Source organism: Cyclobacterium xiamenense, assembly GCF_009467825.1.
GTDB classification, from domain to species: domain Bacteria; phylum Bacteroidota; class Bacteroidia; order Cytophagales; family Cyclobacteriaceae; genus Cyclobacterium; species Cyclobacterium xiamenense.
This window is the reverse complement of record NZ_WIOK01000010.1, coordinates 1-115,343: the sequence shown is the minus strand read 5'-3', so window position 1 is coordinate 115,343 and position 115,343 is coordinate 1. Positions and strand designations below refer to the sequence as shown.

Below are 115,343 nucleotides of genomic sequence, written 5' to 3'. Positions count from 1 at the left end.
TTGATGTCCCAGTTCCAACCATTTCTGCTGACAGGTGTACCTCCGAGCGTGAATTCCCAGCCCCTACTTTGGATCAAACCGGCGTTGATCAAACGACTGCTAAACCCGGAAGAACGGGGTAGATTCACCGCAAATATCTGATTTCGGTTATCAATGGTGTAATAGGTACCTGTAAACCGCAATCTATTCTGAAACATGTTCAAATCAATCCCTGCCTCAATAGAGGTCGCCTCTTCAGGCTTTAGGTCCGGGTTCAACAAACCGGAAGGCATGGCTGCCGTATTGATACTGTTGTACAGGCCGGTGCTTAGATTCTGCACCAAGCGGTAAGGATCGGTATCGTTTCCTACCTGCGCCCATCCGATTCTACCTTTAAGCATGTCGATATTTTCTGGCAAATTAAAGGTATAATTGGCCAGCCAGCTCAAGGAGGCAGAGGGATAAAAATAGGAACGGTTCGCCGCAGGCAAGGTGGAAGACCAATCGTTTCGAGCAGTCAGATCCAGGTACAACTGGTCGGCATAGCCGAAGGATGCCAGGCCATAAACACTATAAATGGCACGTTTTGAAAAATTGCTGGATACCGAACGGTTATCTGCGGGGATATTTTGGACGTTGTAAATACCTGGTACTACCAGCCCATTATTTCGGTTTCCACCTACGCCAACGTTATTGCTGGATCCAAATCGGGTCATGATGTTACCACCAGCAGAGGCATTGAAATCCAGTTCGCCAAAATCCTTTTTGTAGCTAGCCAGGATGTCCGCGTTGGATTCCTGGGTCAACAGATCGGCTGTATAGTAGCCACCTCGGGCCATTCGGCTAAAGCTAAACGGGATTTTGGTCTCCCGGTTTTCGGCGGATCGGTCCAGGGAATACCTGGCCGTGATATTAAAATTATCATTGAACTTGTAATCAAGCGAGGTGTTACCGAAAATCCGGTCTCTACGGAATGCATTCTGGATCCCATAAGCGATGAAATAGGGGTTATCCCCTGCCGTCGTTCGCAGCTGCTGAATCTCTTCCTGACCTTCAACCCAAATATTCCGCATCTCGTCATAATTGACGTACGATGAGGCATACACGGCTTCCAAGGGGTTCGCCCGTCGGTCTCCTGTACTCGGCCGGTCATTGGAAAGGCTATTACTGTAGTTAAAGTTGGTACTAAAAGTCAACTTGTCCAACAGCTTATAGGATACCGACGTGGATAGGTTATTCCGGAATAAATCGGAATTTGGGATCATCCCTCTATGCAGCATGTTTGAGTAGGACACCCGATAGGTTGCGTTGTCGCTTCCACCACTCACCGCCAGGTTATTGGTAGAAGTTACCCCAGTCTGAAGGAAATCCCTCATGGCATTGGGATAGGATCGAAGTTCCGTAGGGATTCTGTTTCCATTTTCATCCACGGGGCTATTCCATTGGATGGCGGTATTGCCCACATCCAATTGGGGTCCTCCCCAATAGGCAGATCCTTCGTTAAATACTCCCTCCCGGTTGCCATTCGCATAGCGGTAGTGGAAATCCAGCAATCGGGTAGGTCGTTCGAATACGTTACTTGTAGAAAAGGATACACCCATGTTCTTGCTCTTGCTTCCGGATTTGGTGGTGATCAGTACCACACCGTTTCCTGCACGTGTACCGTAGAGCGCCGCGGCACTTGGTCCTTTCAGCACACTGATATTGGCGATGTCATCCGGGTTGATATCCGAAATGGCATTTCCGTAATCCACCTGGTTACCGTCCCCATTTTGGGAGATATTATTCAGGGAGTTGGACATCGGCACACCATCCACCACAAAAAGCGGCTGGTTATCGGTGGTCAGGGAAGTCGCTCCCCGAATCACCATACTCATGGACGAGCCTGGCCCACTTGTCTGATTGATGGTTACACCCGGCATACGGCCTGCCAGGGAACTCAATACGTTTTCTTGCGTAACCTGCGTCAAATCCTCCGCTTGCACACTGGAAACATCGTAGCCCAGCGAGCGCTGGTCCCGCTCAATTCCAAGAGCCGTTACCACCACTTCCGACATGGCGGACATGCTTTCTTCCAGACTCACATTCAAGGTGGTGCGGTTACCTACCGTGACTTCCTGGCTTTCAAAACCTACGTAAGAAAATACCAACACGGAATTTGGACCCGCCACATCAATGGTATAGACACCGTCAATGTCGGTGACCGTTCCGTTATTCGTTCCTTTTTCCAATACCGTCACTCCGGGAAGTCCGGAGTCATCCCCCGCAGAAGTAACGGTTCCCCTAATCGTGACAGCGATGCTTTCTTCCGTCATCGCTGAGGCATAGATTGGGTTGGCTACCAAGCGATTGCCCGTCTCAGCCAGCAAGGAGCTGGTTGAAACCAAACCAACCGATAGAAGTGGTACCATCCACCTCCACATTTTTTTAGTACGGCGTTTTTTCATAATTCAGTAATTTGATTTGTAGTTTTAATTTAGTTTTCTTAAACCTCATTGGAATCATTCTTCCAAACCTTGTCTCTTGTAGGGACCTCCATTTTTGACTTTATTTTTGTTGATTCGATTGCGTTATTTCTTTCCTTTTTTCAATACTCTTTTCCGCGTCTTCGTTTTGATTTTCCTCCTCGTATGCGTTCATTATTTTATCAAAATGGGCTCTCATACTCTCTTCCAAAAAACCAGCCATCTCCGTATCTTCCAGTCCACGCAGCAACTCCTCAAACTCTTCCCGTGAAATCTTATTTTCTATAAGTCGTTGAAGCAGCGCCTCTGATTTTTTCTTTTTCATATGTTTGCCCTCCATCGTATATACCACCCCCTTCAAAAAAGAGACTATCTCCTTCATTCCTTTTTTGTTATGAATAAATTGTGAACCCATTTAACATTAGGGTAAATAGCCCGATTTAAGCGAAAGGTGTATACTTACCTACTGACCATGCACGTTCGAATCAAAAACATCTGTAAAAAATTCTATGCGCTTATGAAAAAATTGCACCTACTTGTCGGCTGTATCTGGGTACTGGCTTTCGCTTGCGGCCCCCAACAAGACGCTGACAACGAACTGCTTTCCGTATCCGAAACCATGGACCGCATCGTTACCCGAATGTATGCGGAATGGGACAGTGAGACGCTCGATACCCTATCCCATGATTTTATTGAACAATCCCTTCGTCCGCTAGAAAAAGAATCGCTGGCCACGCAATACTGGAAATTCCAGGTAAACGTGCCCGTCACTGTATCGCTTATGCGAGACAAAGCGCAGAAAAAAATTCCCTTCTGGCTAGAATCTTCCGGATTTCGGCGCACACCGATGGAGGTCAAAAATGAGATTTACACCTACGAGGTATGGCAAAAAGATTTCAATTCCGGGGAAGTTCAGCTCGGGATCAACGGTTTTGGGAAGCACCGACCGGTATATTTTCTGGCACTTGCCCCGCAAAATCCATCGGATGAATTGACCGTATCTCCCGTATTTCCGCAAGAACAACACATCGAGCAATTCCGGGAAGGGGCTTTTACCTACCACGACTGGGACGGACTGGTACTTACGGAGGTTCCGGAGTCACTTCAGGGACAACAGTTACTGACCACCATCCGGGGAAGAGCCAGGGAGGCCCATTTGGTCGATGCCTTTCGCAGCACGGATTTTCCAAGTGGAGATAGGCCCGATCAGCTATTACTTACCTGGAGCGAGGATCCGGTCCGTTCCATCGATATCCAATGGAGAACCTCGGAAAACATTGCAAAAGGAATGGTCCACTACTGGAAAAAGGGCAGCACGGATACCATGCAGCTTGAAGTTGATCCCTACTTAATGGAGGATCGGCTCCTTCAAAACGACCGGTACATGCACCGGTTTACTGCCAAACTCCGTGGATTGGACCCAGGTAGCGCATACGGCTACCGCGTAGGCAGTACCTCTGGAGCATGGTCGGAAGTGCAGTCTTTTTCTACTGCCGCTTCACAAGCAGTCCCTTTTTCGTTTATTTGGTTCGGAGACGTCCATAATTCAGCGGTCTGGGGCAAGTTGATTCAAAAATCTGAACGCCAACACCCAGCCACCGAGTTTTATTTCATTGCGGGAGACCTGGTCGACACGGGGCTATATCGGGATGATTGGGACAAGCTCTTCACCTATGCAGGCGAAACCATTTCCCGGAAGCCCTTGTTGGCTGTTCCCGGCAATCACGACAGCCAGGACGGACTGGGTGCCTGGATGTACGAAAAGATGTTGAGTCTGCCGGCAGATAGTCCGGTCGGGATGGAGGGGAGAAGCTATGCGTTTACCTACCAAAACACCCTTTTTCTAATGATGGATGTGACCCTGCCTCTTTCCGAGCAAACTGCATGGCTGGAAAAAAAACTGAGCGAATCCGAGGCTACCTGGAAAATCGCTGTTTTTCATTTTCCACCCTATAACGGGGTAGAACCCTATACCGACATCCAAGACCTTTGGGGGCCGATTTTTGATCGCTATCAGGTGGACCTGGTATTGGGAGGACACTTCCATTATTACATGCGTTCGGAGCCCATTCGAAATGGGCAGGTGCAGGCAGATCCCAAGGATGGCACCATTTATTGGATTTCGATTGGCACTACCGGAAAAAACAAGGATATTGAACGGGAGCCCTACGCCGCGGTTCAATTTCCAGCCGAGCACCTCTACCAATCCATTACCATCGATGGCAAGGAGCTACGCGCTGAGACCATTAATCTGGATGGCGAGCAGGTGGATCATTTTGTGTTAACAAAATAGCGGTTACCGGTACTTCTCCTGCATCGCACACCATCCGCGGACACCGGCAGGGACCAGTTTTTGGAAAGCCGCTGTACATAAACTGCTTAGCGCAGCCTACAGCGGCTTTCTCATTTATTTTTTCATAAATCTTGGCAGATCCCCCAGATTCCCTGTATTTTTAAATGAGAATAAGGAGCGGAAAAGCCACGGCTTGTATCGGAAGAAGCAGAAAAAATCGAACCCTTTTCGGACTGGGATTTAAACCGTTATTGGCTTCCAAAACGGAGAAGCGTGTTTCCATACGACGGCTGTTCCATCAATTGCTAAACAAAGCCGAAAACCGTAGGTTTCAGATTATAAACCCTGCCACTAACGAAGAGGCCGTTGGATGATATTTGTTTCTTGTTTTTTTGAAAAACTAACACCTTGTCGATGTACCTAGTATTTGATACCGAAACCACCGGATTACCCCGAAATTACAATGCCCCTATGTCCGACCTGGACAACTGGCCCCGTTTGGTACAATTGGCCTGGCAACTTCATGATGAGCGAGGCAAGCTACTTTCCCAGCACAATTTCATTGTCAAACCAGAGGGCTTTACCATCCCTTACAACGCCGAGAAGATTCACGGAATTTCTACGGAAAGGGCGGAAAAGGAAGGGCATGACCTCAAGCAGGTTTTACATGAATTTGAAGAGGACCTGAACAATTGCCGCTACCTGGTGGGGCACAACATAGGCTTTGATATCAATGTGGTTGGGGCTGAATTGCTACGTACCCAGCGCCAGGCTACCGCTTTGGAGAAAGAAAACCTGGACACCAAAGATCTTGGTACGGATTTTTGTGCCTTACCTGGAGGCAAGGGCGGCAAGTACAAATGGCCCACATTGCTGGAATTACATACCAAACTATTCGGAAATGGTTTTGGAGATGCCCATGATGCTGCCTATGACGTAGATGCTACGGCAAAATGTTTTTTTGGCTTGATAAAAGAAGGCGTACTGCCTCCGGCTGAAGGGGTAGCACTACCCGAGGTACGGTACGAAGCACCCGATCTGGAAGAAGCAAATTTTGCGGCAGCCAAAGATGCCAGTAAAGCTGCCGCCAAGGACGTACTAAAGGCCGCCGATGGGGCAGATATCTCGAATCTGGAAGCGGTTCCATTCAGTCATTTGCATGTGCATACCCAATTTTCCATTTTACAGGCTACCTCTGAGATTCCGGTTGCGGTAAAACGGGCACGGGAACTCGGCATGCCCGCGCTGGCCATGACCGATCACGGAAACATGATGGGTGCGTTCCATTTTGTCCGGGAAGCGTTTAACCAGGGAATCAAGCCCATCATCGGCTGCGAATTTAACCTTTGCCGAGACCGAAAAAACAAGTCCAATAAGGACGATGGCTTTCAGACCGTCTTGCTGGCAAAGAACAAGAAAGGCTACCACAACCTGGCTAAGTTAGCTTCCTATGCAAATATTGAGGGGTTTTATTACGTCCCCCGTATTGATCGGGAGCTGCTCGTGCAATACAAAGGAGACATCATCGCCAGCACCGGTGGCCTCTGGGGAGAAATACCGTACCTGATTCTGAACGTGGGGGAAACGCAGGCCGAAGAAGCGTTTGTCTGGTGGTTGGAACAGTTTGGAGAAGATTTTTACATCGAACTAAACCGACACGGCATTCCTGAAGAAGAAAAAGTAAACGAAGTCTTGCTGCAGTGGGCGGCAAAATACCAGGTTACGTATTTCGCGGCAAATAATTCCTACTACAACACGAAGACAGACGCAAAGGCGCACGACATCCTGCTATGCGTAAAGGACGGGGAACTGGTCGCAAAACCAAAAAAATACATTGGGAAAAGGGGCCGGGAATTCCGATACGGGTTTCCCAATGAAGAATTTTACCTCAAGAGCCCGGAAGAAATGAAGAAACTCTTCGCAGACCTTCCCGAAGCCATTGCCTGTACCAATGAGATCGTCGAGAAAATCGAACCTTTCAAACTGGCACGTGAAGTCTTGCTTCCAAAATTCGATATTCCGGAAGAATTCATCGATCCCCAGGACGAAGTCGATGGTGGAAACCGGGGCGAAAATGCTTTTCTGCGGCACCTTACCTACGAAGGAGCCAAAAAACGCTATCCTACCCTTACCGAAGAAATTAAGGAACGCCTGGATTTTGAGTTGGAAACCATCGAACGAACCGGATACCCGGGATATTTTCTGATTGTACAGGATTTTACGCGAGCGGCCAGAGAGATGGGCGTATCGGTAGGCCCGGGCAGGGGATCGGCCGCAGGATCGGCCGTGGCTTATTGCGTGGGAATTACCAATGTAGACCCGATTGCGTACGATCTCCTGTTTGAGAGATTCCTGAATCCTGACCGGGTTTCGCTTCCTGATATCGATATTGACTTTGACGACGAAGGGCGGCAGCGGGTCATCGACTACGTGATACAAAAATACGGTGCCAATCAGGTAGCTCAAATCATCACCTACGGAACCATGGCCGCTAAATCTGCGATTCGGGATACTGCCCGCGTCCTGGACCTTCCGCTCTCGGAAGCCGACCGACTGGCCAAATTGGTACCCGATATCAAGCTGAAAAATCTTTTTGAGTTGGCCAATGACCGCCCAAGGCTTTCGGCAAAGTTGAAAAACAACAACGAAAACCTGGACAAAGCCCTGGAATTGATTCGGATCTCAAAAGGAAACGACGATAACGCCAAAACCGTAAATCAGGCGATGGTGCTGGAAGGTTCCGTGCGAAACACCGGAATTCATGCTTGCGGCGTGATTATCACCCCGGATGACATCACCAATTTTGTCCCTGTGGCCCTGGCAAAGGACTCCGACATGGTTTGTACCCAATTTGACAACTCCGTGGTAGAGAGTGCAGGTCTATTGAAAATGGACTTTTTGGGATTAAAAACCCTCACCCTGATCAAAGATGCGGTACGAATCATCCAGGAACGACACGGAATCCAGCTGGACCCCGAAAACTTTCCGATCGATGACGAAAAAACCTACGAACTATTTCAGCGTGGCGAGACCGTGGGCATCTTCCAGTACGAATCTGCTGGCATGCAAAAATACATGCGCGAGCTTAAACCCACCGTTTTTGCAGACCTGATCGCCATGAATGCCTTGTACCGACCCGGACCCCTGGAATACATCCCGAGTTTTATCAAGCGAAAACATGGAGCAGAACCCATCACCTATGATCTGGAAGACATGAAGGAATACCTGGAAGAAACCTACGGTATTACCGTCTATCAGGAGCAGGTTATGCTTCTTTCCCAAAAGCTCGCCGGATTTACGAAAGGTGAAGCCGACGTACTCCGGAAAGCAATGGGCAAAAAACAAAAGGATGTCCTGGATAAGATGAAGCCCAAATTCATCGATCAGGCAGCTGCCAAGGGACATGATTCTAAAAAGCTGGAAAAAATATGGAAAGACTGGGAAGCCTTTGCCTCCTACGCATTTAACAAATCCCACTCTACCTGCTACGCCTGGATCGCCTACCAAACCGCCTACCTCAAAGCGCATTATCCCGCTGAATACATGGCTTCGGTGCTCAGTAATAACATGAATGACATCACGCAGGTAACGTTTTTTATGGAAGAGTGCAAGCGAATGGGCATACAGGTTTTGGGACCCGACGTCAACGAATCCAAAAGCGACTTCACGGTAAACATGGAAGGGCAAGTGCGCTTTGGCATGGCAGCCATCAAGGGCGCAGGAAATGCCGCTGTAAATGCCATTATCGAAGAGCGGGAAGCGGCCGGCACCTACAGCAACATCTTCGATTTTACGAAACGGGTAAACCTCCGGGCCGTCAATAAAAAAACCATGGAAGTGCTGGCCATGGCGGGAGGCTTCGACTGCTTCTCCGAATTTCACCGCAGGCAATACCTGGAGGCACCCGAGGGCGAAGCCAGTCTCCTGGAGAAAGCGGTGAAATATGCACAAAAGGTCATTCAGGAAGAAGAAAGCTCACAGGTGTCCCTATTTGGTGGGAGTAACGGTACCGACATACCGCTTCCTTCCGTCCCAAATCTGGAGCCATTCAGTCAGCTGCAGCAGCTGAACATTGAAAAAGAGGTGGTAGGTCTGTACATCTCAGGCCATCCATTGGACCAGTTTAAGGTAGAAATCGAAGCCTTTACGAACACGGGCCTGCCTGAATTAGCCGATCTCTCCCAGCTAAAGACCAAAGGAGAAATCAAGCTCGCCGGGGCCGTTACTTCTTTTGCCCACCGCACTACGAAAAATGGCAAGCCTTTTGGTACGCTTAGCCTGGAAGATTACCAGGGCGGACATACCTTCTTTCTCTTTGGCGAAGATTATGTCAAGTTTAAGCAGTATTTTATGACGGGATGGTTCTTGTATATTTCCGGCTCTGTCCACCCCAATAAATACAAACCCGGGGAATTTGAATTTAAAGTCAACCAAATCGTACTACTCAATGAAATCCGGGGCAGAATGATCAAGGGAGTTCGTGTACACATTGACCTGGATGACCTCAGTTTGGACCTGATGGAAAAACTGGAAGCAATCACCCAAAAATACCAGGGTGAGGCCAAACTCTACATCAACATCATCGACAATAAAGAAAACATCACCTTAGACCTGATGTCCTCCAAATACCGAATCGACCCCTCCAACGAATTAATCCAGGCGTTGGAGCAGTTGCCCGAGGTAGCTTATAAGATCATTTAGCCTCCCTTGCCCTAAAATTTGAACACAAGCGGGAACTAATCACCGGGGAATCGGATTAAGATATATATTTCAAAAAATAACTATAGGAAAATGGCAAAAGCAATTGAAATTACAGATACCAACTTTGAGGAAATCGTTAATTCGGATCAGCCGGTTTTGGTAGATTTTTGGGCCGAATGGTGTGGACCTTGTAAAATGATTGGGCCAATTGTGGAAGAACTCGCCGGTGACTACGACGGCAAAGCTACGATCGGAAAAGTAGACGTGGACACAAACCCAGACATTTCCCGGAAATTTGGAATACGAAGCATCCCTACCTTGCTGATATTCAAAGGCGGACAGGTAGTCGATAAAGTAATTGGAGCTGTACCAAAATCCGTGCTCTCAGAAAAATTAGAAGCGCAGATTTAAGCAATATACAAACAATCAAAAAAGAGGGGCTTGCATAAAAGCTCCTCTTTTTTGTTGAAACCTATCCTTTTTTTCGCGGTTCTATGCTGAAAGTAAATTTTCCTCAAGCTGAGCAATGTCCAAATCTGCATAAAACGGCAGACGCAGCAATCGGTCCTGATACTTTTCTGCGTGTACCAGCGCTGCACCCGTATGGCGGTTACTGACGTAGCGGCTGCGATGAAGGCAACGGTAGTGAGAAACCGATTGAATTCCCTTGGAATGCAAATACCGAATCAAGGCTTCGCGTTTTGCCAAACTCCCCTCAACCAGGTAAAAGGAGTGGTAATTTTGCTGTGAAAATGGAGGCACCGAGGGGAGTTCCCCATCAAAAGCAGGTAAGATTCGGCGCAAATTTGCCTGGTACCAATACCAGATTTCCTGCCGTTTTTTTTGAATTTGCTCCAACTTTTGTAGCTGAGCCCAAAGCCAGGCTGCATTGATTTCCGAAGGCCCAAAGGCAGAACCCAGGCTTACCCATTCGTAATGGGTAGAGCGTCCACGTTCAAAGTCCGAGCGGTTGGTTCCACGGTTCCACACCGTATCCGCTTTCGCTAGCAAATCCGGATCATTGACCACCAGCATGCCTCCTTCTCCACAAGCGATATTCTTTGTTTCGTGAAAGGAAAATGTAGCAAGGGTACCGAAGCTGCCCAAGGGCAGCCTTTTTCCATCACCATTCAGGTAAAACCCATTCAATGCCGCAGCTGCATCCTCTATCAGGTAAATTCCGTGGCGCTTACAAAGCGCGACAATGGGATCCATGTGACAGGCAATTCCAGCATAATGTACAATTACAAGTGCCTTGGTTCGACTGGTAATCAACTTTTCAATACCTACCTCGTCGATTCCCGGATAATCGAGCCGGCTATCCGCAAAAACCAACCTGCAGCCACGAAGCGCGAACGCATTGGCCGTACTTACATAGGCAAAGCTTGGAACAATTACCTCGTCGGCAGGACCAAGATCCAAAAGTAAGGCGGCCATTTCAAGCGCCTGGGTACAGGAATGGGTCAGGTAAACCTTGTTGAACCCAAACGTTGATTCAAAAAATTGCTGACATTTTTTCGTATAGCTACCGTTCGCAGAAAGTTTTCCCTGGGCAATCGCTTCTTGTATATGGACCCATTCGCTTCCGGTAACATGGGGTTGATTGAATGGGATGGCCTGCATATCAATGAACTTCTGCGGAAGAATCCAGCTCATTGCCGGCGGCTTTTTCCCGGTTTGGGTATTTGTAATAGTTCAATTGAGATACCCCACCGGAAACGATAAACTTCATGATTTCCGTACTGTTTACATTCTTTAATCGGGTAACGTTCATTTTAGGAACCAGAAAAAGGTTGCCACTGAAATTGTAGGAATGAGGAAAGTAAACCGCTACCAACTCTTCCTGACCGAGAACAGAAAGATCATCCTGTGTCATAAAACCCAAACGGGACATGTTATCCGACAATTTGACGATGATTGGCGTATTGAACTTTTTTTTATCGCCAACAAAAGCAGACATCAAATCTTTGATACTGGTGTACAGTATATTTACCAGTGGAATTTTAAACACAATCTTCTCTAATTCCTCAAAAATGGATTTCGTGATGAAAATACTCGTCAGGTAGCCCACCAGAGTAACGAATACCAACATCACCAAAATACCAAGCCCGGGAATATTTACCGGAATGATGTTATCCAGAAACTGAACAGTAAGAACGATGATGTACCCTGTTAAAAAAAAGGGAACGACAAAGAGCAATCCCCGAAGGAAATAGCCAAAAATACGTTTTGAAGTGAAGTCTGCCATGGCTGCTGTTACTGGTTGAAGCTGTAAAAGGACGTATAAAAAAACCCTGCTCGCTATAAAAGTGAACAGGGTCCTGCAATGTAAATCAAATTAAACAAATAATAAACCGAGAAATTACAAATCAATTCCCATAAAGGACATAAATGCAATTCCCATGAGCCCTGTAAGCAGCATGGTAATGCCCAGCCCTTTCAAACCATTTGGAACATTGGAATACTTAAGTTTTTCCCGAATTGCTGCCAGGGCAACAATTGCCAGAAAGAAACCCGTTCCCGATCCAAACCCGTAAACTGTCGCCTCAGCCAATGTGTAGTCGCGCTGCGCCATAAAAAGCGAACCTCCCAGAATGGCACAGTTTACCGCAATCAGCGGAAGGAATATCCCCAATGCTCCGTACAACGCGGGCGCAAATTTTTCAACGACCATTTCCACCAATTGTACCATCGCCGCGATGATCGCAATGAACATGATAAACCGAAGAAAGGTAAGGTCGATGGACGCAAAAGATGCTCCCAGGAAGGCCAATGCTCCCTCTTTTAGAATAAATTCGTTCAAAAGCCAGTTGAGGGGTACGGTAATAGTCAAAACGAAAATAACCGCTGCGCCAAGTCCGAGGGCAGTACTTACTCTTTTAGAAACTGCCAAAAACGAACACATTCCCAGGAAGTAGGCGAAAACCATGTTGTCGATAAAAATCGACCGTATTGCTAAGTTAAATAATTCCATTCGTTCAAACGTTTAATGTTCCACATACCCGGTCTTGGAACGCTGCACCCAAATGAGCAGACCAAGAATAATAAAAGCCCCTACCGGACTCACCATTAGCCCGTTCGTGGCCAATTGAAAATCAGGACCAAATAAACTGGAAATCCCGTCAAAGATTGGAATTCCAAATAGGGAGCCTGATCCCCAAAGTTCCCGGAAAAAGGCAACGGTAAGGATGATCCAGGAATATCCAAGCGCACTTCCGAATCCATCAAGGATGGAGTCGTAAGGCTTATTCCCCAGCGCATAGGCCTCCAATCTGCCCATCACGATACAATTGGTAATGATCAGCCCGACAAATACAGACAGTTCTTTATACATATCGTAGGCAAATGCTTTCAACACTTCGTTTACGAGTGTCACCAAGGAAGCCACAACCGCCAACTGCACAATGATCCGCACCCGGGTAGGGATTTTATTTCGTAGCAAGGAGATCGATAGGTTTGACATGACCATTACAAAGATAACCGACAAGGCCATGACCAACGTGGGTTGCATCTGTGTGGTAACGGCAAGTGCGGAACAAATGCCCAATACCTGAATAGTAATCGGGTTGTCGTCCACCAATGGGTCCGTGATCAGCTTTTTCCGTCTTTTCGAAAGAAGCGCTTCTGATTCTTTTACCGCTGCTTCTTTTTCAGCTACTTCTGTACTCATAGTATTTTCCGATTGAAATGTTTCAAATTAATTCAATGCCATGCTGGGAGCACCATCTTTTTTCTTTTCCATGTACGCCCTGTAGTGTTCCAGGTAGCTTTTCAACATTTTATTCACTCCCTCGGCGGTGATAGTAGCTCCGGAGAGCCCATCTACTTTGTGGGGATCACCGGAATAATCTTTTCCTTCCCCTTTTTGCATGACTACCGAAACCAACTCTCCGTCTTCGCTGTAAATCGATTTTTCCTTGTAGCGCTGCTGTACATCGCTTGATGTTATCCTCGCGCCAAGCCCTGGCGTTTCTCCCGCGTGGGAAAAGGTGATTCCCTCAATGGTCGCCATATCTGTCTGTAGGGCCAGGTAGCCCCATATATTGTCCCAAAGCCCGTTGCCATACACCGGAAAAATATACGAAATGGCAGCATCCGCGTCGCCTTCCTCGTGAAATACAAATACGGGATACAGGCGATCTTCCGGAGCTTTTTTGTAATTTTTACCCACATCTACGGTCTCTGCGGTGACCTGTACTCCGTCTTGTTCTTCCACTTCTTCTCCTTCGATATTGACCACCCTGGAAGAAATCCGACTTTCGTAGAACGCGTTGATTTCCTCGGGTTTCATCCCGGAAATCTCGTCGGCGGACATCACGGCTCCCAAGATTTGCTTTTTGGTATCCAACTCTTCCGCTTTTTTCTGAATCGGCTTTAGCACCTCAGAGGTACCTGAGAGCAAAAGACCCAAGACCACCGTAAGGATGATCGAGAATGTGATAATGTACGCATTAGACTGTTGCACGTTGTAACCTCCTTTTCTTATTAGCTTTTACTACATAATGATCTATCAATGGGGCAAATACATTCATAAACAGTACTGCCAACATGATTCCTTCGGGGTAAGCCGGGTTGGTCACGCGGATGATGATGGTCAATACACCAATCAATAAACCGTAGATCCACTTCCCGGATTCCGTTTGGGCCGCCGATACGGGATCGGTCGCCATAAAAACAATCCCAAAAGCAATACCTCCCATTACCAGATGGTAGTGGGCAGGCATGGCCATAAATTCGTTCACGGCCATTAGTTGCATCACCGCTGCCATGATGTACGCACCTCCAAATGCACTCAACATGATTTTCCAACTCGCAACGCCGGTAAACAGCAAAATGGCAGCTCCCAAAAGGACCATCAAGGTGGACGTCTCGCCGATGGATCCCGGAATAAACCCAAGGAACATGTTTGCAAAACCAAACATATCATCCATCACAGCCGCGTTATGGCTGGCCAGGTTAGAAACGGCATTCACTCCTTCTTGTCCGGACTGGTACGCCACAGCCAGTGCTGTGGCACCGGAGAAACCATCTACAGGCGTCTTATCTCCCAGATAGGTCCAAACCTGATCGCCGGATATTTGCGCCGGATAGGCGAAGTACAGAAAAGCCCTAGCCGTCATGGCCACGTTAAGAATGTTCATCCCCGTACCCCCGAAAACCTCCTTGGCAATCACTACGGCAAACACGGTAGCGAGGGCTACCTGCCACAGGGGCGTGGTTGCTGGTACCACCAATGGGATCAACATCCCCGTCACCAAAAAACCTTCGTTAATGGGGTGTTTTCGTACAACGGCAAAACCCGCCTCTACCAAACCGCCTGCTGCGTAAGCAACAATTACTATGGGCAATACCAGGGTTAATCCCAGGATAAATTTATCCCCAAAACTAGCCGCCTCACCGACTGCCAGGTAATGCATGTGGCCGGTATTGTAAATTCCAAACAACAAGCAAGGGATCATTGCAATCACCACGGTAATCATCATGCGCTTCAAATCGATGGCATCCTTTACCTGCGCGCCTCTTGCTGGCGTTGTATGCTTGGGCGAAAACAAGAATGTTTCACCGGCTTCATACAAGTAATAGAGGTTTTCTAATTTCCCTCCCTTTTGAAACAGGGGCTTCTGTTGGTCCAACAGATCACGTAAAAACTTCATATTGGTTAACTGTATTGAATGAGTTCTATACCTTTTCTAACGATTTCCTGAACCGGGTGTTTGGAGACATCCACAAATTCACACAAAGCCAGGTCTTCTTCAATTACTTCATAGATGCCGAGTTCTTCCATTTCGTCAAAATCCTCGGCCATAATGGCCTTGAGTAAGTAAACCGGATATATATCCATGGGCGTCACACTCTCAAATACGCCGGTTTGTACAAATGCCCGCTCCTCACCCCTGGCATTGGAATCCAGCGCATATTCTTTCTTTGGAAATAGAAAGGACAATAGCCCAAGCGCCTTGTGGTAGCTTAGCTTTTCGGCCGTTGGCTTCATCCAGCCGAGAAACTCGTAATAGTCGCCCTCAGGAATGACCGTAAGCTGATGTTGGTAAAAACCGAGGTAACCGTCGCGGTTGATTTTTTCTCCGGTAAGCACATTCCCGGAAATCACCCGAACGTGATCCGATTTGGTATTGCCCTCCACATAGGCATCCACGCAACTTCCAATATATGTCTGTGCATAAGCAGGAGATTTGATTTCGGAGCCGGTTATAGCGATCAACTTGGATGCGTCGTAGATTCCGTTGGTAAACAGCTTACCGATTTGCACCACCCCGTATGGGTTGATGGTCCACACAATTTCTCCTTTGTTGATTGGCGCAATGTGGTGGATTTGAACGCCTACATTCCCGGCAGGGTGTGGGCCGGAAAACTGATGCATTTCCACACCTTGTATGGTCGCCAATTCGGAAGACTTGTTTTCACCGGACAGTCCAAGGTAAATTTTTCCGCTGGTCAACTTTTTCAAAACAGAAACACCTGTCTGGAAGTAGCTGGATTGCCCTTTGAGCAGGTAATCGTAATCTGGGGCCAATGGATGTGTGTCAAAACCCGAAATAAACACCGCCTTGGGTTCGTCTTCCGGATTGGCCACTACGCCATAGGGACGTTGAATAAGTTGTGGCCATACGCCAGTAGCTGTCAGGTGATCGATTACCTTTTCTCTGCTGGCAGCGGAAATATCCGCTTCGGTGTAGGTGTCGAATTTCTCAAAATTGATCTCACTATCCGCTAGGATTTTTATCTCCAACAACTTCCTTTTCTCTCCTCGCTTGATTTCGACAATCTCTCCGGATACAGGTGCCACATACTGCACTTTTTCCATTTTCTTATCAAATAAAATGGGAGAACCTGCCTTTACCGTATCACCTTCTTTAACAATGACCTTGGGTCGTTGCATTCCGATGAAATCTGTAGGCTTGATGGCAAAGGTTTTGACAGGTTGAAATTCACCGATCTTTTTTTCGGCTTTACCAACCAGGCGTATATCAAACCCTTTTTTAAGCTTGATTTGTTTTGACATATTTGATTTTTGAAACTATATGGTCCTGTGAAAAACGTCTCAAATTTACTAAATTACATTAGTTATACGAAGCTAATTCGGCGATTATTTATCAAATTTTGAAGGATTAGCCCCTTTGATCGCATTCTTTTAAATTCCTGCTTCTACCGAACGAGTGTCCAGAGAAAGTAGATGATCGCGTACCTGCTCCATCAACCACATGGGGGTAGAGGTAGCTCCACAAATCCCTATCTTGTCATCCGCACGTATCCAATCCGATACGATCTCCTCTTCATTTTCTACAAAATAACTCCGTGGGTTTACGCCTTTGCACACTTGATACAGGGCTTTCCCATTCGAACTCTTTTTCCCGGAAACAAAGATTATCACGTCGTTTTCTTCAGAAAATTTCTGCAATTGAGGCTCCCGGTTGGAGACCTGTCTGCATATGGAGTCGTTTGCATTAAAATCTACCTCGTCCATATTTCCCTTTGCTTCCTCAATGCGCTTCTGAATTTTTTCCTTCAGGGCATAAAAACCACGGGTGCTCTTCGTCGTCTGACTAAACAAGGTAACCGGCTTGGAGAAATCAATTTGATTCAGGTCTTCGTCATCCATAACCACGATGGCTTTTTCCAGGGTTTGTCCCGTTAGTCCAATTACCTCGGCATGCCCCTTTTTGCCATAAATGACAATTTGCCCCTGCTGTTTCTCCATCTTATCAAAAGCTGTCTTTACCCGATGCTGTAGTTTGAGCACTACCGGGCAAGAAGCATCGATGAGTTCGATGTTATTTTCTATGGCCATCCGGTAGGTTTCCGGTGGTTCTCCGTGCGCCCGAATCAGTACCTTGCAATCGTGCAGGCAACGTAAATCCTCGCGATCGATCACCACAAGCCCCTTATTGCTCAAGCGCTTCACCTCCATGTCATTGTGAACAATATCACCCAAACAATACAATTTTTGGTCTTCAACCATCTCGTCCTCGGCCATTTTAATGGCATATTCCACGCCAAAACAATACCCTGAGTTTTTATCTATTGTTACGTCCATAACCTTAATTCATTCGCTCCTTTGCCAATTGTAGAATTCTGGACACCTGCTCGTCAAACTGCAGGTAACTGGTATCCAACTCCACAGCGTCTGCTGCCTTTTTTAGCGGACTGAGCTTCCTACCGCTATCCAACGCATCCCTGGATTCCAGGTTATCTTTCACTTTTTCCAAACTAATTTGTTGGCCTTTGTCCGCCAACTCCCGCTGCCGACGCAGTGCCCGGATTTCTGTGTTGGCTTTCATAAATACCTTCAACTCCGCATGTGGAAATACCACCGTACCAATATCCCTGCCATCCATGACGATCCCTTTTTCTTTTCCCAGTTCCCGCTGCTTTTTCACAAGTGCTGACCGAACTTCAGGTAGTTTGCTGATTTCACTTACCCGCGCCGATACCTCCATTCCCCGAATCTCTTCCTCTACATTAACTCCATTTAAGTAAACTTGTTGGGAACCGTCGGATGGATCCATGCGAAAGGAAATCTTCATGGTATTCAGACCAACGACCACCTCCTCGGCAATTGCGGTATTGATGCCATTTTTTAAAAAATACAGCGTTACGGCGCGATACATGGAACCCGAATCCAAGTAGGTGTAGCCCAATTTTTTGGCTACTGCCTTTGCTGTGGTACTCTTTCCGCAACCGGAATAACCATCAATGGCAATGATAATTTTTTTCATTAACGAAAAATGAATGGTACCTGCTTTCCTTTTCAAGCGCAAATATAGTATATTTATGACTATTCTGGGTAACGGGCCTTATTTGTATTGGTTTTTTATTACAATAAGGTAACCCAACCAACATTACTTGACTTAAGTATTCGTAACTTTTATACGGGGAATGGAAGCAGCTTTTAGTGTCAGGGGACAGTTTGTTGATATTGAAAAAAGAAAAATTTTTCCAGCAAAAATTGAGGTCAAACAGGGAAATATCCAATCCGTAGAGCCGATTCCTACTGCGCCTATGCGGTACTTGCTCCCGGGTTTTGTAGACGCACACGTGCATATCGAGTCTTCCCTGTTGATTCCTTCCAGTTTTGCCCGGCTTGCAGTCGTGCATGGAACCGTAGCTACCGTATCCGACCCGCATGAAATTGCGAATGTATGTGGGTTAACAGGAATCGATTTTATGATAGCCAATGGGAAAGCGTCGGGTTTTAAATTTTTCTTCGGAGCCCCCTCCTGCGTACCTGCCACGTCCTTTGAAACGGCCGGTGCCAGGATTACAGAGGACGAGATCGCCCGGCTGTTTTCCGATGGCAGCGTCCACTACCTGGCAGAAATGATGAATTGGCCCGGCGTACTGGCAAACGACCCGGAGGTCATCAGGAAAATCGAACTTGCAAAAAAGTACGGCATGCCCGTGGACGGGCATGCACCGGGGCTTCGTGGAACGGATGCAGCTCGGTACGCTGCAGCAGGGATAACTACCGACCACGAATGCGTCAATATGGAAGAAGGGCGAGAACGCATCCGTAACGGAATGAAGGTAGCCATACGCGAAGGCAGCGCTGCAAGAAATTTTGATGCACTCATAGACCTTTTAGACGAGGCACCCGATCAGATCCTTTTTTGCTCCGATGACAAACACCCCGACAGCTTGCTGGATGGGCATATCAATCAACTGGCTGCCCGGGCAATTTCCCGCGGGAAAAACCTTTTTGATGTGCTCCGCGCAGCTTGCCTCAATCCGGTAACCCACTATGGTTTGCCGGTGGGTCTGCTCCGCACAGGTGACCCTGCAGACTTTATCCTGGTAGAAGATCTCCGTGAATTCCGGGTTCTCGAAACCTATATCGATGGAAAATTGGTGGCAAAAGCAGGGCAATCGATGCTGGCACACCGGGGTTGCATACCTGTCAATAACTTTGCTGCGGAGAGATTGACCCAGGATGCTTTTGCTTTGACTCATGAAGGAGGACCCGGACGAGTCATTCAGGCGTTGGACCGACAATTGATCACCCGTGAACGGCTGCTGTCCCTGCCATCCAGAGAGGGAAAAGTAATCTCCAGTACGGAAGTTGACTGCTTAAAACTCGCCGTTATCAACCGGTATGAACGAAACGCGCCCCCCCAGGTCGCACTGATCAACGGGTTTGGATTCCTTCGAGGGGCCATTGCTTCCTCCGTCGCACACGACTCCCACAACATCCTGGTGGTCGGCGTGACGGATGAGGACATGGCCAGAGCAGTCAATCTCGTGATTGCCAACCAGGGTGGCCTATCGGCGGTGGATGGCAAACAGGAGCGGGTACTACCGCTGCAGGTAGCCGGACTCATGAGTTCCGACGATGCATTTGACGTGGCCCAACGCTACACCGAACTGGATAAAATGGCGAAAGGCATGGGTTCACCGCTCCAATCACCCTTCATGACGTTGAGCTTTATGGCATTGCTGGTAATTCCCTCTCTCAAATTGAGTGACAAAGGCCTTTTTAATGGAGATACCTTTCAATTTACCCGGGTGTTTGGTACGAATCTGACCGATAAACCTAAAAAAAACGAAGTATCGTGAGTTTTTGGAACAAAATAAAGATCCGGGCTATCCATTTTTTTATCTGGGAAAATAGCCAAGTCATGGAAAAAAAGATCTTCAACTCCACGCTGGTCATCGCCTTCAGTTTCATGGTTGCGATGCTGATCTACAACGCCATTTTCGGTACCCTGGTATTGATTGGATTAGTCCTTTTTGTGATCGTAGGTCTCGGTATTTGCTACTATTTACTTCGGAAGCGAAATCAGTTCAAACAAGCCTATTACCTATTCGGAGCCTTTACCTACCCCGTTTTAGCCATCAATTTTTTCAATAACGATGGTATCGATGGGCCTACCTTCTACATATTTTTGCTTTTTCACCTTATCATTTTAAGTATTTCCCCGATACGCGGATACCTTAGCTGGAGTTTGATCAATGGCGCCTCCTTTTTGCTCTTGTACTACATCGGCGTCTTTCACGAAGACCTAATCCCCCAAATTTATCCAAACAAAGGGGTAGTATTTCTGGACCATGCCATTACCTACCTGGCCTGCCTGACCGGTATTGGATTCATGGTAGCCACGTTAAAGGAGTTTTACAGGTCCGAGAAAAACAAGGTAAAGGAAAAAACCAACGAGCTAACGCGAATGAACCGAAGCCTGGCAAAGACCAGTTCCCAGAAAGATAAAATCATTACCATCATTTCCCACGATCTAAAAAATCCACTCCAATCCATCATGCAAACCCTGGAGCTCATTAATAAGGGGGACTTACCCCCGGAAGAAATGAAATTTATACACGAGGAGTTGCTAAAAATCACAACGAGAACCTACAATATGATGGAAAACATCCTGGATTGGTCCTCCTTCGAGCTGAAAAACAAATCCACCCGGGTGAAAGAAATTCGTTTGCAGGAACTTTTTGAAGACACCCTTGAAATCCTAAAGGTGATTGCCAAGCAAAAATCCATTTCCCTGCTTATCCAATTCAAGAAAAACCCCCTGGTGCGGATCGAAACGGATCGCTTGCTATTGATTCTTCGAAACCTGGTTCAGAATGCCATAAAATTTACCCCCACGGGAGGACAAGTTTCACTGGAAATTGACAGCCGTAACGAATGGGTGAGCATTTCCATTCGGGACAATGGCATCGGTATATCTCAGGACCGGCTTACCAAGATTTTTGAGCAGGACATCAAATCCACCTATGGAACCGAGAATGAAAAAGGAACGGGTATGGGATTACATTTGTGCTTCCAAAATGCCGAAAAACTGGGAGGAAACATCGATGTAGTAAGTGAAGAAGGTTCTGGTTCAAGTTTTACCTTAACCTTTCCCGATGGCCTAAGCATATAAATCATTACCGCTACTTCCCAGGATTTTTGGCTAAGGGGGATCTTGTTTCCCGCTATTGATTCGCCAAGCCCTGGCCAACATTGGCAGTTGGGCATAGCTTTTGACACCCGCTTTTATTCCCTGTGACTTTAGGTACAAGTCGTTGGATCTTCGACTTAGCTCCCGAAAATAGGGGAGGATTTCCAGGTTATGCTGTTGAATTTCCCGGATATCCATTCGAATGTCGGTTGCCATTGCGGCAATAAACTGCTCGTAGGCGTCCCGATCCATCCGGAACAAATCATTCAACTGATAGCGAAATAGTTTCAGCTCGCCGGCATACCGTGAGAATACATCCGAACTTTGGGAACAAACCAGCCAGGCAACAAAATTGGCCTCACCCTCGTCGGTGACCCCAAAACCATGGGCCAGTTCGTGGGCGAGCGTAAATACTTTTTCGATGGGGTGAAGCGAGGGATCCAGGTACCCCTCCCCTGTAAAGGGGAAGTAGATGCCAAAAATTCCCATCCTACGCATAAAACCGGCGGGATACAAGGGCTTGACAGTGGGATGACCCGGCATGGGGTAGTTCAACGCCGTAAGAACCGACTTCATTTCCATTTTCAGCCGATTTTCCCAGGTTCGGAAATTTTCGGAATACGCCAGCGGCATACTGTCCGCTGCAATTTCCGACCGAAGACTACGCAAACCGGATTCGGTCAATTTCATTTCTTCCAGCGTCAAGACAAGGCTCAACGGCTCTGGAGTCAACGACAGCTGGCTATAGAGAGGAATGCGGTAATAGTTAAATCCCCAAAGAAAAAAAAACGAGAATACAATCCATCCAAAGACATTGACGATACCCCGGAAAACCAGCAAAATGCTGCCTGGGATGCACTTTTTTTTGATCAATGCCTGCCGAACAACAAAAAAAAGTAGTCCGACAAGCCCTAACAAAAATACATACACCGTCGGAAACGGAAGCTGTAGCAGCGTACGATCCAGGAAGCCGCGAATAATAGGAAAAAGGCCGCTGGCATACCAAGTTTCGGCAAGCGCGGGTGAACTGCCCAATAGCCACCGAATCAGGATTGCCAACAGCCCCGCCATTCCCCCAATCCATTTTTTTAGGACCATGTACCGAAATAAGGCGATTTAAATTCCCTCTGCCTCCACTGATTTGACTTCGGGAAGCATGCCTTTCAATAGGTTTTCTATGCCTGCTTTCAAGGTAACCGTACTGGACGGACAGCCAGAACAAGCTCCCTGTAGCAGGACTTTCACGACCCCTTCCTGAAAACTGTGAAACACAATCGCTCCTCCATCCTGCTCCACTGCGGGACGGATGTATTCGTCCAATATGCCTTTGATTTTTTTAACGGTTTCGCTATCGTTTTCATCAAAGAGGGGATCGGCTTCAAACTGCGTGTTAACAGCCGGCTTACCGGTTTCCAGGTAGCTCTTGATTTGATCTCGGATATGGTCTTGAATGCTCTCCCAGGTAACGTCAGTTTTTTTGGTTACGGTCACGAAGTTTGCCGCAATAAATACCCGCTCCACCGCAGCGAAATTGAACAATGCCTTGGCCAGCGGGGAGTTTTCTGCGTGCTGCTCATCCGGGAAATCAAAACTTACGCCATCGTCCGCGAGCATGAAGTTAACCACAAATTTTAAAGAATTGGGGTTTGGGTTTGCCTCCAGGTACAGGTGAACGGGCTTTTTTTGTGCTTCTAGCATTGCAAATAATGGTTTATCTTTTAAAATCCTCAATTCGTTTCTGTAAAACGCCGGGAAGGTTCCGATGGTTCGAAATAAGGAAAATTCCTTTTTCCCAGTCGTTCTAGGAAACGGTAAGCGGGTTTGATTTTCGAATCAACCCATCCGGCAGTTCACCCTCTGTGGATGCCACCACGGTACAAACCATGGCATCACCCGTCACGTTTACAATCGTTCGAAACATATCAAGTATTCGGTCAGGTGCTAAAATCAGGGCAATCCCAGCCGCCGGAACGCCAATTGACTCCAATACGATGATCAGCATGATAATCCCTGCGCCCGGTACACCTGCTGTTCCGATGGATGCGAGGGTTGCGGTCATTACGATCAGCAATTGCTGGGTGAAACTCAGGTCCATCCCGAGTGCCTGCGCAATAAAAACGGCAGCAACACCCTGATACAGACTCGTACCATCCATATTGATGGTGGCTCCGAGGGGCAGGACAAAACTGCTTACTTCCTCGGAAACACCGATTTCTTCTTCCACTTGTTTCATGGTAACCGGAAGAGTGGCCGAACTGGAACTCGTCGTAAATGCCAACAGCTGAGCGGGCCGGATAGCCTTAAAAAAATCCAGGTAGGTCACCTTGGTAAACGATTTTAGGATCAACGGGTACACGACCAAAATCATGAAAAACAGGCCTCCCAATACTACCAGGCTATACTTCAGCAAGGCCAACAGCAACTCCAGCGCGGAGTCGGGATTATCCCCGGTAATTTCCACGATCAGGGAAGCCATCAGCGCAAACACACCATAGGGAGCAAGGATCATGATAAATCCCACGATTTGGATGATTACGTCATTCAATCCATCAAAAAAAGCGATTACCGGTTCTGCCTTGCTCTTAGGAATCTTGATGAGCGCAATTCCGACAATTATGGCAAAAAACACCACCTGCAACATGCTGGCATTGTCGGTAGCTGCTTGAAAGACATTTTCCGGGACCATATCTACCAGGGGCTGAAGGGGGCTTTGTTGCTTTAGCTCTTCTGCCTGTAAGGATCTACTTCCAACAGCATCGGTATACAGACTCATCAGGTTGTCCCTTGTTTCGATGGGAAGGCTTTTCCCCGGATTAAAGATGTTTACGATTAACAAGCCAATGGATACCGAAAGTGCCGTGGTAAAAATATAGGTCAGAATGGTCTTCCCGCCAATCCTGCTGAGTTTGGTAATATCCCCTAGATTGGAAACCCCCACGATTAAGGAAGCAAGCACCAGAGGAACTGCGATCATCTTTAGCCCATTGATAAAGATCGTACCGACGGGCTTGATGTAATTCATGGTGAAATCAGGAGCGATTCCTAATTTTACAATTCCCAAACCGACGATAAGTCCCAAGACCAAGCCTGCAATGATCTGGGTGTGAAGCGGTATTTTTTTTTTCATGTATGGTTAGTGGTTGGATGGTTAAATTTTACTTGAGCGATTTAATAGCAGGTAGTCGGCTAGAACCAGTGCACACATCGCTTCCACAATCGGTACGGCTCGCGGCACCACACACGGGTCGTGGCGACCTTTTCCGGATACGATTGCCGAATCTCCCTGGGTATCGACGCTTTCCTGATCCTGCATGATGGTGGCTACGGGCTTGAAAGCCACGCGAAAATAAATGTCTTCGCCGTTGGATATTCCTCCCTGTATTCCTCCGGAATGATTGGTCCGTGTTTTTATCGTATCTCCGTCCCGGTAAAAAGCGTCGTTGTGCTCGGAGCCCTTCATCCGAACCCCTTCAAACCCACTCCCGTATTCAAAACCTTTGACCGCATTGATACTGAGCATGGCGTGGCCCAGGGCAGCATGCAACCGGTCAAAAACCGGCTCTCCAAGACCCGTCGGCACTCCCTGGGCCACACAACTGACCACACCACCGATGGTATCCCGGTTTTTCCGGGTGTCATCTATCAAGGCAATCATCTGCTCGGCAGCATCGGCATCCGGACAACGAACGATATTCGTTTCCGTTTGGCTGAAATCCAGGTCTTGGTACGGCTTTTCGAGCTGAACATGTCCTGCCTGACTCACGTAGGCATGGATGCTGACCCCGTATTGGCCCAGCAATAATTTTGCAATGGCCCCCGCGGCTACCCTTGCCGCCGTTTCACGGGCACTACTTCTACCACCGCCCCGGTAATCCCGTACACCGAATTTCTCATGGTACGTGAAATCCGCATGCGACGGCCTGAATTTGTCCGCAATATGGGAGTAGTCTTTGCTCTTCTGATCGGTATTGTAGATGACGATGGCAATCGGAGTACCGGTACTTTTCCCTTCAAAAACTCCCGAGAGAATTTCGAAAGCATCTTCTTCCTTTCGCTGCGTGGTGATTTTGGATTGACCGGGCTTTCTTCGCTGAAGCTCATTGCCAATAAACCCTTCGTCGATGGCCACTCCGGCTGGACAGCCGTCGATGACCACTCCCAGCCCTTTTCCGTGAGACTCACCAAACGTGGTGATTGTAAAAACATTACCAAACGAGTTACGCATGAATTATTTCTTCTTAAGCATTAAAAACCCAAGGAAACCAACTGCCAAAATCAGCAGTCCGTTTATGAGTGCGGAAAAATAATATTTATATCCCTGGTTTAAAAGTTTATTGTCTTCTACTTCAATCAAGTCGTACAAACCACCCAACCGGGAGGAGGAGATGGCCTGGTTGATTTTGCTTTCGCCAGTTACGCGTACCAGCGCCTGAGGCCTAAGCGTATCGTAGGCAGCCCGTTCGGGATCAAAATAAATCCACTCAAAATGATCGCTCAGCTCCAGGTCTTGCTGCTCGTTGATTGTCATAAAATAGCTAAACTCCTTCATTCCCGTAACCTTGCCCCTACCCCTGTTAATCTGTACCTGTTCGTTGGGATCAAAGGTATTGAGCTTTTGACTTCGTTTGATCCTCGGTGGACGAATGGAACTGATATTACCCTCACCCGTGATCGTAAAGTCGTAGGTAAAGCCTTCCCCGGTACGGGCCTCTTTTTCCTCAAAGCTCTCCCTCAGGCGATAGATGCCTACACTTACCTCGTTTTTCAATGGGTGCGCGGGCAACGGCATTACCCGAATGGACCTGGGTTGCGAATAAAAGGTCTTGAAATCCTGAAGTCGGTTACTCCCAAAAAAACTTGGGTTTTTAGCAATTCGGTATTTGATCATCTCCCAGCCTACCGACGGAAAATCGACAGAACCTTCGTTAAACGGGAAAAAACTTGCTTCGTATACCTTGTATTTCGTCCATCTCTTTCCGCCAAATTCTACCCTTTCCGGCTGAATGCTGGTGATGTTGAAGTTTTCTTCCCAGGCGTTTCCCGGTTTGATTTCGTTGATGATACGCTCCAGTTGTTTGCCCGGCTCGTGGAAATTAAACGGCGCCTGGTTACTCTCGGACATGTAAAAGGCCAAACTTACATTGAATCCTTCCCCAACATACACCTCTTCCTTGTCTACGGACAGGGAAAAAAATGCGTCGTCCTCAACCTCAACGTATTCGGGTTCGTTCGAATTTCCCCTTCCAAATAGGTCATCAAAAGGATCGAGCGCACGGTTATTTCTACTGCTGGCCCGGGCATCCACCACTGTGATCGACTTACCGGGAGAGGAAATGCTCTCCCCGTTGACCGACAATGTGAACGCCGGCAAGGTAAACTGTCCCTTCCTCAATGGCTTGTAGTACTGAATGACGCTATTGGTACTACTCATTTGGCCATTGACGATATTCATTGATGAGCTTTGCGACACGCCCTGCTTTTGAAAGCCAGTAATTTCTGGCAATTGATCGTAGGAGCGTATCTTTTCGCCAGAAACGGTCACCTTGATGGTAAACGTTTCATTTAAGGCCACTTCGCTTTCACCCAATTCGATTTTGATATCCTGAGCCCAGGCCTGTAAAGAAAAAAGGATTAAAAGAAATACGAAAAGAAACCGGAAATTCGTTGAAGACATAGAAGACGCTTGTGGTACCTTACTTTATAACTACAAATAAACAAGGATATTTTATACGTAACAAATCAAATTTTAATCCGTATAAACTATTTAAATCAATCTTTTTAACAAACCTAACTTAAACTAACATGAGCCATGATGGAATATGTTAAAACCATTTTATTAAAGGTAAGTTTTGACAAAAAACTCTTCGAGAAAGAGTTACGAAAGGGACTGAATCTTCTGGTTCCCGCAGAGCTGGAAGAATTCAGGAAATGGTGTTACCGAACATTTTCCAAGATATACGAGCCGATTTTGAACAAATATTTTATCAAATTGGCCGGTTAGTCCTAGCTTAAATCGCCCCACCTGCACTGGGGCTTTTTTTATAGACAATGCGGGCATTTTATTTTTTTCTCAATCCATTTTTCTTCCAGTTTGTACCAAATTTTGCCTACTTTTAAATTCGTAACCAGGAATCGCCATGGAAAAGAAACGTTCAGGATTTGACGAAATTGAAAAAATGCTTCAGGAAATCGGAAGCAAAATCGATTTGCTCATAGAAAAGGGAACCAAGGCTACCGGTGAGGTCAGCGAGGAAATCGAGAAAAAAATCACCGAATTGCACCGCAAAAAAGAAAAACTCGAAAAGGAGCTACACGAAAAAAAATCCACGTTTGAAGAAAAATACCGTGGGAAGAAAGGAAATGCCCAGCCTTTTCTGGACGAATCTCTCAACCATTTCAAACAAAGCGTCCGGTCACTGATCAATGCCATCAACGAGTTTTTAAAGTAACTACCATTCAGCCAGAGTAATCGCAGCAGGGATTGGCAGAAATACCGCCTCTCCACCCCCGGGCTCTTGACTTCGCGTATCTGCGGCTGCTGTTTTTCCGCTCCCGTTTTTCCGAGATTCCCCAATCAGCGTTCGGGTCGCGTACATCCGCTTTCGGCGGTGAGTGGCAGTCCTACCACCGACTACTGTTTCCCACCGCCCAAATTTCCGAACGCCATTTACCCTTGCTCCTGGCCAAAGATTGAATTATCGAAAATACGGTTGTAATATTACGTCATGAATTACCTTTCCGTAGAAAATTTAAGTAAATCTTTTGGAGAACGGGTGTTGTTTTCCAAGATTTCTTTTGGCCTTGAGCGGGGCCAAAAAACCGCCCTTGTAGGAATAAACGGAGCGGGAAAGTCCACGCTGATGAAAATCATTATGGGGGAGGAGATCCCTGACGAAGGTCAGGTGGTCATAAATCAGGAGGCAAAAATTGCCTATGTTCACCAAAACCCGGTTTTTACGGGCGATAAGACCATCTATCAGACCGTATTTGACGACCCCGATAACGAGATCATTCAGGTAATTCAGGAATACCAGCAGGTGCTATTGCGAGCGGAACACGATACGGAGGGCCGGCTGCAATCGGTACTTGAAAAAATGGACCGGCTGCAAGCCTGGGACTTTGAATACCAAATCAACGAAGTGCTCGGCAAACTCGGTCTTCACGATACGGATATTCCCGTTTCTGCCCTGAGCGGCGGACAACGAAAACGGGTTGCCCAGGCCAAAGCTATCTTAAATTTCCCAGACCTGCTGCTGTTGGATGAGCCAACCAACCACCTGGACCTGGAAACCATCGAATGGCTGGAAGAATACCTGTCCAAGTCCAGTCTTTCCTTGCTTATGGTTACACACGACCGGTATTTTCTAGACCGGGTCACCAACCAGCTACTGGAACTGGAACACGGGAACCTGTACCGATATGGCGGAAACTATGCCTATTTTCTTGAAAAAAAGGCCGAACGAAAAGCCAATCAGGCTACCGAACAGGAAAAGGCCAAAAGCCTCTACAAAAAAGAATTGGACTGGATCCGGCGGCAACCCAAGGCCAGAGGTACCAAAGCCAAATACCGCATCGACGCCTTTGAAGAAACCAAGGAAAAAGCATTTCGTACGGACGAAGAGCGGGACATCAGTCTGGAAGTAACCGCTACCCGACTGGGCAAAAAAATCGTCGAGTTGGAAAAGGTACATAAAGCCTACGGAAACGTAACCCTGGTTGATGATTTCAGCTACGTGTTCAAAAAGGGCGATAAAATTGGTATCGTTGGGCCAAATGGCGTAGGAAAAACCACCTTTCTAAACATGCTAACCGGTGGTGCTACACCGGATAACGGTACGGTGACCATCGGCCAAACGACGGTTTTTGGGTACTACAAACAAGAAGAAAACAGCTTTGACGAAGAAAAACGACTCATCGATTGCGTCAAAGAGGTGGCCGAAGTCGTGACCGTCGCCGGAGGAAGTACCATTACGATCAGCCAGTTTCTGAACCAATTTGGTTTTCCTCCCAAGCAGCAGCATACGCCCATTGCCAAACTAAGCGGTGGGGAGCGGAGGAGACTTCAGCTGTTAATGGTGTTGGTGAAAAGCCCAAATTTCCTGATTCTCGATGAACCCACCAACGACCTGGACATCGTCACCCTTAATACACTGGAGGAGTTTTTGGAGAACTTTCCAGGCTGTCTGGTGATCGTTTCACACGACCGGTATTTTATGGACCGACTGGTCGATCACTTATTTGTCTTCGAAGGGCAAGGCCAAATCAGCGATTTCCCGGGCAACTACTCCGATTACCGCGAGACCCAAAAGCAATCCAAAACATCCGCCCCAAAAAAAGGAACGGAAAAATCCACCAAATCCCAGGAACAGCCAGCCAACTCTTCCCAGAAAGCCAGTTACAAAGAAAAAAAAGAATTCGAATCGATCGAAACTGAATTAAAGCAGCTTGCGGACCAAAAGAAAGCTTTGATGGAAAAGATCAGCGGGGGCACCGAAGACCATGAGCTATTGATCCAATGGTCTCAGGAAATCGAAGCAATCAACTCCAAAAACGAAGCTTTGGAAATGCGCTGGCTGGAACTCAGTGAACGGGAAGGAATCAACTAATCCGTATCCTGCGAGAAACGGCTCGTTCTTAAAAGTCGCTGTCCTCTCCATCAAATTCACGCCCCCCCTCTCTGCCGTTATTCCGGTCTTTAAATCCCCCAAACCGGTAGGTAAAGGAAAAGGTGCCGATCTGGGTTTCCCAGTTGAACAAACGGTCCTGCACGAAACGTGCGTCACTGTTATTAATTTTGAAAACCCTTGTGTTGAAAATATCACTCACATTTAGGCTAATTGTGCCCTTGTCGTTTAAGACGGCTTTGCGTATGCCCGCATTGATTGCCCAAAGGGGCTCAATTTCGCCCTGAGGAAAAACGATGGGGCCCCGATAATTCCCCTGTATTTGAATGGAAAACCAGTCGGGTATGACCATATTAGACAGCAGACTGATAGTCCAACTAAAGTTACTGTTGGAAAACCCCTCTTCGATGTTTTCGCCAAAAACTTCGGAATAGAAAAAATTAGCCGAAAGGGTAACGTCCCACCAGTCCAGCGGCTGTACCTGATTGATCACCTCCAAGCCGGTACTTTTCCTGAAATTGGCGTTTTCCCGCGTTTGTATTGCCAGGTTATCGTCTGTCAACCGGATTACCCGTGTCAACACGTTTGTGGAATACCGGTGGTAAACGGTAGCATTGAGCAGGAGCTTTTCCCAGCCATTCGCATAGCCCAACTCGTAGCTGTCGGTCAGTTCAGGCTGCAGGTAGGGATTGCCACTACTAAAATTCTGCATGTCCCTGACCCGATAAAAGGGTGACAAGGACCAAAGACTGGGCCGCGAAATCCTTCTGCTGTAATTAGCTGTGATTGATTTTTCCTCTCCCAGCTCGTAGCTCAAAAACAAGCTGGGAAACAAGTTGCCGTAGTTGTTCACCACGGTATTGGCCAGTCTTTCCTGATAGCTGATGGTTTCGGTGTATTCCCCACGGAGCCCAAATTGGTAGCCAAACTTATTTACCGAATTTCGGTAACTGGCATACAGGGCATATACGTCTTCCTTAAAATCGAAGCCGTCGCTGATCGAATCCACCCGAATGGGATCAAACCCGGAGGCTGCATCGCCCTGGCTAAATTCCTGCGCCCTGCTCCACTGGCTAAACGTACCCTTTACGCCAGCCTCAAATCGACCTCCGTCGTCAAAGGGCTTTTCGTAATCTACCTGCGCGATCCACAAATTGCTGGTTTGGGGTCTATCGTTAATCTGCGATAAAAAATTGCCCGGTACTTCCTGACTTGATTCGTCAAAATAGTCCTGCTGAAAAAACTCGGTCTGCGTTCGCTCGTCTCTGGAAAACGATAGCGAAGCGAACAGCCGCTGCCCGGCCGTGTCTATCCGGTAATCGTAACTAAGGCCTGTTTCCAAATTGGTGCTGATTCGCTGGTCTTCCTCGGTTCGGATCACCTGATTGCTCAGACTTTCATCCCCGTTTAGGTTTCGCTGATCCAACTCGTTGCCGGCCGTTCGGTCTCTGAAATTCCCCTGCATGTAAAAACTCAGCGTCTTCCTGTCCGATAAGGTATAATCTAGCCCCCCGCGAACCAGGTGGGTAGCGTCAAAGCTTTCTCCATAAGAATACTGATCAAGAATGGGACTCACCCCCGGGAGAAAATTCACTCGGTAGGCTTCCGACTCCCGAAACGTTCTCCGATCCTGGTAGCTGTAGGAGACAAAATAGTTGATTTTTTCGGCCCCGTAATTGAGGTTCAATCCGGCGTTGTATTTGTCACGTGTTCCTACAGCCACGTTCGCCTGCCCGTTAAAACCGGTCCGTTGGTTCTTTTTAAGGATAATATTAATAATTCCTCCTACGCCCGCGGCATCGTACCTGGAAGAAGGGTTGGTGATCAATTCCACACTTTTGATACTATTGGCCGGAAATTGGGCCAGGATGGATTCGGCATCGTCACCGGACAAGTTGGATGGACGCCCGTTGATGTAGATCAGGACTTCCCCGCTTCCCCGCATGCTTATTCCCCCTTCCTCATCCACTTGTATGGAGGGTAAGGTTTCCAATAATTCGGTAGCGGTGGCTCCCTCCGCCACAATACTGTTTTCTACGTCATACCTACGTTTGTCAATATCCGTTTCAAACATGGAAGTAACTCCCTCCACGGTAACTTCGTCCAGGTTGGTCGCACCCGGTGCCAGGGAGATGGTACCCAGATTGACTGTCTTTCGGTCTTCCAGGTTTACCTCCTGGTAGTAATCCTCGTAACCGATAAAACCCACCCGAAGCAGGTAAGTCGATGCATCCCCTGTAAACTCGAAGGTTCCATCCAAATCAGACATTCCACCAAAAACGAGGGAAGAGTCTGCCGGTTCCAGCAAGGCTACGTTGGCAAATTCAAGGGGAGTCCGCTGTTCGCTATCCTGTATTTTCCCTTTTACCAAAACTTCCTGTGCAAAAGTTCCTGTCAGGCTTAAAAAAATCAGGCTTACAAGTAGTACGATCTGTTTCATGTTGGTTTCGTTTTTCTTCGTCCAAACGCAGGCTAAAACCTGCCAAAGCATTGACTTGGGTAGCATCAAAAACAGCATTTTGAGGGAGTTTGCTGTCAAAATCGGACCACAGCCAATACCTTATTTCAGATAACTAACTTATTTAGAATAATTTATGTTTGAAAATAAATGTCTATACAGGTATTTTAAACGGGCTTGGACCTCGATTTTTTCTATGAGCAGGATTATCTGTACGCTAGTGGGCGGGTGCATACAGGGATGGCCGTCCCTCGTCTCTAAATTTTTTCCAACGCCAGGGAAATCAACGATTCGATCAGTGCTTTCGGGTTTTTGGAAAAGCGCTTGGTTATGCGGTTGCCCACGATGGCGTTGAGGCTTAGCATGTCGTGCCCCAACAAACGCCCCATGGCATAGTAGCCGGCGGTTTCCATTTCGAAATTGGAAAATACGCCCGCCTCCACACGGATACTGCTGAGTTTCGACAAAATATCGGGTATCCCGGGAGCAAGCCGGATATGTCTTCCCTGCGGCCCATAAAAACCGGGACAGGTAACCGTAATGCCCTGTGGCAGGTCCCCAAACCGCGCGAGCAATTCCTCCGAACCTTTCACACAATACGGCAAAAACGGAAGGTCCAGGCGTTCCTTTGTATGCTGGGCAACGATGCGCTCCTCGGGATGCTGAGGCAAGGTATAAAAGGTCATTAGTGTATCCAGTCCCAGACCGTAGGAGGAAGCCAAAATGCTGTCTTCCGGAAGGGTGGGCAGCATGCTTCCCGAGGTGCCCAAACGCACGATGGTCAGGCGGGTGGCTGTTTCTTTTGGTAGCCGGGTCCGAAAATCCACATTGAACAAGGCATCCAATTCGGTCATGAAAATTTCCACATTGTCTGTACCCATGCCCGTGCTGATCACACTGAGCCGTTTTCCCTTATAGGTTCCGGTATGGGTGACAAATTCCCGTTTTTGAACCTGCACTTCCAGTGAATCAAAATGCCTCGAAATCTTCCCTACACGCTCGGGATCTCCGACTGCGATTACCGTCTCTGCTACTTGTCCGGGTAGAAGGTTGAGGTGATAAAGGCTACCATCCGCATTGAGGATAAATTCCGACTCAGGAAGGGGTTTTGCCATACAGGGCCGATTTGATTTTTTCTGCGTTGGGTTTTTGAAAAAGCCCTTTGTAGGGATTGTATCCGTTTGTATTTTTCTGGTAATAGCCGGTGCCGGTATACGCCCGCTTTTTGGGATGGGTTTTGCAGGTTTCCGAACAGGCACCCTCCAATTCCCGCCCACAGGAAGGGCAAATGGGTACATGCACGTTGCATTCCGGATTTGCGCAGTTGACCATTCGATCTGAAGCGGTACCACACACAAAACACGTGGAGATCACTTTTGGGTTTACCGTATTTACGTCAACTGCGAGACGGTTATCAAACACGTAACATTTCCCTTCAAAGTCTTCCCCTCCGGCCTCCATCCCGTATTTGATGATACCGCCATGCAGCTGGTACACGTCCGTGAAGCCCTGCTCCAACAAAAACGCAGAGGCCTTTTCACATTTGATGCCACCGGTACAGTAGGTGAGCACCCTTTTGTTTTTGAGGTGAGCAAGTTCTTTTACCTTTTCCGGAAAATCCCGAAAATTATCAATATCCAACCGGATCGCATTTTTGAAATGGCCCAATTCGTGTTCGTAATTGGAGCGCACATCAAGAATGACCACATCTTCTTCGTCCTTCAAGGCTTTGAATTCCTTTGGTTCCAGGTGTTTCCCGGTTTTTGTTCTCGGGTTGAGGTGTCGCAAGCCGGAATGGACGATTTCTTCCTTCGCGCGTACATGTATCTTTGCAAAGGCGTGCTCGTGGTGTATGTCCACCTTAAATTCCGTATCGGCAAACCTCGGATCGGAAGTGACATAGGCCATGTAGTTGTCACAATCCTCTTTCAGACCGGATACCGTGCCATTCAAACCTTCCGAAGAGACAATGATCCGCCCCCGGATGTTGTTTTCGACACAGAATAGGTGGTGTTCGTCCCGGTATGCCTCCAAGTCGCTGATCGGGGCATAACAATAATAGAGTAAAATTCGATAGTCCATAACCAAAGCCCTGTTTCAAGCAGGGTGTTATTTGTTATACTAGAGTTGTTTTTTCACTTTTCGATAACTTGAGCCGGATTTCCAAACACCGTTTGATTGGCTTCCACATCAGCGATGACCACCGAACCGGCGCCAATCCGGGCATTTTTGCCGACCGAAACGCCGGACACGATAATTACTCCCGAACCGAGAAACGTCCCGTCTCCGATCGTAGCTCCGGCATTTACTACTGCTCCAGCACCAATTTGTACAAAATCCCCCACCCTCGTGTTGTGTTCGATGGAGGCATTTGTATGAACGATGCAATGATTTCCGATACTGGCACCCGCACCAATGGTCACTTTTGCATTGATAAAATTCCCATGTCCGATGGCCGCGTCGGTTGAAATATAGGAAAGTCGATGCAGGGCATTTACCGGTTGCACCTTCCTCCTTTCGTTTAATAGTTTTACAATAGAAGCCCGGTATCGGGCATCGTCGATTGCGACAAAGGCTTCACATTTTTTGCCAATTAGCTTTAAAAATCCTTCGTCTTCCGGTCCGCCCAACACCGCTACATTGTTAATTTCCGTTTTTTGGAGGCGTTCATCCTCGTCCAAAAAACCATACACTACCAGATCATGGCTGTTGAAAATTTCCAGAGCCGGATGGGCTATGCCCTTGGCCCCAAAGATAATGATGGGTTTTTCCATGACGCGTCGTTTTGACAGGCAAAATTAACGGAAATTACCTCCCCGTGCAACGGTCACCTCAAATTGCCTCTGAGAAGGTTCTGCCCGATTTTGCAGGAAAGGCACCTCCTTTTCGAACAATAATCCCCATACAGTCCCAACATGCCCTGGCTGTCAAATGCCTGTAACGCCGGCCAACCGGCATCAGAAAAGATACTTATCAGGCTGTTTTTCTCGGCAGGAATTTCCTGAAGGAAATTAAAACACTTTTCCTGCCACTGATCCAGCCCGGCATAATGCCCATAGGCGTACCAAAGAGGCACCACAAAGTTTATGGCCAAAAGGTTAAGTAAACTATCGCTAAGTCTTCCAGTTGTTTTGGTTTTCATCGGTTTCCCAAAATCGTAATGTCGCTGCCAATAGTCGCTAACGCGAAGCGAAAAGGCACTACGAAAGGATGCGGGATCTTCCAACTGATACAACACCGTAGAAAACAAATTGGGGCTTGTGTTTAGCAGTGCCGCAAGCTGGGAAAGCCGGAAAGAAGGGAAATTACTGGGCCGCACTTTCATAAATTTCCACTCCGAACCAAAAACCACACGTTTCAGGCGGTATTTCTGCTTGAGGTAGGCGTATTCCTCGCTGAGCGTTTTCTCGTATCCTGTCTGGAAGGGCAGAACGGGCTGCAGCATGGCTGCCTGCCCAAAAATCAGGGCCTCTACCTGGCACAGCTCGCCCGCATTTTTTTTTAGTAATGCATACGGAAGGCTTTTGGCCAGCCGAAGCATGGGGCTGGCGTTGGTCTTAAAGCCAAACGAATAAAATAGCCATTGATAAGCGGTCTCTTCCCAATCCTGGTCGTTCGCTTCCAGCAATTGGGTGACCATCCGACTCTTACTGTGCAAGCGCTCTACCAGCGCTTTCTCGAGCATGGAAAATTTCAAAATTCCAGGAAGGTGAGACAGAGAATCGGTGCACAGCAGCTTTCGTGGAGAATACAGTAATCTCTCGTAATTCTTGATAACGTCCAGTGGGATTTTACCCAGTAGCGAGAGCGTCGGAATCGGTGTCCCATCTGCACGGACCGCCACCTCATCGTGTTCCCATACCACATGCAGCACCACGCTGTTGTAGGCGGGATCTTTGTGATGCTGGTGGGCTTTCCAATCCGAGGAACGGAGGTGAATTTCTACGTGGCCGTAGTGCGTGATCCCTGCGATCCTTATTTCTGACTCGTTGAAATCCGGTCCTTCGTGCTGGTTGTGAAATCCGATCTTTTGAACGATCAAAGGCAAGCCATCGGAAGTTTCCAGTCCTTTTTTGTCAAAATATTGGTATTTCCATACCATGTGAAGAAAATCTTCCTGAAACCGAATCATAAAAATGGGCGTTGGTATTCCCGATGAAGATACGAAATAAAGTGATTTTTTGATCGGCTTCTCTGCTATTTTTCAGGTTAAGTACCTGGATAGCAGCTCTTCCATAGCACCCTGAAGGGATTGTGCCTCTTTTTTTGCGGCCACGGCAAAATCCGAATCCGAAGAGGCGTACAGAATCCCCCGGGAAGAATTGACAAGCAATCCACATTGGGCGTTCATTCCGAATCGTGCGACTTCTTCCAAACTTCCTCCCTGCGCACCTACTCCGGGTACCAGCAGAAAATGGTCGGGAACCAGGGCCCTTACGGTCTCAATATGGGAACCCCTGGTAGCTCCTACCACGTACATCATATTTTGGGCGGTTCCCCAGGTTTTGCTTTTTTCCACCACTGACGCAAATAGAGGCGTTCCATCCGAATTATCAATCAGCTGAAAATCCTGGCTGCCCTGATTGGAGGTCAGGGCCAATACGATTGCCCATTTCTCGTCGAACGCAAGGAAGGGGCGGACGCTGTCTTCCCCCATGTACGGGGCGATGGTGATGGCATCGAAATCCATTTGTTCAAAAAAAGCTTTTGCATAGAGGGTAGAGGTATTCCCAATATCCCCTCTTTTGGCATCTGCGATGGTAAATACCTCAGAAGGTAGGTAGTCGAGTGTCTTTTGCAAGGTTTCCCAACCCCCGGGACCCAAGGCTTCGTAGAAAGCGAGATTGGGTTTGTAGGCTACAGCCTGATCAATGGTTGCATCGATGATGGCTTTGTTGAAACTGAAAACCGGGTCCTCTTCCCGCTGCAGCTGCCGGGGAATTTTCTCGATAACGGGATCCAGGCCCACACAGAGAAAGGAGTTCTTTTTTTGAATTTCTGCGAAAATATCCGATGAAGTCATGGCACAAAAATAGAAAAAATACGTTCACTTCCACCGAACGAGCCGATCCCTATCGCAGGTCGATGACCTCCACGTCGGGGTTTTCCTGGGTATTGAACACGAAATAGTCGTCCTTAATCTGTACGGAACTATCCACGTCCTTAAAGGTATACGTAAATTTTCCGCCAATATCGTCCTGGATTTCCCAGGCTAGTAATTCCGGCTTTGCCTTGTCAATGTACAGGGTAATGGACTCAAATTGAGCTTTTTCCTTCTCCGATGTCAGAAGGATTTCATGCACCGATTTCCCGTCAACTTGGTCACTCCCCTGCAGACTTGCCTGGTATCCTTTTTTGTAAATCGAATAGATATTGGAAGGAGTTAATTCTTCCGAGTCGTCCTCCACATCGTTTATGGTGACTTCCTTGTATTTACTCGATTTGATGAGCGTCCATACCGTATTACCGTCGTTAAAAATCTCCTGGTCATTTAGCGTAAGCCGGTATTTTTCACCCTTGACAGTGACCGCTCCTGTATTGGTTTGAATCAAGCCCTCGTCCTCGGTAGAATAAGTGTATTCAAAAGAGGCTGAAAAGCCATTTAAATTTTGGTAGTTTTCACTTACTTCCGCGAGTATTTCCACGGCTTTTGGGTCATTCTGGGCCATTATCACCTGGAAACTCCACAGGAAAGCAAGGCTTAAAGCGATCGTTTTTTTGCTTTTCATGGTAAACTATCTATCTGTTTTAAAGACTGTTCAATAACTGTTCCAAACTACTTTCATCCTGAATCAGCACTTCCCGTGCCTTACTCCCTTCAAACGCTCCCACTACGCCTGCTGCTTCCAGCTGATCGATGATTCGACCGGCACGGTTGTACCCCAACTTCAGCTTTCTCTGAATCAGTGAGGTACTGCCTTGCTGATGCAATACAATCAAGCGTGCTGCATCGTCAAATAACGGATCCCGTTCGGACAGGTCTACCTCTCCCATGCCCCCATCTCCTTCGTCCCCGACAAATTCGGGGAGCAGGTAGGCGTCCGGATACCCCCGTTGCTCGCCTATCCATTCGCAGATAGCATCTACTTCGGGCGTATCCAGAAAGGCACATTGCAGGCGGATGACGTCCGATCCCATAGACAGCAGCATGTCTCCCATACCGATTAGCTGTTCGGCTCCGCCGGCATCAAGAATGGTTCGGCTGTCAATTTTACTGGTTACCCGAAACGACAACCTGGCGGGGAAATTTGCTTTAATAATGCCTGTGATGACATTGACCGATGGGCGCTGCGTAGCCAATACCAGGTGAATCCCAATGGCCCTGGCCAATTGGGCTAACCTGGCGATCGGTCCCTCAATCTCCTTACCGGCAGTCATCATCAAATCTGCCAACTCATCGATCACCAGCACAATATAGGGCATAAACTGATGCCCTTTTTCCGGGTTCAACTTCCTTGCAACAAACTTGGTATTGTACTCCTTCAAATTTCTACACCCGGCGTCTTTCAATAAGTCGTACCGGTTATCCATTTCGATGCACAGCGAATTAAGCGTGTAGATCACCTTCTTGGTATCGGTAATGATCGCTTCTTCCGCATTGGGAAGCTTGGCTAGAAAATGCCGTTCAATCTTATTGAATAAGGTGAGCTCTACCTTTTTCGGATCTACCAATATAAGCTTAAGCTGAGAAGGATGTTTTTTATATATCAGCGAAGCAAGGATCATATTTAACCCAACGGATTTTCCCTGCCCTGTAGCCCCTGCCATGAGCAAATGGGGCATTTTGGCCAGATCTACCACAAATACTTCGTTGGATATGGTCTTGCCAAGTGCCACCGGGAGGTCTTTGTCACTTTTCATGAACTTTTCGGTCCCCAAAACCGAGCGGGCAGCGACCAATTCCCGATTTTTGTTTGGCACCTCGATGCCGATGGTACCCTTACCGGGTATGGGGGCAATGATGCGGATACCCAGGGCGGCAAGGCTCAACGCGATATCGTCTTCCAGGTTTTTTATCTTGCTGATTTTCACCCCCGGATCAGGGATGATTTCGTACAGCGTGACGGTGGGGCCGATGGTCGCCTTGATCTCCTGAATTCCTATTTTAAAATTTACGAGGGTTTCGACAATCTTATTCTTGTTTTCTTCCAGCTCCTGCCGAGTCACGGTTACTTTTTGCTGATCGTACTCATTCAGCAAGTCCAAGGTGGGAAATTTGTAGCTGGGCAAATCCAGCGTTGGGTCATAGGGGTCGGAATTGACTACCTGGTCGGCGGTCTTTTCTTCTTCCGATTGTTGTTCCACAAAAAAATTGTCGGTGGGTTCGGCTTCACCGCTTTCGGAAAGCTGGGTTCGGTCTTCTACATTGAAGGTTGGCTCAGTCGGGCCATTTTTCTCCGCTTTCCGAACGTCACTTTCTGCCAGTTTCCAGCTGTTTTCAGCATCTTCCACTCCACCATCTTCCACCAGGTCATCTTCGGCTTCGCCCATTTCCGGATCGAATGCCTCCTCCCTATCCCTTCGCGCCTGATTCCATCCAGCCTCTTCCTCAGAAGCATCTATTTTTTCGCTGGTGCCAAACAAATTAATTTGCTCCACATTGAAAAAAACAATGACAAATATTAGCAAGGACCCAAATATCAGGATAACGGTACCCCAGCCCAGTAAGTCATCCGACAAGACCGCTAGTTCGTAGCCAAAGCCACCGCTAAGAAAGCTCAGGTAATGGAACCCGTCGATCAAATGCACCAGATACCCAAGCAGTAAACCGAGCCAAACCAAAAAAAAGAGGGAAAAAGCGGCATACCTGCTGAGGGAAAACAAAGCGGATTTAAACGAAAGGCGGTATCCCCACACAAACAGAAAGGGAGGGAAAAGCAGTGCTGCCAAACCAAACCAGCGAAATATCATGTAATAGGCCATGACTGCGCCACTATAGCCAAGAAGGTTTTGGGTCTCCCCTGCCTTTGTCCGCAGGGGAATGCCCGACTCTCCCACCAGGCTCTGATCGGCCTGCCCGGCGAAAAGGTAACTCAAAAAAGCAAAGAACATGAAAACGGCAAACATCATCAAAAAGATTCCAAAGGACAAGCCCCAGCGCTTGTCTTTAAAGAGGGCCCAATTAACTGACCGCCTGGTTTTTGGGCTACCCCCTTCGGGTGCACCTTTCTTCTTGAAAGTATTTTTTTTATACGTATTTGCAGCCATGGTAATTCCTTTCCTCCACAATCGGGATGTAAGTTAATGCATGCTATAGAAATAAAAAAGACTCGCTACTCTGTTAGCCTTTTTGAGAGACCCTTTTTCAATCGCTTGACTAATGCGGGTCCTTCATAAATCATGCCCGTATACACTTGTACCAGACTGGCGCCGGCTTCCAGCTTTTCCTGCACGTCTGCATCCGTAAAAATTCCCCCCACGCCAATCACAGGAAACGCATTCCCGGATTTGCTCGTAAGGTAGCGGATCACTTCGGTACTCCGATCGGAAAGCACTTTACCGCTCAATCCGCCGGCTCCCATTTCTCCTACCTTTTCTGCGGAGGTTTTCAATCCGCCCCTGTCGATGGTGGTATTGGTGGCAACCACTCCGTCGATTCCGGTCCCGGTGACAATCGCAATGATATCGTCCAATTGCCCGTTTGTCAGGTCCGGGGCAATTTTTAGCAAGACCGGTCGGGCTTTCGGATAGCGATCCATGGCTTTTTTAATTGCGGTCAACAATTTCTCCAGCGGCTCCTTGTCCTGTAACCTTCGAAGGTCAGGGGTATTCGGCGAACTCACATTTACCACGAAATAGTCCACGTAAGGGTGCAGTGCATGAAGGCAGTACAAATAATCATCCAGCGCTTCCTCGTTCGGTGTGTCCTTGTTTTTACCAATATTTCCTCCGATTAAAACCCGGGACTTTCTCTTCTTGAGGCGCTCCACAGCCGCAGCAACCCCTCCATTATTGAAACCCATTCGGTTGATTAGCGCCTGGTCCTGAGGAAGTCGAAATAAACGAGGTTTGGGATTCCCCGCCTGGGGTCGGGGTGTGAGGGTCCCGATTTCGATAAACCCAAACCCAAGCAGGGACATTTCGTCGATAAGGCTGGCATCCTTGTCAAATCCGGCTGCCAGGCCGATGGGATTGCGAAACGTCAAGCCAAAAACCGTTCTTTCCAAGGCTTGGTGCTCGTACGCAAAGACAGACTTGATGAGCGGTTGCAGGATTGGCAGGTTAAAAAGCCTTTTGATCCAGGAAAAGGTAAAATGGTGGGCGGATTCCGGGTCTTTGAGAAATAAAAAGGGTTTGATGCTGTACTTATACACGTCGGATTCGTTTTTATGCTCCCAAAATTAAACCAATTCTCTGACTTCCCCCGCTATTCGTAGGATAAAGTAGCGGAATCACCCGGCGCTTAAATAGCAAGAACTAATCGGGTTTTGAACGATTGAGGCAAGGCTTTCATAGAAAATTGTGCTATTTTTAGCACATAAACCCAGACAGAAAATGCTTCACTCACCGAAAATTTTGCTCTCTTGCTTGCTTTCCTTTCTGCTCCTGCTACCGGGTGTCCGGGCACAGGACAGCCCCTTCCCCTGGCCGGAAGGAAAAAAAATGGCGTTAAGCCTAAGTTTTGACGATGCCCGGGCAAGTAACCCCAAAACAGGCATCCCCATTTTGAACAAGCACGATTTGCAGGCGACCTTTTTCGTCCTTCCAGAAGCGATTACAGCCGATTTAACGGGTTGGCAGATGGCGGTGGAGCAAGGGCACGAAATGGCAAATCATTCCTACGTTCATCCCTGTAGTGGTAACTTTACCTGGTCCAGGGATCGCGCCCTGGAAAATTACACCTTGGACCGCATGGAAACCGAATTGATGCGGGCAAACCAGGCTGTGTATGAGCGCCTGGGAGTGATGCCCTCGGTATATGCTTATCCCTGCGGGCAGAAGTTCATTGGACGCGGTACGCATACCCAGAGTTTGGTCCCGCTTATTTCTAAAAAATTCCTGGCGGGGCGTGGATGGTTGGACGAGGCAGCCGCCGACCCCTGGTATGCAGATCTGGCACAATTGCCCGGCGTAAAAATGGACGATACCGATTTTGAATCCCTGCTTCCCATGATTGAGCAAAGCGCGGCAAACGGACATTGGCTAATTCTGGCCGGCCACGAAACCGGAACTTCCGGCGCCCAAACGACCCGCCTGGATTTTTTGGAAGAGCTGGCACGGTATGTCAACGATCCGGCCAATGGAATTTGGGTGGCTCCCATCGGAACCATCGCCCAGTATGTCAAAGCCACCCGAGAAAGCCTGCTCGATACCATCAATCAACCCGGCCTGGTTCGATCAGACCAATACGGCCGTCTGCAGCTTACTGCTGAAACGGGAAAAGGGACCGGTCCAGATATCCAATACATGCCCGAGTGGAAAGCCTTTGGCTGGTTTACCGAGAAAGATCAGGTCACCTGGGAAATGGACGTGCCCGAAACAGCCATCTATCAGGTCTGGTTGGATTGGTCGGTTTCCGACGAAGAAGCCGGAAAGGAGTACCTGCTTTCGGTTTCCGGACAGCAATTGCGTGGCCGGGTAGAGCGATCAGGCTCCTGGGAAACCTTTCAGCAAAAAATGCTGGGCACCGTTCGCCTGAACAAGGGATACCAAACCCTTACCTTTCGGTCTGCCAATCCGGATGAAAAGGGTCCATTGCTTGATCTCCGAACCATCCGGCTCACGCCGGTAGACTAACGGGAAACGCATTCGTTTCCCCGCATCTCCGAGCCGGTGGATTGCCTGTTTAGAAAAAAGGCTGAACGTCTCTGGATTAGCCGAGATTAATGGGTTCTTTTTTTCCGGATGCCACGGCCTTGTAGATGGTATCGATGATGATTAGGTCTTTGAGTCCTTCCTCTCCGTCCACGGGTACCTTGGCACTTTTGCCCTCCAAAATGATTTCTGCCATGCGGTCCATTTGGACGGTTTGATGGGTGATGTGCGGATTGTCCAGGGGGCCCTTGTGGGTTTTCCCTTTGATAGGTCCGTAGCCCGTGGAAGGCTGCATTTCAGCAAAACCCTGCGTGCCGTTCAGAAAAAACCGATCCAGATTGCCCATACTGTACGTGGACAGGCAGGAGGCCACAATGCCCTCGGGAAATCCGAACTGAAATAAAATGGTTTCGTCGACGCCCTCCTTGAATTTAACCGGATCGGTCTTGGTTTCTTGGGCCGTAACCCAAATGGGCTCTTTGCCGACCATGTATCGGGCGCCGTTAACGGAGTAAATGCCTATATCCATCATTGCTCCACCACCAGCCAGCTCTTTGTTTAGTCGCCATTGGGTAGGGTCGCCGATTTTAAAACCACTCAACCCCTGAAAAAATTTGATGTCGCCGAATGCTCCTGCTTCCCGCATCCGAATCACCTCCTGCGTGTTCGCCTCAAAATGCATGCGGTATCCGACCAAAAGTTTTACCCCTGCTTTTTTGCAGGCAGCGACCATTTCTCTCCCTTCCCGGGCATTGAGGGCCATGGGTTTTTCGCAAATTACGTGTTTTCCCGCCGCAGCCACCCGCAAGGTCTGGGGATGATGAAGGGAGTTAGGCGTGATGATGTAGACCGCATCAATGTCCGGATTGTCCTTGATGGCATCGAAATTTTCGTAGTTGTAGCAGTTTTTCGCCGGTATGTTGTATTTGCTTTGCCAGGTAGTAATTTTGGACGGAGTGCCGCTGATCACGCCCACCAATTTTGCCTTTTTACTATCCTGCATGGCCTCAGCTACCCGCGTGCCGTAACTCCCAAGCCCCATGATGGCCACCCGCAATACCGTATCCCGCTTTACGTCTTTCCCCGCAGCAAATAAGGAATTGGTTTCAAATCGCGGAATAAGCGGTAGTGAAACGGCGGAAAGGGTCAGTTTTTGTAAAAAATTTCTTCTGCTCTTCATGGTTTGTAGGTTTTTGTTAACAATGATGGATTTACTAGTCGGTAAATGCAAGTTATTGGTTTTTCTCCATAAATTAAAAATAAAATTATGTTTACCTTTGACGAATAAAATAAACCATCGGAAGGCAATTCAAGAAGTGCAACCCATTACTTACCAGCAGGAAAACAAATTATCTGTTTTCGAATTTAAGGAACTACTCATCGCTTCCACCCTGGGAGAGCGACGGCCGATAGCCGATTTGGACAGATTGGAAACCATGCTTCGCGCGGCCAACCTGATGCTCACCGCCCGGGCAGAAGGGCGGCTGGTGGGCCTGGCACGATCCCTGACAGATAAAACTTTTTGTACCTATTTGTCGGATTTGGCAGTACATCAGGATTACCAAAACCAGGGAATAGGCAAAGCATTGATCCAACAGACCAAAGCTGCCTATCCCCTGGCCAAGCTTATCCTCTTATCGGCACCGAAAGCAATCGGCTACTACCCGAAAATCGGGATGCGAAGGCACGAACACTGTTTTTTCCTCGATGGATCCGCTGATGCGACCTGAAATTCGCCGCCCTACCAGACTCCTGCTGCTCCGACAGGCACGCTGAGGCCGGCTTAAACGGAATCCGGTGAGGGTAGGTCAAATTCCGCTCTTCTCGGATCGTACAGCAGGCGATTGGCCTCTACCGACCTTTCGCCGACGAAATGCTCCGCCTCGCCGTCAAATTCCAGCCAGGGTCCTACGACGTATTCCGCCTGGTCTACCGGTACACCCATTCCGTCCCGGGCAATTTCATGGATTTTCATAAATTCTTCGAAGGCCAATTGGTTGTCGCCAAAACGACCCGCTTTTGCATTGAAAGGCACCTTCTCACCCAATCGATACGAGATGTTCATCAAATGGCCCATGGTACAGCTGTAATGGGCATCGTACATATTTCCATTAGCCATCATGGGATCGTTCGCTTTACAGGCTGCCACAAAACTACCAAAGGCGCCTCCGGGGGTGATTTGTACGGGTTTGGCATCGACATTTCTCGGTTGACTTCCCTGGTGGGAGGTGTAGTCGCCTCCTTCCATCAGCCTTCCGCCGTCCTCAAAATAAAACCGGTTGGTTACTTCCCGCTGGTATCCTTCGTGGTTTACGTTTCTTACGTTGAAAAAAACGTACTGTCCGTTTGCAAACTCGGCAAGCGCAAACATGGTATTGGGTGTTTCTCCCTGATCATCCCATTTAAAACGACCGCCCAAGGCCATGACGCGCGTGGGATGCGTATTGGCCACCTCATCGTCCAGCGCCCAATAGGCCACGTCCAGCTGATGCGTCCCCTGATTGTTTAACTCTCCGTTGCCGACTTGCCAAAACCAATGCCAGTTGTAATGCACCAGATTTTCGTGGTACCCATCAATTACCGAAGGTCCTTTCCAAAGGTTCCAGTCCAGGTGTTCAGGGGGATTGGTGACAGGCTTGTAGCCAATCCCGGCCCTGGGCTTACATGCAAAGCCGTGGGAAACCTTCATTTTTCCGTATTTTCCCGATTTAATTTCACCAATTTGTTTGGCCCAGTTATCACTACTCCGTCGTTGGGTTCCATGCTGCACCACTATACCGTATTTCTGTGCGGCCGCCAAAGCTATCCGGCCTTCCTTAACGTCGTGGCTGGCAGGTTTTTCTACATAGCAATGCTTGCCTGCCTGCGCAGCCCACACCACCATCAGTGAATGCCAATTATTGGGAGTAGCCACACTGATCGCATCGATTTCCTTACTGTCAAGTACCCGGCGCACATCTTTTTCTCCCTTGGCCCGATTACTCGGGGTAGAACCGTCCCTAAGCCCCTGCAAACGCTCGTTTAATACATGGCTATCCGGATCGACCAGGTAGACGATTTCGGAGTCCTTGTGTTCCGAAAATTCGCGAATATGGGTTTTGCCCCGGCCATTTACACCACAAACGGCAACGCGTAACCGCTCGTTTGCGCCCATAATGGCCGCGTAAGATTTGGCATTAAATCCCATTGCGCCGATTGTCAAACCACCCGCGCCGAAAATTGATTTTTTAATAAAGTCCCTTCTTTGTTTCATTCTATGGGTTTATTTAATTGATAGGTAAAACTCGCCTGACCATAAATAAAAGAAAATTCCCTATGGAATCAAACAGCATTCGCCTAATTATCCACGAAAACAAGGGAAAAGCGGGACGTTGAGCCAACGGGTTTACAAGGAAAATGTTACCAGGCAACAGGCTTGTTTCGGTTTTTCATCGATGATGCCTGGATACTTTTTAAAAAAAACGCTACCAGAAAGATACACCTTTGTTCCGCCTGCCAAAAAATCAATGATCGCACAAGGCGCACTACACAAGCCAACCAATTCCCTTTTCACAAGCAATGAAATCCGAAAAAAAAATTCTGCCGGATGATTCTCCGACATATAAAACAGCTGTCACGGCACCACATCTACCAGCCATGAATGGCGCTATTCGGGCGCAAAAATATTGCCGAATAGTGGCAATAGCGGACACGGATAACCATCCGCGAGTTCCTAGGAGGCTTGCAACAGGGAGTTAATTAATTCAGATGGGGTTTGAATGCGGGCGATTTTCTCGTCCTCCAATTCCTTTTTCAATTCGTATTCCAACTCGAATATCAAGCCTGATACAAAAATTTTATCCATTCGAAGGTCGTTATAGAAATTCGCTGCCTTTTTTTTACCTGTCAGCGGGATGCCGTACGACTGAAACACCCCGATCGCTTTGCGCATGGCCGTGATCGTTTTCATAATATTAATTCAGGAATTAAGTTAAGTTGAAGACGAATTATCCTGTGATTTTGTTGTGCGAAGCGCCGAGTTTTTTTACTAAAATTTCTTAAATAACGGAAAGATCACAGCGAAACCCAATTTTAGTCTGAAAGTGTGGGCGTTAAAATCGCCCGATGGATTTTCCTTTCCTGCTGGCACCAACACGCTGTTTGGGGCTACCAATTACCTGGGAGCTGTATATGCCGGAATGACCGCTGAAAAGATAAGCCAATACACATGCCAGGCCAACGAATACCCCGGATTCGGCCCCAAACAACTCTATCCCCATCAAGGTACAGGCCAAAGGGGTGTTGGTAGCACCGGAAAAAACACCCACAAATCCCATTCCGGCCAGCAAGGCCACTGGCAGCGGAATGCCAGTCGATAGGGCATTTCCCAGCGTAGCGCCGATGTAAAATAGGGGGGTCACCTCTCCTCCCTTGAATCCGGAGCCCAGTGTGATAGCGGTTTTCATCAATTTGACCAAAAAATCATACCAAGGCAGACTTTCAGAAAAAGCCTCTACAATGGTAGGAATCCCCAATCCGATGTACTTGGTGGTACCCATCAGGTAAACCAAAACAGCAATCAGCAGCCCGCCAACTGCTGGACGAAGCGGAGGGTACGCTATACTCCGGGTAAACAACCCGGACCAGAAATGCGTGGCCTTCGCGAAAAGCCTGCCTGCAAGACCGAAACAGATTCCTGCCGGAATCACCCAAAGGAATGCAACAAAATCTGCCTCCGGAACGAGCGGTATCAGGTACTGGGTATGGGGAACTCCCCACAACCCCGTGCAGGCATAATCTGCCAGGTAAGCAGCAAAAAAAGCCGGCACGATAGCCTCGTACCTCAGCCTGCCGATCACCAACCATTCCAATGCAAAGATTGCGCCCGCCAATGGGGTGCCAAAAACAGAGGAAAACCCTGCCGCAACGCCAACGGTAAGAACAATTCTTCTGTCGGGGACCGGGAGTTTGAACCATTTGGTAAATTGATCCGCTATGGCCCCGCCCATTTGGACGGCTGTACCCTCCCGCCCCGCAGAACCTCCAAAAAAATGTGTCAAAACCGTGCCTCCGAGCACCAGTGGAGCCATGCGTAGGGGAATGACCTGCAACGGATTGTAAAATTCCTCCAATAGTTGGTTGTTTCCTTTGACAACAGCGGCTCCATACCGATGGTACACCCACCCAATAAAAAAACCGCCCAATGGGAGAAAGGCAATGAGCCATCGGTGGGTTTCCCGGTACTCCGTCGCCCAATCCAACAGTCGTAGGAAAAGAGCAGAAGCCGAACCTACCAGCAAGCCAATCACCACCGACAATACCAACCAGCGGAAGGTAAACTGCAGGCTCGGCAGCAATTCCTTACATATAAATTTCTTGAGCACCAGCAAACGACTATTCCTCTTCAACATAAAAGTAACTCAGTAAACCTTGGACATACATGATGCCTGTGACTGGCAGGCGATATGGTTGAAGCAGGAGTCATCAGCTGGCAAAAACAGCGGTTTGAAACGGGAAGTCTGACCAGTGACTTCGACAGTTTGGGTGGAACCCCATCACCCATGGCCACAAATATAAAGAAAGAATTTAATTATATTCGGGGCAGGTTTGCGCAAACGTTTTCCATGATCGAGCTCTCGACACCCTACGCCGGCCCCGGGTCCGGTAAACTCGCCCGGAGACGCAGGTACAAATTGGGAAGGGTTTTCCTGGAATCACGTAGCTGGAATGCTTTTTGATGGAAGATGCTTTCAGGTAATCTGAATTACAGAAAAAAAAAACGATGCAACACATACTGATTACCGGCGGATCCGGTTTGATAGGAAATTCCATCACGGAATTGCTTCAGGAGAAGGGAAAGGAAGTAGCATGGCTTAGCCGAAATCCCGAAAAATATTCCCAAAAATCCTTTTTTTGGGATCCGGACGAGGGCAAACTAGATCCGGATGCCCTCTATTGGGCAGACGCCATTATTCACCTCGCAGGTGCAGGGGTGGCCGACAAACGGTGGACCGACCGCCGGAAACAAGAAATCCTGGATAGCCGTGTAAATGGCAGCAATCTGCTTTTCCAGGAGCTTCAAAAAGTTCGGGACAAACCCAAGGCATTCATCAGCTCTAGTGCCGTGGGGTATTATGGCTTCGATACCGGGGATAGATTGGTTTTTGAAGGAGACCCTCCCGGCCGTGATTTCCTCGCCGAAGTCGTTCGAAAGTGGGAGGCCGCCACCGAAAAGATACAAGAGTTGAAAATCCGAACCGTGCTCTTGCGTGTAGGTATTGTTTTGGCAAAAGATGGCGGGGCACTTGCAGAACTTCTCAAACCGCCGGTAGCTGCTCCGTTGGGTTCGGGAAATCAGTACATGAGCTGGATCCATCTGAAAGATATCGCTCGAATGTTTGTGCATGCCCTGGAAAATCAGGGGATATCGGGGCTATACAATGCCGTTGGCCCCGTGCCCGTGACAAACAGCGTGCTGACAAGAAAGGCTGCCAGACTCAGCAGAAAGCCATTTCTAAACATTGGCGTGCCTGCTTTTGGTATAAAACTGGCCCTGGGAGAAATGGCACAAATGGTGCTGGGGGGTAACCGGGTCAGTTCCGAAAAAATGGAAGGAACCGGATTTGAGTTTACCTATGGCGACCTCCATCAGGCCCTAACCGACCTTTTTCAAAAGAAATGATAAGCGGTCTTCTTATTTTTATTTAAATCCATTATTTTCATTCGATTTTCGCCAATACCCCGAACCAATTATATCGCCATGAAACTCTTTTTATCAAGCATCCTTGTTTTCTTATCTTTTTCTCTCAGCTGGGCTCAGGAGGAAGTAAATCTCAACTACTATCTTCCAGAGACCTTTACCTATGATCCGGCCATACCCGAACCTTCGTCTATTCTGGGTTTTGAAGTCGGGGAATGGCACGCAAACCATTCCCAGGTGGTTCATTATTACCAGACCGTCGCCAACAGCTCGCCCCGTGCAACGCTTGTTGAATACGGACGTACCTATGAAAAGCGGCCCTTGCTGATGCTGGTGGTCTCCTCCCCGGAAAATATCCAAAAAATCGAGGAAATTAAATCCAGTCGGGCTGGATTAAGAAACGGCACCGCCAAGCTCGATCAAATGCCCGTCGTTATGTACATGGGACACTCGGTTCATGGAAACGAACCCTCTGGAGTAAATGCCTCGCTTTTGTCTGCCTATCACTTTACAGCAGCCAGAGAGATCGAAGAAGACCTGGAAAATATCGTCCTGCTGATTGACCCTGCCATTAATCCGGACGGCATAAATCGGTTTGCTTCCTGGGTCAACAGTCACAAAAGTTACCATCCAAACGGTGATCCTGCGAACCGGGAACTGAACGAAGCCTGGCCCAGAGGCCGGACCAATCATTACTGGTTTGATTTAAACCGGGATTGGCTACCGGTACAGCATCCAGAGTCAAGAGGAAGAATCACCCAAATACAGGCCTGGCTACCGAATATTGTACTGGATTTTCACGAAATGGGTACTGACAATACATTTTTCTTTCAGCCAGGAATTCCTAGCCGAAACAATCCACTTACTCCCGAAAAGAATTTTGAGTTGACCGAAAAAATCGCGCAGTACCATGCCAGGTTCCTGGACGAGATTGGGTCCCTGTATTACACGCGCGAGAGTTTTGACGATTACTACTATGGAAAAGGTTCCACCTACCCCGATGTTCAGGGAGCCATTGGCATTTTGTTTGAGCAGGCCTCTTCCCGGGGGCACCTCCAGGAAAATGCCTTCGGAGAGATCAGCTTCCCATTCACTATTCGGAACCAATTTACGACTGCGCTATCCTCTTTTAAGGCCGCCAGGGATATGCGGGTGGAACTCAACCAATACATGGTGGACTTTTACAACGAATCAAAATCCGCTTATGCCGAAGATGACGACAAGGCGTATATATTTGGAGCCAATGAAGACTATGCCCGATCGTATCACCTTGCAGATATCCTCTTGCAACACGATATTCAACTCTACAGCTTGCAAGAAGATATAAATCTGAACGGGGTACCTTTCTCCTCGGGAACCTCTTTCATCGTACCACTGGACCAGCCGCAATACAAACTAATCAAATCCATGTTTGAAACCCGCACGGAGTTTCAGGATAGCCTTTTTTACGATGTGTCCACCTGGAACATGCCCATGGCATTTAATCTGGACTACATGGCGCTCAGCAGTCGGATACTAAATCTCGCAAAAGTAGAGGATGTAAGCGAGGGCTTGACCTTCCAGCCGGGAAAAGTACTGGGTGCGGCCGGTGCGTATAGCTACGCCTTTGAATGGCAGGATTATTATGCACCGAAAGCCACGTACCAATTAATGGAAAAAGGATACCAGGTACGTGTTACCCACAAAACGTTCCAAAACCAACTTGGCAAACTATTCAACCGGGGCACCATTCTGGTGGAGAAAGGCAATTCAACCGCCTCCGATGAGGCGTTTTACGAAGACTTACAAGAGATAGCCTCTGCCAATGGGATCAGCATTCATGCCTTATCTACCGGTTATACCTCCGGCATTAACCTGGGCTCGCCAAGTATCGATGTACTTAAGCAGCCGTCCATCGCTTTGCTGGTTGACGAGGGGGTTGGGAGTGCAGACGCAGGGGAAATTTGGCACCTATTTGACCAGCGAATGGAAATACCGATCACGTTGATGTCGGCAAGCAGCCTATCCTCAGCAAATCTCAACAGGTATTCCGTTCTGATCATGCCAACTGGTAATTATTCCCGTGTTGGAAAAACCGGTGTCAGAAAACTAAACGAATGGCTGGAAAACGGAGGAACCCTCATCGCCCGTGGGACTGCCCTAAACTGGCTGGCCGGCAATGAACTGGCTGCCTTTTCGTTCCTGACACCAGAAAAGACGACGGAGTCGACTCAAAAACCTTACGCAGCCCTGACAAACGACCGGGGGGCCAGAGTGACTGGGGGAGCAATTTTTAACACCAATCTGGATACCACCCACCCACTTGGATACGGATACCTTTCGGGTGACCTGCGTGTTTTTAAATCGGGCAATCAATTTCTAAAACCGTCGGATAACCCCTATGCCAATCCCTTGATGTATACGGATGATCCGCTGGCAAGCGGATACATACATCCAGAAAACCTGGAACTGATGAAGAAAAAAAGCGTAATACAGGTTTCCGCCAAAGGACAGGGACGAATTATTGGATTTGTTGACAATCCAAATTTTCGGGCCTTTTGGTTTGGAACCAATAAACTTTTTCTCAACGCCGTATTTTTTGGGCAGACCATCACGGGTGCCTCGGCGAGGTAATGCAGAAGGACGAAGTAGCATCATTGCTTCGTCCTCCACTTTTCCTTGTATGATGTCCATTTTTAAAGGCTTTTCCCGCGGCATGGACCGTATCTTTTGTAGACGTGATTTACAAAATCCATTAGTTTTATATAAATTGCGGGCAGATAGGTAAACTATGGCCAAAAAGCTTTTCCCGTTAGATAAAAACTATATTCTGCAACAAGCACAAGCTGCAATGGAGGCGGAGATGATGGCATTCATGGTGGAAGAAATTAAAAATTCGTTCACCTGCCTTTTTAACCCCCTTCAATTGCACGACGATACGTATCTTCAGATCCTTCAACAGCCCAATTTTCCAGCCACACACCTGCAGGTTATTTACAGACAACTGTCTGGAATTTATCGGTTCCGCTATGGATCCAATCAACTGGAACTGTTATTTGATGGAAAAAGCCATTTCGAAAAATACCAGGAAGACTGGTCGGCGTGCTTAAAGAGCTGGCTACGAAAGTTAGGAACGGATGAGGGCTTTGTAAAAGCCATGCTGCGAATTACGTTGCTATACGATAGCCCTACCCGGGCGCAATTTGCAGAAAACAGGTGCAAAACGCTGATTAATGATTATTTTGGGCTATTGATCATCAAACGGAAAGGAACGCTTTTGCTAAAAACCGGTTCCTGACTGGTCGGCCGCTAATCTACGGATTCCAGAACAGAACGAAAGGAGACAAACTGACTCCCGAATTTTTCTTTTAACATATCCCACAAAGTAGCACTGTATTTTTTCTGGTAAAACTCGAGGTCTTCCATACTTTCTGCAAAAAATTGAGCGGAAAAATTTATTCCATCTCCATTGTCCTCCTGCAAAAGCCTGAAAAATCGTTTTTCAAAAAACAATCCGGTCTGCATCACGCGTGGTAGGTACTCATACTTCATCCATTCCACAAATTCTGCTTCCCGCTCGTTGTCAATATTAATCGTAATCGTATACAGTATCATGGATTTATTTGTTTTTTATTAGATTTGCCCGGCACGATCCGTTTTTGCATATCCGTTTCGTAAACGAAACAAAAATATGAAAAAAATCATTAGTAAAGGATCGTACCAAAATTGTACCGAAAATGAAATCGATGACCACAAGCACGCCTCAAAATGCAGCGGATTTAATAAAGAAAAATAGGGTAACCGTCGCAAAAACTGTCGTATTGATTTTGCATCTGGTGGGTATTGGTGGCCTTTACTGGGAAGTAAGCCGGCCGCTGTTTCAGTTGGTTACTCCCCTGCATCTGCTGCTGGTTACAGGGCTATTACTCGCCTTCCACGGGGGATACAATCGGCATTTTCTGCTATTTGCGTTCAGTGCTTTTGCGATCGGCATGGTGACCGAAATTATTGGCGTCAACACCGGCCTGATTTTTGGAGAATATTCTTACGGATCGGTACTTGGTCCAAAAATTTTGGGCGTCCCGCTGATGATTGGCGTCAATTGGTTTCTAATGGTCTACGTAACTGCCGGGGTTTGGCACCAAATCATTGGAAACGATTTTTTAGCGGCCCTGGCCGGCGCCGCACTGATGGTAGCGATGGATTTCAACCTGGAGCCAGTGGCCATCAAATTGGATTTCTGGCAGTGGGAATCAGAAACGATACCAATTTCTAACTATTTAAGTTGGTTTTTGATCGCCTTTGTGATCCAGATGCTCTACAGAAAGCTGGCCTTTGCCAAGGAGAATAAACTAACCTTCTTCGTGTTTCTTAATTTACTGCTGTTTTTTTTCCTGCTTGCAATTATTCTTTGATAAAAAAAACATTTTAATCGCATTAAAGTTACCTCAATGATGATCTATGCATTATTTTATATAGCGGCTGGGTTTTTATCCATGGAATTATCCGGGTGGTTCATTCACAAGTACCTTATGCACGGTCCATTGTGGGGGATTCACAAAACCCATCACGTTCACACCAAAGGCTATTTTGAGTGGAACGACCTGTTTTCACTGCTTTTTGGAAGCGTAGCTGTTATTTTGATTTTTCTGGGAGTGGAAACGCTCGATTACCGATTTTGGATGGGCATCGGAATTAGTCTGTACGGAATGAGTTATTTTTTTTTACACGATGTGCTAATACACCGGAGGATGAAGTTCTTCAGAAAACCAAAAAAAGGGTACCTGGCGGGGATTTTTAAAGCGCACCAAGCGCATCACGCTACCCGGGAACGGGACGGATCGGTTGCGTTCGGATTGTTTATTGTTCCGTTTAAATACTTTAAAGAAAGATCGAAATGAGTAATTATTCCATAAAGGACCTGGAACAGCTGTCGGGGATCAAGGCGCATACCTTGCGTATTTGGGAGCAACGCTACAACCTTCTCAAACCCAAACGGACAGAGACCAATATTCGGTTTTACGACGACGAGGACCTGAAGCTCATTCTTAATGTGGCCTTGTTGAACGACAATGGCTTCAAAATAAGCAAAATTGCGAAGATGAATTTTGAGGACATGAAGACAGAAGTCCTCAAACTCACCGATCGGTCCTTTGCCTACGACGATCAGATTCATTCTCTGATTATCGCCATGGTGGAATTGGACGAAGACCGATTTGAAAAGATCATCTCCACAAACATTTTGAAAATCGGCTTCGAAATGTCCATGCTAAATATCATCTATCCTTTTTTATCGAAAATTGGTGTTTTGTGGCAAACCGGAAGCATTCATCCTGGACAGGAACACTTTATCAGCAACCTGGTCAGGCAAAAACTTATTGTTGCCATTGACGGACAGTTGTATACAGGGGGAGGAAAAAAATTTCTCCTCTTCCTTCCGGAAGGAGAGCTCCATGAAATCTCCTTGCTCTTTTCCTGTTACCTCTTAAAATCAAGCGGTCATAAAGTGATCTACCTGGGACAAAACACACCTAGAGAGGATTTGAATAGCGTTTATTCCGTCCATAAACCGGACTACCTCGTGACCGTCATTACCACGTCACCTTCCGGCCCTCAGGTGCAGGACTACCTGGACTACCTATCGAAGAAGTTTCAGGAATCAGAAATTCTGGTTTCCGGATACCAAATTATCGGGCAGGACCTGGAAATACCGGCTAATGTACACGTGATGCATTATTTAAAGGATATCAAAGAATACTTGCTATCTCTGACACACGTGGCTTGATGCCCGTTTTCTAACAAGAGGAATATTTATCTGGCAATCACGTCGTACCGCGAGCATGTACTCCATGCGTTCGTTGTGAACTACTTGCCATTTCTGGCAGGTTCCATCCACTTACGTAATTTTTTTACAGGATTGCGTACTAAATTAATGTAAATTTTACGAATTCCACTTAACTTACTCTCCTGAAATCACATTCACCCGGAATAAACCAGGCTCCGATTCCTGGGCTGATCGCCACGGAAAAGGGCTGGAATAAATACGAAACGAGGCATCCCGGCAGGAAGAAAGGCCCCGAAGGCAAGCGTCCAACCCATCGCGGTTGGTTTCGCTGCGTGTGGTTTTCTATCGTCACACCAAAACATAAACAATCGTACCTCATTTGATTTGATCACAATGAAAGGAACAGTGAATTTCAAAAAACTTTCAAGTCCATGCGTACTCCTTTGGACGCTATTTGTTATCAGCAGCGCTTGCGATCCGGGCAGCAGCCTCCCCAAAGGCGACCCGGATAACGGTGGCCTTTTCCTTCCGGAGGGTTTTGAAGCTCTGGTGGTTGTCGATAGCATTGGGCGGGCACGGCACCTGACGGTAAACGACAATGGAGACATCTACGTAAAGCTTCGGGTACCAAACGAGCAGGGGCAGGGCATCGTGGCGCTTCGGGACACCGATGCCAATGGAAAAGCCGATGTGATAGAAACGTTTGGCGATTACCCGGATACCGGCAATTACGGAACCGGGATGGAAATTTACAACGGATACCTGTACTTCAGTACCGCGGGTGAGGTGTACCGCACCCGCCTGGACCCGGAAAAATTGGTGCCTACGGGAGAGGTAGAGTTGATCATGAAAGACGATTATAAGAATGCCGAGCATGGCTACGAACACATCGCTAAACCCATTGCATTTGATGGGGAGGGAAACATGTACGTTCCGTTTGGCTCTCCCGGAGACGTCTGCCAGGAGTTTAATCGTCGACCCGGCGCCCCCGGCATGGAGCCTTGTCCGCAGCTGGAATGGCACGGAGGGATCTGGCGGTTCGATGCGAACAAACCGAACCAAACCCAGCAAGACGGATACCGGTACGCGACGGGGATACGTAGTGTAGTGGCCATGGATTGGAATAAGGAAGAAAACAGTTTGTATGTCGTTCAGCACGGCAGGGATAACCTACACCGGACTTGGCCGGAAATGTATTCCCGTTGGGAGTCGGCCCTGCTTCCATCCGAGGAGTTTTTCAAAGTGGAAGACGGTACCGATGGCGGCTGGCCGTACTATTACTACGACCACATGCGCGAAAAAAAATTACTGAATCCCGAATACGGTGGTGACAAAGAAAAAGACACGGGAGCCGAAAATGTGGAATGGCCCCTGGTGGGTTTCCCCGGCCATTTTGCGCCAAATGACCTGTACTTTTACCGGGGCGATCAGTTTCCGGAAAGGTACAAAAACGGCGCCTTTGTTGCCTTCCACGGCAGTACCATCCGCGGTCCCTACCCGCAGGGAGGGTATTTTGTGGGGTTTGTGCCCTTCGAAGATGGAAAACCCTCCGGGCCATGGGAGGTCTTTGCCGATGGGTTCGCCCAATTGGACACAATCGTCAATACCGGTGATGCAGCAGCCCGGCCAATGGGGATTTCCATGGGACCCGACGGTTCTTTGTACGTTACCGAAAGCGTGCAGGGAAAGGTCTGGAGAATCGTCTATTCCGGAGACAAGTCGGAATTTGGAGACGCTGCGCTAGCGAAGCTGGAAGAGCGGAAAAAAACCAGAACCAATATCAAAGACCCCGACGAAGAATTGGACAATCTTGAAAAAGGGCTGTTGGAAACCGGTGCCCAAACGTATAATATCTACTGTGCTACCTGCCATCAGGCAAACGGGAAGGGTGATGGAACCCGCTTCCCACCCCTGTCCGAAACGGATTGGGTAACCGGAAACCGCGGTGATAGTAAGCGAAAGTTAATCGAATTGCTTCTGAATGGTCTGGAAGGCCAAATCGAGGTAAATGGAGTGGCCTATAACGGCATTATGCCGGCCCATTCCTTTTTGAGTGATGCGGAAGTGGCGGGCGTACTAACCTATATTCGAAAAAGCTTTGGCAACAATGCCTCAAGTATTTCTGCCACTGAGGTAGCCCAGGTTCGCAGAGAATTAAAATAATTTGTGTTGGAAGCTTCTATTACTTAATTTCATGACACGATGAACCCGATATACTTCCTGTTTCTTTTGGCTTTTGCTCCCATTCAAAATCCCAATCCAAAACCCATGTTCCAACCCGGACCCGCTCCTTCCGAATACCTCGTTAAACCTGTCAAAAAACCGATTCCCATTGACGGAAATTGGGAAAAAGAAGTTTGGCAAGAAGTACCGGCAGCGGAAATTGCCTTGCATATGGGTGAAAACCCGCCGTTCTCTCCGACCACCCAGGTAAAATTACGCTACGACAAACGTCATATTTACGGGATATTTAAGGTGGAAGACCAGTACGTTCGCTGCCTGGTGGAGGAAATCAACGGTCCGGTTTCGACGGATTCCTGCGTAGAATTTTTCTTCGCGCCGGACAGCAATGCCCCCCTCGAGTACTTTAACCTGGAAATCAACTGCTCGGGCGTACCGCTGTTTCATTACGTGACTGCTCCCCGAAAGGAATACGAGGTCGTGGATGCAGAGAAGATCGAAAAGATCGAAATCGCGCATTCGCTCTCGGGAAAGATCGACCCGGAAATCCAGGAACCTGTCACCTGGTACATCGAATTCAAACTGCCGCTAAAAATTCTCAAGTCCTACCGTGACATCACGCCGCCAGGTCCCGGTGTGCGCTGGAAAGCCAATTTTTACAAAACAGGCAGCAAAACCAGTAATCCGCACTACTTCACCTGGAACGAAGTCATCAATCACCGGCCGGATTTTCACCTGCCGCACTATTTTGGAAACCTTATCTTTGAATAAGCCATGAAGAGATTCCCACTATCTTTCGCGATTTTTCTCTGCAGCCTGTTGGTTCTCCAGGCGCAGGAGTTTGATATTTTGATCAGAAATGGCCATGTAATTGACCCGAAAAATCAGCGGGATGAAGTGTTAGACATCGCCATCAAGGACAAAAAAATCGCCCGAGTAGCAAAAGATATCGATGCCAGCGCAGCAAAGAAAACGATCGATGCCACAGGCATGATTGTCAGTCCGGGTTTGATAGACATTCATGGCCACCACTTCTTTGGAACGGTTCCTCACCGCTACCTGAGCAATAGTTATTCCGCACTTCCTCCCGACGGGTTTACCTTCCGGGCCGGAGTGACCACCGTGGCAGATGCAGGTGGAGCGGGATGGAAGAATTTCCGCACGTTTAAGGAACAGGTAATCGATCGATCCCGAACAAGGGTCCTCGCCTTTATCAATATCGTGGGAGATGGCATGAGCGGGGTGGTCCCCAACGAACAGGACCAAAGCGACATGGATCCAAAGATGACCGCGATGGTAGCCCGCCAATTTCCAGAAATAATCGGTGTGAAAATCGCCCACTTCAGGGGACACGAATGGGCTCCCTATCACAAAGCCGCAGAAGCCGGCAGGTCCGCAGGTATTCCAGTCATGGTAGACCTGGGCGGAGCCGACCCCGCACTGCCTTTATCCACGTTATTTCTGGAAATCCTCCAACCGGGCGATATACTCACACACATGTATGGGCGCAATTACTCCGGACATGGGCCGAAAGAAGCGGTTTTGGATGAAAATGGCACCGTCCGCCCGCATTGGAAAGAAGCTCGGGAAAAGGGATTGATCTTTGATGTAGGGCATGGTGGTGGCTCCTTTTACTACGACATCGCCGTGCCAGCGACGCAGCAGGGATTTTGGCCCAACACCATCAGCACAGATCTGCATACCGGAAGTATGAATGGCGGCATGAAAGATATGCTAAATGTGGTATCCAAAATGATGAACTTGGGAATGAGCCTCCAAGAGGCCATTGCTGCCTCTACTTGGAAACCTGCGCAGGTCATCCAACGGGAAGAACTGGGCCACCTCTCCGAAGGTGCCGAGGCCGATATCGCTGTCTTTTCCCTTCACACCGGAGCGTATGGATTCCTGGATTCCTCGGGAGCTGCTGCCACCGGGACGCAGAAGCTCGAAGCAGAACTGACCTTACGGGCAGGGGCCATTGTCTGGGACCTTAATGGGCTAGGGAGCAAAGCCTGGAACGACTGAGGTACTGAACTAAAGCTAACCACCCTTTTCACGAACGCCAACACTTAAATAACTAGTATCATGCAAAAACCACTACACTACATGCTATTACTGGGACTTATGACCCTCTCCGTGATGGGCTATTCCCAACAAGACCCGGAGCAAAAATTAAAAGCCATGGGCATCACCCTTAGGGAACCTGCCCCTCCAACGGCCAACTTTGTCCGAGCTGTCCGTACCGGCAATTTGGTGTTTCTCTCCGGACACGGTCCTAGCCGGGGCGATGGCACCAGCGTTCAGGGAAAAGTAGGTACTGAGCTAACCATAACGGAAGGCCAGGAAGCGGCACGCCTCACGGGCATTGCCCTGCTTTCTACCTTGAAAGCTGAAATTGGGGATTTGAATAAAGTAAAACGCATTGTAAAAGTCCTCGGTATGGTAAATGCAAGTACGGATTTTACCCAACAGCCCCGCGTCATGAACGGGTTTTCGGACTTTATGGTGGAAGTTTTTGGAGAGAAAGGAAAACATGCCCGCTCCGCGGTTGGCATGGGTTCCCTACCCAATAATATTGCGGTGGAAATTGAAATGATTGTAGAAATAGAAGACTAAGGCCTTCAGCAGAGCCTGCCATTTACCGGCCCTGATCGTATAAAAAGACAAAGCAAATGTTAAGTAGAAGAAAATTATTAAAAAGACTGGGAACACTTCCCTTGATTGGAGGAGTAATGGGTAGTGGAATCCCGCTATCCGGTGCACTGGCTGCGGAAACCTCTGCGGCCCCAAAACGAGATCTGGTCAAGGAACTCGGCCTCCGTAGCTTTATTAATGCAGCCGGGACCTATACCGCAATGACCGCTTCTCTGATGCCCAAAGAAGTCATGGAAGCGATTAATTTCTCTTCCGACCACTACATCATGCTGGACGAGGTTCAGGATAAAGTAGGAGAAAAGATCGCCGCCATCTGCCACGCAGAGGCTGCTACCGTCACGGCTGGCTGCTGGTCTGCCATGGTTTTGGGAACCGCCGGAGTTTTGACGGGAAAAGATCGGGATAAGATCCGACAGCTTCCCAACCTGGAGGGGATGAAGTCCGAAGTCATCGTTCAAAAATCCCATAACGTGGGGTACGTACATGCGATTACCAACACCGGAGTTTCGGTGGTAGAGGTAGAGACGGCCGCCGACGTGGACCGTGCAGTTAACGACAAAACGGCAATGCTGTGGTTTTTGAATTACCAGGCCCCGGCCGGTAAAATAACCCACGAAGAGTGGGTTGCACTCGGTAAAAAACACGGAATTCCGACCATGATTGACATGGCTGCCGATGTGCCTCCAGTCGAAAACCTCTGGAAGTACAACGACATGGGATTTGACCTGGTCTGTATTTCGGGTGGAAAGGCCATCAAGGGTCCCCAAAGCGCCGGCATACTGATGGGCAGAAAAGACCTCATTGAGGCCGCCCGGCTAAGTGCTCCCCCTCGTGGAGGCACCATCGGCCGTGGAATGAAAGTAAACAAAGAAGAAATTCTAGGGATGTACGTCGCACTGGACGAATACGTCAAAAAAGACCATGCGAAAGAGTGGAAGGAATGGGAAGACAAAGTGGCTTATGTTGCCGCGGAAGTAGAAAAAATCAGTGGCGTCACCACCGAAGTTTCTGTTCCTCCCATTGCCAACCATACGCCCTACCTAAAAATTTCCTGGGACCCCGCTACGATAAAGCTTACCCGGGAACAAATGCAGGAGAAACTTCGGATGGGGCAACCATCCATTGAAGTGATTAGTGGAGGCGATCATGCGATTAGCATGACCGTGTTTATGCTCCGACCCAAAGAGGAAAAAATTGTGGCAAAACGAATTGCCGAAGAATTACAAATCGCTAAAGTGTAACCCATGAAAGTAAGAATCCCTGGCATGCTGCTGATACTGATGCTTATCAGTAGCCTGGTTTCCGCCCAAACGTATGACCTTCTTATCAAAGGAGGCCGATTAATCGATCCGAAAAACAACGTTGATGGCCTGATGGACGTCGCCATCACGGATGGAAAAGTAGCCAAAGTGGCCGCATCCATACCGGCAAAGGATGCCAAAAAAGTGATCCCGGCTGAAGGTTTGGTGGTTACCCCCGGACTGATCGACATGCATGGCCACGTTTTTCACGGCACCCAGCCCAACCACTACCTGAGTGATGGGCTGCTTGCGGTACCACCGGATGGATTTACCTTTCGCGTCGGCGTCACCACCATCGTCGATTGCGGAGGACCCGGATGGAAAAACTTCGACACCTTTAAAAAGAACATCATTGAACCCAGCAAAACTCGGGTGCTTGCTTTCATGAACATCGTGGGGGAAGGAATGCGGGGCGGTGCCTGGGAACAAAATACCGGGGACATGGATGCCAAGCTAAGTGCCATGGTAGCCCAACAAAACCGACAACACGTGGTTGGCTTTAAAGTCGCTCATTACGGCAGCCGGGATTGGATCCCCATTGACCGGGCCGTGGAAGCGGGAAGGATTGCTGACATACCCGTGATTGTGGACTTCGGCGGTTCTACCCAATTTGAACCGCTTTCCATTCGTGAACTCTTTTTCGAACGATTGAGACCGGGCGATATCTACACCCACACCTATGCCGAATTAAATGGCTCGCGGGAGACGGTAGTGAACCGGGAAACGCGCCAATTCGAACCCTTTGTACTGGAGGCACAGAAAAGAGGCATCGTTTTCGACGTAGGATACGGTGGAGCCAGCTTTGAGTTCAAACAAGCCATTCCTGCCCTTGCTGCCGGGCTCTATCCCAATACGATTAGTACGGATCTTCATACCGGCAGTATGAATGCCGCGATGAAAGATATGCTAAACGTCATGACCACATTTATGGCCATGGGCATGGAATTACCCCATGTAATTGAAGCAAGTACCTGGGAACCTGCCAAAGTAATCAAGCGGACCGAACTGGGTCACCTTTCGGAAGGCGCCATTGCGGACATTGCCTTGCTACACATTCGGGAAGGTGAATTTGGCGTCTGGGACCGTACCGGACAGAAATTGGCAACGAATCAGCGACTGGAATGCGAAATGACCATCAAAGGAGGCCAGGTGGTGTATGACTTTAATGGACGGGCTGCACAAGACCTGATCCAGTAGACGCGTTTTTGCTTGTCTTTTTAAAAAGCTTTCCCGGTAGATGGGAAAGCTTTTTTTATGGGAAAAAATGATTGGCGTGGGCAGATTACAACGCCGAAATAACGAAAAAGTCTGCGAGCGGGGGCTACCATGGGGTATTGCCTAAGCCAGACGTTGCGATTATGTATGCTACTCCGGCTGCGTACAATCCGCCGTAGAACGCTCTCCCTTCCCGCAAAATTTACCCTTCGTTTTTTTCTTTGAGGCTTACCTTATCGGTCTTGTTTACGATATCACGGATGATCTCATCCAACTCTTCGGCCGAGTCCAGTATCATTTTACGAAAATTATCCCTGCCAAAATCATTTTCCAAACTTTCCATAGCCATCACCAAACTCATCAGTCTGGCAAGGGGAGCCCTGACCACATGGGATTGCATCCAGGCTATTTCCTGCAGGCGTTTGTTCTGATCCTCTATTGCGTGGATGTACTTCATCCGGTCAGTAATGTCATTGGCAAGCACCACTTCTGCCCGGATTCCCTGGTAATCGATTACGTTACTCTTTATTTCTACGGTGATGATCTCTCCGTTCTTCTTCCGGTGCCTAAAAATCTTCGGTCCGGGAAAGGCCGGTTTGCCGTCCCGGATGCCGGCTATAACCCGTTCCAATCGGGAGACTTCCTCCTTCGGACGAATTTCCCGCAGCGTCATGGTCAAAAACTCCTGCTTGGAATATCCATAATGATCAATTGCCGCCTTATTTACGTCCAAAAATTCCAGAGTATCGAGACTATACAAATACATCGGTTGCGGGCTTAAGTGAAAAAGCTCCTTATAACGCCTCTCAGAATCCTTTAACTGCCTGGAGATTTTATACCGTCCTATGCTGTAGATGATGCTTTTGTAGAGGGAAGCGGGCGACAACTCGTCCTTAAGTAAATAATCCGAGACACCAATAGCCAGGGATTTCATCCCGAATTCGATGTTCGAATAACCCGTCAGCACCAAGAGACTTACATCACCTGCCAATTCCTTTATTTTTAGAATTAGCGCCTGCCCTTGTAGATCAGGCAGCGTAAGATCCAGAATGATCGCGTCCAGAGCAATGCCCGGCTCCTCCAATTTCGTCTTAGCTTCTTCAAACGTATTGGCTACCGTTAATTCCAGGTTGAGTATTTTTTCGTGAAGGTACTCCTCGATCAATAGTACGTCTCCCAGGTTATCTTCAACCAATAAAATATGATATCCTTCCTGATCCTTTACCATTCTATTCTGAAAAAAAACGACGCAGGAGAGATGGCTATTTCCACGCTAATTGCCTGCCTTACTTATTGCTGTATGTGTAACGTAGTCCGTTTGTTGAACGGCTTTGTTAAAAACAATTTAATTAACTCAATATTACAATTAAATCCTATAATTAAATAATTTTTCTAAGATTTATCTAGGGTATAATCGGCTGGTGTCGGAACTTTTTGCTTAAATCCATTCACTGAATGGTTTTTGGAACGGTGAAATAAAAGGTACTTCCCTTTCCAACCTCGGAGTGAAAACCGATCGTTCCTCCGATATTTTCAATGATCTTTTTACTCATAGCCAGTCCAATCCCCGAACCAGAAAATTGATCCTTCGCATGCAGTCGGGTGAATAATTGAAAAACCCGATCCTGAACTCCACGCGGAATCCCAATTCCATTATCACGAACATAAAACTCCCAAAAATTCTCCCTTTCTTCCGCTCCCACCAGGATTTTAGGTACTTTTCCCGAATCCTGGTATTTGAGCGCATTGCTGATGAGGTTCTGAAATACTTGCTGAATGGGAGCAACTGGTACGCGAAGCACTGGAAATGTACCCACCGTCACCTCTGCCCGTTTCTGCTTAATAAGTTCCTTGTGAAGCCTCAAAATATTGGTGATCACTTCGGCTATCGCCAACTCTTTCACCTTTTCCTCGATACGACCTACCCTGGAATACGCCAAAAGGTCCATGATGATGTTTTTCATCCGGCTGGCCCCATCTACGGCATAAAAAATAAATTCCTTCCCCTTTTCGTCCAAAACGGATTCGTAGCGTTTTTCCAAAAGGCCCAAAAAACCAGTAATCATTCCAAGGGGCTCCTGCAAATCGTGCGAAGCGATGTAAGCAAATTGCTCTAGTTCCTGATTGGAGCGTTCCAGCGCCCGCGCTTTACTCTCCAATTCCTCGTTTAAGCGATTGAGGTTTTCTTCCCTGATTTTTCTGTCGGTTACATCTCGGGACATGCCAACCAAACCCACCACCTTTCCTTTTGCATCTTTTAAGGGAACCTTGTTGGTAAGCAACCAGACCTGTTTTCCCTCCCGGTCGTAATAAAACTCTTCCACGTTCATTACCGGTACACCCTCTTCAACAATCTTTCGATCATACGCATCCATGCCTGCAGCAATCTCCTCGGGAAAATAATCGAAAACCGTCTTGCCTAGCGTCTCCCATTCGGATTTCGCGCCCAAGAGATCTTCGTACTGGTACTTGTTGTTTATGATGTGCCTACCGGCGGCATCTTTTACATATATCTGAATGGGCAAATTGTCAATAATTGCCCGCAGCAAAGACCGCTCTTTTGCCAGCGCCTCGTCTCCACGCTTTTTCTGGGTGATGTCGTAGCCCACCCAAATGTATTGATACACCCGAGCCTGATTGTCACGAAACGGAATCACCACGGTATCCGCCCAAAAACTACCGCCCCTTCGCTTTCTCCCGCGAAGTTCCCCTCTCCAAATGTTTCCCGCCATCACGGTATCCCAGCAGCTGGCAATCAGTTCCCGATCACTTTCTTGATACAAAATCTTGAGCGAAGCCTGTTCGATGCTCTCCTTATCAAAGCCGGAAATCTTCTGAAATTTCTGGTTGAGGTAGACCACCTGCTTGTCCTTATCCAGGATCATCACCAGACAAGCGGCATCCAGGGCAAATCGGTAATCGGATAGCTCCTTCAGGCTCTCCAGCAGTTGCTCCTCCGCCTCCAGGCGTCCCGTAATGTCTTGAATCAAAACCATGGAGCATTTTTTTCCCGCGAGGTCTACCCGGTGACCGGTGACTTTCACCAACAGGTGATCGCCCGCTTTGTTTCGATGCCTCCAGACCTTTCGTTCCTGATCGCCAAGTGTATCAACACTCCCTGCATCCACTTTTAGTACTGAAAAATCCTCAGGATATCCGATATCTCGCAGATTCAACTGCAAAAACTCTTCACGGCTATAACCATACTTTAGCAAGGCTTGCCGATTGCAGTCGATCATGTTTAGGGTCTCATTTTCCCAAATAAACATGGGCATGGGGGCATCCCGAAATAAATACCGGTAAAGATCCCCCGAATCCGCGGAAAACTGAATGCAAGACTCTTGTGCAAAACGGCTTACCAATTCCAGGCTTCCGCAAAAACGATACAATTTCTGCTGCCCTTGCTGGCATACCGCCCTTCCCCTGATCTGCACCCAATTGCCAGAAAGTAAGGATAGCGTTTCTTCAAATTCTTGCTTACTGTCCACCAACAATTCGACATTTCTGGCAAAAATCCGGTCGAATGGAGAAGCGAACAACCTTTTTGCCGCGTATAATGGAACGGATCGAGCGCTGGAAATCTCAAGTATTTCGGCACAAATAGCGCTAACATGCAACGACTGCTGACTTGGATCAACTTCCCACGCGCCAATTTGGCAATCGTTTAGGACCTTCGACCACCGGTAGTTTTCATCGGCTTGAGCAGTCATTTGTGTCGGGTTAATTGTAAAAATGCAGGTAGCGTGCTACCTACCAAATGACCTTCCGGGCTTTTCTACCCGGAACCAGTCAATATTTCCATTGTCTTGCAGGGTCACGTAAGCTGTCTTTCCATCGGGCCCACCAAATGCGATATTGGAGGGCTTTTTACCCGAAACAGTAATCTCCTCCAACAAGTCTCCGTCGGGCGATAATTTAGCCACCGTTCCTTTCCCGTGTCGGGTAACGTACAGGTTTCCGTCGGTATCTACCCGCATGCCGTCCATACCAAAATCATCAAACTGATGAATCAGCCGCTTGTTTGAAAGCTCTCCCGCCTCGCTTAAATCGTATGCCCAAACCGTACGCTGAACGGATTCATTGACGTACAGGGTACGGTTATCCGGGCTTACCTCGATGCCATTGGTAGTCCCCATACCGGATTCCAGCAGGACAAATTTTCCATCCAGCCCTACCCGCCAGATTTGACCGGTGCTCTCTTTCCAATTGGGATCACTGGCGAATACAATGTCGTTGTCCATAATAGCCAGATCGTTGGGCTGATTTAATCCTTCATGGTGTGCATAGACGGATATCTCCTGCGTAGCCATATCCACCCGGAGCACGTTATGACCCGTGTAATCTGCTATGAGCATCTCACCTTTGGAGGTAAAACGGATACCGTTACCGGTGCTTCCCTCGGGAAGCGTCACAAATAAGGAAACCTTGCCCTCCGGAGTAACCTTACCTATGGTACCTCCCTTTTCAAAATTAACCACATACAGGTTTCCTTCCCTATCCACTGCCGGCCCTTCAATACCGGAAGTGAACTCATTTCCAGTGGTAAAAGGCTTGCTTTGGTAGACAACTTCTTTTTCTTCCATGACGGTCGTTTCTTCTACGTTTTTGTTTGGACTACAGGCCACTACGGCTACCGAAATTAAAAGGGAGTACCAGCGGACACTATTCGTAACTGATCGGAACATAACCATAAATAAATCAAACAATTGGGTTTGCAGGGAACATCCTGGCTAGCCAGCTACTGGCGCCTATGGATTCCAAACGAAAGTACACAAAAATTAAGGAAAAATGGTAGGAAATACGAGAATTTCACGCGCGTACGGGGACCCTATTGGGATCTGCAATCTTTTTAGCCGAAATAGCTTCCGCTTACAGGACTGCTTGAATTCTTGTCCGGGAAGCATTTGGAGAAAAAAATTAATTGGTATATATTCCAAGGTTTTATTGCGTACACAAAAATCAATCCCCATATTCAATCATGGAAAAACTGAAACGAAGAACTACCCTGAAAAAATTATTTGCCTCGCTTGCCGGACTTGCAGGCATCGGAACCGTAGCTCACGCGAAGTCAGACGCCACTCCGGAAAAGGAAGCGTTTAGCATCACAGAGGAGCAGGATGTACCCTTGTTTTCAGGAGCAACCAAACTCGGCAATACAGTATATATCGCCGGAAAAGGCGCGCACTTTGAAGGCGATATCAAAGCACATACCGACCATGTACTCAAAGAATTAGAAAAGGAATTGGTCAAGGCTGGAAGTTCCATGGAAAAGGTGTTGAAAGTGAACGTTTACCTGCACGACCTGGCCGACTACAAGGGAATGAACGAGGTGTTTCGAGGAAGGTTTGGAAGCAAGCCACCGGTACGAACCACCGTTGCCACCTACGGAGGGGTTCCTGGAGATTCCTTGGTAGAAATGGACTGCATTGCCTATATCTAATACCAAAACGTTCTCCTGAAACAACCCAAAAACCCAGAGTCCCTTGAAAAAAGAACGCATTTTTACCTACCTGATTGGAGCAGGATTACTTTGCCTGCTCGTGGTTTTTATCCTTCTTTTGTCAGGAAAAATAGCGACCGCTGGACCGTTATTGATTCTTTTCTTCGCCTTACTAGGCATTGGGTTTCGTGGGTTTTCACAACTTAAAGGGTTCACCTATACCACCATGATCTTTGCCGGGGTGACGGCGGCTATGTATTATCCGGACTATTTCGTGTCCTACAAGGGGTATGCCTACAGCAATCTGATCACTCCCCTTATACAGATTATCATGTTTGGTATGGGGACCTCCATGTCGGTCAAGGATTTTGCCGGGGTGGTCAAAATGCCCAAGGGTGTATTTGTGGGATTGCTTTCGCAATTTACCATCATGCCTGTATTGGGGTTCATCCTCGCGACGCTCAGCAATTTCCCTCCAGAGATTGCTGCCGGCCTGATCCTCATTGGCTGCTCCCCAAGCGGACTGGCCTCGAACGTCATGAGTTACCTGGCAAAAGCAAATCTCGCCCTGTCCATCACCATTACGGCGATTTCTACCTTGTTGGCACCGTTTATGACGCCTTTGCTGATGAAGGTGCTGGCCGGGGAATTCGTTGAAATCGATGTGCTGGACATGATGTGGAGCATCATCAAAATGGTCATTATCCCCATAGGAGCTGGCCTTGTATTCAATCGCTTCCTAAGCGGCAAAGCTAAATGGCTGGACGACGCCATGCCCCTCGTATCCATGATCGGCATCGGCGTGATCATCGTGATCATTACTGCTGCCGGAAGAGACAGCCTGCTCGATATTGGCGGCCTTTTGATTGTCCTGGTATTTATCCACAACATCATGGGTTACAACCTGGGTTTCTGGTTTAGCAAGTGGCTTGGTCTCTCCGAAAGGGATGCACGTACCGTAGCGCTCGAGGTAGGGATGCAAAACGGGGGACTGGCCTCGGGCTTGGCGAAAGAAATGGGTAAAATCGCGACCATCGGGTTGGCACCGGCTGTTTTTGGACCGTTGATGAACATCACCGGATCGGTGCTCGCCTCCTACTGGCATCGAAAACCACCCAAAGAAGATTCGCCGAGCTGATCCGTGGAGCTTCCGTCATTGCCCCCCAAAAAAGTCGCTCACATCCTACTGGCGCTATCTAGTTTCGGGTTTGGTATTGCTGCGTACCTTTTTTCCACCGGAAACACAGGTGCTGCACAGGTATTGCTCTTGTCCTCCCTGGTACTGACCGGCCTGGGTTTTTACCTCCACCCCTTGCTAAAAGGATACCTCTACACATGGATGATCCTGACGGCAGCCGCGCTCGCCCTACTCTACCCGCAGCCTTTTGTATCCTATCGGGGTTACCCACTTAGCCAGCTAATCATTCCTCTGCTTCAGTTTATCATGTTTGGTATGGGCAGCTCGATGACTGTGAAGGATTTTGCCGGGGTAATCAAGATGCCCAAAGGCGTATTTATCGGCTTGGGTTGCCAGCTTACCATCATGCCGCTGTCAGGGCTACTAATCGCCCAATGGAGCGGCTTACCGACAGAAATCGCCGCTGGAATAATTTTGGTCGGTTGTTCTCCAAGTGGGGTAGCGTCCAATGTTATCAGCTTTTTGGCACGGGCAAATTTGGCATTGTCCATCACCATTACCGCGGTATCCACGCTATTGGCTCCACTCACCACCCCGCTGCTGATGAGTTGGCTGGCTGGCTCCTATATTGAAATCAACGTGTGGGATATGGTATGGAGCATCCTGAAACTGGTGCTATTCCCTATAGCTGGCGGCTTGCTCTTCAACCAGCTATTGCACGACAGGGCCCAGTGGCTTCAGCGCGTTATGCCTACCGCATCCATGCTCGTCATCGCCCTTGTAATAGTCCTCATCACCGCATCCGGAAGAGATAATTTGTTGGATATCGGCGGATGGTTGGTGATCGTCGTGCTTTTCCACAACCTGCTGGGGTACAGTTTAGGCTTTTGGGCGGCCCGATTATTTGGACTGGACGAGCGGGATAGCCGAACCATTGCCCTGGAAGTAGGCCTGCAGAACGGAGGAATGGCCGGAGGACTCGCCAAGGAAATGGGCAAATTGGCCAGCCTTGGTCTGGCACCAGCCGTGTTCAGCGTCTTGCAAAACATTACCGGGTCCATCCTGGCTTCATTTTGGCACAAAAACCCGCCCCCAGCTAAAAGGAATAGACCTGCACGTTTCCATTATTGAGCGAATACACTACGTAGGGATCACCCTGTATGCGCAGCAGCTGTATGTCGCGAACATCCCCGCGAATAAAAATACCGGTAACCGCAGGATCAGCAGTTTTGAAGCCACCCATTCCATCTCCCAGTAATACATACCCATTATTGGCGTCCTGTTGCCCAAAGCTCACCCGTGTTTTTGTCAGGTTACCTCCGGTCAGTAGATCAAGGTGCCCATCCCCATTGATATCCATCAGTTCCGTGGCGTACATGGGTGCAAACTGCGCTTCGCGTGGAAAAGGAACAAAACGAAAAGCGGCGTTTCCATCATTTTCAAAATACCCTGATTGCAATGTACTCGTGAGCAAGGTATCCGCTCCCTGAATTTGTTCACTCGTGAAAAACTCGCCAACTGGCGTTTTTGCAAAGCTTCGGTAATCCGAAAACACCCCCTTAAACGAGGGAAGTTGCCCCAGGAATTCGTCCCTGCTGAATGCAAAGGCGTTGGTGTCTGCCATGTAATAGGTAAAGAGGGGATCTACAGATCCGTTTCCATCAAAATCTTTGAACACCAGCCGCATCGGCTGATCTTCGCTGCTACCAAAGGGATTGTTTTCACCCTGATTTCCCACGATCAGATCCAGGTCCCCATCCGCATCCAGGTCAGCCACCGAAAGGTGCTTCCACCAGCCCGATAGGCCTTCGGGAATGGCGTCCTCTTTGCGCTCCATCGAGCTGCCTCCCTGATTCAGGTATACCTGCGGAGACATCCACTCCCCAACGAGCACGAGGTCAAGAAGGTTGTCCCCGTTTAGGTCCAATAATTGGGCATCGGATAACAGGCCCGGATGCAACAGGTCGGCGCAAAAACGCTCGGTCATATCAACAAAGGTTCCATCCCCCGCATTGCGGAGTATATAGCTCCTCGGAGCCCTCGGGAAACTCCCCGGGACGTAGCGACCCCCCACAAACAGATCTGCCAACCCATCATTATCCAGGTCGCCTACCTGCACGATACTCCCACTCACCTGCATATCTGGAAGGGCAGCGGTACTACGTACAAAATTACCCTTGCCGTCATTCAGGTAAAGGCGATCCAGATACCGTTCGTCTCCTGCCGGATAATCGTTACCTCCACTCACCACGTACAGGTCCAGGTGACCGTTGCCGGTGACATCGATAAAGGCTGCATCGGTATCCACCGGAGCCCGATCCTCTTCAAAAGCAGGCTGAGGAACGTTCCGAAAAGATCCATTCGGTAGCTGCACATAAAGCTGCCCCGGCTGATCCGTTCCTCCACCCACATACAGGTCCTCCAAACCGTCACCCGTAACATCGCCAACCGTTAGTTTAGGCCCAAGAGCGGACATGGTATTTGGCATAAGCCGATCTTGAATGAAATCGAGAAAGGGGCTTTCACGATGGGTAAAATCCAGGCCCAATGCATCTTCGACGGGTACAAACAACGACTTTGTTTCCGACCCCACGGGCGGTTGATCTCCTGCATTCCGTTGATCCAAATACAAGGTTTGGTTTATGGAAAGGTCCTGCAAGGCCTGGTAGTCTCCACCGGGCCAAAACACTTCCAGACTGTCGATTCGTTCGATGCTACCCAGACCAAAAACCAACTCGTGGTCCACCGAAGACTGATAGCCCCGGGTAGGTATCAATTCCTGTTGCCAATGCTTTGCTTCTCCATAGACCCGTACCTTGGCTCCGATTCCGCTGGTATTTTGCTCCTTTCCGCGAAGCCTTACTTTCAGAAACGCCCGGTCAAAAAGCCGCTCACTGTTGTTGCGGTAAATACTCACAGGCTCATTCGTATGGCAGACAATGAGGTCCAGGTCCCCGTCTCCATCCAGGTCGGCATACGCCGCCGCATTGGACACTGTCTCACGTTGCAGGCCCCACTCCGATGCTTTGTTGACAAAGCTCAGGTCACCCTGATTGTGGTACAGGTAATTCTGTACATATATGGGCGGCATCTTATCGATCAGGTCAATCAAGGCTTCCTCCTTTTCGCTTTGATTGGACTTCATCCGTTCGCTTACCATGTAGTTCAAAAAGTCCATGTCCAGGTAATTTCTGGCGTACCCATTGCTAACAAAAATATCCTTCCAGCCGTCGTTATCGAAGTCAGCAGCCAAAACCGCCCAACTCCAGTCGGTATGAGCGATGCCGGCGTACTGCCCGATTTCCGCGAACTTGCCGGCACCCTGATTGAGATGAAACATGTTGCGCATGGTTTGGGCGTGAAAGCCCTTGGCTAGTAGCTCGCGGTATTTGTCGTAATTTTCCGGACCCAGTATGGATTTCTGGGTAAAATTAAATTCCGGCATCATGTCCATGGTCAGGAAATCCGGAAGCAGGTCATTGTTCATATCGGCAGCATCTGCTCCCATGGAAAAAAGCGATACATGCCCCATGTACTCCCGCACACTTTCCTTAAACGTGCCGTCCTGTTGATTCACATACAGGTAGTCTTCTTCGTTGTAATCGTTACTGACGTAGATATCCAGCCAGCCGTCATCGTTGAAATCAGTTACCGTCACCGCCAATCCGAATCCCAAGACGTTGCCGATGATGCCACTTTCCCGGCTTACATCGACAAATTTTCCCGAATCGTTGCGATACAATTTGTCACCTAAAAAATTACCGGTTTTTCGTTTAAAAGAACCATCTATCCTGCTGAATCCAGCATATTCCTGCGTGGAATGATTCAGCAGGAACAAATCCAGATCGCCGTCATTATCGTAGTCAAAAAATGAGGCCTGGGTGGCATATCCGGGATCATCCAACCCGTAGGCAGCGCCTTGCTCCAGGAAAGTCAGGTCGCCTTGATTGATAAAAAGCAAATTTCTCCGGTTATTGGGATCGTTTGCCGCCGACCGGCAAATATAAATATCCAGCAAACCGTCTCCGTTCACATCCGCCATCGTGGTTCCGGTATTCCAAAGACCTGCCGCAGCTACCCCTGCCGACTCGGTGATGTCCTCAAAAGAAAAATCCCCTTTGTTCAGGTACAGTTTACTGGCCATCATGTTGCCCGTAAAATAGATATCGGGCAAGCTATCCCCGTTGATATCCCCAACGGCTACTCCTCCTCCCTGGTAAAAATAACCGTAGGTCAACACGTTAAATGCATCCGACTCGCGTACCAGGTTTTTGAAAATGATGCCAGTTTTGCTGGATGGCAGCTCCGTAAAAATGGCATTGGGATCCTCGTTGGTACATGAAACACTTGCAAGTACTAGTAGTCCCCCATATAAAAACCGAAATCGCTTCGTCATAATCTGTCTCGTCGAATGGAAAGTAAAAAAGTGCCACGAGTTGCGGCACTTTTTTTAACTAGTATACGTCTTTTACTCGCTTGATTACCAAGGCTTGTTCTGCTTCGCATCCCACCACAGTCGGGTGGCATTGGTGTCGCCGCCTCTGGAAGTCAACTCCGGAAGTTGCGTAGCTGCTTCAACTGCCTCGCGATTGGAGTTGTACTCGCCCTCTACGAAAATCAACCGCGCCATAATTTCATCCCTCGGTACGTCTACGTTATCCGAAGCAACGCGGGGATAAGGATCAGGATAACCGGTTCTTCTAAGTTCGGTCCAGGCTTCCCAGCCATCTGGATAGATCGCAATCCATTTCTGCGTGATGATTTGCTCAAGCTGGCTTTCCATGTCGCCATTCTCAAGAAAAGCAACCGGAATGTCTGAAGATCCGGGCAGGTTCCAGGCAGAGTTTTCCGGATACACAACCGGAGCTGGCATGCTCATGCTCGCCGTATAGGCTGCGACTTGTTCCGGCGTAGCCGCAATGCGCTCTTCGGTCATGGACATCTCGATTCCTTTCTCGTAGAGTTCTTTTGCGGTACCGCCCATTGCCCAACCTTCCAGCGCACCTTCGGCACGTAGGAAGTACACTTCGGCCGCGCACATCATGCGGAATTCAGGACCGGCGGCGCTTCCACCTCTTACTTCATTTAGCCAGCGAACGCCCATATCGGAGAAGGCCCGGTTAAGTGCTCCCTGGTCCAGGTCTGCACGCGGTAGCCCATTTCTAAGCCCGCGGTAGGGCTTCCCTTCTCCAGAAGTAGTAAAGTCGTCCGTTTGACTGAAATAGATTTGCAGGCGGGGGTCTTCGTACCCGGAAAGGATACTCTCCATCAAGGCGCTCATTCGAAACTCACCCCAGTTGGTAATTGTCCAGTAGGGGTGTCGGGAAAACGGTGTGGTCAACACAGCGGCATTGTCAGCATTGCTCATCATCACCCCATCGGCTACGGCCTTTTCGGCTTCTGCTTTCGCCAAGGCTGGATCTACGTATTTCACCCGCATCGCTACCCGAAGGCGTAGGGAATTCGCAAAGGTAAGCCATTGATCGGCATTGCCTGCGTAGACCTGATCGTGGCCTACAAAAGCCCTTGCTCCCGGATTTGCCTTCAGTGCATTCACTGCGATATCCAACTGGTTGAAAAAATCTCGGTACACAGATTCCTGCGTATCGTAGTTTACACTGGTCTCTCCATTACCAAATTCGGAGTAAATGATCGGTCCCCAATAGTCGGTGTGACGTTGGTACGCATGCACCTTTAAAACGCGTCCAATGGCATTCTCAACCTCCATTCCATTCTCTTCGGTGAAGTCCACTACAAACTGAAGCAAAGGAGCAGCCTGCTGGTAGAAATAATTCCACACACCATTTGACCAGCCACCTACCTGGATGTGCCGATCGGAATCAAAGTTTGTTGCGGTATTGGCGAAATACTGAGAATAGATGTCTGCAAACAAACTTTGTGCAAGCTGAAAACCACCTGCTCCTCCACCCGGCGCACCTCTCATGGACCTCATTTGGGCGTTGGCAAATGCTTGCCCCAACAGTCCTGCGTCTACATTCGACGCGATAATCGCATTAGGGGGCGTATTGATTTCCTCAAAATCTTCGGTACAGGACACAAAGACCGCGATAGAGAAAACTATCCCTAAAGATATTTTAAATATTTTCATAGTCTTGAAATTAATGTTTTTAGAGTCCAATATTAAGATTGAAGCCATACGACCTTGCAGTTGGAGGACCAAAGGAATCAAATCCTTCTGCAGCAGCTCCGGTTCCAACGGTCACATCGGGATCAATGTTCCCAGCCTCGTTCAAGAAGAAGAACAAGTTTCGGGCAACAAAGTTAATACCCAGCGAACGAATGGGCAGATTACCCAGTTTGCTCGAAGGAATGGTATAACCGATTACGGCCTCTCTCATCCGTATGTTGGTGGCAGAATAAGAGAAAACCTCGCCGATAGGGGCATTTCGACCGCCCATGTTTACCCAGAACTGCTCTGCAGTGATAGGAATATTGTTGGGTTCTCCCGATTCAAGCACTGCAGTCTCGTGAGTCATGAAATTCTCACCAAATATCAAACCTCCTTCTCTTCCTTCAAGCGTCTCCTCGGTCACACCGTCTGCATAGATGATCGCATTGGTAAGTGAGGCAATGCTTCCACCTTCCCGGAAGTCAATCGTAAAGTTAGCCCGGAAGTTTTTGTAGGTAAATGAATTTTGAATTCCTCCCAGCCATCTTGGATTGTAGTTGGCTACATTAACCGTAAATCCTGGGGTCGTTCTTGGAACGCCATTCGCACCAACAATAACCCTACCCTGCTCATCCCTGAGGTAGCCTCTGGAATACACTTCACCAAAAGGTCGCCCTTCTTCTACACGATACCGACGAAGGAAATCACCTCCGATTTGAACGCTTGGACGGTCATCATTGATCTCTACCACCAACGGGATGTTTCTGGCAAAATTCATCGAGATATCCCAGTTGAAATCCGATTTGCGAACCGGAGTCAATGTCAGGACGGTCTCTACACCGGTATTCTGTACGTTTCCTCCGTTGGTGAAAAACTGGGAAGCCCCAGAACCTACCGGCAGCGCAACGGTAAACAGCTGATTAAAGGAATTCGTCCTGTAGTAGGTGAAGTCCAGCCCGATTCGGTTGTCGAGGAAACGCATATCAGCCCCAATCTCTATCGACTGTGTGGTTTCAGGCAACAGGTTCTCGTTGGGAAGCGTGGTGCTCAACGACAGGTATCCACCCAATCCACCGGCAGCCAGAGAAGCCGTACGCTGCAATTGATAAGGGCTTGTATCGTTACCCACTTCTGCGAAGGAACCTCTTACTTTAGCAAAGGTGAACCACTCTGGGAATACTATCAGGTCAGAAAGGACCGCGTTCAAACCAACAGAGGGATAGAAGAAGGACCAGTTGGCACGAGGTAAGGTGGATGACCAGTCATTTCTGGCAGTAATATCCAAAAAGATGGAGTTTTTCCACGCCAACTGGCCAAAACCATACAGGGAATTCACATTCCTTGGAGCACCTACGTTGTGCGTAGAAAGCACTTGCTGCGTATTGCTCAACGCAAAGAAGTTGGGAATCGTTAACTGAGGACCGGTGTTGGAATTAAGCCCGGAATTTCGGTTGATTCGCGCGTTTCCTCCAGCATTGACGTTGAAATACCAATCCTGATTGAGTGACTTCTCATAGGTAATCAAGAAATCTGTGTTGATCTCCATGCTCTCAGAAAAGCCTACAGAGTACCTTCCGCCCTGAGCGATGATGTACGAATCTGCCCACAACTTTTCCTCGCTATCTCCAGTAGATCGATCTAAGGCTGCCCGAGCAAGCACGTTCAGGCCCTCTGCCAGTTCATAGTTCAACGAAGTAAATGCGATGATTCTATCCAGGGTATTTCTACGCAAATTGCGATTTGCCGCCCAATAAGGGTTGGCACCACCGTTGGAGCCTGGATTGAAATAGTTTTGTCGCAACAGTCCTGCCTCGTTTACGAATTCGAAGTTGGAAATGTCTTCGGTGCGAATATTTCGCGGGAGTCGTAGAATATGCCGGGTGGGGTTGGAGTAATTTTCACCCTGGGTTAACTGATTATCGATGTCTTGTTTGATATAGTTTATCTTCGAATCCAAGGTCAACCGATCCGTCAGCTTGTTTGTAAGTCGTAAGTTAACACTATGCCTTCCGAGCGCATTTCCCGGAACAACGCCGGCAGCATCATTAAAGGTGTAGGAAAAATACGTCTGATTCTTTTCATTTCCTCCACTGACGGTTAGCGTGGTAGCAAAGTTGTGACCGGTTTGGTAGAAATCACTCACGTTATTTGGCTGTGGAGAGAACGGATAGTTATCAATTCCGCTATTGGGGTCAGGCGACCAAAACGGCACGGAAGATCCGTCCATTCTGGGTCCCCAGGAAAACTCCGACGCTGGCGAGTATACGCCTCCACTTCCTTGTCCAAATTCGTTTTGGAAATTAGTAAGCAATATGGGCGTGTCGAACATGTACGAAGTGTTCACATTGACTTGAAACCCACCTTCACGTCCACGTTTGGTGTTTACCACAATCGCGCCGTTGTTGGCACGGCTACCGTACAAGGCAGCTGCGTTTGGTCCTTTCAGTACGTTGATGCTCTCAATATCGTCTGGATTCAGATTTTCGATCCCGGCGGCAGGCACACCGTCCACAATGTAGAGCGGCTGGCTGTTACCGGTTATCGACCGATTTCCTCTTAGAATAACACGTGTAGGAGATCCTACACCACTACCGGATCGGTTGATGGACAAACCTGCTACCTTCCCGGAAAGTGAGTTCATTACGTTCAATTCCCGAGCTTGAGACAGCTCCTCTGTTTTAACGTCCTGCACCGTGTAGGTAAGCGCTTTCTTTTCTCTTTCCAGACCAAATGCCGTCACCACCACCTCGGATAGCGCTGACTCTTCTGCTGCCAGAGAAACATTGATCTCGCTGTTGTTTCCAACCGCTCGTTCCTGTTGCCCGTATCCCAAATAAGAAAAGACCAGCGTGGCCGATGAACCAGGTACACTGATGCTGTATTGCCCATCAATATCCGTGATGGTACCTGTATTGGTCCCTTTGATCAATATGCTGACTCCCGGCAAGGGGGCGTCCGCATCTGCATCGGTCACGGTTCCCGTGACCGTTCGTTCCTGAGCCATGCCTTGAAAGGCAAACAAGGCCAGAAATAAAACTAGTAAACTTCTTTTCATAAGTAAATAAACAATTGATTGAATTGGATGTTGGAATGTGTTCCAATAGTTTAACTGTAACCGTCACTGTCGGAAATCGACAGTACCCTTCCGGAAACGCTCCGAAAACAAATACCTTTTAATTTGTAGTTTTTTGTATCATTCTTATTCTTGAGAATTTGATTTTCACACAAATCTTACACAATAAGGTCTGATAGGCTGGCTAGCTCGGGGTGATTTTGGGGCTAATATTAAGTAAAATTTAATTAACAAGCAACCGAATCACCTTTGAAATAATTTTTTTAATCTTTGTGCACACTTCATTTGAAAAACCAGTCAAAGCAATCGCCTAACTCTTTAACTATTTTCATTAAGTCAAGTCACTTTTAAGAGATATTATAGGCGATTTTTTCAGTAAAACCTTGCATTTTATTTCGATACTAAAACCGAATAGCCATTCAAAAACGCCCCGTATTTATTGGATTATTCCAATTTTTAGCATTTCGCATAACCTTCTATTGTATTCCTGCGCATTTTTTACTAATTATCCCCAAAAATTTGCTACGAAGCTATGAATCACTCACTTTCCAGTTGTTATTGTTTTTTCTTCAGCCTGGCACTCCTTACTTTTTGTGTTTCCTCCTGCCAGGCCCCGCTTCCAATCGCAGATGCGGACAATGGCGGACTTACGCTTCCGGAAGGATTTGGCGCCCTGGTCGTAGTAGATAGCATCGGGCGGGGGAGGCATCTTGCTGTCAATGATAATGGGGACATTTATGTAAAACTGCGGTATGCAAAAGAGACCGGTAGCAACGTGGCACTTCGGGATACCACCGGAGACGGAAAAGCAGATATCATCCGCTATTTCGGTGCATACAAAGACGAAGGGAGCCTGGCCAACGGCATGCGAATTCACGAGGGCTACCTCTACTACAGCGCCGCAAGGGTGGTGTACCGCAGCCGACTTGAGCCTGGAAAACTGGTTCCGGATAGCCCCATGGAGGTGGTGCTGACCGATGACCACGAACACGGGATTCACTGGCACATCACCAAACCGATGTCCTTTGACAACGAAGGCAACTTATACGTTCCCTTCGGCAGCCCCTCCAATGCCTGCCAGGACCTGGTGAATAAACCGGGGGGCATACCGGGCTCCGAGGGCCTGGACCCCTGCCCCGAACTAATCGAACACGGCGGGGTATGGAAGTTTCCGAAAGACAAACTGGGTATGACCCAAAAGGATGGTGAATTGTATGCGACCGGTATTCGCAGCGTAGTAGCCATGGATTACCATCCCGAAGACGAAGAACTGTACCTGCTCATGCATGGCCGGGACAACCTGCACCTGTTGTATCCCGAAACATTTACCCCCTGGGAGAGCGCAATTTTGCCGTCGGAGGAATTTATCCGGGTACGAGAAGGGGGAGATTACGGCTGGCCCTATTGCTATTACGACCATATACAAGGGAAAAAAGTGCTGGCTCCCGAATACGGGGGGGATGGAAAAATAACCGGGAGGTGTGAAGGGATGGACGATCCGGTGATGGGTTTTCCGGGTCACTGGGCTCCCAACGATTTGCTGTTTTATAAAGGCGATCAGTTTCCGGAACGGTACAAGGGAGGGGCTTTTGTCGCCTTCCACGGGTCCACCAACAGAGCCCCCTATCCACAGTCCGGCTATTTTGTGGCCTTTGTCCCTTTTGAAAACGGACAAGCCACCGGGGAATGGGAAGTTTTCGCCAATGGATTTGCAGGAACCGACCCCATCGTCAACGTAAGTGATGCCGAATTTCGCCCCATGGGACTCGCCGAAGGCCCGGACGGCTCGCTCTACATTTCGGATTCCAACAAGGGACGAATCTGGCGCATTCTGTACACCGGAGATAAAACCAATTTTGGGGATGCGCAACTCGCCGCCATGGAGGAGCAAAAACTACTGCCAAATGTACGCAGACCCGATCCGGAAAAAGACAACCTCGACCGAGGGCAACAGCCAACCGGAAATAAAGTCTACTCCACCTATTGCGCACCCTGTCACCAGCGGGATGGAAAAGGAGCCAGCGGAAGAATACCTGGACTCCACCAGACCGACTGGGTCTCGGGTGACAAAGAACGCCTGATTCGGATCGTACTTCAGGGATTGGATGGGGAAATAGAAGTGAACGGCGAACGATACGACAACGTCATGCCAGCCCATGGATTCCTCGACGATACACAAATTGCAAGTGTACTCACCTTTATCCGGGAGAATTTCGGCAATCAGGCCGGTGCAGTCCTGCCCGAAGAGGTAGCCGCGCTGCGCTCCGATACTCCGTAGAAACTGGGAATTACCCCCTGACCAATTCCATCAAGGCCAAATACCCCGTGTAGGAAATGATGCAGGCAAAAACCAAAGATGCTACCAGGCCCAGATTGAGCCAGATGCCTGCGCGATGGGTGCCCATCAGCTGTTTTTGATTGATAAGGTAAAGCATGCAGGCAATCACCAGCGGCAATACGAATACCGCCGCCACCTGTGTTACTATTTGGGCAAAAATTGGATTTGCTCCCAAGATAGGAACCGTTAGCCCAACCAGGCAGGCAAACCCCGTCAATATTTTGAATCGGCGGGAACGCGTATCCAGTTCTCCCTCTTTGTAATCAGCCACCAACAGCGGGGCCACCATCAAGATCGGAAAAACAGACGAGAGACCGGCACTCAGTGCTCCGGTCATAAAGAGGGCCACGGCAAATTTCCCTGCCACCGGCTCCAGGGTGTACACCATGTCCATCACTTTTTCGATGGTCTTACCTTCCGCATACAGCGCCCCGGTGGCAGCTGCCATGATCGACAAGTTAATAACCAGCATAAGCAATGCGCTTATCCAGGCATCTTTGGATTGTTCGGCCGTATGGCTAGGGCCCCAGCCTTTTCCCTTCATCAACAAGGGCCGTACAACGAAGGTAGGAGCTGCCATGGTAGTCCCCACGAAAGCCGCTACCAGGAGTTTTCCGCCCGCCACATCTGGAACAGAGGGGACAAGTCCAGCAAGCATTTGCCCCGGGTCCGGCAATACCACAAACATGGAAATGATGAACGAAATCCCCATGACCGTCACAAACACGATCAATACCTTTTCGAAAAACGAATACTGGCCCACCAACAGCAAGGCATACATTAAGACGATCAACCCAATGGCAATGCCCAGCACCGGCCAATAGGAATCTCCCGAAACGCCCGGAAAAAACAACACAACCATCTCGTAAATAGCATTGGCACTCAAACCCAGGATACCGGAAAGGGAGTTCCACTGCGCCAAAATGATGCCTCCCACCACCAGGATAGAAATCCATTTCCCTCCCTTTAGTTTGGTTTTGAAGCTATAAATGGACGTTTGGCCGGTGATAACGGCGTACCTTCCATAGGCTTCCATCAGCACCCAGGAAAACACGCAGCTGAGCACCAATACCCAGAGCAACTGCATCCCAAATTGGCTGCCAGCCTTGGCCATGGATGTGACGCTACCGGTACCAATCGTGTAGCCAATGCAGAAAATTCCAGGCCCAATTCCAAGCATCCAAAGCCAAACTTTTTGCAGAAGGTTCTTTTTGGGTGTATTATTTGCTGTGTTCATAGCAGGACGGGATATAATTCGGTTTGCAAGCCGTTAATTTGACTATTTTTATCCTCAATAAAAAGCGAAAGTCCTTTTTGCCTGTCTATTTATAAAATAGGGCTTTGTTAAAACATTTTTTTTTGCAATATTTCCGTACTTCTCGTTAGAAATTCCACCGTTAACTGCTTGTTACACCCAAAATCCATTTCTCCTTGAACGCACTCCTCTTCTCTATCGATACCCTGCGCCGCAGCCTGCAAGTGCTTGTCGTATTGCTGCTGTTTTTATCGACATCGGTCCTTGCACAGGACATTGACCTGCTGCTAAAAGGTGGTCACGTACTGGATCCCAAAAATGGGATTAACGAACCCATGGACCTGGGCATCACTGGCAAGACGATCGTAAAAGTCGAAAAAAACATTCCTGCCAGTGCAGCAAAAAAAGTCCTGGACATTAAAGGACTGTACCTTACGCCGGGGCTGGTAGACATGCACGTACACGTATTTCACGGGGCCGATACGGATTCCTACATTGCCAATGGTCTAACCAGCCTTCCGCCAGATGGGTTCACCTTCCGCTCCGGCGTTACCACCGTGGTCGATGCCGGGTCTTCCGGATGGCGAAATTTCCGCCAGTTCAAAAAACAAACCATCGACCGGGCGCAAACCCGGGTACTGGCTTTTTTAAACATCGTTGGCACCGGCATGTACGGAAGGTATGAAGAGCAAGATGTGATGGACATGAATCCGACCATGACGGCGAACATGATTCGCCGCTTGTATCCGGACATCCTGGTCGGTATTAAATCCGCTCATTACTGGGGAGATTTTACCCAGGTAGACATCGCCGTAGAAGCGGGAAAGCTGGCCCAGGTACCTGTGATGGTTGATTTTGGCGAGCACCAACCCCCTAATTCCATTGAATCCTTATTTATGGAACACCTGCGGCCGGGCGATATTTTTACCCATACCTTTTCCTACGGACCCGCCAACCGGGAGACCATAGTAGATGAGCAGCTAAAACTAAAACCCTTTATTCTTCAGGCGCAGGAGAAAGGAATTCGCTTCGATGTGGGCCATGGAGGCGGTGCCTTTTCTTTTCGGCAAGCCATTCCCGCCATCGAGCAGGGCTTTTTGCCGGATGTGATCAGTTCAGACCTGCACAAAGACAGCATGAATGGAGGCTTTAAAGACATGGCCAACCTATTGTCCAAATTTATGAATATGGGACTGAGCCTGGAAGAGGTGATCGAACGAGCCACCTGGATGCCCGCACAGGTAATCAATCGAAAGGATTTGGGAAACCTGGACGTAGGGTCCGAAGCAGACATTGCGGTATTTCGCCTGGTGGAAGGAAACTTTGGCTTTCAGGACATCCGGCGAACAAAAATCGATGGAGATAAGCGATTGGAAACCGAACTCACCTTGCGGGCAGGCAGAATTGTCTGGGATCTAAATGGTATGAGCGCACCCTACTGGGAATCCGAACTTAGCAACCGATAACCCACTACGAATGAAACATTGCGTTCTGTTTTTCCTTGGGATGACCCTTGGTATCCCCCTTTTCGGTCAGGAATTTGACCTATTGATCCAGAACGCGTACCTGATCGATGCCAGAAATGCCCGGCAGGATACCCTGGATCTGGGGATAGCGAACGGAAAAATTGCGCAGGTTGCCCCCTCCATCGGTTCCGATCGGGCAAAGAAAGTGATTGATGCTTCCGGGCTGATTCTATGTCCAGGCCTCATCGATACGCACACCCACGTATTTGTAGGCAGTAAGGCGCGTACCTTTGCGGATGGTTTTTCCAGCGTTTCGCCGGATGACTTTTCGTTTCGCTCGGGTGTCACCACGGTAGTGGATGCCGGTACTTCCGGGTGGAGAAACTTTGAGACCTTCAAAAAAAACGTCATTGACGCCTCCCAAACCCGGGTATTGGCCTTCTTAAACATTGCCGGTTCGGGCATGAGCGGCAATCCCAGCCAGGAAAACCTGGAAGACATGGATGCCGAAATGGCTGTGAAAATGATCCAGAAGTATCCGGATCATTTGGTTGGCATAAAAATAGGCCACTACACAGGTGAGGAATGGTTACCCTTTGACCGGGCGCTGCTGGCTGCAGAAACGGCCAAAAAACCGCTATTGGTGGAATGCCATTTACCGCAGTACACCCTGGCCAAGCAGCTCGAAAAAATGCGGCCAGGAGATATCCTGACCCACAGTTTTGAGGAGATTGACGAGCGCATGCCCATCGTCGATGAAAAAGGCCGCTTGCGACCCTTCGTACAAACGGCCTACGAGCGGGGAATCATCTTCGATGTGGGGCATGGCGGAGCCGGGTTCTGGTTTAGTCAGGCCATTCCTGCCCTGCGGCAAGGCCTTGTCCCCCATACTTTCGGCACAGACCTGCACCGGTTTAGCATGAACGCGGGAATGAAAAATATCCTGAATGTGATGTCCAAATTCATTGCCATGGGTATGGAAACAGAAGAAGTCATCAAACGGGCTTCCTGGCAGGCAGCCCAAGCCATACAACGACCAGACCTGGGGCATTTGAGCGAAGGAGCGGTAGCGGATTTGGCCCTACTGAAACTGCACGAAGGCGAATTCGGCTTCGTTGACGCTGCCGGAAACCGGATTGCCGGAAAATACAAATTGGAAGCAGAGCTGACCATGAAAGGTGGCAAGGTCGTGTACGACCTGAATGGTCTGACAGCAAAAACGTATAACGAAAACATGTTATGGATAGACGAGAAATGATTAAAAACCTGGCCATACTGCCTGTAGGTGGAAGCCTAATGGGCATGTCGCCCTTACTGGAAAAGCGAAAAAAGCCTATCGGCCCACTGGCCCTTGACGAAAACATTTACCGCTCCCTGGGTGTGGAGCCCATCATCAACTGCCGGGGCACCTTTACCATCATCGGTGGCTCCATCGAGCGACCCGAGGTGCATCAGGCCATGGCGGCGGCGGGAAAAAACTTTGTACAATACGATGAATTGGCCTTTGCAATCGGAGAAAGGCTGGCGGAAATCACCAAGGCGGAATTTGGCATCATCACCGCTGGCTGTGCAGCAGCCATGAAACACGCCACCGCAGCCTGCGTCACAGGAGGTAATCCGGAAAAACTCCTGCGTATCCCGGATCTCTCCGGAATGGAGAAAACCGAAGTGATCGTTCCCCGACACTCGCGTAACGTCTACGACCACGCGGTGCGAAACGTCGGAGTGACCATCGTGGAAGTCAATAGCCCCGAGGAGTTGGAACGTGCCATTAATCCCAAAACGGCAATGATCTACCTGATCTCGGGGAGAGGAGCGGCTACCGGACAGCCGTTGTCACTTGAGAACATTGCCCGAATCGCCAAAGACCAAGAGGTACCCATACTAATGGATGCCGCTGCCGAAAATCTGACGATTCCCTGTGTTCACTTTGAAAGAGGCGCTACCATGGTGGCATACAGCGGAGGAAAGGCCATTTGCGGACCGCAGTGTGCCGGACTGTTATTGGGAAGAAAAGACCTGATGCTTTCTGCCTGGCAGGCCAGCTCCCCTCATCATGGGCCAGGGCGAGACAATAAAGTGGGCAAGGAAGAAATGCTGGGCATGCTTGCCGCTGTGGAAGCCTGGACCACCCGTGACCACGAAAAAGAATGGGATACCTGGATGGAATGGCTCAATCAGATCGCCGACCGCGCAACCAAGGTCAAGGGGGTCAGCTTTCAGATCAACCAGCCCTTCGACCTAAACAACCGAGCTCCCATGCTGCAAATCTTGTGGGATCCGGAGCAGCTGCGGATAACGGGCGAAGAAGTGGCCGAGCGCTTTGGTCGCACCCCTCCACGCATAGCCGTGGGAAGTCGTAATCAGGACGGGCTTACCTCCATCACCATCAGCCCCAACCAAATGCAGGCGGGAGAAGCCAAAGTAGTCGCCGACCGGATTCACCAAACACTATCGGAAAAACGAAAAGCTCCGGACAAGTCGCTGATCCCGCCGGTTGGAGATCTCAGTGGCAGTTGGGAAGTGGAAATGACTTTCTTTAGCAGCAAAAGTACCCATCAGTGGGTCTTGAGTCAGGACGAGAACTGGCTAAACGGCACACACATGAGTGATTTCGCCAAGCAGGACATCTACGGAAGTATCGAAGGAGACAAGGTTATCCTTCGAAGCAATTTCCGAAAACCGGGCGACTCGGTGGTCTTCATGTTTACCGGCAAGCTTCAGGGAGAAAGCCTGGAGGGAGAAGTATTCATGGGAGAGTACCTAACCGCTCGTTTCAACGCCAAAAAGTCCGGAACGCAGCCAAGAAGAGAACGAATCATGGTTCCGTCTGGCCCTCCACTGGCCACGTAAGCAGCATGAAAGAAACGAACCATCCACCCAAAATGACCGGATTTCACCACCTTTAAAACCAGTAATTGTATGAAAAACTATGCATTATTCCTGTCATTGTCAATCCTGACACTCTTTTCCTGCACGCAACCGACCTCTGAGGTACAGGAAGACCCCGCTCCTACGCAACAGAAGAGTGACGGCCTGGACGCCGAACAACGCCTTCGCGATCTGGGCATCGAGCTGATCCTGCCCAACCCGCCCACGGCCAATTACCTCAAGGCCAAGACCGTTGGGAATTTGGTGTACCTGGCCGGACATGGACCGGATCGACCCGATGGCAGTCAGGTAATCGGCAAATTGGGCTCGGAATTGGAATTGGAAGAAGGGATCGAAGCTGCGCGGTTTACCGGTATCTCCCTGCTTTCTTCTCTAAAGGCCGAAATAGGCGACCTCAACCGCGTGAAGAATATCGTACGCGCGCAAGGGATGGTCAATGCCGATCCGTCATTTAAGCAACACTCCCAGGTAATCAACGGTTTTTCAGACCTGATGGTAGAGATTTTTGGCGAAAAGGGCAAGCATGCGCGGGCCGCAATCGGCATGAGTTCACTACCCAACAATATCGCGGTGGAAATCGACATGATCGTCGAACTTTATGAGTAATTGATTTCGTATTCTAACGAAGGGTACTAAATTTAAGCCTTCCTAAAAACAAATCAGGCGGGGAGCACGCATACGTTCCCGCCTGGCTTTGGTTTGGGTAAATCCGTAACAGCTACCAAAAACCTCAGTCATTGTATGCCAATGAAACCCATCCAAACGGAATCCACCTTACAAACCCTCCTTCGGCAATTTCAAGACTGTCGGCACCAAACGGAGCAAATCTGCGCTCCCCTAACACCGGAAGACCATGTACCCCAGCCCATGGTCGATGTCTCTCCTCCAAAATGGCATCTGGCACACACCACCTGGTTTTTTGAGCAGTTTCTTCTGGGTCCCTTCAATCCGGATTACCGGGTTTACGATACCGATTTCGCGTACCTATTCAACAGCTACTACAACAATGCCGGGAAGCGCATCCTGCGGCCCAACAGGGGCCTGATGAGCCGTCCTCCCGTACAGGAAGTCTTGAACTACCGTTCGCACGTAACCCAGGCAGTCACGGACTTTATTTCCTCCAGTAGCACAGCTGCCAGGGCCCTGGAGATCCTTACGCTGGGCATTCACCACGAGCAACAACACCAGGAACTACTGGTCTACGACATCAAATACATACTGGGCCACCAACCCACCTTTCCGGTTTACGGGGAGGCCTTCGGCCTACATGCGGAAAAACAGGAATTCAACTGGGTTCCCATGGAAGAAGGGATTTATTCGATCGGCTACCAGGGAGACGGCTTTTGCTACGACAACGAGTTGGCCCGGCACCGGGTCTTTCTGGAGCCCTACCGGATTGCCAACAAATTGGTAACCAATGGCGAATACATGGAGTTTATTGCATCCGGTGCCTATTCGGATTTTAATCTATGGCATGCCGATGGCTGGGATTTCTTGAAAGTCAATCAGCTGACAGCGCCGCTGTACTGGCACCAACAGGACGGACAATGGCTGCAATACACGTTGAACGGACTGGTTCCCGTAGATCCTACTGCCCCCGTCCAACACGTTAGTTTTTACGAGGCCTTTGCATTTGCGGAATGGCAGGGAAAAAGACTGCCTACCGAGTTTGAATGGGAAGCGGCTGCCGATCAATTTTCCTGGGGACAGGTCTGGGAATGGACCGGCAGTGCCTACCTCCCCTACCCCGGCTTTCATAAGGCTCCCGGCGCCTTGGGGGAATACAACGGCAAATTTATGGTAAACCAGCAGGTACTGAGGGGCGCATCCGTGGCCACCGCGGCGGACCATAGCCGGAACAGCTACCGAAACTTTTTTGCTCCTCCCTCCCGATGGATTTTTTCAGGTATCAGACTTGCCGATTCCCTATGAAGCCTACTGCATTCGAAAAAGACGTGGTCGAAGGACTCAACGCATCCCCGAAAAAACTGTTTTCCAAGTATTTCTACGATGAAAAAGGATCCGCGCTTTTTCAGCAAATCATGCAGCTACCCGAGTATTACCTCCCGGCCTGCGAAACCGCTATTTTAGAGCAAAAGTCCAGCGAACTCCTCAAAGAGCTACCACTAGCGAACTACGAGGTGGTCGAGTTGGGGGCAGGAGATGGCACCAAAACCGCGCTCTTTCTGGAAGCCCTTATTCGGACTGGAAAAACCATTCGCTACCTCCCATTGGACATTTCTCCTGACATTTTGGAATTCAACCGGGACTTTATGAAACAACGGATCCCGGAGCTGGCCGTAGAACCGATACCAGGGGACTACTTCCATACCCTGGAAAGCATAAAAACACGAAAAACTCCCAAAATCATTTTGTTTTTAGGCTCCAACATTGGAAATTTTGAAGGTGAAAAGGCCCTGGAATTTATTTCTTTTGTCAAAAAGTACCTAAACGAGGGAGACCACTTCCTGCTGGGTGTGGACCTGAAGAAAAACCCGCGAACCATTCTGGCCGCCTACGACGATGCAGCCGGCATTACCAAACAATTTAACCTAAACCTACTTGACCGGATCAACCGGGAACTGGCAGCAAACTTTACTCCCGCTAATTTTGACCACTATGCCAGCTACAATCCCGTCTCTGGAGCCACGACCAGTTATCTGATCAGCAAGCAGGCCCAACAGGTCCGGGTGGCGGGACACACCATCGATTTTAAGGCATTTGAACCCATTCACATGGAAGTGTCCCAGAAATACAGCTTGGATGACCTGGAAAACATCCGCGAGAACGCCGGCTTTCATTCCGTGCAGCATTTTACCGATAGCCGTGATTATTTCAGCATCAGCCTTTTTGTGGTATAAGCCTACTCATCGAATCCGGGCCTCACAAAAAGGTCCATATTTGGAAATGTCTGTGCCAATTGCTCCTGTACTTGCTGGAGAGCTGCCATTACCCTGAACAGGGCACTTTCCTCTTCTTCAAAAAAGCCCAGCAGCGTCGCCCAAGCCTGCAAGGAGCGTTCAATGGCTATCCGTGTTATTTTGGCAGTACCATTGTAACCCCGCTCCTTCTCGGGAAGCTGCTTGTCATAGTCTCCCTCTTTTCCCATCAATGCCCGATGGCTTTTTGCAACAATAAAATGTTGGTACCAGCGAATTACTTCCAGGCTTTCCCTTACCCGCAATATATCCCTTTCTCCTTCCTGCATCGTTCGTATCCCCAGCTCCACCTCCTTAAAAATCATATCCATGCAGCTCTTTACCTGTCCTTGTTCCAGCCATTGCCGCGAAAGATCCAAATAAGCCAGGGACTTTCTTGTCAAGGGATGCTTTTCAACCGCCGTTTTCTGTTCCGCCCGCTCTTTCTCAAATCCCGGATCCGTTTTTGTCAGGTCAATGCCCTTTTCCCTGGCCATTTTATTTAGCAGTTTTAGGGCCTCTTGCAGGGTCTTGGTAATAGGTTCCAGAGATGTTTCCCATTTCGGATCACTTTTGGCTACCTGCCGGTCTTCTCTATCCGTGGCAAAAACCCTGCACCTGTCGGTATAAACGCATCGTTCACACCAACGGTCACAATAATTGTGAATGCCTGAAATAAAATCATCCATGGTATTGTAAACTGTTCGCCGAGGAAGGTACAAATTTAAGTCAGATTCCTGAAATTGTTGGGCGGAAAGCTTATCTTTCGCATCCGTATGTTTGCCTAATACCTTCAAGATGATACCAGAAAACCCCTATTTATTGCTTACTCCCGGACCCTTGAGTACCAGCAGGACCGTGCGTGCGGCCATGAACCGCGACTGGTGTACCTGGGACTCCGACTACAATAGTCTCGTACAGAAAATTCGAGCCAGATTGGTGGAATTGAGCCAGGGGGGGACAGCGTATACCTCTGTGTTGATGCAGGGTAGTGGCACGTTTTCGGTGGAAGCCGTTCTTTGGACCTGTCTGAAACCGGACAGTTCGTTGTTGGTAATTTCAAATGGTGCCTATGGAAAGCGAATGGCGCAGATCGCTTCCCAAATGGGAGCCGGTTTGCGGGTTTTGAATTTCCCCGAGGGGAGCCAGCCGGACCCAAAGGTAGTGGAAAAAACCTTGCAGGAACATCCGGAAATCAGTCACCTGGGCATGGTGCATTGCGAAACCACCACGGGTATGCTGAACCGATACATCCCCATTGCAGATTTGGCAAGCAAGTGGGAAAAGGTCTTTATCCTGGATGCCATGAGCAGTTTTGGTGGCATCCCCCTGGATGTGCGTTCGCCAAAGATCGACTTTCTCATCAGCAGTGCCAATAAGTGCATACAGGGCGTTCCGGGATTTGGTTTTGTGCTCGCCGACCGCACCCGTCTCCAAGGTTGCGAAGGAAACTCAAAAAGCCATTCACTGGACCTGGTCGATCAATGGAAAACAATGGAGACGAACCAAGGCAAATGGCGGTTTACTTCCCCAACCCATACCGTTCGGGCGTTTTTGCAAGCCTTGTCAGAATTGGACGAAGAAGGCGGGGTAGAGGCCAGGTACCGACGCTACTGTGAAAACCACCGGCTTCTGGTGCAGGGAATGGAAGCCTTGGGAATCCAGGCCTTTTTGCCCCCTACGGACCAATCGCCCATTATCACCGCCTTCCGTGAACCGGATGCTCCAAACTTCTCGTTCGAAAAGCTCTACAACCTATTGAAATCGGAAGGATTTGTCATCTATCCGGGAAAGGTCTCACAGGCTCCAACGTTTCGTATTGGACACATTGGTCATGTATTTCCGGAGGACATTCGCCAGTTGCTAAACGCAGTGGAACGGATAAAATTTTGGTAAACAAAAAAGCGCCTGGAAATTCCCGATCAGGTCGTGGATTTTCCAGGCACTGGTTTCAACCGACAGGGACTCCGTTACTTTTTACCATAGGTGATTCCCTCCCAGTCGTCCGTTCGGAAAGGATTGGCAGGAAGCCCTTCCTCGTTGTACAGATTGACGTCGTCTGGATTGTCGGCCCAGCCGTATCGTACTGCTACCGGTTGCGCGATATCTCCGGTTTCCAAAACGACTTGATTTCCATCCTGGTATCCTTTCACCCAGTGAAATTGTTTATCAGAACCTGCCACCGCAAAGCCTTTCACATAGCCGTATTTGTCCTTCACCCATAAGCCGGACCCCAGGTGATCAAAACTGATCCGGATCCGATCGCCCTGGATCTCCATGGATTTGAAGGTAGGGCCGCTATAAACCAGATCCATGCCGTAGGCCACTTTTTTCGCCGCAAGGGCCAGCCTTTCGGCGACGGTCCATTTGTCCCTGGGGTGGATATCGTCTGCTTCGCCCTTGTCAATAATGACCGCTTGTGCGGTATTGGGAAGGGAAAGAGTCATGCTCTGGGCCTCCCGCAACTCCGCCCAATCGCTGTCTTCGGGATTTTCTTTGGGCTGCTTGAAATTTGCCAATTGCACCCAGATAAAAGGGAAATCTCCCTGTCCCCATTGTTGCCGCCAGTCTTGGATCATCAGCGGAAAGATCTCCCGGTATTGGTAGGCCCTGCCGGCATTGGACTCGCCCTGGTACCAAAGGGCACCTTTGATGGCAAAGGGAATCACCGGCTCCAGCATGCCATAATACAGGCTCGTGGGCCAGTTGTTCGGTCTTCGGACTTCGGGATCGGAGAAATCGCTGGGACCTTCCGCCTGGTTCGTAGCGATTAGCTGACTAAAGTCTTCATGGGAGGCCAGCGCTTCTGCGCTCGTCCAGGCTTCGGAAACGGTGCCTCCCCAATTGATATCCAACAAGCCGATAGGAACGTCCAAATCTGCCTGCATTCGCCGCGCAAAATAATACCCGATTGCAGAAAAATTTTCGACGGAAGCCGGCGTGCAAATGGACCATTTGGCTTCTGCCACGTCGTCGAGGGGTTGCAGGCTCATGTTTCGCCCCACCTCAAACAACCGGATGTTTGGGTAATTGGCTACCTTGATGCTGTCTTCTCCGTTATTGGTGTTTTTTAAGGCCCACTCCATGTTGGATTGTCCTCCCAGCAACCACACGTCACCCATCATCACGTTTTCGTAGGCAAGGGATTCTTTGGGCGTGCTCACCAATAGTGTGTAGGGGCCGCCTTTGGGAAGTGCATCCATTTTGAGCTCCCAGGCGCCGGCTTTATCCGCCCTTACCCGGTATTCCTTCCCTTGAAAGCTGACAATCACCCGTTGCCTGGGGTCTGCCGTACCCCAAACGGGAATCTCCTGCCCTCGTTGCAATACCATGTGATCGGCAAATACCCGCGGTAATTTCAGCTCGGCCTGTACCTGAAACATCCACAGGCAGAGCGCGATAAGCATCCCAATTTTTTTCATTGTTATCTGGATTTAGTTTAGTAGAAAAAACATCCGATAAGATACGTGTTTTTAATCAAAAAGTGCGTGTTATCCGGTAGGTAGCCAATTTTTTTAATGTAGGAAATGGCGTTTGGTACCATCCACCACATTCACTTCGTAGGCTTTAAGCTGTATGCCAAATCGATTTTGGTAGGCTGCCGAAATTTTTTCAGTAAAAAATTGACTGGCGGATTTTTTCACCAGGTTCAAGGTGCAGCCACCAAAGCCGCCTCCCATCATGCGGGACCCGGCAACCTCTGACAAGTCCCGGGTGAAATCAACCAGGAAGTCAAGTTCCGGGCAACTCACCTCGTAGTCCTGGGAAAGCCCCTCGTGTGACCGATACAGGTAGGCGCCAAAACGATCCAGGTCATTTTGTTCCAATGCCTCGCAGCTTTGAATTACTCGCTCGTTTTCCTGGATTACGTAGGAACAACGTCGAAAAACGGTACCCGGCAGTTGATCTTTGAGGAGTTTCAACTGCTCGGCATCCACATCGCGAAGACTACTGACGTTGGGGTGGTGTGCTTGCACCAACGCTACTCCCTGCCTGCATTCCTCGCGACGTTTGTTATACGCCGAATCGGCCAACGAATGGGAAACCCCGGAATCGCACAACAGCCACTGATAGTTTCCCAGGTCTACCGGAAAGTACGCAAAGTCCAACGAACGACAATCCAGCCGCAGGGCCTGCTCCTTTTTACCCATCATAGACGCGAACATGTCCATGATCCCGCACTTAACGCCCGCAAAATCGTGCTCCGCCTGTTGCGAATACCGGACCAGATCCAGCTTCTCGATGCGCAGCGCAAATAACTCCGACAATCCCAGTCCCACACCGTTTTCCAGCGCAGCGGAGGACGACAAGCCGGCACCGATCGGAATATCGCCTCCAAATACACAATCGAACCCCTCCAGTACGTACCCCGCTCCCACAAACTGGGCAGCCACTCCCATGACAAAGTTGATCCAGCCATTCCGGGGCTTCAATTCCTCCAGCGTAAAGATTTGCTCTTCTTCGAAATCCAGGGAATAAATCCGGCAACTCCCAGAAGCATTTTTTGCGAAACCCAGGTAAATGTATTTGTCAATGGCTGCTGGCAACACAAAGCCTTCGTTATAATCGGTATGTTCGCCGATGAGATTGATCCGTCCCGGAGATCGAATCAGCAAGGGCTCCGAACCGTATTTTTCAAGAAAGGTGCTGCGAATCAACTGGGGAAGGGACATAAAAATGGCGGGTTTCGGAAGGGTTAATCTTCCTGGTAAAGGGTAAACAAAATGGTTTGGCCTACCACCGAAAGGGTCTTTTTATCGATCAATTCCATGCTATCATCATGGGTGTGGTGGTAGTGGCCAAATCCAAAGTCCGGACTGTATTCGATGATATTGATCATGGGAATATTGGCATCCTGATTGACAAACAGGTGGTCATCCGTGATGGCTTCCGATCGCCGCATGGGGAAAAAATCACCATGGCCCAGGCGGTGCGCATAATTCCAAACGCGGTCCACCAGGTTTTTGGCATATTGCATGGAATAGCCTTCTTTGTAAAACCGCGCATTTCTTCCGCCTACCATGTCCAGCAATATTCCGTAATAGGCCGTGTATCCTTTTTGATGGGGATTTTTGGACCAATGCTGGGAGCCCAGACACCACCAGATCTGGCTGGTATCCCGAAAGTTTTGGTGTTCGGGCTCTCCGTCGTCTTCTCCGTCAAAAAACACGATATCCACCCCTACTGCTGGCTGTAGGCTATCGGTATGCAATACCCGGGCGATCTCCAGTAGCACGCCCACCCCGCTGCCGCCGTCATTTGCTCCATCGATGGGTTCATCAATCCGTTCGGTATCCTTGTCCGCAATCCGGCGGGTATCCCAATGAGCCGCCAACAAAATGCGCTTGGTCGCTTCGGGCCGGTAACTCCCGATGATGTTCGTCAGTTCCAGATTTTTGCCATCATAGGCCTGGGCAGTGAATTCCTGCTCCGTCACCGAAAAGCCATAACCCTCCAGTTTTTCGACCAACCAATCGCCGGTTTCCCGGTGGGCTGGGGTATTGGGAACCCGCGGCCCAAAGGCTACCTGCTGTTCAATAAACGCATAGGCGGAATCGGCATTAAAGGGTGGATAGGCTTTTGCCGTAAATTCCGTCGTTGATGTTTCTTCCGTGACTTGTCGATCTCCACAAGACCACAAAAGCAGTATCAGGAGCACCAGGCGCGTACTATTCTTCATATCCCCAATCGATTTTCTCTTTCATGTCTTTAATGATCAGGCCGGCGGCCTTTAGCCCAGCCCGGATTTGGTCCACTTTCTGGTAGTCACGGGCAGTTTTCGCACCGCCATACAAGTCCAATATGACCTGCAATAATTGCTCCTGATGGTCTCCTTTTTCTTCCTGCAACCCCAGAATGTCAGAAACAAACGTACAAAATGTCTGGATGAGCTCCTCAAATACCTTTTCACCCAACTGAGCGGCCTGCAACTGTCCGGTATACAGGCTGTTTATTTTTTTCAACAAATTAAACAAATGGCCGGTCGCCTGGGCGGTGTTAAAATCATCATCCATGGAGGCAAAGGCTGCGTCGATACTTTGCCGAATCTGTCCAACCTGCTTTTCGTCAGTGCTCATTGTGGCATCTTCCTGATATACCAGGCTTCTGGCAATCCGGTACCCATTGATGAGTTTTTTATACCCTTTTTGCGCAGCCTGCAACGCTTGATTGGAAAAGTCCAGGGTGGACCGGTAATGGGCGGTCAGTATAAAATACCGGACGGTCATGGGGCTGTAGGGCTGTTCCAGGCGCTCGTGGTTTCCCTGAAACAGCTGCTGCAGGGTAATAAAATTGCCGAGGGACTTGCCCATTTTCTGGCCGTTGATGGTGATCATGTTGTTGTGCAACCAATACTTGGCCGGATCGGTATGGTTGCAGGCGTTACCCTGAGCGATTTCACATTCGTGGTGGGGAAACATCAGGTCCATCCCGCCACCATGAATGTCAAATTGGCTTCCCAGGTATTTTGAACTCATGGCGGTGCATTCCAGATGCCATCCGGGAAACCCCAGGCTCCAGGGGGATTCCCATTTCATGAGGTGTTCCGGGCTTGCCTTCTTCCAAAGGGCAAAATCCAGCGGGTTTCGCTTTTCGGATTGGCCGTCCAGCTCCCGACTGCCACTCATGAGCTCTTCGACCACCCTTCCGGACAGCCGGCCGTACTTTTTGATTTCGTTGTAAGCTAGTACATCGAAGTATACGCTCCCATTCACCTCATAGGCCAGGCCTTCGTCGAGAATCTGCTCCACCAGCCGAATTTGTTCCGGGATATGTCCGGTGGCCCGGGGTTCGATGCTGGGGCGGATGGTGTTAAGCAGTTCCATATCCCGGTGATAAGAGGTGGCGTATTGTTGGGCCACTTCCATGGGTTCGAGCTGCTCCAGTTTGGCTTTTTTTGCAATTTTATCCTCACCTTCGTCGGCATCCGCCTCCAGATGCCCCACATCGGTGATATTTCGTACATAGCGTACCTTATAGCCCAGATAGCTCAGGTACCGGTAGACCACATCGAAAGTGATCGCAGCCCGAGCATGCCCCAGGTGCGCATCGCCATATACCGTGGGACCGCAGACGTACATGCCCACATGCGGCGGTTTGAGTGGCTCAAAAAAGACTTTGTTTCTGGATAGAGTATTGTATATTTTTAATTTTTTTGAATGCATGAGGCAAATTTATCAAACTTTCAATACTTTTTTTAGGAAAATAATTTTATTACATTTGTACTAGAATTCGTTAGTGATCACAGAGGGGACAGGCAGTCCCCTCTTTCATTATGAATCATTTTGGAGGGGAGCCCTTGGAGCAAGTAAGCAAAAAGATATGAATTTGAGGCAAACGATAGAGGAAATAGTGGAAAAACACCTTCCCGATGCCAGCCACTTTGTGGTGGACATCCAAATCGTGGAAAAAGGACCCAAAAAATCCTTGCATATCCTCATCGATGCGGATCAGGGTATCACGATTGAAACCTGCGCACTGGTCAGTAGAGCGGTAGGGGATGAAATCGAGGCCAAAGAGCTCATGGATTCAGCGTATGTCATGGAAGTCTCTTCTCCGGGAGTGGATTTTCCGTTGAGTTCGCGAAGGCAGTACCAAAAAAATATCGGGCGCACCTTGAAGATTACACGAGACAATGGCGAAACGCTTGAGGGGAAACTCAGCGAAGTAGACCAACGAGGTATTCAGCTCCTGGTAACGAAAAAAGTAAAAGGTAAAAAGGCGGTAGAAGAAGCGATTTTCCTCCCCTTTGACCAAATAAGGAAATCTATAGTAGTAGTCTCTTTCAAATAAAAACAATGGATGCTAAAGTTCTGATTGAATCATTTGCTGAGTTTGCAAGATCGAAAAATGTGGACCGACCAACAATGATCCGTATTCTGGAAGATGTTTTTCGGGCAATGATTCGCAAAAAGTACGAAACAGATGAAAATTTTGATGTGATCATCAATGCTGACAAAGGAGATCTGGAGATCGTTCGGATCAGAGAAATTGTAGACGATAACTCGGAAGATATCTGGGATTACGACAAAATTAGTTTGTCAGAGGCAAAGAAAATTGAACCCGATTTTGAAATCGGAGAAGAAACGTACGAAAAGGTGGAATTGGAGGATTTTGGAAGAAGAGCCGTCATGATGGCTCGCCAAACCCTCATCCAACGGATCAAGGATCTGGAAAAGGACTTGCTCTTTCAGCAGTACGAGGAATTAGTTGGGGAAATCATCAGTGCGGAAGTATACCAAATCCTGGGAAGAGAGATCCTATTAATGGATGGAGAGGGGAACGAGCTGATCATGCCCAAATCCGAGCAGATTCCGAAGGATCGCTTTCGGAAAGGAGACAGTGTACGGGCCATTGTACACAAGGTAGAAATGATCAATGGCAACCCACGGATCATTTTGTCCCGAACGTCTCCCATCTTTTTGGAGCGTCTGTTTGAAAACGAAGTGCCGGAAGTATACGACGGACTCATCACCATCAAGAAAATTGTTCGGGAGCCCGGCGAACGAGCAAAGGTGGCGGTGGAATCCTACGATGACCGAATTGATCCGGTTGGGGCTTGCGTTGGAATGAAAGGCAGCCGAATTCACGCCGTGGTACGGGAATTGCAGAATGAGAATATTGACGTCATTAACTACACGGATAACCTTGATCTGTACGTGTCCCGAGCCCTGAGCCCTGCAAAGGTGTCTTCCCTGCAAGTTAGCGAAGAGGACAAGCGGATATCGGTATACCTCAAACCCGATCAGGTGTCCCTGGCCATCGGCAAAGGCGGTTTCAACATTCGGCTTGCCAGCCGTCTGGTGGGCTATGAAATCGATGTTTTCAGAGAGTTATCCGATTACGAAGAAGAGGAAGATGTGGATTTGTCCGAATTTTCTGACGAAATTGAGGGTTGGGTAATAGACGAATTGAAAAAAACAGGGCTTGATACGGCAAAAAGCGTATTGGCCTTGACCAAAGAAGACCTATTGCGGCGAACCGAACTGGAAGAAGAAACGATTGACGATGTATTTAAAATATTAAAACAGGAATTTGAATAGCGAATAACGATAGATTATACGTTATCCCCTTTATATTTGCATTAGAATAAAATACAGGAATAGGTATTAGTATGTCAGAAGAAAAAATGATGCGATTAGGCCAGGTAGCCAGAAAGCTCAACGTAGGTGTAGCGACCATCGTGGAGTCCATGGCGAAGAAGGGCTTTGAAGTAGAAAGCAACCCAAACTCTAAAATAAGTATGGAGCATTTCAACATGCTTGCCAAAGAGTTTCGGTCTTCTGCTCAAGAGAAGGAAGAGGCCTCCCATCTTTCCATTGGCAAAAGACACAACGAAAACTTTACCATAAAGGCTGAATCCGAATCCGAACCGGAGAAGGAAATCAAAAAGCCGGAACCGGAAAAGCCAACTCCTAGCCCGCGCGAAGAAAAACCTTCGACAGAAAAAGATACCGAAAAAATTTCCACGGAAGCGCCCAAACTTCAAGGAATCAAAGTAGTGGGGAAAATTGATTTGGAAGGAAAGGCTGGTAAACCAGCCGAACCGAAGCCCGAAGTAGCCGCAAAAACACCCGAACCGAAAGCGGAAGTCCCCGCCAAAGAAACTCCCGAGACCAAAACGGAGAAAAAGGTAGAGAAGCCAGCGGCAGAAATAGAAAAACCCGCTGCCAGCAGTCCAGTAAAGGCAAAACCAGTGGAGCCGGAAAGCAAAACACCGGAAAGTACACCAAAAGCTTCGCATCCGAAAGAAGAAAAATCCACCCCTGAAACGCCCGCAAAAGCAGAAGAAAAACCAGCCGAACCGGAAAAACCGGCCGCTGAAACAATTAAACCAGCGGAAGTCTCCGACGAAAAGGACAAGGTGATTTCTGCAAAGGCAGACTCCCTGAAAGGACTGACCGTCCTGGGTAAGATCGAACTTCCAAAAGACAAGCCGAAAAAGAAAACCAAACCGGTGGCTTCTTCAGACGAACGAAACAAAGAGAAGAAAAAGCGGCCGAGAAAACGCATCGATAACCGACCCGCACGGGGCCCTGAGGGAGTCCGTCCAGCAGCGGGAGCTGCAGGAAAGGGTCCGGGAGCAGGTGCCCGAAAAGGCAATAACCGGGGACCAGCAGCAAGACCCGGTGCCAGAGGCACTGGAAATACCCGCTTCCAGAAAGAAGAACCTACCCAGAAAGAAATACAGGACCAGATCAAACAAACCCTGGCCCGGTTACAGGGCGGGGGAAAATCCGGCGGAAAGGGTAAAAACCGTAGAGACAAGCGGTCAGACCGATCCAAAGAAGTAAGTGATACGCCGGAAGAAAGCCGAGTACTGAAGGTAACCGAATTTATTTCTGCCAATGACCTGGCTTCCCTGATGGACGTTTCCGTCAATGAGGTCATTTCCGTGTGTATGGGATTGGGGATGTTTGTCTCCATCAACCAACGACTGGATGCAGAGGCCATCACCATTATCGCAGATGAATTCAACTACGATGTGGAATTTACTAAATCCGACGAAGAAGAAGCGGAGATAAAAGTAGAAGAGGATCCGGAGGAGTTGGTGGAACGAGCACCGATTGTCACCATCATGGGACACGTAGACCACGGTAAAACCTCCTTGCTGGACTTTATCCGAAGGGCCAAGGTGACGCACGGAGAAGCTGGGGGAATTACGCAGCATATCGGTGCCTACGATGTAGAAACCGATGACGGGCATAAAATTGCCTTCCTGGATACACCGGGACACGAGGCGTTTACTGCCATGCGGGCCCGGGGTGCCAAGATAACGGATGTGGCCATTATTGTGATCGCAGCAGACGATAACGTGATGCCTCAGACCAAGGAGGCGATTAATCACGCCCAGGTTGCAGGCGTACCGATGATTTTTGCTATCAACAAAGTGGACAAGCCCAATGCCAATCCGGATAAAATCAAAGAAGAACTTGCCAACATGAACTTGCTGGTGGAAGATTGGGGAGGTAAATACCAATCCCAGGAAATCTCCGCCAAGACCGGTCTGGGCATAGATGAGCTGCTCGAAAAGGTATTGCTCGAATCCGAAATCCTGGAACTCAAAGCCAATCCCAAAAAGAACGCAGTGGGTACGGTCGTGGAAGCGTCCCTGGACAAAGGAAGGGGTTACGTATCCACCGTCATGGTACAGGCTGGCACGCTACGGATAGGGGACACCATCCTCGCCGGACAGCATTACGGCCGGGTCAAGGCCATGTTTGACCACCTCGGTAAAAAAGTGGACGAAGCAGGGCCCTCCACTCCTGTACAGGTACTGGGTCTTGGAGGTGCACCGCAAGCCGGAGACGTGTTTAAAGTCTACGATTCGGAAAGAGAAGCACGGGAAATTGCCAATTCACGCGAGCAAATCCAACGAGAGCAGAGTCTGCGAACCAAAAAACACATCACCCTGGACGAAATCGGCAGGCGACTGGCGATTGGCAGCTTCAAGGAGCTTAACATCATCATCAAAGGAGACGTGGATGGATCTGTGGAAGCCCTGTCCGATTCCCTACTCAAACTGTCAAAAGACGAAGTAAAAGTAACGATTATCCATCAAGGTGTGGGACAAATATCCGAGTCGGATGTATTGCTTGCTTCTGCCTCCGATGCGATTATTCTTGGTTTCCAGGTACGCCCCTCTGCCAATGCCAAACGGCTGGCGGAACAAGAAGAGATTGAAATCAGGCACTACTCCATCATTTACGATGCCATTAACCAAATCAAAGATGCCATTGAAGGAATGTTGGAACCTGAATTTGAAGAGGTGATTACGGGCAATATCGAAGTTCGGGAAGTATTTAAGATTTCCAAAGTCGGTACTGTCGCCGGTTCCTACGTGACTGATGGCTACATTCACCGCAAGAATAAGATCCGAATCATTCGGGATGGAATCGTTATCCATGAGGGAGAAATTAGCGCCTTGAAACGCTTCAAAGACGACGTAAGCGAAGTGAAAAACGGCTACGAGTGTGGAGTTTCCATCAAAGGTTTCAACGATATCGAAGTGGGAGATACTTTTGAAGGGTATAAAATGGAGGAAATCAAACGGAAAAAATAATCCGCATGGAGATGTAATCCGAAAAGAAAGGCTGTCCCGTATACGCGACAGCCTTTTTTGCTGGAAAAATAGACGATCAACCTAGGATCCCGCTCATGGAAACGCTTTTCGCCAGTCTTACAATCCTTACCTTCCTGACAGGCATTGCGGTAGTGCTGGGCTTTATCCGGCCGGTTTGGGTGCTGTGGTTTCTGCACCGTAGCAACCGCCTGCTGGTCCTGAAATACTACGGAATCGCCTTCCTCTTGCTGCTATTTACCTGGCTTTTACTGGAGAACGTACGCTATTAGGCCGTTACCCCTACTTTCAGCCCTTCTGCGCGAATATACGCCGCAGCCAGGTCGTACTCTTCTTCGGAGCTCAGGTGCTCCATCATCAGGGGTATGTCCGCAAGCCGGCTTACTTCCTGCAAAAACACCTGGTAATCCAGCTGGCCCAGACCCGGTCGCACTTCGGAAAATTGCGGCATGTAATAATCCTGCCGGAGATCGATGTCCTTGGCGTGACAACTTCGGATATGAGCTCCCAGTTTTTTAAAGCACTCCCGTATCAGGTTGGCGTTGTCATAAAACAACCGGGGGCTTACGATCAGGTTCATGGGGTCCATGTGCACACCAAAGGCCTTGCGGTCAATGGCCCGGATCAGATCCAGGTAACTGTCTGCAGAGTCGGGAAAGGCCCAGGGCATGGGTTCCAGTGCAAAAAACGTTCGTTTCGGCTTCACTGCATCGATGATTTTTCGCGTTACTTCTACGATTTGATCGAAGGTATCCTGCGTGAGGTTATCGCGATGCGGCCCGGCCCAGTGAACCGCGTTTTTTGAGCCACTGATGTTTACGCAACAATTAGAACCAATACGTTCGGCCAGGTGCAGGGACTGGATGCACTTTTCCATGGCTTCCCGGGCCATGTTGGCGTCGGGGCTAATGGGATTGCTCCAGGCTCCCACTTCAGCGATAACAATGTCTGCTTTTTTAGCTGCACTTTCGTAGGCCTGAATCTCCACTGCACTTGCCGTAGTGGGAAGCGGGCAATAGGCAGCACGGAATCCTTTGGCCCTTACAGCCGCGGCCCATTCCTCCGGCCCCTGGGGTTTGGAAAAGATCGGTCCACCCAGACGTACAGCGGCTTTGGGACGTATCCTGGCAAAAGCGGGGGCTGCTACCATCGCCAGCCCCAGGGCAGACAGGCTGTTCCGTGTAAAGGTTCTTCGGTTCATGGTTGGGTTATTTGGTTTGGAAAGGGAATATAACGAAAAAAAGGAATAGCTTTATACGCCTGGTGTTGAAAGTAAATGGTCATTGCCGGCGAAGTTCCGAAGTCGACGCGGGGCTTTCGGTAATCCTTAAAATAGATAATTCGCTATGTTATGAATAGTTGGACCCATTTGTAGAGATTCAACACAAGGCTTTCTACATCTTCCTGAAAACTAACCAACCGCATAACGTCTACTTAACGATTCCACCACCATCTTTAAAAATGATTTAAACGGAATGGATCGCTCCCACCCAAATGAATTTGGAAATATTTTGAAAGAAATCATTAATCCCCTGTGTCAAATCAGAGAAAATTGGGTTTTTTCTATTGACTGTACGCTGTGGTTGACCATAGAAAATGTTCAATTGGTAGTGGATTAGGCGGCTTTCCAGACACCTCAAAAGCCAATCGTTAAAGCACCCGGGCTTGTGCCAAAATGGAAGAAATGCAAGGGCTTGTGCTTTTTGTTGGGTTCGGCAACCAACCCTATCAGATGGTCGATGGGTTGCTGATTTGCCCTCAATCATTAAAAAACCCACTATTCCAGGGAGTTGTAAGAGTTTCCTGTGAAAGGTGAATTTGGGCGATCCGAGGGGGAATAATTTGGCTGAAGCCCGTCATCCCGAGAATACCCCTATTGCCTATCGCTAGTAGGCAATTGATCGAAAAAAACATGGCCGAGTACCGCCAACAAAGCTGCAGGGAATTCGCAAAAACACCTATCCGTCTTTTTCAAATCCCCCGATCAGATCCTCACGCCATCAAACCATTCGGCACCGCCAAACCCCTGGTTTCCCATCTACTGCTGTGGCCGCAATTAAAAACTCCGTTCCCCCGTCCCGGAGACGGAATTTCTTTTTAAAGGCCTCCGCTTTAAGGGGATGGTTTTTGGAAATCACGTGCACCTTACCCTCCGGGTATCGCTTTTTCAGTACTTTCTTATCCAGACGAATTTGCTCCATCACCTCAAATACCCGTCCAGGCACTGCCTCCGGCAACTGATCCGTGGTATACACGTGGGTGTGTGGATGCAACTTGGCCAGTCCCTGCGCTACGGAAAAGCTTTTGAATGCCCCGGCTTTTAAAAGGGCGGCATACGGGATGATCAGGTATTTCCCAGGATAGGCAAATGTGGGACAAGCCAGGGCTTCCTCCTCCGGAGAAAACGAAAAGGAAAAGGTCTCTCCCTCCCGCATTTCCACAGCTACAATCCGCAGCGGTTTTCCGGAGCCGTCCGCCAGCAACAGCAGTTCCCTAACCTCGTTCTTTACTCCGAGTACGTGTACCTGGGTGATTCCCGATAATTCCCTGCAGGCCTCGCTGATATCCAGCATGGGAGAGGCCTTTACCATAATGACCCTGGCTTTTTGCTGCAATAGGTCCCAGTTACGCACCAGATCCGGCTCCAGGTCCCGAAGGCGATGTAATTTTTGATTGCCCATGCCCCTCCGCGCAGGATCTACGTAAAGCAGGTCGTACGTTTCCGGCGTTTCCCGCAGAAATTCAAGCGCATCCTGCTTCACAAAGGTACAGTGCTGGCTGTTCAAAAAGTGGGGCAGGTTTCGCCGGGCCAGGGCTACCAGCTCCTCCTGTCGCTCCACATAGGTCACCCGTTTGCTGTTTTCACCCAAATAGACGGTATCCACGCCAAAGCCCCCGGTCAGGTCCAGCAGGGTCGTTCCCTGCACCAAGCTGGCTTTGTACCTTGCCGTACGTTCCGACGAGCATTGCTCTACCGAAAGGGCAGGCGGAAAAATAAGGTGTGGATGGACAAACCAACTCGGCAACTTTTGCCTTGCCTTCTGCCGCAGGGCTATTTGGGCAGCGGCTGCCTTGAGGTCCAGTCCGGGAATTTCTTTTTGCTTTAAAAGCAATTGTGCAGGATCTTCATTCAGATGATCATGCACAAATTGCATCAGTTCGGCGGTATAGGTCGCTTCCAGATTCACTTAAGCCATGCTGTGTGCCAACAGGTATTCGGCTATTTGCACGGCATTGGTGGCCGCCCCCTTTCGAAGGTTATCTGCCACAATCCACATGTTAAGCGTATTGGGCTGGGTTTCATCCCGACGCAGTCGGCCAACAAACACCTCGTCCTTTTTGTGGGCATGCAGGGGCATGGGGTAGGTATTGGTGGCCGGATCGTCCTGCACCACCACACCGGGGGATTCTCCCAGCAGTTTCCGGACCTCTTCCAGATCAAAATCTTTTTTGAATTCCACATTGACGGATTCGGAGTGGCCTCCCATCACCGGAATTCGGACCGCAGTAGCCGTTACCTGAATGGAATCGTCGTCGAAGATCTTTTTGGTCTCATTGATCATCTTCATTTCCTCCTTGGTGTAGCCGTTTTCCTGAAACACATCGATATGGGGCAATACATTCAGATCGATTTTATACGGGTAGACCATGGTGGCTTCTTCCCCTTTTCGCTCCGCCATCAGTTGATCGACCGCATCTTTTCCCGTTCCGGTAACCGATTGGTAGGTAGATACCACAATTCGCTTGATGCCGTATTTCTGCCGCAAAGGGGCCAGCGCAAGCACCATCTGAATGGTGGAGCAGTTGGGATTGGCAATGATACGGTCGTCGATGCGCAACGCTTTCCCGTTAATTTCGGGGACAATAAGTTTTTTCGTTGGGTCCATTCTCCAGGCCGAAGAATTATCGATCACGATGGTACCGGCTTCGGCAAACCGAGGCGCCCACTCCAGAGAAGTACCTCCCCCTGCTGAAAATATTGCAATATCCGGCTTCGCTTCCACTGCCTGTTTCAGGCCAATTACCGTATATTCCTTTCCCTTAAACGCAATCTTTTTCCCCGCGGATCGCTCAGAGGCGACCAAAAGGAGTTCGTCGAATGCAAAATTGTGCTCGTCCAGCACTTCCAAAATTTCGGAGCCTACCAATCCGGTGGCTCCCACTACGGCTAACTTCATCTTGACTATTTTTTGACCGGTTTTCCTTTCCTGAGAAATGCACAGGAAAATTTTTTTCATTGAATTACGCGTGCTTTATACGGTATTTATTATATTCCATCTATGAAAGCCATCATTTTGATCGGATACTTCATTACTTTTTCCTTGCCAGGATTTGCTTTCCCTACCGTTTTAAACCCAACACAAACCCAGGATTTCGAAGAACGTTTTACGCTTGTCAACCATCCGGAGGAGTTTTTGCCTGGTTGGTCTGCCAACGAATTGCGTTCCGGAGCTTCCCGGGTATTTCAAGCCAGCGGGCAGGGTGTAAACCAGTCCAATGCCCTGGGATTGCAACCCATTGCAAGTTTCAGTGCGCAAATTTACATAAAAATAGCGACTGTTGGCCTAAACGATCCCAGAATTTCCTTTCAAGCCCGCACCGCAAAAAACGGCTCGGGTACCCGTCCGGCCCTGGTTTACCTGTCGTTTTCCAGCGATTTGGCGCAGGGATTTAGCGAACGTATTCCGCTGGGAGATATTGGGACCTTTCCCAACGAAGACCGTCCTTTTGCCGCGTACTCCCTCCCGGTTCCGGCAGAATTCGCACATACTGCCGCGGTAACCGTTCTCCTGGAAGTGGAATACGGACCAGGTTCGGGTACGGCCGCGCGACTTTTTCTGGACGATTTCTCTGTAGAAGGCGGGGCCGCGGCGGCGGGAGAACTGACCCTGACTGAGGCAAGCCTAGTGGCAGAAAACATCCTATCCCTGCAGTTCAACCAGCCCCTGCAGCTGCGGAAAGAAGGCGTACTACTGAATAACCGCTACGGAACACCGCTGTCAATCCGTCAGCCGGAAGCCGCGGAAATGCACCTGGAATTCGATCGCTCCTTGTATACGAACGAATACCGCATTCAATTTGAGCAGCTTGAGGTAAGGCAAACGGGGCAGCTCCTGGATGATTGGGCGTTCACATTTTCCATCCACAGGCCTACCCCTGTCGGTGCCCTGATCATCAATGAAGTCATGGCAGACCCCAATCCAAAAGGTAGGGTCCCTCCCGAACCGGTATTGCCTACCGCTGCCAATGCCGAATACATTGAATTGTACAACCGCCTGGACAGACCCCTCCTGCTACGTGAGTTTACCTACAACGGGGTGCCCATCGAAGAGCGGGTCATCGCGCCACTTTCCTACCTGATTCTTTGCTCGCCAGCTACAAAACCGCTTCTGGAAAGCTTCGGGCAGGTAGCTGTGGTCGACCCTTTTCGTACCTTGCCCAATGCATCGGGAACCATCCGCATCCGGGACGGTTTCTCAAACCTGATCGACAGCCTGACCTATTCCGAAGCATTCTACCGGGACCCCGAAAAAACCAATGGAGGCTGGGCCCTGGAGCGGATCAATCCCTTCCAGGCCTGCAGCGATCAATTCAACTGGCTGGCATCTACCGCTCCGACAGGAGGGAGCCCCGGAACGCAAAATGCCGTCTTTCGTGAAGAACCGGATACCCGGCCGTTTGCCATGGTAGCGGTACAGCCGCTCTCAGCGGAACGAATTCGCGTCAGTTTTTCCAAAGCATTGCCCCCGGAACCGGCCGAACCCCCCTCGTTCTCCATCTCCGGACTTCCCCTTCAGGTGTTGCAGTACAGGGCCCACAGCCTGGAACTGGGCCTCCCGGAACCCCTGATTTCGGAAACTACCTATTTGCTCGAATCGGGACCGATGATCGATTGCTTTGGGCAGCCCCTGGAATCCGACACCTTATCCTTTGTATTTGATGCGACCGCTCCCCGGCTTTTATCGGTGTGGGGGGTCTCAGAAAACAGGCTTTTGCTGGTCTTTGACGAAGCCCTGGAGCCGGCCTCGGCTTCTGAACCGGAAAATTACGGACTGGAAAACAGTACGCTCACTATAACCGCAGCTCAAATCCACGAAAGCGAGCCAAATCAAGTGCGCTTGCAGGTTGATGGGACCTTTCAACCGGGATCGGAATACACCCTGCAGGTAAATGGTATTGCCGACGGGTACGGCAATAGTCAATCGGAATCGGTCGCTTCGTTTGCCTGGGAAAATTTTCTGGACAGCCTGTTTTTCGATTCTCCAACCAGCCTTGGCCTGCAGTTTGCCGGTGCTGTAGCAGAAGGAACCGTACGGAATCCGGACAATTATTTCTTACTTCCGGCCGCTATTCGGCCCAGTAGGGTATTGCCGGCCGCAGGTGAAGCCGCTGGATTGGTCTTGGTTTTCGACCGCGAGCTTCCTCAAAACCAAGACTTCCAGCTGGAAATCACCGGTATCAGCGATGAGCAAGGAAAGGAGCGCTTTACTTTTCATGCACCGCTGCGGTGGGATACCCGTCCGATACAGCTTAGCCGCCTCGAAATCCCCTCCTCGCGCAGCCTGTTGATGGAATTCAACAAACCCCTGGATCCCAAATGGGCGGCCGTTCCCCAATTCTATGAAGTAAACGAGGGCATCGGATTGCCAGAAGAAATCTCGCTGCCCAGCCCCGACAGGGTACAGCTCGCCTTCGCTAACGATTTCATTCCTGGAAAAACCTACCGAATTCAACTACGCCATTTACGGGATCGGTTCGGAAAAGAAATGGCATCAAGCATCCACAGGTCCTTTACCTGGGACACGCTTGCCCCGCGGATTGACACCGCCTTTCTGCTGTCTCCCTATGAACTAAAACTGGATTGGAGCAAAGCCATCGAACTTCCGGATTCCATCCTGGTAAACCAGCGGTTAGAAACAATCTTTTCCCTGGATGCAACGGGCAAATACCTCAGCCTGCTTACACAACGCCCGCTGACGGACGAAGTACTTCGCCTCCGGGTTCCGCTCGTCCAGGCTCGGTCCGGAGAAATCAGCCGGAACCTGGAATACGCGCTGAACCATTCCCTCTTTGCTGTTAGTAGAACCAGCATTTGGGATCAACAAACCCTGGAAATCACCTTTACCGATTTTCCCGATCCGGGTAAGGTGCTATTTCCCGAGAGTTACCGAATTGGTAGCCGCCCACCCAAGGAGGTACACCTTTCGGAAAATGGATACCAGGTATCGTTATTATTGCAAGAAACGCTTGGCCTGGGGGATACGGTTTCGATCGCTGTTGCAGCAGTTAATACCTCCGAAGGAAAATCCAGCAGGCCGCACGAAGCATCCCTTGCCTACCACGACGGCATTCTGGATCTATGGATGGAACAGGGCCAATTGCTTCGCATCAAGCAGCAAGAGTCTCTGGACACTACCCAGCCCTGGATGGGTGATTTCCTGGTTTTGGAAGAGGAATTGCGGCCTGCGGCCCTTCTGAACCAAAGCAGGCCGGATCAAATTCAGGTAATTTTGGATGTGCCCATACCGGCGGGAACCGTTTGGACACTGCAAATTCCTCCAAGATTGACTGAAAACGGCACGCTGCTACCTGGGAGCCTGCGGAGCTTTTCCTGGAATCCATTGCCCCCGGAGTTACTTGAGGTAGAACCGCTACCCGCCAACCAACTTCTCCTACATTTTGACAAGGAACTCAATCCGGTTCTAGCCGTGGTCCCCGGCTTTTATTCGGTAAATGGGGAATCCCCCTCCTGGGTCTCGTTGGAAGGTCAGGGAGACCGGGTGTTGCTTACGTTTGAAGCGGGCTGGGAAGAGGGGCAGAATATCCGGCTGCGTATTGAGGCATTGGAGGACCTGGATGGGAACACAATTGCTCCCATAGAGCTGGCATTTCCCTACCAATCTCCACAAATTCCCGGGTTCAAGGAGCTAATCATTAACGAAGTGATGCCCGCTCCGCGTGCCGGAAACGTACTACCTGAAGCGGAATATCTGGAGTTATTCAATCCCACGGATCTAACTTTTCCTTTGGGCGGCATGGTGCTTTCCAATAGCCGTACCGAAACCACGCTTCCGCGTGCCAGTCTGGGTCCGGGACAATACCTCATCCTCTGTCCGGAGAGCATGACGGAAGCCTTCTCTCGCTTCGGATCCGTCCTTGGTATCAAGTCCTGGCCCACGTTGTTGAACAGCGGGGATGTGATCAGCCTGAAAAATACGCAGGGACTTCTGGTGGACCGCGTCTATTACAATCCCGGGATGCCCCTGGGCAGTGAAATCTCGACCAATGGCTTTAGTCTGGAAGTGATCAATCCATGGTATCCCTGCGAATCTGAAACCAACTATACCCCATCGATTAGCGAAAACAAGGGTACTCCCGGTCAGCCAAACGCGGTTTTCGATGACAGTCCCGACCGGACGGCACCCCGGCTGCTTTCCGCCATTCCGGAAGACAATTACCGGATCCTGCTACGATTTTCAAAACCGGTAGGCCCCCACAACGACGGAAGTTCCTTCCGATTGACTCCGGAGCGGGAAATACGGGCAGCTTACAGCGATTCCTTGGATCAATTCCAATGGGTATTGGTGTTGCAGGAACCCTTGCAGCAGAACCAGGCCTATTTGTTGACGGCAGAAAATTGGCGGGACTGTTCGGGCAATTCCCTTGATCCGGCGGCTGCTGAATTGTGGCTGAAAATACCCGGTGTCGCCGAAGAGGGTGATTTGCTGTTGAACGAAATTCTTTTCAATCCGGATACGGGCGTTCCAAAATTTGTAGAGATTTACAATAATTCTGAAAAGTACCTGAACCTGAAAAACTGGAAACTGGCCAATGCTACCGACAGAGAAATTAGTAACCGTCGGGTTATCAAAGGAGCCAATCTGATACTGGATCCGTTTGACTACCTGGTAGTGACGACCGATGCACAGCGACTGGCGGAACGGTACCCCCTCAATGACCGGGAAAAATTTGTGGAAATGAGCTTGCCCAGCTATCCGATTCGATCCGGAACCGTCATTCTGCTGGACCCCGATGAAAACTGGGTGGAACGACTGGACTATGACGAAGATTTTCACCATGCTTTCCTGCGGGATGTCAAGGGAATTTCCCTGGAAAGGTATTCGGTAGCTGCTCCGACGAACGACCGGGAAAACTGGCATTCGGCCGGTGCGCATGTTGGCCATGCCAGTCCCGGCGCCAAAAATTCCCAGGTATTCGTGCCGGGCAGTTCCGCAGTTGGCATTGCGGTCACTCCAGAGGTATTTGTTCCCATGGCTGCCGGTGAACAACCATTTACAACCATATCGTATACCATGCAAGCACCTGGATTTCAGGCCACCCTGCGCATCTTCACGCCTACCGGAGTTCCGGTGAAAGTTTTGTGTGAGAACGCTATCTGGGGATCCGAAGGGTTTTATACCTGGGATGGTAGTAACGAACGGGGAGAAAAGGTGAATGCAGGCTATTACATCCTTTCGGCAGAACTGGTTCATCCCAACGGGCAGGTACAGCATCTGAAAAAAACCGTGGTGGTGGGTGCTAAATTTTGAAAATAAAATGTCCTGGGCGAATAATTTTTGTACTTTGGGACGAATTACCATTGAATGAAACCCTTTTACCTGTTTGAGAGCCGTATCCATGAACCCAACATGCTGTTTTCAGGTATTTCTCCTCGCCTTTGCGCTCCAGCTGGCTGCCTGCCAGCCCAGGGAGGGAAAAAAGCCCGAGTTTGTTCTGCGTTTCGGTCACCTGGCCAATCGGGAACACGGCTGGCACAAAGCCAGTTTAAAATTTGCCGAAGAGGTAAAAACCCGATCCAACGGGAGAATCGAAGTAAACGTATATCCCAACGAACAGTTGGGGAAAGAGATGGATGTGCTTACGGGCCTTTTGGTAGGAAGTGCAGATATCATGATCACGGGAGAATCCCTGCAAAGCTGGAGCCTCCCCAAATCCATCTTGTGCGCCACCCCCTTCGCCATCCGGGATTCCGATCATCTCAAGAAAGTAGCCGGGGGACCCCTGGGAAAGGAGATCGAACAACACATTCTGGATATAGCCGGGTTTCGTCCCATCGCCTGGTTTGAGCGGGGAGCCCGAAACTTAACCGCTAACCGGCCGATCAGGCATCCGGATGAACTGCAGGGGATGATCCTTCGTGTCCCGGCGGTATCGCTGTATGTAGACACCTGGAGTGCACTGGGAGCAAAGCCTACTCCCATGGCGTTTTCGGAAGTATTTACCGCCTTGCAGCAATCCACCATCCATGGACAAGAAAACCCCTTCGCGCTGATCAAAGATGCGGGGCTATACGAGGTACAAAAATACTGCATGCTGACGGAGCACGTAAAAAGCTGGGCCTATGTGGTCATGAGCGATAAAAAGTACCGCATGTTACCACCGGATCTCCAGGAAGTCATTGACACGGCTGCCGGGATCATGCAGGAATACGAGCACGAATTATTTCTAATACAGGAGAAAAAAGACTACCAATTTCTGGTGGATAAAGGAATGGAGTTCATAGAGGTGGACAAGCAGGCATTTCAGGAAGCCGCTACAACGGCGGTGGTAAACTCTTTTAACGAGGATCAGATAGATTTGCTGAAACGAATTCAGGAGGTGCCATGAGAAAAACCGACTTTCCCCTACTCGACAAAATACTCGGGTATTTTGTGACTACAAGCTTTTTTCTGATGATTGGGGTGGTATTGCTGCAGGTAGTGGCCAGATACGCCCTGCCCTGGTCTCCAAACTGGACCGAGGAGCTGGCGAGGTTTAGTTTTATTTACCTGATCAGCGTGGGTGCCGCACTTTCCATAAAAGATGAGGGATACGTGCGTGTGAACACCTTTTTGGACAGGCTGGCCCCAAAAGCAAAGGCCCGCATGGAAGCGGTCGTGTTGCTTTTCGTGCTGATTCTGATGGGAACCCAATTCATCTTCAGCATACCACTCATGGAGATTGTCAGCCTGCAAAAGTCACCGGCGATGAACCTCAACATGGCCTTTATGTATGCGTCCATGGCCCTCATGGGTCTTTTTACCGGTTTGTACGCATTGTTGGAATTACTAAAAAAGCTAAAATGACCGCCCTCCTTTTTATTGTTTTTCTGCTGCTACTGATTCTTGGCTTTCCGATTGCCTTTTCGTTGGGAATCGCTGCATTTAGCTACCTGCTTTTCAGCGATATTCCGCTGATGGTCATTCCCCAAAAAATGTATGCCGGCATTGACGTATTCGTGCTGTTGTCCATCCCCGGTTTTATTTTGGCAGGCAACCTGATGAATGCCGGAGGGATCACCCAACGAATCATCCATTTTTGCAATGCTTTACTAGGCCATATTCGTGGTGGGCTGGGATTGGCAAATGTGGGGGCTTCCATGCTTTTTGGGGGCATATCCGGAACGGCCATAGCGGATACCGCCAGTATCGGCTCGGTCATGATCCCTGCAATGAAAAGGGAGGGCTACGATGCTCCCTTTTCCTGTGCAGTAACAGCTTCCTCTTCCACCATTGGCCCCATCATCCCTCCCAGCCTTCCCATGATTATTGCGGCCACCCTTACCGGCCTTTCCGTTGGTCGATTATTTGTCGCAGGCATTGTGCCTGGCTTGCTACTTGGGCTGGGATTTTTGCTCACCGCTTATTTGATCGCTGTGAAAAAAAATTACCCAAAAAGCGATCGGAAATCGATGGTTGTCATCGTCAAAAGTTTCTTTCAGGCATTCTGGGCACTGATGATGACCTTGATAATCCTTTTTGGCATTATCGGCGGTGTTTTCACTCCTACCGAGGCTTCCATCGTGGCCGTGATCTATGCCATGGGAATCGGACTGTGGGTTTACAAAGACCTGACCTTTAAACGCATACCGGAAATTCTACTGAACTCGGCCAAGACCACGGCCGCCCTGATGGTCCTCGTCGGCTTCGCAAACCTGTTTGCCTGGATCATGACGGTGGAAGAACTTCCCCAGCAAATTGCAAGTACCCTTCTGCAACTTACCGAGAATAAATGGCTACTCCTGCTATTGATCAACCTGCTGCTGATCGTGGTAGGGGCATTTATGGAAACCATTGCCGCACTGCTTATACTGTTTCCTGTCCTGTTAGGCGTTGCCGTTCAGGTTGGAGTAGACCCTGTCCAATTTGCCATTATCATGGTCTTTAATCTGGTAATCGGCCTTACCACTCCTCCCGTGGGGGTTTGCTTGTTTGTGGCCTCAAGTATTGGCGGTGTATCTCTTGAGAAAATTGCCCGTGCTGGCTTGCCCTTTTTGTTGGTCAGCCTGTTGGTGCTGGCACTGGTAACCTATGTTCCGGCCGTGAGCCTATGGCTTCCCGGACTTTTTTACGAATGAAACCGAGATAGACATGTTGTCATATAATGGCTATTTTTTTGTCATTTTGACGGACATCGCTTGCTACTAACTGCCGTATTGTCTTATTAATCAGTTATTTACCTAGTTTCCTGGAATGGCATCTGTTTTGAATTGGAGGGAATGTAATCGAAGTAGAAAACAAAAAACCAATAACGCCATGACATTAATGAAAGTAGCAAACAACGGAAAAAAATCTCAAGTACCTGCCTTTGACAATTTGTTTGACAGGTTATTCGACATGCCTTCGGCTTTTGATTTGGGTGCTCCCCTGAGCCGTTTCAAGGCCAGCGTACCGGCGGTAAATATCAAAGAAAATGAAAAGAATTACCTGCTTGAACTGGCCGTACCTGGATTGAAAAAAGAAGATTTCACGATCTCTTATGAAAACGAGCACTTGGTGATCGCCTCAGAGAAGAAAACCGAAGCGCAAGAAGAAAAAGATCAGGTAACCAGACGGGAATTCCACTACGCGTCCTTCCAAAGGTCATTTTTCCTACCTGAAGAGAAGGCGGACATTGACAACATCACTGCACAGTACAAGGATGGCATCCTGTTGGTAACCATCCCGAAAAAAGAGATCAAAAAACAGGTTAAGCAGATTACGGTGGGATAAATTAACATCCCGGGATTTGATCAGATAGCCTCTCTTGTTAGGGAGGCTATTTTATTTTCAATTATTTCGCTGAAGGATTCACCACAGATGAACCCAGATTTCCAAAGATTTTTTTCTTTGTGGTCTAAGCCTAATATGCCCTTATACCACTTATATGGTTTAAAAAAAAGGAACCATATAAGGAATAGAAGAACATATAAACCTGAGTTCGATTCTCGATAAGGTTTATAAAAATGTAAACCAAAAAATAAAGTAAAGAATCCAGATTGCACAAAATCCCCCTTAAAAAGGGGGCAGGGGGATTTTTTTGCGAACGCCACATTCCAGGGAGCGCTATAATTAATAGGTTTGAGTCATTATGTAATTACCATTTTTATGAAAGAATAGGTACTATAATTCATAAAGTTTTAAAATCGAACTCAGTTCATCAATGAGCGGAACTCCTATTATCTATTTTGATAACAAATGTCAGATTATCATGAAGATAGGCGTTTAGTTAGATGATAGGTTATAAGGGGTTTTTGCATTCATCCATAAACCCTATCTGTGAGAATCTGTGTAATCTGTGGTGAACATTTACTTCGCCCCAGGGCATAAAAAAAGCCCTTATGGGGTTAACCAAAGGGCTTTTGAATAAATGAGGCGGCGA

General features: G+C 48.9%; 87 protein-coding genes and 1 riboswitch (1 of these 88 running past the window's edge). Of the genes, 42 read left to right on the top strand and 45 right to left on the bottom strand.

The window, feature by feature from the left end:
* Nucleotides 1–2,390, bottom strand: the 5' portion of a protein-coding gene (locus GCU44_RS09720; protein ID WP_241684893.1) for a SusC/RagA family TonB-linked outer membrane protein. Its footprint begins 985 nt before the window's first position; 2,390 of the gene's 3,375 nt are visible here — the first part of the coding sequence; the start codon lies at nt 2,388–2,390; its stop codon lies beyond the left edge, outside the window.
* A 136-nt stretch (nt 2,391–2,526) separates the two neighbouring features.
* Nucleotides 2,527–2,826 (bottom strand): hypothetical protein, encoded by a 300-nt coding sequence (locus tag GCU44_RS09715; RefSeq protein ID WP_154856230.1) that lies wholly within the window; start codon nt 2,824–2,826, stop codon nt 2,527–2,529.
* 135 nt (nt 2,827–2,961) lie between these two features.
* Between GCU44_RS09715 and GCU44_RS09710 the strand changes: the two genes are divergently transcribed.
* The 3 genes from GCU44_RS09710 (at nt 2,962) to trxA (ending at nt 9,849) form a co-directional block, all read left to right on the top strand.
* Nucleotides 2,962–4,737: a purple acid phosphatase family protein gene (locus GCU44_RS09710; protein WP_154856229.1), complete on the top strand. Its 1,776-nt coding sequence runs from the start codon at nt 2,962–2,964 to the stop codon at nt 4,735–4,737.
* Between the two features lie 414 nt (nt 4,738–5,151).
* Entirely contained in the window at nt 5,152–9,438 is a 4,287-nt protein-coding gene (dnaE, locus tag GCU44_RS09705) for a DNA polymerase III subunit alpha (RefSeq protein ID WP_154856228.1), read from the top strand.
* 66 nt (nt 9,439–9,504) lie between these two features.
* On the top strand, nt 9,505–9,849 hold the full coding sequence (gene trxA, locus GCU44_RS09700) for a thioredoxin (RefSeq protein ID WP_262485670.1): 345 nt from the start codon (nt 9,505–9,507) through the stop codon (nt 9,847–9,849).
* A gap of 81 nt (nt 9,850–9,930) precedes the next feature.
* On the opposite strand, the gene rffA is transcribed toward trxA, so the two are convergent.
* The 9 genes from rffA to cmk all read right to left on the bottom strand — a co-directional run bounded on the left by rffA (nt 9,931) and on the right by cmk (nt 18,173).
* Complete coding sequence (gene rffA / locus GCU44_RS09695) at nt 9,931–11,094, bottom strand: dTDP-4-amino-4,6-dideoxygalactose transaminase (protein ID WP_241684892.1); 1,164 nt, start codon at nt 11,092–11,094, stop codon at nt 9,931–9,933.
* On the bottom strand, nt 11,063–11,686 hold the full coding sequence (locus GCU44_RS09690; RefSeq protein ID WP_092173073.1) for a DUF502 domain-containing protein: 624 nt from the start codon (nt 11,684–11,686) through the stop codon (nt 11,063–11,065). Before GCU44_RS09690 ends, rffA begins: the two co-directional genes overlap by 32 nt.
* A gap of 114 nt (nt 11,687–11,800) precedes the next feature.
* Nucleotides 11,801–12,412, bottom strand: a complete 612-nt coding sequence (nqrE, locus tag GCU44_RS09685) for an NADH:ubiquinone reductase (Na(+)-transporting) subunit E (RefSeq protein WP_154856227.1) — start codon at nt 12,410–12,412, stop codon at nt 11,801–11,803.
* Between the two features lie 12 nt (nt 12,413–12,424).
* Complete coding sequence (locus tag GCU44_RS09680; protein ID WP_092173068.1) at nt 12,425–13,108, bottom strand: NADH:ubiquinone reductase (Na(+)-transporting) subunit D; 684 nt, start codon at nt 13,106–13,108, stop codon at nt 12,425–12,427.
* Nucleotides 13,109–13,135: 27 nt separating this feature from the next.
* Nucleotides 13,136–13,903: an NADH:ubiquinone reductase (Na(+)-transporting) subunit C gene (gene nqrC / locus GCU44_RS09675; protein ID WP_092173065.1), complete on the bottom strand. Its 768-nt coding sequence runs from the start codon at nt 13,901–13,903 to the stop codon at nt 13,136–13,138.
* On the bottom strand, nt 13,890–15,092 hold the full coding sequence (locus GCU44_RS09670) for an NADH:ubiquinone reductase (Na(+)-transporting) subunit B (RefSeq protein ID WP_154856226.1): 1,203 nt from the start codon (nt 15,090–15,092) through the stop codon (nt 13,890–13,892). Before GCU44_RS09670 ends, nqrC begins: the two co-directional genes overlap by 14 nt.
* 5 nt (nt 15,093–15,097) lie before the next feature.
* Nucleotides 15,098–16,459, bottom strand: a complete 1,362-nt coding sequence (locus GCU44_RS09665) for a Na(+)-translocating NADH-quinone reductase subunit A (protein WP_092173059.1) — start codon at nt 16,457–16,459, stop codon at nt 15,098–15,100.
* A 129-nt stretch (nt 16,460–16,588) separates the two neighbouring features.
* Entirely contained in the window at nt 16,589–17,491 is a 903-nt protein-coding gene (locus GCU44_RS09660) for a 4-hydroxy-3-methylbut-2-enyl diphosphate reductase (RefSeq protein ID WP_154856225.1), read from the bottom strand.
* 4 nt (nt 17,492–17,495) lie between these two features.
* Nucleotides 17,496–18,173 (bottom strand): (d)CMP kinase, encoded by a 678-nt coding sequence (gene cmk / locus GCU44_RS09655; protein WP_154856224.1) that lies wholly within the window; start codon nt 18,171–18,173, stop codon nt 17,496–17,498.
* A 160-nt stretch (nt 18,174–18,333) separates the two neighbouring features.
* Between cmk and ade the strand changes: the two genes are divergently transcribed.
* Nucleotides 18,334–20,007: an adenine deaminase gene (ade, locus tag GCU44_RS09650; RefSeq protein WP_154856223.1), complete on the top strand. Its 1,674-nt coding sequence runs from the start codon at nt 18,334–18,336 to the stop codon at nt 20,005–20,007.
* A gap of 62 nt (nt 20,008–20,069) precedes the next feature.
* Nucleotides 20,070–21,323 (top strand): sensor histidine kinase, encoded by a 1,254-nt coding sequence (locus GCU44_RS09645; RefSeq protein WP_154856222.1) that lies wholly within the window; start codon nt 20,070–20,072, stop codon nt 21,321–21,323.
* Between the two features lie 30 nt (nt 21,324–21,353).
* On the opposite strand, the gene GCU44_RS09640 is transcribed toward GCU44_RS09645, so the two are convergent.
* From GCU44_RS09640 to GCU44_RS09620, 5 genes are all read right to left on the bottom strand, one after another.
* A complete protein-coding gene (locus tag GCU44_RS09640) occupies nt 21,354–22,439 on the bottom strand; it encodes a DUF3810 domain-containing protein (RefSeq protein WP_154856221.1) in 1,086 nt (361 codons plus the stop codon).
* Nucleotides 22,440–22,457: 18 nt separating this feature from the next.
* Nucleotides 22,458–23,039, bottom strand: a complete 582-nt coding sequence (locus GCU44_RS09635; RefSeq protein ID WP_092173044.1) for a NifU family protein — start codon at nt 23,037–23,039, stop codon at nt 22,458–22,460.
* 103 nt (nt 23,040–23,142) lie between these two features.
* Nucleotides 23,143–24,468: a dicarboxylate/amino acid:cation symporter gene (locus GCU44_RS09630; RefSeq protein ID WP_154856220.1), complete on the bottom strand. Its 1,326-nt coding sequence runs from the start codon at nt 24,466–24,468 to the stop codon at nt 23,143–23,145.
* A gap of 21 nt (nt 24,469–24,489) precedes the next feature.
* On the bottom strand, nt 24,490–25,566 hold the full coding sequence (gene aroC / locus GCU44_RS09625) for a chorismate synthase (RefSeq protein ID WP_154856219.1): 1,077 nt from the start codon (nt 25,564–25,566) through the stop codon (nt 24,490–24,492).
* A 3-nt stretch (nt 25,567–25,569) separates the two neighbouring features.
* Nucleotides 25,570–27,015, bottom strand: a complete 1,446-nt coding sequence (locus tag GCU44_RS09620; RefSeq protein ID WP_154856218.1) for a BatD family protein — start codon at nt 27,013–27,015, stop codon at nt 25,570–25,572.
* A gap of 135 nt (nt 27,016–27,150) precedes the next feature.
* Here GCU44_RS09620 and GCU44_RS09615 point away from each other — a divergent pair, with 135 nt between their 5' ends.
* The 3 genes from GCU44_RS09615 (at nt 27,151) to GCU44_RS09605 (ending at nt 29,947) form a co-directional block, all read left to right on the top strand.
* Nucleotides 27,151–27,342, top strand: coding sequence for a hypothetical protein (locus GCU44_RS09615; protein WP_092173032.1), 192 nt, complete (start codon nt 27,151–27,153; stop codon nt 27,340–27,342).
* 136 nt (nt 27,343–27,478) lie between these two features.
* The gene (locus GCU44_RS09610) at nt 27,479–27,790 is read left to right on the top strand and encodes a hypothetical protein (RefSeq protein ID WP_154856217.1); all 312 of its coding nucleotides are present in this window, start codon (nt 27,479–27,481) and stop codon (nt 27,788–27,790) included.
* 276 nt (nt 27,791–28,066) lie between these two features.
* Nucleotides 28,067–29,947, top strand: coding sequence for an ABC-F family ATP-binding cassette domain-containing protein (locus GCU44_RS09605; protein ID WP_154856216.1), 1,881 nt, complete (start codon nt 28,067–28,069; stop codon nt 29,945–29,947).
* A 28-nt stretch (nt 29,948–29,975) separates the two neighbouring features.
* Here the strand turns inward: GCU44_RS09605 and GCU44_RS09600 are convergent, their stop codons facing one another.
* From GCU44_RS09600 to GCU44_RS09560, 9 genes are all read right to left on the bottom strand, one after another.
* A complete protein-coding gene (locus GCU44_RS09600) occupies nt 29,976–32,405 on the bottom strand; it encodes an outer membrane beta-barrel family protein (RefSeq protein WP_154856215.1) in 2,430 nt (809 codons plus the stop codon).
* Nucleotides 32,406–32,680: 275 nt separating this feature from the next.
* A complete protein-coding gene (locus GCU44_RS09595) occupies nt 32,681–33,538 on the bottom strand; it encodes a nucleoside phosphorylase (protein ID WP_154856214.1) in 858 nt (285 codons plus the stop codon).
* Nucleotides 33,519–34,505: an oxygen-dependent tRNA uridine(34) hydroxylase TrhO gene (gene trhO, locus GCU44_RS09590; protein WP_154856213.1), complete on the bottom strand. Its 987-nt coding sequence runs from the start codon at nt 34,503–34,505 to the stop codon at nt 33,519–33,521. Before trhO ends, GCU44_RS09595 begins: the two co-directional genes overlap by 20 nt.
* Nucleotides 34,506–34,558: 53 nt before the next feature.
* A complete protein-coding gene (locus GCU44_RS09585) occupies nt 34,559–35,197 on the bottom strand; it encodes an acetyltransferase (protein WP_092173013.1) in 639 nt (212 codons plus the stop codon).
* Nucleotides 35,198–35,250: 53 nt separating this feature from the next.
* Nucleotides 35,251–36,555, bottom strand: coding sequence for a DUF2851 family protein (locus tag GCU44_RS09580; protein ID WP_154856212.1), 1,305 nt, complete (start codon nt 36,553–36,555; stop codon nt 35,251–35,253).
* 72 nt (nt 36,556–36,627) lie between these two features.
* Nucleotides 36,628–37,446 (bottom strand): orotidine-5'-phosphate decarboxylase, encoded by an 819-nt coding sequence (gene pyrF, locus GCU44_RS09575; RefSeq protein WP_154856211.1) that lies wholly within the window; start codon nt 37,444–37,446, stop codon nt 36,628–36,630.
* 49 nt (nt 37,447–37,495) lie between these two features.
* Nucleotides 37,496–38,152, bottom strand: coding sequence for a LolA family protein (locus GCU44_RS09570; protein ID WP_092173004.1), 657 nt, complete (start codon nt 38,150–38,152; stop codon nt 37,496–37,498).
* Between the two features lie 19 nt (nt 38,153–38,171).
* Nucleotides 38,172–40,631 carry an FtsK/SpoIIIE family DNA translocase gene (locus tag GCU44_RS09565; RefSeq protein ID WP_154856210.1) on the bottom strand — a complete coding sequence of 820 codons (2,460 nt, stop codon included), beginning with the start codon at nt 40,629–40,631 and terminating at the stop codon, nt 38,172–38,174.
* Between the two features lie 65 nt (nt 40,632–40,696).
* A complete protein-coding gene (locus tag GCU44_RS09560) occupies nt 40,697–41,737 on the bottom strand; it encodes a quinone-dependent dihydroorotate dehydrogenase (RefSeq protein WP_092173001.1) in 1,041 nt (346 codons plus the stop codon).
* 181 nt (nt 41,738–41,918) lie between these two features.
* Between GCU44_RS09560 and GCU44_RS09555 the strand changes: the two genes are divergently transcribed.
* Nucleotides 41,919–43,160: a polysaccharide deacetylase family protein gene (locus tag GCU44_RS09555; protein ID WP_154856209.1), complete on the top strand. Its 1,242-nt coding sequence runs from the start codon at nt 41,919–41,921 to the stop codon at nt 43,158–43,160.
* A gap of 76 nt (nt 43,161–43,236) precedes the next feature.
* Here GCU44_RS09555 and GCU44_RS09550 read toward each other — a convergent pair whose 3' ends face one another.
* Nucleotides 43,237–44,358, bottom strand: coding sequence for a Gfo/Idh/MocA family protein (locus GCU44_RS09550; protein WP_154856208.1), 1,122 nt, complete (start codon nt 44,356–44,358; stop codon nt 43,237–43,239).
* Between the two features lie 97 nt (nt 44,359–44,455).
* Between GCU44_RS09550 and GCU44_RS09545 the strand changes: the two genes are divergently transcribed.
* A complete protein-coding gene (locus GCU44_RS09545; protein ID WP_241684891.1) occupies nt 44,456–44,908 on the top strand; it encodes a GNAT family N-acetyltransferase in 453 nt (150 codons plus the stop codon).
* 53 nt (nt 44,909–44,961) lie between these two features.
* Here the strand turns inward: GCU44_RS09545 and GCU44_RS09540 are convergent, their stop codons facing one another.
* The 3 genes from GCU44_RS09540 to GCU44_RS09530 form a co-directional block, all read right to left on the bottom strand.
* Complete coding sequence (locus GCU44_RS09540; protein ID WP_092172992.1) at nt 44,962–46,431, bottom strand: Gfo/Idh/MocA family protein; 1,470 nt, start codon at nt 46,429–46,431, stop codon at nt 44,962–44,964.
* 459 nt (nt 46,432–46,890) lie between these two features.
* Complete coding sequence (locus GCU44_RS09535) at nt 46,891–47,127, bottom strand: acyl carrier protein (protein ID WP_092172986.1); 237 nt, start codon at nt 47,125–47,127, stop codon at nt 46,891–46,893.
* 142 nt (nt 47,128–47,269) lie between these two features.
* Nucleotides 47,270–48,568 (bottom strand): voltage-gated chloride channel family protein, encoded by a 1,299-nt coding sequence (locus GCU44_RS09530; RefSeq protein ID WP_154856207.1) that lies wholly within the window; start codon nt 48,566–48,568, stop codon nt 47,270–47,272.
* A gap of 57 nt (nt 48,569–48,625) precedes the next feature.
* Nucleotides 48,626–48,726, bottom strand: a riboswitch (Fluoride riboswitch).
* 213 nt (nt 48,727–48,939) lie between these two features.
* On the opposite strand from GCU44_RS09530, the gene GCU44_RS09520 reads away from it, so the two are divergent.
* From GCU44_RS09520 to GCU44_RS09510, 3 genes are all read left to right on the top strand, one after another.
* The gene (locus tag GCU44_RS09520) at nt 48,940–49,839 is read left to right on the top strand and encodes a TIGR01777 family oxidoreductase (protein ID WP_154856205.1); all 900 of its coding nucleotides are present in this window, start codon (nt 48,940–48,942) and stop codon (nt 49,837–49,839) included.
* A 78-nt stretch (nt 49,840–49,917) separates the two neighbouring features.
* A complete protein-coding gene (locus tag GCU44_RS09515; RefSeq protein WP_154856204.1) occupies nt 49,918–52,470 on the top strand; it encodes a M14 family metallopeptidase in 2,553 nt (850 codons plus the stop codon).
* Nucleotides 52,471–52,627: 157 nt separating this feature from the next.
* A complete protein-coding gene (locus GCU44_RS09510; protein WP_154856203.1) occupies nt 52,628–53,134 on the top strand; it encodes a hypothetical protein in 507 nt (168 codons plus the stop codon).
* Between the two features lie 11 nt (nt 53,135–53,145).
* Here the strand turns inward: GCU44_RS09510 and GCU44_RS09505 are convergent, their stop codons facing one another.
* Entirely contained in the window at nt 53,146–53,451 is a 306-nt protein-coding gene (locus GCU44_RS09505) for a DUF4286 family protein (RefSeq protein ID WP_092172968.1), read from the bottom strand.
* A gap of 122 nt (nt 53,452–53,573) precedes the next feature.
* Here GCU44_RS09505 and GCU44_RS09500 point away from each other — a divergent pair, with 122 nt between their 5' ends.
* The 9 genes from GCU44_RS09500 to GCU44_RS09460 all read left to right on the top strand — a co-directional run bounded on the left by GCU44_RS09500 (nt 53,574) and on the right by GCU44_RS09460 (nt 62,955).
* The gene (locus GCU44_RS09500) at nt 53,574–54,251 is read left to right on the top strand and encodes a carotenoid biosynthesis protein (RefSeq protein ID WP_241684890.1); all 678 of its coding nucleotides are present in this window, start codon (nt 53,574–53,576) and stop codon (nt 54,249–54,251) included.
* Between the two features lie 39 nt (nt 54,252–54,290).
* Nucleotides 54,291–54,737 carry a sterol desaturase family protein gene (locus tag GCU44_RS09495; RefSeq protein WP_092174768.1) on the top strand — a complete coding sequence of 149 codons (447 nt, stop codon included), beginning with the start codon at nt 54,291–54,293 and terminating at the stop codon, nt 54,735–54,737.
* Nucleotides 54,734–55,621 carry a MerR family transcriptional regulator gene (locus GCU44_RS09490; protein ID WP_092172965.1) on the top strand — a complete coding sequence of 296 codons (888 nt, stop codon included), beginning with the start codon at nt 54,734–54,736 and terminating at the stop codon, nt 55,619–55,621. The genes GCU44_RS09495 and GCU44_RS09490 overlap by 4 nt, the downstream gene beginning before the upstream one ends.
* Before the next feature lie 393 nt (nt 55,622–56,014).
* A complete protein-coding gene (locus GCU44_RS09485) occupies nt 56,015–57,784 on the top strand; it encodes a c-type cytochrome (protein WP_154856202.1) in 1,770 nt (589 codons plus the stop codon).
* Between the two features lie 39 nt (nt 57,785–57,823).
* A complete protein-coding gene (locus GCU44_RS09480) occupies nt 57,824–58,573 on the top strand; it encodes a carbohydrate-binding family 9-like protein (RefSeq protein ID WP_241684889.1) in 750 nt (249 codons plus the stop codon).
* A 3-nt stretch (nt 58,574–58,576) separates the two neighbouring features.
* Complete coding sequence (locus GCU44_RS09475) at nt 58,577–59,827, top strand: amidohydrolase/deacetylase family metallohydrolase (protein WP_092172956.1); 1,251 nt, start codon at nt 58,577–58,579, stop codon at nt 59,825–59,827.
* Between the two features lie 99 nt (nt 59,828–59,926).
* Nucleotides 59,927–60,418, top strand: a complete 492-nt coding sequence (locus tag GCU44_RS09470; RefSeq protein WP_394333693.1) for a RidA family protein — start codon at nt 59,927–59,929, stop codon at nt 60,416–60,418.
* 56 nt (nt 60,419–60,474) lie between these two features.
* Nucleotides 60,475–61,698 (top strand): aminotransferase class V-fold PLP-dependent enzyme, encoded by a 1,224-nt coding sequence (locus GCU44_RS09465; RefSeq protein WP_092172950.1) that lies wholly within the window; start codon nt 60,475–60,477, stop codon nt 61,696–61,698.
* Between the two features lie 3 nt (nt 61,699–61,701).
* The gene (locus GCU44_RS09460; RefSeq protein ID WP_092172947.1) at nt 61,702–62,955 is read left to right on the top strand and encodes an amidohydrolase/deacetylase family metallohydrolase; all 1,254 of its coding nucleotides are present in this window, start codon (nt 61,702–61,704) and stop codon (nt 62,953–62,955) included.
* Nucleotides 62,956–63,175: 220 nt separating this feature from the next.
* On the opposite strand, the gene GCU44_RS09455 is transcribed toward GCU44_RS09460, so the two are convergent.
* From GCU44_RS09455 to GCU44_RS09445, 3 genes are all read right to left on the bottom strand, one after another.
* Entirely contained in the window at nt 63,176–64,201 is a 1,026-nt protein-coding gene (locus GCU44_RS09455; RefSeq protein WP_154856201.1) for a PAS domain-containing response regulator, read from the bottom strand.
* 220 nt (nt 64,202–64,421) lie between these two features.
* The gene (locus GCU44_RS09450) at nt 64,422–66,683 is read right to left on the bottom strand and encodes a PAS domain S-box protein (protein ID WP_154856200.1); all 2,262 of its coding nucleotides are present in this window, start codon (nt 66,681–66,683) and stop codon (nt 64,422–64,424) included.
* A gap of 36 nt (nt 66,684–66,719) precedes the next feature.
* Nucleotides 66,720–67,658, bottom strand: a complete 939-nt coding sequence (locus tag GCU44_RS09445; protein WP_154856199.1) for an SMP-30/gluconolactonase/LRE family protein — start codon at nt 67,656–67,658, stop codon at nt 66,720–66,722.
* A 293-nt stretch (nt 67,659–67,951) separates the two neighbouring features.
* Between GCU44_RS09445 and GCU44_RS09440 the strand changes: the two genes are divergently transcribed.
* Genes GCU44_RS09440 through GCU44_RS09430 form a run of 3 tightly spaced genes read left to right on the top strand, consistent with a single transcriptional unit; the run spans nt 67,952 to nt 70,682 of the window.
* Complete coding sequence (locus GCU44_RS09440; RefSeq protein ID WP_154856198.1) at nt 67,952–68,413, top strand: RidA family protein; 462 nt, start codon at nt 67,952–67,954, stop codon at nt 68,411–68,413.
* A 43-nt stretch (nt 68,414–68,456) separates the two neighbouring features.
* Entirely contained in the window at nt 68,457–69,551 is a 1,095-nt protein-coding gene (locus tag GCU44_RS09435; protein WP_154856197.1) for a bile acid:sodium symporter family protein, read from the top strand.
* Between the two features lie 3 nt (nt 69,552–69,554).
* Nucleotides 69,555–70,682, top strand: coding sequence for a bile acid:sodium symporter family protein (locus GCU44_RS09430; protein ID WP_241684888.1), 1,128 nt, complete (start codon nt 69,555–69,557; stop codon nt 70,680–70,682).
* Here GCU44_RS09430 and GCU44_RS09425 read toward each other — a convergent pair.
* From GCU44_RS09425 to GCU44_RS09415, 3 genes are all read right to left on the bottom strand, one after another.
* Complete coding sequence (locus tag GCU44_RS09425; RefSeq protein WP_154856196.1) at nt 70,648–73,947, bottom strand: VCBS repeat-containing protein; 3,300 nt, start codon at nt 73,945–73,947, stop codon at nt 70,648–70,650. The genes GCU44_RS09430 and GCU44_RS09425 overlap by 35 nt on opposite strands.
* 84 nt (nt 73,948–74,031) lie before the next feature.
* Nucleotides 74,032–75,660 (bottom strand): SusD/RagB family nutrient-binding outer membrane lipoprotein, encoded by a 1,629-nt coding sequence (locus GCU44_RS09420; RefSeq protein ID WP_154856195.1) that lies wholly within the window; start codon nt 75,658–75,660, stop codon nt 74,032–74,034.
* Nucleotides 75,661–75,679: 19 nt separating this feature from the next.
* Nucleotides 75,680–78,736: a SusC/RagA family TonB-linked outer membrane protein gene (locus GCU44_RS09415; protein ID WP_154856194.1), complete on the bottom strand. Its 3,057-nt coding sequence runs from the start codon at nt 78,734–78,736 to the stop codon at nt 75,680–75,682.
* Between the two features lie 550 nt (nt 78,737–79,286).
* Between GCU44_RS09415 and GCU44_RS09410 the strand changes: the two genes are divergently transcribed.
* Nucleotides 79,287–81,032 carry a PQQ-dependent sugar dehydrogenase gene (locus tag GCU44_RS09410; protein ID WP_154856193.1) on the top strand — a complete coding sequence of 582 codons (1,746 nt, stop codon included), beginning with the start codon at nt 79,287–79,289 and terminating at the stop codon, nt 81,030–81,032.
* Nucleotides 81,033–81,042: 10 nt separating this feature from the next.
* Here GCU44_RS09410 and GCU44_RS09405 read toward each other — a convergent pair whose 3' ends face one another.
* Nucleotides 81,043–82,329, bottom strand: a complete 1,287-nt coding sequence (locus GCU44_RS09405) for an Nramp family divalent metal transporter (RefSeq protein WP_092172915.1) — start codon at nt 82,327–82,329, stop codon at nt 81,043–81,045.
* A 194-nt stretch (nt 82,330–82,523) separates the two neighbouring features.
* Here GCU44_RS09405 and GCU44_RS09400 point away from each other — a divergent pair, with 194 nt between their 5' ends.
* From GCU44_RS09400 to egtD, 6 genes are all read left to right on the top strand, one after another.
* Nucleotides 82,524–83,813, top strand: a complete 1,290-nt coding sequence (locus GCU44_RS09400) for an amidohydrolase/deacetylase family metallohydrolase (RefSeq protein WP_241684887.1) — start codon at nt 82,524–82,526, stop codon at nt 83,811–83,813.
* 10 nt (nt 83,814–83,823) lie between these two features.
* Nucleotides 83,824–85,071, top strand: coding sequence for an amidohydrolase/deacetylase family metallohydrolase (locus GCU44_RS09395; RefSeq protein WP_154856191.1), 1,248 nt, complete (start codon nt 83,824–83,826; stop codon nt 85,069–85,071).
* Nucleotides 85,053–86,666 (top strand): aminotransferase class V-fold PLP-dependent enzyme, encoded by a 1,614-nt coding sequence (locus tag GCU44_RS09390; RefSeq protein ID WP_154856190.1) that lies wholly within the window; start codon nt 85,053–85,055, stop codon nt 86,664–86,666. Before GCU44_RS09395 ends, GCU44_RS09390 begins: the two co-directional genes overlap by 19 nt.
* Before the next feature lie 69 nt (nt 86,667–86,735).
* On the top strand, nt 86,736–87,311 hold the full coding sequence (locus tag GCU44_RS09385; RefSeq protein ID WP_154856189.1) for a RidA family protein: 576 nt from the start codon (nt 86,736–86,738) through the stop codon (nt 87,309–87,311).
* 141 nt (nt 87,312–87,452) lie between these two features.
* On the top strand, nt 87,453–88,637 hold the full coding sequence (egtB, locus tag GCU44_RS09380; protein WP_154856283.1) for an ergothioneine biosynthesis protein EgtB: 1,185 nt from the start codon (nt 87,453–87,455) through the stop codon (nt 88,635–88,637).
* On the top strand, nt 88,634–89,566 hold the full coding sequence (egtD, locus tag GCU44_RS09375) for an L-histidine N(alpha)-methyltransferase (RefSeq protein WP_154856188.1): 933 nt from the start codon (nt 88,634–88,636) through the stop codon (nt 89,564–89,566). Before egtB ends, egtD begins: the two co-directional genes overlap by 4 nt.
* Before the next feature lie 2 nt (nt 89,567–89,568).
* On the opposite strand, the gene GCU44_RS09370 is transcribed toward egtD, so the two are convergent.
* Complete coding sequence (locus GCU44_RS09370; protein WP_154856187.1) at nt 89,569–90,312, bottom strand: hypothetical protein; 744 nt, start codon at nt 90,310–90,312, stop codon at nt 89,569–89,571.
* Nucleotides 90,313–90,421: 109 nt separating this feature from the next.
* Between GCU44_RS09370 and phnW the strand changes: the two genes are divergently transcribed.
* Nucleotides 90,422–91,519 (top strand): 2-aminoethylphosphonate--pyruvate transaminase, encoded by a 1,098-nt coding sequence (gene phnW, locus GCU44_RS09365; RefSeq protein ID WP_154856186.1) that lies wholly within the window; start codon nt 90,422–90,424, stop codon nt 91,517–91,519.
* Between the two features lie 74 nt (nt 91,520–91,593).
* Here the strand turns inward: phnW and GCU44_RS09360 are convergent, their stop codons facing one another.
* The 4 genes from GCU44_RS09360 to cysS all read right to left on the bottom strand — a co-directional run bounded on the left by GCU44_RS09360 (nt 91,594) and on the right by cysS (nt 96,786).
* Nucleotides 91,594–93,045, bottom strand: coding sequence for a sialate O-acetylesterase (locus GCU44_RS09360; RefSeq protein ID WP_154856185.1), 1,452 nt, complete (start codon nt 93,043–93,045; stop codon nt 91,594–91,596).
* A gap of 93 nt (nt 93,046–93,138) precedes the next feature.
* Complete coding sequence (galK, locus tag GCU44_RS09355) at nt 93,139–94,296, bottom strand: galactokinase (RefSeq protein WP_154856184.1); 1,158 nt, start codon at nt 94,294–94,296, stop codon at nt 93,139–93,141.
* Nucleotides 94,297–94,319: 23 nt separating this feature from the next.
* The gene (locus GCU44_RS09350) at nt 94,320–95,303 is read right to left on the bottom strand and encodes a M28 family peptidase (RefSeq protein ID WP_154856183.1); all 984 of its coding nucleotides are present in this window, start codon (nt 95,301–95,303) and stop codon (nt 94,320–94,322) included.
* On the bottom strand, nt 95,293–96,786 hold the full coding sequence (cysS, locus tag GCU44_RS09345) for a cysteine--tRNA ligase (RefSeq protein WP_092172882.1): 1,494 nt from the start codon (nt 96,784–96,786) through the stop codon (nt 95,293–95,295). Before cysS ends, GCU44_RS09350 begins: the two co-directional genes overlap by 11 nt.
* Before the next feature lie 157 nt (nt 96,787–96,943).
* Between cysS and GCU44_RS09340 the strand changes: the two genes are divergently transcribed.
* The 4 genes from GCU44_RS09340 to GCU44_RS09325 all read left to right on the top strand — a co-directional run bounded on the left by GCU44_RS09340 (nt 96,944) and on the right by GCU44_RS09325 (nt 101,974).
* A complete protein-coding gene (locus GCU44_RS09340; protein WP_154856182.1) occupies nt 96,944–97,414 on the top strand; it encodes a ribosome maturation factor RimP in 471 nt (156 codons plus the stop codon).
* 5 nt (nt 97,415–97,419) lie between these two features.
* Nucleotides 97,420–98,664: a transcription termination factor NusA gene (gene nusA / locus GCU44_RS09335; protein WP_154856181.1), complete on the top strand. Its 1,245-nt coding sequence runs from the start codon at nt 97,420–97,422 to the stop codon at nt 98,662–98,664.
* A gap of 71 nt (nt 98,665–98,735) precedes the next feature.
* The gene (infB, locus tag GCU44_RS09330; protein ID WP_154856180.1) at nt 98,736–101,684 is read left to right on the top strand and encodes a translation initiation factor IF-2; all 2,949 of its coding nucleotides are present in this window, start codon (nt 98,736–98,738) and stop codon (nt 101,682–101,684) included.
* 95 nt (nt 101,685–101,779) lie between these two features.
* Complete coding sequence (locus GCU44_RS09325; RefSeq protein ID WP_154856179.1) at nt 101,780–101,974, top strand: hypothetical protein; 195 nt, start codon at nt 101,780–101,782, stop codon at nt 101,972–101,974.
* On the opposite strand, the gene GCU44_RS09320 is transcribed toward GCU44_RS09325, so the two are convergent.
* The 3 genes from GCU44_RS09320 to GCU44_RS09310 form a co-directional block, all read right to left on the bottom strand.
* A complete protein-coding gene (locus tag GCU44_RS09320) occupies nt 101,971–102,903 on the bottom strand; it encodes a sugar phosphate isomerase/epimerase family protein (RefSeq protein WP_154856178.1) in 933 nt (310 codons plus the stop codon). The genes GCU44_RS09325 and GCU44_RS09320 overlap by 4 nt on opposite strands.
* 799 nt (nt 102,904–103,702) lie before the next feature.
* Entirely contained in the window at nt 103,703–104,890 is a 1,188-nt protein-coding gene (locus GCU44_RS09315; protein WP_241684886.1) for a class I SAM-dependent methyltransferase, read from the bottom strand.
* Entirely contained in the window at nt 104,891–105,880 is a 990-nt protein-coding gene (locus tag GCU44_RS09310; protein ID WP_154856177.1) for an aspartate-semialdehyde dehydrogenase, read from the bottom strand.
* A 102-nt stretch (nt 105,881–105,982) separates the two neighbouring features.
* On the opposite strand from GCU44_RS09310, the gene GCU44_RS09305 reads away from it, so the two are divergent.
* The 5 genes from GCU44_RS09305 to GCU44_RS09285 all read left to right on the top strand — a co-directional run bounded on the left by GCU44_RS09305 (nt 105,983) and on the right by GCU44_RS09285 (nt 114,694).
* A complete protein-coding gene (locus tag GCU44_RS09305; RefSeq protein WP_154856176.1) occupies nt 105,983–111,253 on the top strand; it encodes a lamin tail domain-containing protein in 5,271 nt (1,756 codons plus the stop codon).
* Nucleotides 111,254–111,341: 88 nt separating this feature from the next.
* On the top strand, nt 111,342–112,331 hold the full coding sequence (locus GCU44_RS09300; RefSeq protein ID WP_154856281.1) for a TRAP transporter substrate-binding protein: 990 nt from the start codon (nt 111,342–111,344) through the stop codon (nt 112,329–112,331).
* Nucleotides 112,328–112,789, top strand: coding sequence for a TRAP transporter small permease (locus GCU44_RS09295; protein WP_154856175.1), 462 nt, complete (start codon nt 112,328–112,330; stop codon nt 112,787–112,789). The genes GCU44_RS09300 and GCU44_RS09295 overlap by 4 nt, the downstream gene beginning before the upstream one ends.
* The gene (locus GCU44_RS09290) at nt 112,786–114,060 is read left to right on the top strand and encodes a TRAP transporter large permease (RefSeq protein ID WP_154856174.1); all 1,275 of its coding nucleotides are present in this window, start codon (nt 112,786–112,788) and stop codon (nt 114,058–114,060) included. The genes GCU44_RS09295 and GCU44_RS09290 overlap by 4 nt, the downstream gene beginning before the upstream one ends.
* A 178-nt stretch (nt 114,061–114,238) precedes the next feature.
* A complete protein-coding gene (locus GCU44_RS09285) occupies nt 114,239–114,694 on the top strand; it encodes an Hsp20/alpha crystallin family protein (protein ID WP_154856173.1) in 456 nt (151 codons plus the stop codon).
* The last annotated feature ends 649 nt before the right edge of the window (nt 114,695–115,343 follow it).

What these genes read in the sequence shown, in the direction of transcription:
- GCU44_RS09665 (WP_092173059.1), bottom strand. Translation starts at nt 16,459, where the DNA reads ATGTCAAAACAAATCAAGCTTAAAAAAGGGTTTGATATACGCCTGGTT.
- GCU44_RS09710 (WP_154856229.1), top strand. Translation starts at nt 2,962, where the DNA reads ATGAAAAAATTGCACCTACTTGTCGGCTGTATCTGGGTACTGGCTTTC.
- GCU44_RS09515 (WP_154856204.1), top strand. Translation starts at nt 49,918, where the DNA reads ATGAAACTCTTTTTATCAAGCATCCTTGTTTTCTTATCTTTTTCTCTC.
- GCU44_RS09510 (WP_154856203.1), top strand. Translation starts at nt 52,628, where the DNA reads ATGGCCAAAAAGCTTTTCCCGTTAGATAAAAACTATATTCTGCAACAA.
- infB (WP_154856180.1), top strand. Translation starts at nt 98,736, where the DNA reads ATGTCAGAAGAAAAAATGATGCGATTAGGCCAGGTAGCCAGAAAGCTC.
- GCU44_RS09460 (WP_092172947.1), top strand. Translation starts at nt 61,702, where the DNA reads ATGAAAGTAAGAATCCCTGGCATGCTGCTGATACTGATGCTTATCAGT.
- GCU44_RS09475 (WP_092172956.1), top strand. Translation starts at nt 58,577, where the DNA reads ATGAAGAGATTCCCACTATCTTTCGCGATTTTTCTCTGCAGCCTGTTG.
- GCU44_RS09670 (WP_154856226.1), bottom strand. Translation starts at nt 15,092, where the DNA reads ATGAAGTTTTTACGTGATCTGTTGGACCAACAGAAGCCCCTGTTTCAA.
- GCU44_RS09350 (WP_154856183.1), bottom strand. Translation starts at nt 95,303, where the DNA reads ATGAAGAATAGTACGCGCCTGGTGCTCCTGATACTGCTTTTGTGGTCT.
- ade (WP_154856223.1), top strand. Translation starts at nt 18,334, where the DNA reads ATGGAAGCAGCTTTTAGTGTCAGGGGACAGTTTGTTGATATTGAAAAA.
- GCU44_RS09370 (WP_154856187.1), bottom strand. Translation starts at nt 90,312, where the DNA reads ATGGATGATTTTATTTCAGGCATTCACAATTATTGTGACCGTTGGTGT.
- GCU44_RS09385 (WP_154856189.1), top strand. Translation starts at nt 86,736, where the DNA reads ATGAAAAACTATGCATTATTCCTGTCATTGTCAATCCTGACACTCTTT.
- GCU44_RS09445 (WP_154856199.1), bottom strand. Translation starts at nt 67,658, where the DNA reads ATGTTCCGATCAGTTACGAATAGTGTCCGCTGGTACTCCCTTTTAATT.
- nqrE (WP_154856227.1), bottom strand. Translation starts at nt 12,412, where the DNA reads ATGGAATTATTTAACTTAGCAATACGGTCGATTTTTATCGACAACATG.
- GCU44_RS09480 (WP_241684889.1), top strand. Translation starts at nt 57,824, where the DNA reads ATGAACCCGATATACTTCCTGTTTCTTTTGGCTTTTGCTCCCATTCAA.
- egtD (WP_154856188.1), top strand. Translation starts at nt 88,634, where the DNA reads ATGAAGCCTACTGCATTCGAAAAAGACGTGGTCGAAGGACTCAACGCA.
- GCU44_RS09470 (WP_394333693.1), top strand. Translation starts at nt 59,927, where the DNA reads ATGACCCTCTCCGTGATGGGCTATTCCCAACAAGACCCGGAGCAAAAA.
- GCU44_RS09540 (WP_092172992.1), bottom strand. Translation starts at nt 46,431, where the DNA reads ATGAAACAAAGAAGGGACTTTATTAAAAAATCAATTTTCGGCGCGGGT.
- GCU44_RS09520 (WP_154856205.1), top strand. Translation starts at nt 48,940, where the DNA reads ATGCAACACATACTGATTACCGGCGGATCCGGTTTGATAGGAAATTCC.
- GCU44_RS09465 (WP_092172950.1), top strand. Translation starts at nt 60,475, where the DNA reads ATGTTAAGTAGAAGAAAATTATTAAAAAGACTGGGAACACTTCCCTTG.
- GCU44_RS09610 (WP_154856217.1), top strand. Translation starts at nt 27,479, where the DNA reads ATGGAAAAGAAACGTTCAGGATTTGACGAAATTGAAAAAATGCTTCAG.
- GCU44_RS09640 (WP_154856221.1), bottom strand. Translation starts at nt 22,439, where the DNA reads ATGGTCCTAAAAAAATGGATTGGGGGAATGGCGGGGCTGTTGGCAATC.
- GCU44_RS09620 (WP_154856218.1), bottom strand. Translation starts at nt 27,015, where the DNA reads ATGTCTTCAACGAATTTCCGGTTTCTTTTCGTATTTCTTTTAATCCTT.
- GCU44_RS09635 (WP_092173044.1), bottom strand. Translation starts at nt 23,039, where the DNA reads ATGCTAGAAGCACAAAAAAAGCCCGTTCACCTGTACCTGGAGGCAAAC.
- GCU44_RS09395 (WP_154856191.1), top strand. Translation starts at nt 83,824, where the DNA reads ATGAAACATTGCGTTCTGTTTTTCCTTGGGATGACCCTTGGTATCCCC.
- GCU44_RS09600 (WP_154856215.1), bottom strand. Translation starts at nt 32,405, where the DNA reads ATGAAACAGATCGTACTACTTGTAAGCCTGATTTTTTTAAGCCTGACA.
- GCU44_RS09290 (WP_154856174.1), top strand. Translation starts at nt 112,786, where the DNA reads ATGACCGCCCTCCTTTTTATTGTTTTTCTGCTGCTACTGATTCTTGGC.
- GCU44_RS09305 (WP_154856176.1), top strand. Translation starts at nt 105,983, where the DNA reads ATGAAAGCCATCATTTTGATCGGATACTTCATTACTTTTTCCTTGCCA.
- GCU44_RS09645 (WP_154856222.1), top strand. Translation starts at nt 20,070, where the DNA reads ATGGAAAAAAAGATCTTCAACTCCACGCTGGTCATCGCCTTCAGTTTC.
- GCU44_RS09585 (WP_092173013.1), bottom strand. Translation starts at nt 35,197, where the DNA reads ATGGAAAAACCCATCATTATCTTTGGGGCCAAGGGCATAGCCCATCCG.
- GCU44_RS09580 (WP_154856212.1), bottom strand. Translation starts at nt 36,555, where the DNA reads ATGATTCGGTTTCAGGAAGATTTTCTTCACATGGTATGGAAATACCAA.
- GCU44_RS09360 (WP_154856185.1), bottom strand. Translation starts at nt 93,045, where the DNA reads ATGAAAAAAATTGGGATGCTTATCGCGCTCTGCCTGTGGATGTTTCAG.
- GCU44_RS09390 (WP_154856190.1), top strand. Translation starts at nt 85,053, where the DNA reads ATGGATAGACGAGAAATGATTAAAAACCTGGCCATACTGCCTGTAGGT.
- egtB (WP_154856283.1), top strand. Translation starts at nt 87,453, where the DNA reads ATGAAACCCATCCAAACGGAATCCACCTTACAAACCCTCCTTCGGCAA.
- GCU44_RS09485 (WP_154856202.1), top strand. Translation starts at nt 56,015, where the DNA reads ATGAAAGGAACAGTGAATTTCAAAAAACTTTCAAGTCCATGCGTACTC.
- GCU44_RS09490 (WP_092172965.1), top strand. Translation starts at nt 54,734, where the DNA reads ATGAGTAATTATTCCATAAAGGACCTGGAACAGCTGTCGGGGATCAAG.
- GCU44_RS09595 (WP_154856214.1), bottom strand. Translation starts at nt 33,538, where the DNA reads ATGGCAAAACCCCTTCCTGAGTCGGAATTTATCCTCAATGCGGATGGT.
- trhO (WP_154856213.1), bottom strand. Translation starts at nt 34,505, where the DNA reads ATGGACTATCGAATTTTACTCTATTATTGTTATGCCCCGATCAGCGAC.
- pyrF (WP_154856211.1), bottom strand. Translation starts at nt 37,446, where the DNA reads ATGACTTCATCGGATATTTTCGCAGAAATTCAAAAAAAGAACTCCTTT.
- GCU44_RS09565 (WP_154856210.1), bottom strand. Translation starts at nt 40,631, where the DNA reads ATGGCTGCAAATACGTATAAAAAAAATACTTTCAAGAAGAAAGGTGCA.
- GCU44_RS09325 (WP_154856179.1), top strand. Translation starts at nt 101,780, where the DNA reads ATGGAAACGCTTTTCGCCAGTCTTACAATCCTTACCTTCCTGACAGGC.
- GCU44_RS09660 (WP_154856225.1), bottom strand. Translation starts at nt 17,491, where the DNA reads ATGGACGTAACAATAGATAAAAACTCAGGGTATTGTTTTGGCGTGGAA.
- GCU44_RS09285 (WP_154856173.1), top strand. Translation starts at nt 114,239, where the DNA reads ATGACATTAATGAAAGTAGCAAACAACGGAAAAAAATCTCAAGTACCT.
- GCU44_RS09550 (WP_154856208.1), bottom strand. Translation starts at nt 44,358, where the DNA reads ATGAAGAGCAGAAGAAATTTTTTACAAAAACTGACCCTTTCCGCCGTT.
- aroC (WP_154856219.1), bottom strand. Translation starts at nt 25,566, where the DNA reads ATGCGTAACTCGTTTGGTAATGTTTTTACAATCACCACGTTTGGTGAG.
- GCU44_RS09440 (WP_154856198.1), top strand. Translation starts at nt 67,952, where the DNA reads ATGGAAAAACTGAAACGAAGAACTACCCTGAAAAAATTATTTGCCTCG.
- GCU44_RS09570 (WP_092173004.1), bottom strand. Translation starts at nt 38,152, where the DNA reads ATGAAAAGCAAAAAAACGATCGCTTTAAGCCTTGCTTTCCTGTGGAGT.
- GCU44_RS09555 (WP_154856209.1), top strand. Translation starts at nt 41,919, where the DNA reads ATGCTTCACTCACCGAAAATTTTGCTCTCTTGCTTGCTTTCCTTTCTG.
- GCU44_RS09420 (WP_154856195.1), bottom strand. Translation starts at nt 75,660, where the DNA reads ATGAAAATATTTAAAATATCTTTAGGGATAGTTTTCTCTATCGCGGTC.
- nusA (WP_154856181.1), top strand. Translation starts at nt 97,420, where the DNA reads ATGGATGCTAAAGTTCTGATTGAATCATTTGCTGAGTTTGCAAGATCG.
- GCU44_RS09425 (WP_154856196.1), bottom strand. Translation starts at nt 73,947, where the DNA reads ATGACGAAGCGATTTCGGTTTTTATATGGGGGACTACTAGTACTTGCA.
- GCU44_RS09630 (WP_154856220.1), bottom strand. Translation starts at nt 24,468, where the DNA reads ATGAAAAAAAAAATACCGCTTCACACCCAGATCATTGCAGGCTTGGTC.
- GCU44_RS09455 (WP_154856201.1), bottom strand. Translation starts at nt 64,201, where the DNA reads ATGGTAAAGGATCAGGAAGGATATCATATTTTATTGGTTGAAGATAAC.
- GCU44_RS09530 (WP_154856207.1), bottom strand. Translation starts at nt 48,568, where the DNA reads ATGTTGAAGAGGAATAGTCGTTTGCTGGTGCTCAAGAAATTTATATGT.
- GCU44_RS09615 (WP_092173032.1), top strand. Translation starts at nt 27,151, where the DNA reads ATGATGGAATATGTTAAAACCATTTTATTAAAGGTAAGTTTTGACAAA.
- GCU44_RS09340 (WP_154856182.1), top strand. Translation starts at nt 96,944, where the DNA reads ATGAATTTGAGGCAAACGATAGAGGAAATAGTGGAAAAACACCTTCCC.
- rffA (WP_241684892.1), bottom strand. Translation starts at nt 11,094, where the DNA reads ATGAGCTGGATTCTTCCGCAGAAGTTCATTGATATGCAGGCCATCCCA.
- GCU44_RS09535 (WP_092172986.1), bottom strand. Translation starts at nt 47,127, where the DNA reads ATGAAAACGATCACGGCCATGCGCAAAGCGATCGGGGTGTTTCAGTCG.
- dnaE (WP_154856228.1), top strand. Translation starts at nt 5,152, where the DNA reads ATGTACCTAGTATTTGATACCGAAACCACCGGATTACCCCGAAATTAC.
- cmk (WP_154856224.1), bottom strand. Translation starts at nt 18,173, where the DNA reads ATGAAAAAAATTATCATTGCCATTGATGGTTATTCCGGTTGCGGAAAG.
- GCU44_RS09300 (WP_154856281.1), top strand. Translation starts at nt 111,342, where the DNA reads ATGAACCCAACATGCTGTTTTCAGGTATTTCTCCTCGCCTTTGCGCTC.
- cysS (WP_092172882.1), bottom strand. Translation starts at nt 96,786, where the DNA reads ATGCATTCAAAAAAATTAAAAATATACAATACTCTATCCAGAAACAAA.
- phnW (WP_154856186.1), top strand. Translation starts at nt 90,422, where the DNA reads ATGATACCAGAAAACCCCTATTTATTGCTTACTCCCGGACCCTTGAGT.
- GCU44_RS09410 (WP_154856193.1), top strand. Translation starts at nt 79,287, where the DNA reads ATGAATCACTCACTTTCCAGTTGTTATTGTTTTTTCTTCAGCCTGGCA.
- GCU44_RS09310 (WP_154856177.1), bottom strand. Translation starts at nt 105,880, where the DNA reads ATGAAGTTAGCCGTAGTGGGAGCCACCGGATTGGTAGGCTCCGAAATT.
- GCU44_RS09605 (WP_154856216.1), top strand. Translation starts at nt 28,067, where the DNA reads ATGAATTACCTTTCCGTAGAAAATTTAAGTAAATCTTTTGGAGAACGG.
- GCU44_RS09495 (WP_092174768.1), top strand. Translation starts at nt 54,291, where the DNA reads ATGATCTATGCATTATTTTATATAGCGGCTGGGTTTTTATCCATGGAA.
- GCU44_RS09690 (WP_092173073.1), bottom strand. Translation starts at nt 11,686, where the DNA reads ATGGCAGACTTCACTTCAAAACGTATTTTTGGCTATTTCCTTCGGGGA.
- GCU44_RS09320 (WP_154856178.1), bottom strand. Translation starts at nt 102,903, where the DNA reads ATGAACCGAAGAACCTTTACACGGAACAGCCTGTCTGCCCTGGGGCTG.
- GCU44_RS09680 (WP_092173068.1), bottom strand. Translation starts at nt 13,108, where the DNA reads ATGAGTACAGAAGTAGCTGAAAAAGAAGCAGCGGTAAAAGAATCAGAA.
- GCU44_RS09295 (WP_154856175.1), top strand. Translation starts at nt 112,328, where the DNA reads ATGAGAAAAACCGACTTTCCCCTACTCGACAAAATACTCGGGTATTTT.
- GCU44_RS09505 (WP_092172968.1), bottom strand. Translation starts at nt 53,451, where the DNA reads ATGATACTGTATACGATTACGATTAATATTGACAACGAGCGGGAAGCA.
- GCU44_RS09415 (WP_154856194.1), bottom strand. Translation starts at nt 78,736, where the DNA reads ATGAAAAGAAGTTTACTAGTTTTATTTCTGGCCTTGTTTGCCTTTCAA.
- GCU44_RS09450 (WP_154856200.1), bottom strand. Translation starts at nt 66,683, where the DNA reads ATGACTGCTCAAGCCGATGAAAACTACCGGTGGTCGAAGGTCCTAAAC.
- GCU44_RS09405 (WP_092172915.1), bottom strand. Translation starts at nt 82,329, where the DNA reads ATGAACACAGCAAATAATACACCCAAAAAGAACCTTCTGCAAAAAGTT.
- GCU44_RS09715 (WP_154856230.1), bottom strand. Translation starts at nt 2,826, where the DNA reads ATGAAGGAGATAGTCTCTTTTTTGAAGGGGGTGGTATATACGATGGAG.
- GCU44_RS09500 (WP_241684890.1), top strand. Translation starts at nt 53,574, where the DNA reads ATGAAATCGATGACCACAAGCACGCCTCAAAATGCAGCGGATTTAATA.
- galK (WP_154856184.1), bottom strand. Translation starts at nt 94,296, where the DNA reads ATGTCCCTTCCCCAGTTGATTCGCAGCACCTTTCTTGAAAAATACGGT.